This window comes from Marivita geojedonensis, from assembly GCF_002115805.1.
Taxonomy (GTDB): Bacteria; Pseudomonadota; Alphaproteobacteria; order Rhodobacterales; family Rhodobacteraceae; genus Marivita; species Marivita geojedonensis.
Genome location: NZ_JFKC01000010.1, coordinates 1 through 112438 on the forward strand (window position 1 = coordinate 1; position 112438 = coordinate 112438).

Consider the following 112438-nt stretch of genomic DNA (forward strand, 5'->3'; position numbering starts at 1 on the left):
CTCTACAGACGCCTCGTGAATTGGGGGGTCCACCCGACCCGGTTTTCATCGCGCGCCATCTATGCGGAGAAAACCGGAAAATCAAGTGCAAACGCACCATATTGCGGAGGCATCCGTCGGCGAGGCGCGGATATAGTTTTTCAGCGTTGTGCCGGCGCCTCTGACGCCGCTGCGCTGGTGGCGGCAACAACCTCTCCGGGGACCGTCACACCGAAATGCTCGACGCTGCCGGTTGCAGCCGCCGGGGCCGCAACGGCCCCCTCTGCACCGGATGCTGCGGGAACCGCGTCGGCACTGCCTTCGAACCAGCCCTCGGTCTCCTGCATCTCGCGCAGCCAGACTTCGACAAGGCGCGCCGCCTCTTCGGCCAGTCCACGCAGTTGCTGTTCCCGATTCTTGGAAATCCGCGACTCGAAGACCTTGATCACCTGAATCTGCTTCGGTTCCGGATTCATCTTGGCCTGCGCCGCATCGTCCCAAAGCGTGACATTCATCGCCACGGCGGACTTCCCGGGGATGATGGGCGGCGGCAGCGAATAGGCTTCGACGCTCACCCCAAGATGGTAGTACTTGTCCCCTTCAAACCGGCTGAACCGGTCGCCCAGAGCCTTGGTGACCTCTTCGATCCACTCTTCCTTCGTTGCGTCCCGCGACACGAGCAGCTTTTGGAGGTTCGGCGCCACAACCCCGATATGACCGACGCGGAAATCCCCCATCGGATCGGTCGGGCCTTCCAGGTCCCGGGTCGAACTGGCACAGGCGGCCAGCGTCAAAATCAGCGGCAAGGCAACAAAGAAGCGGCGCATCGCGTCCCCCGGAAGTGTCATCCGTTTCTGTCTAACGCAGCCCCCCGGGCGGCGCAACGCAACCTGTACGGGATGCGGGCCTCCGCTCAGATGACCGCCTTTTCCACCTGCGGCGCGCCGGACAGCACCCGGTCATAGTGGAACTCCGTAAGGTCAAGCGTCCGATAACCGCCAAAGCACAGCCATTCCGCCAGCCCCCGGCCCATCGCGGGGGCCTGCTGGAGCCCGTGACCGGAGAAGCCGTTGATGAACAGATACTTATCAATCTCGGGATGCGGCCCCAAGACGGCATTGTGGTCAAAGGTGTTCATCTCGTAATGCCCCACCCAACTGTGGGTCAGTTTGATCGCCTCGAACTGCGGAATCCGCGTGGCCAGAAGCGGCCAGACCTCGGCCTCCCACAGCCCGTGATCCATCGTGAAATCGTCAAACGCAACAGCGGGGTCATCGCCGAAATGCCCTCCGGCCTGATAGGTCCCACCACCGTTTTCGCGCACATGCAACCCGGACGGATCAATCGTCAGCGGCAGATCGCGGTCCAGCGGCTGTTCGGCCTTGAACACCCAAGAATAGCGCTTGCGCGGCTCCACCGGCAGGTCGATCCCTGCCATCTGCGCCACGTGCCCCGCGCGTGGACCGGCGGCGTTGATGACCTGCCCGCAGGCAATCCGCGTCCCGTCGGACAAAGTGACGGACTGCACCCTCGCGCCCGTAACTTCGATCCCTGTAACCTCGGCCTCGACGTATTCGACACCGCGCTCCTGCGCCTGTCGCCGCAGCCACTCAAACACCGCCATGCTGTCGAAATAGCCTTCGTCCCGCGTGTTGATCGAACCGAGAACGATGTCGTCCAGCGCATAGAACGGATAAAGCCGCGCGATCTGATCCCGCGACAACAACCGCGTCGCCCCGCCCGCCGCCTGCTGCACCGCCGCCCGCGCGCGCAGGTCGTCGGCAAAGGCGTCAGTGTCCGCCAGATAGAGATAGCCGAAATTGCGGATGCCCAGCTGCGGCACACGCGGATCATTGCCCATATACTCGCGCAGATGGGTGACGAACTCCGCCCCGAACTGGCTGATCCGCACGTTGAGTTCGGTCGAGAACTGCTGCCGGATGCACGACGTCGAGGTCGCCGTCGCCGTCTTCTCAAAGCTCATATCCCGGTCGACAACCAGAATACGCCCATCAAACCCCAGATCGGTCAGGAACCACGCCACAGCCGATCCCATGATCGCCCCACCGACGATCACGACATCATAGCTGTCCCGCGAGGGCGTTCCCATGAATCAGATCGCGGCCTTACGGCTCTCGTCGAGATAAATCTCGCGCAGACGCGCAGTCCGCGCACCCGGCGTGCCATCACCCAAAGACACACCGTCAATCTCGATCACCGGCATGACAAAGGCCGACGCCGAGGTGATAAACGCCTCATCCGCTTCTTTCGCCTCGTCGATGGTGAAGTTGCGCTCTTCGACCTGCATCTGCGCCTCTTTGGCGAACCGCAGCACAGCCGCACGGGTGATCCCGTGCAGGATGTCGTTCGACAGGGCGCGTGTGATGATCGTGTTGCCCTTGATGATGTAGGCGTTGTTGCTGGTGCCCTCGGTCACGTAACCGTCCTGCACCATCCACGCATCATCCGCACCGGCCTTTTTCGCCATCATCTTGCCCATCGACGGGTAGAGAAGCTGCACCGTCTTGATGTCGCGACGGCCCCAGCGCACGTCTTCGATAGAGATGATCTTCATCCCAGCTTTCGCCGCCGGGCTGTCCGCCAGTCCCGGCTTGTTCTGCGTGAACAGCACCACGGTCGGCTCAGTCGTTTCGGGGTCCGGGAAGACGAAATCCCGGTCGCCCGGCGCGCCGCGTGTGATCTGGAGGTAAACCAGACCGTCCTCGATCCCGTTCACGCGCACCAATTCGCGGTGGATCTCCAGCAGGTCGTCAAACACCGCCGGTTTCCTGATGTCGAGCTCGTTCAGCGACCGCTCCAACCGCTTGGCATGGCCGTCGAAATCAATCAGCTTTCCATCCAGCACGCTGGTCACCTCATAGACCCCGTCCGCCATCAGAAAGGCGCGGTCGAAAATCGACACTTTTGCCTCGTCCTCGGGCAGATACTCTCCGTTCACAAATACGGTGCGGGTCATGGGCGATCTCCTTTTGCTTGGCGTGGGATGGCGCGAGAGACGCGTGTCGTCAAGCCGTCATCCATGCACGCTCTGCCCAATCGCGCGAAGATGGCGCATATCAGTTCCGCAACAGCCCCCGAAAATGCGCATCTGGGGGTACGTCCTGGCCAAGGCTCCGATCTGTTGACCCAGCTCTTCCGGGTTGCCGTCATCTAGAACCTCGGCTTCATCGAGTTCGGCGTGGCTGAGGCGCGAGGCATTGGCGACCAAACCGCTCAGCCGCACCCCCGCCGTTTCGAGCGCGAGGTGGTCGGGATGTGCGCAGTTCACCAGATAGTGCTTCACCCCTTCAGAGGTGTCGGCGTCGATGCGCATGATGGCGTCGTTCAGGTTTGTTCCGTCTGGCAATCGCCCATCCGTCTCGACCGTCAACGCCATCGTGATTGGAACGCCCACGGCCATTGCAGCGCGCACCATACCAATTGCCTCGTCAACCGACCCGATGGTGAAGGCGGAAATCATGTCACAGCCGGACTCCGCCAAAACCGCAATCTGGCGGGCATGATACGCCTGCGCTGCATCGGCGGTCATGGAGCCTGCCTCGTATCCGTCGCCACGCGGGCCGATCTGCGCCGAGAGGCGCAGCGGAACTTCGGCCTCGAACTCTCTGAGAAATGCGATGGCATCCCGATTGACGCGAGCCAAACGCTCCGCATCGTATCCCAAAGCCGCCGCCCGATCCGCGTTCGCCATCCATGTGACACTCTCAAGGCTGGCCCCGCATCCCGTTTCCTGCGCGACGGCAATCTGATCGCCGTAAAGCTTGCGCAGGAGCGCACGACCCCGGTCGGTTTCCAGCAACGGAAAAGACGCAAATCCGGGCAGCTCCACCCCAAGATTGAAGATCATGTGGGTTTCCATACCCGTCCAACTCAGCCAGCGGATGTCATAATCCTGATCAATCACGGCCTTGTCCTCCTGCGGAGCCTCAGAAAGGCCAAGCTGATCAGGCCAAAACGAAAAAGCAGCCATAAAGCTCAGCCGCAATTGAAGAGCCATGGTCGTCCTTGCCTTCATTGATCTGCGGTAGAACAAAAGCATTGACCGCGCGAGCCTTGCGCCATCCCATGGGCAACACCAAAGCGAAAAGGCCAATCATGCAGATCCCTCCGGAGCTTTCCCATTATATCCGCGATGCCTTGCAGTCGGGCCAATCGAAAGACGAGATCGCCAAAACCCTCCGCACCGCCGACTGGACCGAGACCGAGATCGACACGGCGCTGGCCGGATGGGGAAAACCGGACGGCGCAGGCGCGATCCCCCACCCGATGCGGTCGAGCACGGCCCGCGATGCGCTGTTTTACGCCCTGCTCTTCGTCGTCTTCGCAATGGTGGCGGGCAACACGCTGACCCTGCTTTTTGCCCAGATCAACCTGTGGCTGCCCGATCCCGATGAGCCCGCGCGCTATTCCCGTCTGGCAGGGCTGCGCTGGTCCATGGCGGCGTTGATCGTGTTCGGTCCGGTCTTCTGGTGGATCGACCGCACCGACCGCCGCGCCACCGCTACCGACCCCGCCCGCAGGCACGGCACGATGCGCCGCTGGCTCTCGGCCATTGCCATGCTGATTGCGGTGATCACACTGCTCGGCGACGCACTGTACCTGATCTACAGCTGGCTTGACGGCCAGATTACGCTGCGGTTTCTCGTGAAATCCGCCACGGTCGCACTTATGGCGCTGATCGTTCTGGCCTATTTCCGCGAAGACCGGGATCTGCCGCTGCCGCTCCTGCCTCTTCCCGCCGCCTGGGGCCTGATCGCCCTGGCGGTCGTCGCACTGGGTCTGGCCTTCCGCGCAGTGGGCGGACCTGCCCAGGGGCAAATGGAGCAACGCGACCAATGGCGTCTGTCCGACCTTCGAAACCTCTCAGAGGAAATCCACATGTGCCCCGGTATTGATCAGAATGATCTGCCGGAAACCCTCGAACCGATGACCTGTGCCAGCAATCCCGCGCGCCTCACGGGATTTGCGAGCAGCATCACGTACACTCGGGTCGGGCCGACCGAATATGCCCTGTGCACAGAGGTCGAATTTCCCCCCGCCATCGAAGGCTATGGATTGCGGATCGACGGAAACACCGTCTGCATCCAGCACCGTACCAACTGAGCGTTATCCCCAAAGCTCCGGCGCGGACGGATGCACTCTGGCCGCGTCAAAGATCAGAGGCGCGTCGCGGTCCTCGGCCAGCAGAAGCGGCCCGTCCAGATCCGTGATCGCCGCGCCCTGCGCCACCAGAACCGCAGGGGCCATTGCGAGGGACGAGCCAACCATGCAGCCCACCATGACCTCATACCCCTCGGCCCGCGCCGCATCGCGCAGCGCCAGCGCCTCGGTCAGTCCTCCGGTCTTGTCGAGCTTGATGTTCACCATGTCATACTTGCCCTTCAGCTTGGGCAATGACGCACGATCATGGCAGCTCTCATCGGCACAGAGCGGCACCGGACGGTCGATCCCCAGAAGCGCCTCATCCTCACCGGCGGGCAAGGGCTGCTCCACCAGCGCGACGCCCAGCCGCACAAGGTGCGGTGCCAGATTGGCATAAACCTCGGCGGACCAGCCTTCATTGGCATCGACGATGATCCGCGCATCAGGTGCCCCCGCGCGCACCGCCTCGAGACGTGGCATGTCATCGGGTGTACCCAGCTTGATCTTGAGAAGCGGCCGATGCGCATTCTTGGCCGCCTGCGCCTGCATCGCCTCGGGTGTGTCCAGCGACAGCGTGTAGGCTGTCACCTCTGGCCCCGGTGCTGCCAAACCGGCAAGCTCCCACACCCGACGCCCGGCCTGCTTGGCCTCCAGATCCCACAGCGCGCAATCGACAGCATTGCGCGCCGCCCCGGCAGGCAAAGCCTCCTGCAATGCCAGCCGCTCGATGCCCTCTGGCAAAGACCGGATCTGCGCCTCGACACTCTCCAGCGTCTCGTCATAGCGCGCATAGGGCACACATTCGCCCCAGCCGGTCACCCCGTCCCGCGTCACCCGCACCGTCAATACCTTGGCCTCGGTCCGGCTGCCGCGCGAGATGGTAAACACCTGCGCCAGCCGGAACACATCGCGCGTGACCTCGATCATGGGCTGCTCCCCCTGCTTCTTCTTTTCTCAAATATGCGGACGCGACGCCTTCAAAAGCGCCGCGCCAATGGTCGTCATAGCGCGGCCAGCGCCTCGGCCAAACGATCCGCCCCGTGACGATAAGGATCGACCGCGGGCAGGCCCATACGGTCCTCCAACTCCTTGAGATAGGCAACAGCCTCGGCCTCACCCATATGCTGGGTGTTGATCGAAATGCCCGCCACCACGCAATCCGGGTTGGCAACTCGTGCCAAAGGCAGCGCCATGTCGCGCAGCGCCTCGAGTGAGGGCAGGTCATAGCCCGGCAGGCCCCGCATATGGGTACGGGTCGGCTCGTGGCAGAGGATCAGCGCGTCGGGTTGACCGCCATGGATCAGCGCGAGGGTCACGCCCGAGAAGGACACATGGAAGAGGCTCCCCTGCCCTTCGATCACATCCCAGTGGTCTGCATCGTTGTCCGGCGTCAGCCATTCGATGGACCCCGCCATGAAATCCGCCACCACCGCGTCCAGAGGCACACCATCACCGGTAATCAGGATGCCGGTCTGGCCGGTGGCGCGGAACGTGCTTTTCATACCCATGTCGCGCATCGATTTGTCGAGCGCGAGGCCGGTATACATCTTGCCCACCGAACAATCGGTGCCAACGCCCAGCACCCGCTTGCCCGAGCGCTTCACACCATCGGCAATCGGATATTCAACCTCCGGCACCCGCACATCATGCAGTGCGCGGCCCGTGGCTTCGGCCACCGCCACCAGATCAGGTTCATTGCGCAGCAGGTTGTGCAGGCCCGAGGCCAGGTCGAACCCTTCCTCCAGCGCCATCACCAGAACCTTCTTCCACGCCTGGCTGATCTTGCCGCCCCGGTTGGCCACCCCGACCACAAGCGTCTTGGCTCCCGCCTCTTTCGCCTCGGCCAGCGTCATGTCGGTCAGGCCAAGATCGGCCTTGCAACCCTCCATCCGGAACTGGCCCACGCAGTTCTCGGGCCGCCAGTCCTTGATGCCCTGTGCCACCTTGGCGGCAAGCCCATCCGGCGCGTCGCCCAGAAACAAAAGATACGGTGTCTTGATCATTGCGGTCCCCTGTGAAGCAGCGTGTCTCAAGGAAGAATGACAGCCCGTCACATCAATTGCATTGTCTCCACCGCCGCCAACACCCCCGATTGCACAAAAAATCGTCGCAAATGGATGCTCTATTCGAAGAATCTTGCGCAACCAAAACACGCCGCAGAGCAGCGACGATTCCGCAGGTGCAAAATGCGCTTGCAGAAAGCCGCGCAATTTCATAACTCCACAGCAGCACGAAACGAAATATCCTTACCAAGAGGCGCCCATGTCCTTCCGCATCCAGCCCACCCCGCCTGCCCGCCCGAACCGCTGCCAACTCTTCGGCCCAGGTTCGCGCCCGGCGATCTTTGAGAAGATGGCCAAATCGGACGCGGACGTGATCAACCTCGATCTCGAAGACAGCGTCGCACCGTCCGACAAGGAGAGCGCGCGCGAGAACATCATTCAGGCGATCGGTGACATCGACTGGGGCAACAAGACCCTCAGCGTGCGGATCAACGGGCTCGACACGCCCTATTGGTACCGCGATGTCGTCGATCTGCTGGAACGCGCGCCCGAGCGGCTTGACCAGATCATGATCCCCAAAGTGGGCTGCGCCGGAGATCTCTATGCCGTCGATGCGCTGGTCAGCGCCATTGAGGCCGCCAAGGGCCGGACCAAGCGGATCGCCTTCGAAGTCATCATCGAATCCGCCGCCGGCATCGCCCATGTCGAAGAGATCGCCGCCGCCTCACCCCGCCTGCAGGCGATGAGCCTCGGCGCGGCCGATTTCGCCGCCTCCATGGGGATGCAGACCACCGGCATCGGCGGCACGCAGGCGAATTACTACATGCTGCACGAAGGCGCGAAATACTGGTCGGATCCGTGGCACTGGGCGCAGACCGCCATCGTCGCGGCCTGCCGCACCCATGGCGTGCTGCCGGTCGATGGCCCGTTCGGCGACTTCTCGGACGACGAAGGCTTCCGCGCACAGGCATTGCGGTCGGCCACGCTCGGTATGGTCGGCAAATGGGCGATCCACCCGAAACAGGTGGCTCTGGCCAACGAGGTTTTCACTCCCTCTGAGGAAGCTGTGACCGAGGCACGCGAGATCCTCGCGGCGATGGAAGAGGCCAAGGCCAAAGGCGAAGGCGCGACCGTCTACAAAGGCCGCCTCGTCGATATCGCGTCGATCAAGCAGGCCGAGGTGATTGTGCGCCAGTCTGAAATGATCACCGCACAGTAAGAATTTTCGTACGAAAATTCTCAAAATCAGAGTCTTCGTACGAAGACTCTGATCCCTTACCCCACATGCAAAGTCACAGTCGCCGCACCCTGCGTGACTGTGACCTGCACCCGCCCTCTGCGCCACACCGTCTGAACTGCGGACGACGCGCGTTCATCACGCTCGAATCCGATATCCTCAAGAACATGCGGTGCCGAAAGCGCCAGCCTTTCGATGTGCTGCGCAAGATGGGTGTCAGCCGTGTCCCTTTCCCGAAAGAGCGTGAGTTTTTCAGCCGCAATTCTGATCCAGTGCATCAGAGGTCCTGTGTGGACGTCGTGATCGCTGAAATACGTCATTGACTGATTTCCTTTGCGCTTAAGACTTCTCAGTGCAAAGATGCGCCAGGCAGGGATGCTCCCGCAAACCAAGTTAATCACCCCAAAGGATCAGAAAAACTAATCCTGATTATGCCCAGACTGCCCCCCTTGAATGCCCTGAAAGCCTTCGAAGCAGCCGCCCGGCATGGCGGGTTCATCGGGGCCAGCGATGAACTGCACGTCACGTGGGGGGCGGTCAGCCGTCATGTCAAACTGCTCGAAGACCATCTGGGCGTGGCGCTGTTTGTGCGCCAACCTCAGGGCGTGCGCCTGACCGCTGCGGGCTGTCAGCTCCTGCCGGTATTGACCGACGCCTTTGCCCAGATCGCCCGCGAGACAGAACGGCTGTCGCACAACGCGGCGGAGTTGCGCGTGATCTGCCCGCCAGGCACCTCGATCAGGTGGCTGCTGCCAAGATTGGACACCTTCCAGACGGCGCATCCCGAGTACCGCCTCAAACTCACCACGGATTTCTACACCGACAGCGGGTTCGATCCCTACGACGCGGATATCGGGTTTTCCGTCTCGAACTGGCCAAATCGCGCGTCCGATCTCGAGGTGCTCACCCTGTTTCCGAGCCTTCTGACTCCGGCATGTGCCCCCGGCTACGCTCATGACAAAGCACTGACATCGCCAAGCGATCTGTCCCGCTGCGATGTGCTGCACGAATCCCGCGCGCACGAGGACTGGGCAGCATGGGCAAACGCCTTTGCACCCAACGGGCTCGACCCGAAGTCCGGACAGGTCTTCCCGAATATCGACATCGCCACAAAAGCCGCAGTCATGGGACTCGGCGTGGTTATGGCCGATCTGGTGCTGTGCCGTGAAGAATTGGACAGCGGTGCGCTTGTGACGCCGTTTCCCGATCTGGTTTGCCAATCGCCTCTGGGCGGCATCTGCATTCTGGGCGGGCGAGAGAACTGGTCCACACCGAAAGTCGAGGCGTTCAAATCATGGGCGTATAAGAGCGCAGAACCGGACCGCGCGGCGGCCCGCGCTATCCTGGATGCACTTGGGGCTGAGGCGCCCCTCGACCGACAGGACTAATTGGCCCAATCCTTGCGGCCATGCACACCGGTCTCATCCAGCAAACCCAGGCGTTTGGCTTCGTAGTAATATCCGCGCGCATACCACATGACCGCTTCGGCCTCGTCCCCATCCGACACGAGCCACGCCCCGCGCAGGTAGCGGACGGCGTAGCGCAGGTTGGTTTCCGCATCCAACAGGTCGGACGGTTCCCCACGAAACCCCATCGACCGCGCGGTGGCAGGCAGAATCTGCATCAGCCCGTAATAGGGCCCGTTGCGCGCCTCGGGTCGGTGTGTGCTCTCGCGGATCACAACCCGCTGCACCAGCGACACGGGCACATCGTTTTCCCGTGCCGCGGCAACGATCATTTCCCGCAGCTCAGGTGTTTCATTGGGGTACAGGTTTCGCGTCGAAACGGTCTCGGTCGACGGCTTCGGCTCCGTGGTGGAACACCCGGCAACGAACACCGCGAGGCAGATTGCCGATATAACAGGGCGCAGAACTCTCATGCGCCAGCCTTGCGACGAAGCCCGCCGCAAGACAATCGTGATATTTTGCCATCGGCAAAGCTTTGCTCAGGCGGCGTAGTATTCTTCGAACACCGGCGAGGGCTGACTGTTCCGTTCGGTCACAAGCTTCGGTCGCGGGGTGTAATAGGCCCACGCCTCGTCGAGATGCCGCACTGTGTCGACAGCGGTGCTCCGGTGTGACGGGATGGGAAATGTCTGGCGCATGGTACTCTCCTGGATCGGGGTGCCTCCCTTGTCATCCCAGCTAAGCAGCGCACGCGTCAGCACCAGAGCCACTCCGTCAGGCGCGCCATGCACAGGATGCATGGCTCAGGCCCGCTCATCCTTCGGAGACCCCATCACCACATAAGAGGTGATCGCGTTCACCTGCGGCAGCACCCCCAGCACTTCGGTGTGGAAATGCTTGTAAGCGGCCAAATCCGCCGCCTCGACCCGCAAGAGATACTCGACCGAACCGGTAATGTTATGGCACTCTCGCACCTCGGGACTGCGCGAGATCGCGCGCTCGAACGCCTCCTGCGCCGGTTTGGTGTGCTGGCTCAGCCCAACGGTGACATAGGCAACAAACCCGATCCCGGTCTTTTCCGGGCTGAGCACCGCGCGATACCCCGCGATAACGCCAGAGCGCTCCAACGCACTCACCCGCCGCAGGCAGGCCGAGGGCGACAGCCCTACCTGCTCGGCAAGCGCCAAATTGCTGATCCGACCATCCCGCGACAGTACGCGCAATATCTGGCGATCAATTTGATCAATATCAGTCATTAGTTGCGCCTGTTGCAGCAAAACAGCACAAAAAAGCAATCTCTGCGCAAGGATTTAGACACATATTGCCCACATGACGCCCGATATTTTCCTTGCCCTCGCCGGTTTTGCCCTTGTCACCGTGATCACACCGGGACCGAACAACCTGATGCTGATGACATCGGGTGCGAATTTCGGCTTCCGCCGGTCGATCCCGCACATGCTCGGCGTTGGACTCGGCTTTCCGATGATGATCGTTCCCGTGGGGCTTGGCGTGATGCAGGCCTTCGACCTGTGGCCGGTCTCCTACACGATCCTCAAGGTGCTGTCGGTGCTCTACATGCTCTATCTGGCCTGGCGCATCGCCAATGCCGCGCCCCCCGATGGCGCGGCGAAATCCGGCAGCAAACCGCTGTCTTTCGTGCAGGCCGCCGCGTTCCAGTGGGTGAACCCCAAGGCTTGGTCGATGGCGCTGGGTGCGATTACCCTTTATGCCACCGGGCGTGACATCGCCGCCGTGCTCTGGGTGGCGGGCACCTATGTTGCGATGGGCTGTATTTCCACAACCACATGGACGGTGATCGGTCAGCAGTTGCGCCGCCTGCTCAACCGCCCGACGCGGCTGCGGATCTTCAATTGGACCATGGCCGCGCTGCTGGTGGCATCGCTGGTTCCGGTTCTCTGGACCTGACCGGGTTGCGATTGCAAATCCCCGCCCGGACGGTCATATAAACCGCCAGCCGCAGGCAACAGGGCAACCGCTGACCATGACCAACTATCTCGATTTTGAAAAACCGCTGGCCGAGATCGAAGGCAAAGCTGAAGAGCTGCGCGCGATGGCCCGAAAAAACGAAGAGATGGACATAGAGGACGAGGCCCGCGCGCTCGACGCCAAGGCGCAGGCGCTGCTGAAAGACCTCTACAAAAAGCTGACCCCGTGGCGGAAATGCCAGATCGCCCGCCACCCCGAGCGCCCGCATTGCAAAGACTACATCGACGCGCTGTTTTCCGAGTACACGCCGCTCGCCGGCGACCGGAACTTTGCCGATGACGATGCGGTCATGGGCGGCCTTGCACGGTTCGACGATCAACCCGTGGTCATCATCGGCCACGAAAAGGGCCACGACACGGAAAGCCGCCTGAAGCGCAATTTCGGTATGGCCCGCCCGGAAGGCTACCGCAAGGCGGTACGTCTGATGGATATGGCCGACCGCTTCCGCCTGCCCGTTATTACCCTAGTCGATACACCCGGCGCCTATCCCGGCAAAGGCGCCGAGGAGCGTGGCCAGTCCGAAGCCATCGCCCGTTCCACCGAAAAATGCCTGCAAATCGGCGTGCCGGTGATCTCGGTCGTGATCGGTGAAGGCGGATCGGGCGGCGCCGTGGCCTTTGCCACCGCCAACCGCGTGGCGATGCTGGAACACTCCGTCTACTCGGTGATTTCGCCCGAAGGCTGCGCGTCCATCCTCTGGAAAGATGCCGAAAAGATGCGCGAAGCGGCCGAAGCGCTGCGCCTCACAGCCCAGGACCTGCTCAATCTCGGCGTCGCCGATCAGGTGATCTCCGAACCGCTTGGCGGCGCACATCGCGGGCGCGAGGAAACCATCCGCTCGGTCGGAAACGCGCTGCGCGGCATGCTCAAGGACCTGTCCGACCAAAAGCCGAAAAAGCTGATCGCGGACCGCCGCCGCAAGTTCCTCGACATCGGGACCAAAGGGTTGGCCGCCTGACATGCGTGCGCTGATCCAACGGGTGTCCGAGGCCTCGGTCAGCGTCGATGGCGAGGTTCTGGGCGAAATCGGCGCGGGCCTCCTGATCCTGATCTGCGCCATGCAGGGCGACACCGAGGCACAGGCCGACAGGCTCGCCGCCAAGATCGCCAAACTGCGCATCTTCAAGGATGATGAAGGCCGCATGAACCGCTCCGTCACCGACATCGGCGGCAGCGCCCTTGTGGTCAGCCAGTTCACCCTCGCCGCCGACACCTCGCGCGGAAACCGCCCCGGCTTCTCCACTGCAGCCGCGCCGGACGACGGTAACCGACTTTACGAACACTTCGCCGATCAAATAGCGGCGCAGGGCATCCCCGTCGCCAAGGGGCGCTTTGGGGCGGACATGAAAGTGCGTCTGCTGAACGACGGGCCGGTCACGATCTGGATGGATACCGAGGACTGACCTTCGGCGACGCCTCTGGCTTGGCCCGCGCTTTTGCATATTTGGAAAAAGAAGAAGCAGCGGTCCGATGTCCACCCCAGCCAAGGCACCGCTTTCGAGCGTGGCTCTTGGTCAACCCTGGCATGGGGCTTCTCCTTTTACGGTCATCGGCATGCCTGCCTGTACCGCACCGCCAACGTTAGCCCGCTCACGTTAACGCACCGTTAATCGAAGCAAGCACCCCGTCCCTTCTTCTTTTCATAAATATGCAAACACCGCATCTGCCACATGTGCGGCGCGGTCTTTGGCGTCACGCCCACACAGGCCCGAGCCGAAGGCGAGATGCCCTGTCATGGCGGGCGAAGCCCGACATGGCTTTACGGTTCGCGCAGCGCTTCGCGGGATTTGTAGAGCGGCTTCAGCAGGTATTGCAGCACCGTCTTTTCGCCGGTGTGCAGCTCCACCGTGGCCTGCATGCCGGGGCGGATTTCCAGCTGGCGCTGACGGTCGGTGAGCGATGTCCTGTCGACCCGCACCGTGACCTTGTAATGTGCCGGGGCTTCCGGGCGGCGTTCGTCCTTGAACGTATCGGCAGAGATCACATCGACCCGGCCCTTGAGCGAGCCGTAGATCGTGAAGTCATAGGCCGAGAGCTTGATCGTCGCTTCCTGACCCGGACGGATTCCGGCGATGTTTTCGGGCGCAACCTTGGCTTCGACATAAAGCTCTTCACCCAGCGGGATGATCTGCAGGATTTCCTCGCCGGGGCGGACGACGCCACCGATGGTGGTCACGCCCAGTTTGTTCACCACGCCGTGCATCGGACTGACCAGAACCGTGCGGTTCAACTGGTCCTGTGACGACCGGAGGTTCTGGCGTAGTGTCGCCAGTTCCTTGAGCGTGTCCGAGTATTCCTGCGCACGGGCCAGTTCGGTCTGGGTGATGATCTCGTCCATTTTGATCTGCGCATCCGCATGGGCCTTGCGGGCACGGGTGACTTCGATCAGGGCGACAACCTTCTTGTCCAGAAGGTTCTCCATGAGGCTCTTTTCCTGCGCCGCCTGTTCCAGCACCTTGCGTGCGCCATCGTAGCGGGAGTTGAAATCAAGTTGCCGTGCCGCCAGAAGCGCCTGTTCAGACGCGGCCATTTCGGGGTTGCGCTGACGGAGGTCCCACGGAATTTCGAACTGCACCAGACCGGCCATCTCGACCTCGATCCGCAGGCGGCGAATGTCGAGCGCGGTGATCTGGTCTTCCAGATCATCGACCGATGACCGGAACTGTGTCCCGTGCAGACGGGCGAGCACATCCCCGCGCATCACCTCGTCGCCTTCCTTGACCAGCAGTTCGGCCAGAATCCCACCTTCGAGGTTCTGGATGATCTGCGGGCGCGACGTGGAAATGAATTCGCCGTCGGCGCGGACGATCTCATCGATCCACGCATAAGCGGCCCAGATGATAAAGAGCCACACCGCGGCCCCCGACAGCCAGATGACCATCGACGGACCGCGCAGGCGGCGGCCCAGTTGAGCGTTGAGATCGGTTGTGCTGACAGCCATCTTTTACGCCCCCTGTCCGGTGCGCAGGTGGTTCAGCACCTGATCGCGCGGGCCATCGACCACCAACCGGCCAGAGGCCAGAACGCTGGTCCGGTCGGCAAGCGCAAGGATCGGCACGCGGTGGGTGGCGACAATCGCCGTCCGGTCCGCAAGCCATGTCTCAAGCCGCGAGATCAGCGTCTTTTCCAGCGTCTGGTCCAGCGCTGCGGTCGGCTCGTCCAGCAGGCACACATCGGGGTCCTGCAACCACAGCCGCGCCCAACCGATGGATTGGCGCTGCCCGACCGACAGCCCTTCGCCACCATCGCGGATGGGCAGGTCGAGCCCCTGCGGATGGCCTTTCACAAACTGGCCCAGCCCGGCGAAGTCCAGCGCTTCGTAAAGGCGGTCGTCGTCGCGCTCCATCATGTTGAGGTTCAGGTTGTCGCGCAGCGTGCCGTGGAAGAGGCGCACATCCTGCCCCAGATAGCCCAGCGACCGGCGGACATCGCGCATGTCGATCTGGTTCATGTCGGTGCCATCGATCAGGATCGACCCGGAGGTGGGCGCATAAAGCCCCGCCAGCATCTTGAGCAGCGTGGATTTGCCCGATCCGTTGGTGCCGAGGATGGCCAGAGTCTGGCCTGGCTGGATCACGAGGCTGGGAATGTCGAGGACCGACGGACTTTCCTCATCGTAGCGGAAGGTGACTTCGCGCAGTTCGAACCGGCCTTCCAGCTTTTCGCGGCGCAGGTATTTGCGGTTTTCCTGACGGTCCTGCGGCAGGGCCGCGATCCCGTCCAGCGCATCCAGTGCGGCTTTGACGTTGCCCCAGCGCGCCATGATACCCGCAAGCTGCGTCAGCGGGGCCAGTGTGCGCGAGGTCAGGATGCCCACGGCGATGATCGACCCGACGGTGAATTCACCGGCGAAGACCAGATAGGTGCCCGCGATCACGGCCCCCACATAGGTGGCCTGCTGGACGCCCTGGCTCCAGAAGGTCAGCGCGGCGGCAAGGCGGCGTTGCTCGGAGGATTTCAGCGCCTGCACCGAGGTCAGTTCTTCCCACTGGCGGGCAAAGCGGTCTTCGGCGCGCTGGGTCTTGATCGTGTCCAGCTCGGTCACCGTTTCATTGAGCAAGCGCGATTGCTTGGTTGACGCGCCCTGCATCTCGCGGGTGATGCGGATCATCTTCTTCTGCAGGAAGAAGCCGGGGATCACCATCAGAACGGCACCGGCCACCAGCACCCAAACGACGCTGCCCGCGATGGACCAGACCATCAGCAGGAAAAGCAGGATGAACGGGATGTCCGCCAACGCGCCGACCGTGCCTGCGGTAAAGAACTCGCGGACCGAGGAAAACTCGCGCATCGACGCGAAAAGCTGCGAGGGCGACCGACCGGCCGCATCCGACCGCATGCCCAGAAGACGGTTCAGCAACGTCTGCTGCACACCCGTTTCGATCTGCCGCCCCGCGCCGTCCAGAAGTGTAGACCGCGCGACCTTGAGAAACGCCTCCAGCATCAGCGCCATCGCGGCCCCGATGGCCAGCACCCAAAGCGTGGCCGAGGATTGATGCGGGATCACCCGGTCGTAGACCTGAAGCGAGAACAGCGCGACGGACACGGCAAGGATATTGGCCACAAACGATCCCAGCGCCACCTCACCGAACTGGCGGGTGTAGTTGGTGAAGCTGCTCCAGAACCAATGGCCCTTCAGGTCCGTATCGGTATGCGTTTCGGCCAGCGTTTCGACCGGCGCTTCGCCGCGCACCAGAACGCCGCTGTAGAAGGGCGCAAACTCGGCAACATCGACGCGTTCAACCTTGTCCTTGGCGGACTCGTCCCAAACGGACAGGGTCATGCGATCCTGCGACAGGACCAGCACCGCCTGCCCATTGGTCATCAGTGCAATCGCGGGCCAGTGGTCCGGCGTCGGGCGCGGCACATGCAGCCCCTGCGCCAGCAGTCCGGCCGCCTTGGCCCCGGCGATCAGCGCCGCCTCGCCCACCAGTCCGTTCGGTTCCTGGTGCAGGCTGATCGCCTCGGTGATGTCGGAGGCCACGGTGGTGAGGCCCACCCGCCCCGCATAGGTGCGGATCAGCTCGGTCCGGGCGCGCACGCGGTCGGAATAGCGTGGCGCGCGTTTGGGTTCATTGGCGGGTTTGACGCCTTGCGGCACCATGCGAAGAACAGCGTTCTTGGCGCGCCCGGACAGGAGTGTGATGTTGCTGACGCCGCTCAAATCTTTGCTCCATCGGCAAGGACGCCCAGCCGTTTGGCGGCGTCCAGTTCGGCCCGTGCGGCCCGGAATGTCAGGTCGAGCTGCTTTTCCAGCGCCCGCAGGAACGTTTCGTAGACACTGACCACATCCATCACCTGACGCGTGCCCGCATCGTATTGGCGCTGGAAGAGGTCGAGATTGGTCTTGGCTTGCGCCGTCAGCGCCTCGGCCTCGGCGGCCTGTCGCTTCAGGGCGGCAATGCTGCGCTGGTCGGCTTCGATGGCGCGGCGCGAGATGTCCTCGGCCTCGGTCACCTTGCGATCCGCGGTGATCTTGGTGGCCTCGATGGCCTGCAGCGATGCGCCCGTGCCGACGCCCAGCATCTGTTCGGTGCTCGCACTCAGGCTGATACCCTCGCCGCCATTGCGGATGCTGCCGCCCGCCGAAAGACCCGGCAGATGCGCGGCGCGGGCGATCTTGGCCTGCGCCAGTTGCCGGTCGCGTTCGACCTGTGCCCGCAGCACATCCAGTGACTGATGCGACGATGCCGCCCCCATGCCGCGCAGACCACGCAGGTCAGCCAGAGGCACCGACGACATTGCGTTCAGTTCGGCCACCGCGCGGGTGGTCTTTTCGCGGGCTGCCGCATCACGGGCGCGCAGATCGGCCAGCTTTTGCTTCAGAACGTTGAGATCAGAGAAATCGGACACGCCGCCTTTGACGCGTTCGTTCATCACCCATTCGAACTGGCCCATATCCTTGAGCGCCTGCGCATAAAGATCGGCCGCCGCGCGGCCCTCTTCAGCCTGAAGGTAGAGGACCAAACCTTCATATACGCGGTCGTTGCTGCTTTCGGACAGATTCACCGCCGCCAGCTCCACATCCGCCTTGGCCAGCTCGCGTTCGGCTTTCTTGCGGCCATTGTCGAACAGCACCTGATTGATCACCAGATCGGCCACCAGATCACCCAGCGAGGTCAGCGTGATCCGTGGGGAAATCGTCGGCCACCAGTTCTTGGACGCGGCCTCGGCGCGCAGTTGTGCGACATGCAGTTCCGCCTCGGCCACACGCGCGTCAGCGGCAAGAACACCCGCAGCCACTTCGGCATAGGGTGTTCCGGGGGTCAGCACGCTCTGCCGTGTCGCAAGTTCTGTGATGATGGGTGACGCATCCTGCGCCACATCCGCCTTCGGAGCAACTGCCTGTGTCTCCGCCTGGTCCGGCGCAGCCGCGCCCGGCTGGGCCTGAAGAAACCGCGACACGGTTCCCGCTCCCAGATCCTGCATACATCCCGAAAGAGCCGTAACGGCAAGCACCGCCCCTGCCATGGCCCCTGTGTTCCGCCTCATGTCGATTGAGCCCCCGCCTTTGGCTTTTTGTTGTGTCGGGGCTCGGGCCATCGCTGCGACGGCCCGAACAGTCTATCCTCTTGCTCAGATTGTGACGTTGTTGATGTCGTCGTCGATCAGAACGGTCGCATCGCCCAGTTCGTAGACATCGAAGTTCTGACCATCTTCGAAACGGCTGCCCGCGCGGGATGCGCCGGTGATCCGTACCGCGTCGTCGGTGTTGCCCAGCACGCGGACAGTGTTGTCCTCGCCCGTCATCGCAACGATCTGCGCCTCGGTGATGGTGAGCGTTGCCTCTTCGGTGAACTCGAGGTCGATCGCGTCGATCTCGCGCCCGCCAAGGTTGCCCGCCAGCGTGACGTTGCTTTGCGAGGTGTTCGGATCATCGACCACCACATATGTCCCCGAGCTGTTGCCCGCGGCATCGGTGGCCGTGATCACGAGGTGAGAGCCGTCCGGCACGACCTGGGTAAACGAGTAGGTCGTTTCCCCGGTAAACGTGTTGTCCTGGTCGTTGAAGCTGGCGTTCTGCGAGCCGGAATTGCTGACCCGTTCGATGACCACGTCATCGCCGGTGTTCTCAAGCACGATGCCCCGCACCGCCTGGCTCTGATCGCGGGTGATCGCGGTCATGTCAGGCGCGTCAGGTGCCACGTTGTCCACCACCATGGTTTCGGTGATCGACTTGGTGTTGCCCGCCGCATCGGTCGCGGCGATCTGGATCGACACGCTTTCGCCATTGACCTCGGGGATCACGCTCGGAGGCACGGCGACGGACCAGGCACCGCCCGCACTGACCTGCGCCTGCATCTGCTGTCCTGCGATGGTGACCACCACCGTAGAGCCCTGTTCGACCTGTCCGGTCAGGGTAAAGCCCTGCGCCGCTTCGGCTTCGCCGACCACGCCATCGGACCCGCCCGGTTGGCTGGTCGAGGTGAGCGGCACCACTTCGGTATCGACCTGGAAGGTCTTTGACGTCGTCGCGGTGTTGCCCGCGCGATCCTCGGTGCTGATCTGCGCTGTCGTGGTGTAGGTGCCATCCGGCAGATCGAACCCCGAAAAGGTCGCCGTCCAGTTGCCGGCCGCATCGACACTGGCCACGCGGCTGACGCCTTCGACGACCACGGTCACGGTAGCGCCCGGCTCTGTCGTGCCGCTCAGTGTCACGCCCTGCCCCTGCTCGGCATTGTTGACGATGTTGTCGGCAGTCACCGGGTTCGCACTTACCGCGAAATTCCGCACGAACGTATCGACCATCACGGTATCGCTGCGCGTCAGCTCGTTGCCGGCCGCATCGACGGTATAGGCGGTGATCTGCGCCTCGTATTCGCCGGGACGCACCTCACCCGAACTGTAAGTCGCGCGCCAGGTGCCAAAGCTGTCGGTCTGAACGCTCTTGGTCACTCCGTCCAGCGTCACATCGACCATCGCAAACGGGGTCGATGTGCCGGTGATCACGACACCATCCGACGCTTCGACCTGGTTTACGATATCGTCGGTTTCGATCGGCGCGGGGCTGATCGTCAGGAGGCCTGCATCCGTGTCGAAAATCACGCTGCGGGTTTCGGTCGCCGTGTTCCCGGCAAGATCCGTGGAGCTTGCCGTCAGCGTGGCCGTCTGTTCACCTGTCGGAAGTTCGCCCGAAAGGAAGGTCACGGTCCAGTTGTCGCTTGCGTCGACACTTGCGTCGCTCGACACGCCGCCCAGCGTCACCACGACCGTTGCACCGGGTTCCGTGGTGCCGGTCACGGTCATGCCCTGCGTTGCTTCTTCGGCGTTGACCACGCCATCTGCGCCACCGGCCTCGCTGGTGATGTCGAAATTGCGCACCCAGGTATCGAGGCGAACCTCACCCGAGGTGGTGCTGACGTTGCCAACCTGATCGGTCGCTGTGGCGTTGATCGTCAGATCCTGTTCGCCCACCGGAATCTCGGTTGCGATGAAGGTCACCGACCAGTTGCCCTGCGCATCCACAAACGCGGTGCGGGAATAGCCGTTCATCTCGACAACAACGGTCGATCCCGGATCCGTGGTTCCCGTGATCTCAACCCCATCCGAGCGCTCGTCGGCATTGATGATGCCGTCGGTCTCGATGATCGTGGTGTTGACGGTGACTCCCGAGACCGTGTCGATCTGGATTCCGTCGCTCACCGTGGTCGAGTTGCCGAACCCGTCGGTCGCGATGATCTGGATGTTTTCGATATATTCGCCGGCGCAGCAGAGTGTTGCGGGAAAATTACGGTCGAAATGTGTTCATATTCTGTCAATCACACCGTGCTCTGACGCCGCCTTTTGCGCCGCCAAACCCATGCGAACGGCCCACGCGCCGTCCTCGAGCGACACCTCCGGAACACCCCCATTCCGGACCAGTTCCAGAAAGCGCGCGTGCTGGTAGAAGGTCGATCCATTGTGGTCCCCGGCATCCAGGATTGTCGGGTCCACGGGGATGTCCACAGTCTGCGGCCCTTTGGGATGGCGCGGGCTGATGATCACCTGCGCCACCGGCGGCGCGCCCAGATGGGTCGGCCAGAACCGCCCCGGCCCCGGCACGAAAGCCTCGATCTTGCCGTTCGGCCCCACCGCGCTGATCTCTTCCTGATACTTGGAGCCCTCGGCATACATGCACAGTTCCAGCATCGCCCGCGCGCCAGTGGCGAAATCGACGATCACATAGGCGGTGTCCCAGATGTCGGGCACTTCGCCGTTATAGGCCTCATCCAGATGGTTGACCTCCTGCCCTGCGCTGGCCGTCACCCGCACCGGGTCGGACCCGAGGATCAGGCGCATGAGGTCGAAGAAGTGACAGCACTTCTCGACCAGCGTGCCACCAGTGTTTCGGTTGAACCTGTTCCAGTCCCCCACCTTGTGCAGGAAGGGAAAGCGGTGCTCGCGGATGGTCAGCATCTTCACCCCGCCGGTGGCGCGCTGCACCTCCTCGGCGAAGGTCTGGATGGGGGGCATATAGCGGTATTCCATCGCCACCCAGATCGGCGACGGGTAGCTGGCGGCAATCGCCTCGACACGCGCGATGTCTGCCGGATCGGTATAGAGCGGCTTTTCCATCAACAGCGGCAGCGGGTTGAGTTCCGCGATCTGCTCCAGCGCGTCGATATGGCAATGGTTGGGGCTCGCCACCAGCAGACAGTCCAGATCGTCGCGCGCAAGCAGGTCTTCAATCGACGCCTCGAGCTTGGCATTGGGCGCAATCGCCTTTGCCGCCGCCGCCATGATCTCGTCCGGTTCAAAAATCGCCGCAACCCGCGCGCCTTCCAGCAGGGCGATATTCCGCAGGTGCTCCTGCCCCATCATGCCGCATCCGATGATGCCGTAATTGATGACTTTCATTTTGGTCCTTCAGGTGATGCACGCGACACAACGCGGCTTAGGTGATGCGCGCGACGTAACGCGCGGCGTCTGTATTGATCCAGTTCCACGAAGCTTCGGCGGCCTCGCCTTCGGGGCCGTAACTGACGCGCGTGGCCCGCATGCAGGGCTGGCCCGTCGCGCGGCCAAAGGCGGATGGCGCCCACTCCGGCACGGTATCGAGATCCAGCCGGTCCACGGCCTTGGTGATCCAGAGGCCCAGAGATTCACGGTAGTAAAGGTACAGCGACTCGCGCAGCGCCACAGCGTCGATCTGATCGACATAGCTGCCATCGAGCCAGATCTCTTCGAGCACCGCCGGAATGCCGTTCAACCGACGCAGACGGCGAATCCGGTGACCGTCAGTTGCCTGTCCGAATGACGGCAATCCTTCAGGCTTGGGCAATCGATCCACCGAAAGAAGCTCGGCCGTCGGCAAGCCGCCGCCTTCGATCAACTCAACGCGGAAGAATGCGTAGACCGACTGCGTGTCCTCTTGCGCGCAGACGTAATTGCCCGACCCCTGCACCCGTTCGAGCAGGCCCAGCGCGGTCAATTCATCCAGCGATTTCCGCAAGGTGCCCACCGAAATGCCAAGCCGCGCCGCCATCTCGCGTTCGGGCGGCAAACGCTCGCCATCAACCAAGCGACCAGCCTGAATATCGCGGATCAGCAATTCGCTGATCTGCACGTATTTCGGCAGGGCGTGGGTGTCGGACATTTCTCGCACCAAAAATTGATACACTATTGATCTACATTTTTGGCGGTGCTACGCAAGAGGAAATGATGCGCCCCGGAGACACCTTATGACCATCGTGCCGATCACCTCCCCAGACCTCGACGCGGCAGAGGTTTCTTGGTTCGCGGCGCTCTGCTCTGACGACTACGAATTCCTCGGCGTACCTGATGGAAAACTGCGGTCGAGCTTTGCGCATTGCTCGGGCATCGTGAAAGAGGCCGAGGCGCAGGGATTTCGCAACATCCTCTGCCCGTCGTCGTACCAGGTTGGACAGGACACACTGTCCTTTGTCGCCGGCTGCGCGCCGATCACCGAAAAGATCAACATGCTGGCCGCCGTGCGCTGCGGCGAGATGCAACCGATCATGCTGGCCCGCACCATCGCGACGCTGGACCACATGCTCGAGGGCCGTCTGACGGTGAACATCATCTCGTCCGACTTCCCCGGCGAAAAGGACGACAGCAAGTTCCGCTACCAGCGCTCCCGCGAGGTGGTGGAAATCCTCAAGCAGGCGTGGACCCAGGGCGAGATTAATTACAAAGGCGAGGTCTACAATTTCGAAGGCCTGACCACCGATCCGGCGGTGCCCTACCAGACAAACGGTCCGCTGCTGTATTTTGGCGGCTATTCCCCCGATGCGCTGGAGCTGTGTGGCCAGCATTGCGACGTCTACCTGATGTGGCCCGAGCCGAAAGACGCGCTGGCGCAGCGGATGAAAGACGTGAACGCGGTGGCGGAACGCTATGGGCGCACGCTGGATTACGGTCTGCGCGTGCATGTCATCGTCCGTGACACCGGGGCGGAGGCCCGCGAATACGCGCAGCACATCGTCAGCAAGCTGGACGACGAACAGGGCAAGACGATCCGCGAACGCGCACTGGACGCGACCTCGCTCGGCGTGTCGCATCAGGCCAAGAACCGCGAACTGGCGGATATGGAAGGCTTCGTAGAACCGCATCTCTGGACCGGTGTGGGCCGGGCGCGCTCGGGCTGTGGTGCGGCTCTGGTGGGGTCCACCGATCAGGTGCTGAGCGAGCTGGAGCAGTATCAGAAAATGGGCATCCGCGCGTTCATCCTGTCGGGCTATCCGCATCTGGACGAATGCCGCCATTTCGGCAGCCGGGTCCTGCCACAACTCAAGACCGTACAACTGAACGAAGCCTATGGGCGTGTGCCAAACGGCACCCCCGCAACCCCACTTGGAAACGGAGTCCGCCGCTAATGGATCGTGTGAAGTTCAACGACGCCCTTGAAATGAGCCGCCTTGTCTATGGCATGTGGCGGCTGGGTGACGATGCCGACACTAGCGTGGACCACATCCGCAACAAGATCAGCGCCTGCCTCGATCAGGGCATCACCACGATGGATCAGGCAGACATTTATGGCGGCTACGAGGCTGAAGAGATCCTCGGGTCCGCGCTCACACCCGAGCTGCGCAACCAGATCGAGATCGTGACCAAATGCGATATCGTGGCCCCGGTGGGGCGCTACTCAAACGCGCGGGTCAAATATTACGACACCTCGCGCGCGCATATCCTGTCTTCGGTCGACCATTCCCTGCGGCTGATGAAGATCGACCACATCGATCTTCTGCTGATCCACCGCCCCGACCCGCTGATGGATGCCTGCGAAACCGGCGCGGCGCTCGACGAAGTGGTGGCCTCCGGCAAGGTCCGCGCGGTTGGCGTGTCGAACTTCCGCCCCTGGGATTGGGAGCTGTTGCAGGCGTCGATGAAGACCCCGCTCGTCACCAACCAGATCGAGATCAGCCTTCTGCATCACGCGCCCTTCGCCAATGGCGATATCGCGTTCCACCAGAAGAACGGCCAACCGCCGATGGCGTGGTCTCCGCTGGGTGGCGGTTCGCTCTTCGAGCCGAAAAACGCCGCCCTGCGCACCGCGCTCAAGACCATCGGTGACGATCACGGCGTCGATGAAGCGGCAGTAGCGGTCGCCTGGCTCTTGGCGCATCCGGCGCGCATCCTACCTGTCCTCGGCACCAACAATCTGGACCGCATCGCCCGCATCGGCGATGCTGCCAAGATACAGATCGACCGGGAGACATGGTTTGACCTTTACACCCACGCCCTTGGACATGAAGTGGCCTGAGACAAGCGATGAACGCCTTGACGCACAGCTTTGACCCCGCACAGCAGAGCAGCCGCGACTTTCGCGATGCGCTCGGACGGTTCGGCACGGGCGTCACGGTGATCACCTGTGACACCGGCGACGGGCCGCTGGGCATCACCGCCAACAGCTTTGCCAGCGTGTCTCTCGACCCGCCTCTGGTGCTGTGGTCGCCGGCCAAATCATCAAGCCGCTATCCGTTCTTCATGGCCGCCGATCATTTCGCGATCCATGTGGTCGGCGCGGAACAGGCCGGGCTGTGCATGGCTTTCGCGCGCAACGGCAACCCGTTCGACCAGTTCGACTGGGAAACGGGCGATCACAACGTTCCGCTTCTGAACGGCTGCCTGAGCCGGTTCGAATGCACGAAGGTGGCTGAACATGACGGCGGCGATCATTCGATCGTGGTGGCGCGCGTGCGCCGGGTGACCACACGGGAGGGAGACCCGCTTTTGTTTTACAGCGGACGATACGGAGGCTTTACTGAACCGACATAAACCGCCCCGATAAAACGAAGAACCGGGGCCGTCGGCAGAGGAGGCCGACGTGGGACAGGGAGGAGGCCAGCCATGGCCATTTTGCTGGGGGTTCTGGCCCCGTTTCAGTTGTTCAACGACATTGTCCTGCGCATCGGGCGCGGCATCGCGGTTGTCTGTATCGCTGCGATGGTCATCGCCATCCTGCTGCAGGTGTTTTTCCGTTATGTTCTGGGGAATGCCCTGCCCTGGCCTGAAGAGGCTGCAATTTTCCTGATGCTCTGGATGACGGCTGTCATCGCGCCCTCGGCCTATCGCCGGGGCGGGTTCGTGGCACTGGAAATCCTGACCGCCGCGCTGCCGAAAAAGGGGGCGTCTGCACTGGCGCTGGTGCTGCTTCTGATCTCGGGCGTGGTCCTGATGATCGGGGCCCAGATGGGTCTTGGTGAAATGACCAGCCTTGCCGGAAAATTCAAAAGCGCCTCGCTGAAATATCCGACTGCAGATGGTTGGGAAAAAATGCCCAACTCGTGGCAGATCGCATCGCTGGTGACCGGTCTCTGCCTTCTGTTCATCGTCAATATCGAATTGATCCTGCGCAACCTCATCACCCTCGCCGGTGGGGAAGACCGGTTGCGCTCCGCCCTCGATACCGAACTGACGGTGGAGTAAGTCACATGCTGGTCTGGTTTCTTCCGCTTTTCCTTGTCTTCCTGATGATCGGCCTGCCGGTCTTTTTCGGCATGCTTGCCGCACCCGGCATCCTGCTCTGGCTCAATGGTCAGGAACGCGATCTGATCCTGCTCTACCGCAACGTCTACAACGGAATGGCATCCTTCCCGCTGATGGCGATCCCGTTCTTCATGCTGGCGGGCGAGCTGATGAACCGGGGTGGCATCACCATGCGTCTGGTGGAATTCAGCCAGGCGATGATGGGTCATTTCCGGGGCGGTCTGGCACATGTGAACGTTCTGTCGTCGATGCTCTTTGCCGGGCTGTCGGGCTCTGCCGTGGCGGACACGTCGGCGTTGGGATCAATGCTGATCCCGGCGATGGAGAAAGAGGGCTACACCCGCAAATTCGCCGCCGCCATCACAGCCGCGAGTTCGGTGATCGGCCCGATTATCCCGCCGTCCGGCATCATGATCATCTATGCCTATGTCATGGGCGAAAGCGTCGCCGCCCTGTTCCTTGCGGGCATCGTGCCGGGCATCCTCGTGGGTGTGGGCCTGATGATCATGGTCAAGTTCATGGCCGACAAATACGACTTCCCGGCGTCCCGTCAGAAAGCAACATGGGGAGAGCGGGGCGATGCCTCGCTCAAGGCGTTCTTCCCGCTGATGACGCCGGTCATCATCCTGGGCGGCATCCTCGCGGGCGTCTTCACACCGACCGAAGCGGCCGCGGTGGCGGTGGCCTACGCGATCATCATCGGGATGTTCGTCCTGCGCACGCTGACCCTGAAAGACCTGCCCGACGTGCTGATGCGGGCGGCCATGACTTCGGCGGTGGTGCTGCTTCTGGTCGGGGCTGCGATGGCGTTCAAGACGGTGGTGTCGCTGTCGCACGCGCCGGAGATCCTTGCCGAGTTCATCCTCGGGCTGAGCCAGAACCCGCTGGTTCTGCTGTTCCTAATCAACCTTCTGCTGTTCATCGTTGGCATGTTCCTCGATGCGGGTCCGGCAATCATCATTCTGGGGCCGATCCTCGGACCGATCTTCGTCGATCTCGGCATCGACCCGATCCATTTCGCGATCATCATGTCGGTGAACCTGACCGTGGGTCTGGCCACACCGCCGATGGGGCTGGTTCTGTTCGTGGCTTCTTCGGTCTCGGGAGAACGGGTCGAGACCATTTCGAAGGCCATCCTGCCCTTCCTCGCCGTGGAGATCCTTGTGATCTTCCTCATCACCTTCATTCCGGAAATCTCAATGACCATTCCGCGCCTCACGGGGTTTGCGGACTGACATCTGCGGGTCACACGACCCGTGTAACCGACCAAAGAAAGCTACAGGGAGATACCAATGCTCAAAGGTCTAACCAAAGCGGCGCTCACAGCCGCATTGCTCGCCGGCAGCGCGATGACGGCGGCGGCGCAGGATTTCACCATCCGCGCGACCGCGAACTCCAACGAAAACGACGAAGACTATGACGGCCTCGTGGTCTTCAAGAACCATGTCGAGAACGCCTCGAACGGCCGCATCGCGGTGGAACTGTTCATCGGCACGCAGCTCTGCTCGGGCGGCGCGGAATGTCTTCAGGGTGTGGCCGATGGTTCCATCGACGTGTTTGTGACCACCTCGGGCGGCGCAGCGGGCATTTTCCCGTACGTTCAGGTGCTGGACCTGCCCTACCTGATGTCGGATGACCGTGTGGCGGAACATGTGCTGTCGGGCGATTTCACCCGCACCATGCGAAACATGGCGCTTGAGGACAGCGGCGACACGATCCGCATCATGACCATCGGCAACACCGGCGGCTGGCGCAACTTCGCCAACACCAAGCGCCGCGTGACCCAGCCCTCCGACCTCGAAGGTCTGAAGATCCGCACCGTGGTTGCGGACCTGCCGCAGGAAGTCGTGAAGGCGATGGGCGCGGCCCCGACGCCGATCAGCTGGCCGGAACTCTTCACCTCGTTCCAGACCGGTGTGGTCGACGGTTCCAAGAACGGCATCACCGACATCATGGGCATGAAGTTCCCGGATGCGGGCCTGAAATACGTCACGCTTGACGGTCACGCCTACATGGGCGCGATCTGGGTGATGAACAACGCCAAGTTCATGGGCATGCCCGAAGACATGCGCCGCGTGGTGGTCGATGGCTTTGCCGCGCTCCAGCAGGCGACATTCGCCTCGCCCAAGCGCAAGTCGATCCAGGCGTACCAGGATTTCGTCGCCGGTGGCGGTGATCTCTACGTGCCGACACCCGAGGAAAAGGCCGCGTTCCGCGATGCGGCGGCCCCTGTTTTCGCGTGGTTCCAGGAGAACGTGGACGGTGGTCCGGAAATCTTTGAAGCACTGACAAAAGCGGTGGAAGAGGCCGAAGCCGATCTGGCGGCAGAGTACGAAGCCGACCTGAACTGATCGCGGATCATACCCGTGTCAGCGGCCCCGGAGGACACTCCGGGGTCGTTTTTGTCTGAGGGCCGGGTCATGGCCCAACCTGTCTGAATTCGGAGAAGAAGCGGCGCCGCCCCAATGGGCCTGACGGTTCTCTCAACTGCCGGGGTCGCCCCCGTGACCTGTACCCCTTGGGGCCTTCTGAAACCGGTTTCTCATGGTCGCCCCTGTCGGGGATCAAGAGAGCGTCAGTTCGTGGTGTCGCGGCATGGGAGTGACCCTTCCCGCTCGATGCGCATCGTGGGCGGGGGTATGGGGGAGAGGTGGTTAACGGGGCGGAAATTGGGCGTGCGGACACCCTCGTTGTACCTTCTCGAACTCAGGCAATCATCCTCATCGCTCCCTCCAGAAAACGTTCATTTCGCCAAGCCACTCTAACCTGATAAGCAGGCGTTCCTCGACCCTTCCATCCTTCTACAAACAGTGCGTGAGCTCCGATCGGATCAAAAGTAGGTCTGTCAGGATCAAGTAATTTCCACATCTTATTCACCAAGGATGTAGTGCCCCAAGGATTGCGCTTGGCCGGATTCCAGCGGGTATCAATCAGTGCCATCTGAATCCAGGTGTGTAATTGTCGTGCGTATGGATATTTGCGACACATTCCTTTGGCAAAGTACGCGATCTGTTTACGCGCAAGTGCTTCGGCGGAACTTTTGGAAATTCGCAAACGAGCGATATTTGCACTGGCCCTCGCGCCAACCTTGCCATCCCGCACGCGCTTCCAATCTGAAAATACAGACTCTTCGGACGCAATACTGCCATCACTTTCTAGAAATTTGACCCGCCACGTATTCAGCAATTCGCGACATTGTGAGCGACCAAAGTTGTCTCTCTGTGAGAGAGTTCCGTCCATGTCTACCAAACTGCCAATTCCAATGGTCACAAGGTCTTTGTTATCACAGTAAAAATGCGTAATGACACCCTCCCTCTGTTTGAGGTGAGGAAAAAATTCTGCCATTGCTGCCCCATCATTTATCAGGTCTAGCCCAGTGCTTCGCGGAACGTCTACTGGTACAGAGTCTTGAACTGGTCGTGACGGCATATCTGGCGCCATTGAAGATGCTTGTGCCCAAAGCGCGGCGGATGCATCGTTGTTCAATGCCATCCAAGTGCGGCCTCCAGGATCAACACGGCTGTCAGCCTTACGGAATTTGCAAACCTTGGTCTGAAAATCTGATATCGCGCCCATTGTTTTTGGTCCATTTCGACCATCAATGGCAAGTTTAAGCCTGTTGATCGGCATTAGTGAGTTCAGAAGCGACTAGACCGTCTCTACATCTTCTTTCCGGTTATTTCCCTCACGTCCAACGCTGCCAGTGAGCATCGCACCATTTGAATTAATCATTACCCGGATCCTCAGCTAAAAACTCTCAATCTTCAAATAATAGCTTAGACCAATCCTGCCCAATGTATCGTATAGCCTCAATCAGACTGCTCTAACACGAAACCTAATTATTTTTTCGCAAACGAAGAGGAAAAATGAACATTTGAAGCAACACTCCAAATCTTGTGAAGACGCACCCGCCACACTCCTGCCACTTGCCCCTGCTAGAGTAATCCGCAACACTCACCGAAACGGGTAGAGCCAGACCCTGTAGTCATCCACGAGTTCCTGCGCATGTTCGATCTGTTCCGGCGTCATCTTCTTGACCACCTCCTCGACCGAAATGGCCGCATCGGGGTCTCCGCCGATGGTGCTGAGCTGGTACCACAGGAACGCGCGCACCAGATCCGGGGCGGGCAGGCCAAGACCGGTTTCGTAGTACCAGCCGATGCCCGACTGCGCGCCGGGATGTCCCTTAAGCGACGCGCGCAGGTACCAGTCGAAGGCGCGGACATAGTCCTGCTCGACTCCCAGCCCCAGCGCGTACATGACGCCGATCAGTTCTTCGGCCTCGGCATTGCCCGACCGCGCGGCGGGCCAGAGCGCATCATAGGCCTCGTCAAAGCGGCCCTCTTCCATCAGGTCGCGCGCGTCCTCGATATCGGCCAGCGCAGGCGTGGCCATCAGGCTCATAGCAAGGGTCCATCCGGTCCAGTTCATCTTGGTCTGCTCGTCTTTCTGTCTCTTGGCGCAGCACCCCTGGTGGCGCAGCCCATCACGGCGGAGGATTTTATCGCCTTCGACGCGGATCAGGCACGGCTGGGTCAGCTCCTGTTCTACGACAAGGTTCTGAGTGGCAACAAGAACATCTCCTGCGGCACATGTCACCACCACGACCTTGGCGGCAGCGACGGGTTGTCGCTGGGCATTGGTGAAGGCGGTGTCGGGCTGGGTCCAAAGCGCCTGCCCGGCGACGGGGCGGACCGTATCCGCAAGCGCATCCCGCGCAACGCGCCGGCGCTGTGGAACCTCGGGCACAGGGATGTGCGGGTGCTGTTCCATGACGGACGGCTCGAGATTTCGGACATCTACGGCAATGGCTATGACAGCCCGGCCGAGGAATGGCTGCCGCAGGGGCTTGAGACGATCCTCGCCGCGCAGGCGCTGTTCCCGATGACCGCGCAGTTCGAGATGGCCGGAAACACCGGCGAGAACGAGATCATCGGCGCGGTGACCGACCGGATTGACCTTGGCTGGCCGATCCTGGCCAAGCGGCTGCGGACGATCCCGGAATACGGCCAGATGTTTGTCGAGGCGTTTGACCATATCGACCGTCCCGAGGACGTGAGCATAGTCGAGATCGGCAACGCTTTGGCCGCGTTCATCGGCACCGAATGGGCCAATTTCGACAGCCCCTATGATGCGTTCCTGACCGATGGAACACCGCTGCCCGAGGATGCGGAGCGTGGGCGGCGGCTCTTTTTTGGCGAGGCGCGCTGCGCGCAGTGCCACAACGGTCCGCTGCTGACGGATCAGGACTTCCACGCGATGGCCCTGCCCCCGTTCGGCCCCGGCCGCACCCGCCGCTGGGACCCGATCCCGCGTGATGTGGGGCGCATGGGCGCGACGGATGACCTCGAGGACGCCTATCGCTTCCGGACGCCACCGCTGCGCAACGTGGCCCTGACCGCGCCCTACGGGCATAACGGCGCATATGCGAGCCTGCGCGACATGGTGCGCCATATGGCGAACCCTGCCTCCATGCGTGCCGACTGGACACCCGCGCGGGCAACGCTGCCCGAGGTGCCATGGCTGCAGGAGATCGATTTCGTGATCCAGTCCGACAGGCTCGAGATGGAGCGCCATGCCGCCACCGTCGATGTGCGGCCCGTGTCCCTGAGTGATGCGGATGTCGATGACATCGTAGCGTTTCTGGAGAGCCTGACCGGCGCGACCGCGCTGAACAGACCTCTGGGGCGGCCGGATCGCGTGCCAAGCGGGTTACCGGTGGATTGACCGGGAGGCAAGTCACTCCGTAATCTGGTGCCGAACCGGGACGGGAGTGCGACCATGCGTGTTCACCTGCTCTACGCGGACGAGGCCGGCGAAAGCCACTGGAGCGATCTGACGGTGTCCCTTCAGGAACGGAGTTTCGCACCCCCCGCCAAAGCCATCGAAATCTCGGAGCCGGAGGCCGCGACCCACAGTCTGTTCCTGCGGCTGCGGGCAGGCTGGGATGAACCGATCCACCCGACGCCGGTGCGCCAGACGCTGATCTGCCTGCGGGGAGAGGTCGAGGTCACGGCAAGCGACGGGGAAAAACGGCGGATCGGACCAGGCGATGTATGGCGTATGGAGGACCGGCACGGAAAGGGCCACCACACGCGTGTGACCAGCGCCGAGGACTTCGACTGCGTGATCGTTCAGTACGACTGATCCGACGCGCGCGGCCTGTCAGGACGCCTTGAGAAACTCGCGGATCACCGGTTGTTTGGACGGCTTCTTGGCCAGAGTGCGGAGCAGGTCCGCCAGCTTGGGTTCGCTCACCCGCTTGGCCGCGCTTTTGGCGCTGAACCATTTGCGTTTGCGTTCCTTCCGCTCTTTCCAGTTGCTTTTGAGCTTTTCGACCACCATCGGGTACACGTCCACTTCGCAGATCATGGACACGCCTTTGCCCAGCTTCTTGCGATAGGTGTACTGACCGACCACTTCGTGACCGATATAGCCAACCGCGCCCGCCTCTTCGAGCGCCTCGATTTCGGCGGCTGTCCAGGGTTTTTTCCCGTCCATCGTCCAGCCCTTAGGCATGATCCAGCGTCCGGTGTCCCGCGAGGTGACCATCAGCACCTGAAAGGTGCCGTCCTTTTTCCACCGCATTGGAAGCGCGGCGATCTGTTTCCCGATTTTGGCCATAAGTGTTTTTACAAATTATAGTTTTTCTTGCTGCTGTAATCACAACATAGGTCAATAATGTATATTCTGCAAATTTCGGAACTGTGACAGCGGTAAATCACAGTCCAGAAACCCGTTTCAGGTGGTCCAGAACCTCGTCCACCCCCTGATCGTGGCGGATGGCAGCAAAGACAAAGGGACGGCCTTCGCGCATCTTGGTGGCGTCGCGGTCCATCACCTCGAGCGAGGCGCCGACATGCGGCGCGAGGTCGGTCTTGTTGATCACCAGAATGTCCGACCGGGTCAGCGCGGGGCCGCCCTTGCGGGGGATTTCCTCACCCGCCGCCACGTCGATCACATAAAGCGTCACGTCCGCCAATTCCGGGCTGAAGGTGGCCGACAGGTTGTCGCCACCGCTTTCGATCAGCACAACTTCGACATCGGGATGACGTTTGACCATCTCGGCCACCGCAGCAAGGTTGATCGACGCGTCCTCGCGGATGGCGGTGTGCGGGCAGCCGCCGGTTTCCACGCCGATCACCCGGTCCTGCGGCAGGATCTGCATCCGCATCAGCGCTTCGGCGTCTTCCTGCGTGTAGATGTCATTTGTGATCACACCCACCGAATGGGTGTCCTTGAGCCGCTTCGCCAGCGCCGCGGTGAGCGAGGTTTTCCCCGCACCCACCGGGCCACCGATGCCGACACGAAGGGGTCCGTTGCGGGTGCTCATGTGCGGAAAATCCTTGGGCTGAGGGTTTCGTGACGCATCGCTGCGATATCGGCAGCAAAGCTCTGGCTGGTCAGATCGTCAAGCGTCCGGGTTTCGGTCTGCGCGGCGATCTCGGAACAGAGCGGCGACAGGGCCGCGACGATCCTTTGCGCTTCGGTCTGGCCCAGCGCCATCAGGCGCTGACAGGCGGCGACCACGGCCGCAACCCAGGCGTGCAGGTACATTTGCACCGCCATCGTCAGGGGCAGGTCGAGGTGTCTGATCCCGACGCCCAGCGCCACCGGGTAGGTGAGGTTCGTCACGTCGATGCCCCAGTTTGCGCGCAGCTGGTCGCAGAAGGCGGCACCCTGCGCGTCGATCTCCAAAAGGCGCTCACGGCTGGGACAGAAGGCGCGCGCAGTCTGGTCCACCTCCAATGGGTCCATTCCACTGGCCGCCGCACGGATGAGGATCGCATCGCTCATGCCATTGCCCTCGCGCAGCATGTCGGACAGCCAGTCTTCGACCGTTGCGGGTGTCACCACCTTGTCGGCAATCGCCTGCTCCAGCCCGCTGGAATAGGCGAAGGCCCCGATGGGAAAGCCCGGCGACAGCCATTGCGCCAGCGTCAGGATCGGGTCAGTGGGCGTGCGAATGGGTCCGTCCATGACCGTAGGCTCCTCCTTCCGGGGTAAAGGGTTCGACGCGCTCTGTCACCGTCGCACCCAGCTTTCCCAGCATGTCGCGGATGACATGATCGGGCTGGATCAGCAGGCGCGTGGCCTCGACCTGACAGGGCGTGTGGCGGTTGCCGATGTGCCACGCCAGACGGACAAGATTGTCGCCGGTGATCTCGAGAAGCGGTTCGGGGGCGGCGACGATTTCGATCTCGCGCCCGTCTTCAAGCTTGAGCGCGCCGCCGTGGTCGAGCGAGGTGGTCTGTTCGAGATCGAGCAGAAACTCCAGCCCGCCATCGGTGGTCAGCACACGCCGCCGCAGGAACCGCGCCTCGTAGCTGAGCGAGATACGGTCAGCGGGCGTGCCGTGAGTGTGGGTGTGATAGGTTGAGGCTGTGAGCATGTGGTTGGTCCTTATGAGGTCAGCGCCCAGCACGGCGAAGCCGGGCAGCCCCCGACCGCCCCCATGGGCGGGGGCTTCACCCCCACCCGCGGTCGGTCGCTGCCCTCGGTTCGTGTGGCGATTGTCATCAAAACAGGAAATACCGCTGCGCCATCGGCACCACTTCTGCCGGTTCGCAGACCAGCAGTTCCCCATCCGCGCGCACCTCGTAGGTTTCGGGGTTCACCTCGACCTTCGGTGTGGCGGTGTTGAGCTTGAGGTCCGACTTGCCGATCCCGCGCGTGTTCTGAACCGCGAGCGTTTTCTTAGCGAGACCCAGCTTTTCCCCGATCCCGTCGGCCTGCGCCGCCTCGGACACGAACACCACCGCCGAGTTCTCGACGCTGCGCCCATAGGCGCCCCACATGGGCCGCGTGTAGACCGGCTGCGGTGTCGGGATCGAGGCGTTGGGGTCGCCCATCTGCGCACAGGCAATCGTGCCGCCGATCAGGACCATCTCGGGCTTCACACCAAAGAAGGCCGGATGCCAGAGCACCAGATCGGCGCGCTTGCCTTCCTCGATGCTGCCGATCTCGCGGCTGATGCCATGCGCGATTGCCGGGTTGATCGTGTATTTCGCCACGTAGCGGCGCACGCGCATGTTGTCGTTGTCGCCGGTTTCCTCGGGCAACGCGCCGCGCTGCTTCTTCATCTTGTCGGCGGTCTGCCAGGTGCGAATGATGACCTCGCCCACACGGCCCATCGCCTGACTGTCGGACGCAATGATGCTGAAGGCGCCCATGTCGTGCAGGATATCCTCAGCCGCGATGGTCTCGCGCCGGATGCGGGACTCCGCGAATGCAATGTCCTCGGGGATCGACTTGTCGAGGTGGTGACAGACCATGAGCATGTCGAGATGCTCTTCCAGCGTGTTCACCGTAAAGGGGCGCGTTGGGTTGGTGGAGGATGGGAGCACATGCTCCTCACCGCAGATCTTGATGATGTCCGGCGCGTGCCCGCCACCGGCGCCTTCGGTGTGGAAGGCGTGGATCGTGCGGCCCTTCATGGCCTTGACGGTGTGTTCGACAAAGCCGGACTCGTTGAGTGTGTCCGTGTGAATCATCACCTGCACATCCATCGCGTCAGCAACGCTCAGACAGCAGTCGATGGCACCGGGCGTTGTCCCCCAATCCTCGTGCAGCTTGAGCGCACAAGCCCCCGCCTTGACCTGCTCTTCCAGAGCGGCGGGCAGCGAGGCGTTGCCCTTGCCCGCAAAGGCAAGGTTCATAGGGAAGGCGTCCGCCGCCTGTAACATGCGGCCGATGTGCCAGGGGCCGGGCGTACAGGTTGTCGCCAGCGTCCCATGCGCCGGGCCGGTGCCGCCGCCCAGCATGGTGGTCAGGCCGGAATGCAATGCGTCCTCGATCTGCTGCGGGCAGATGTAGTGGATGTGGCTGTCGAACCCGCCTGCGGTCAGAATGCGGCCTTCGCCGGCAATCGCCTCGGTTCCCGGTCCGACGATGATGTTCACCCCCGGCTGGGTGTCGGGGTTGCCCGCCTTGCCGATCCGGTAGATGCGCCCGTCGCGCAGACCCACATCGGCCTTGTAGATGCCGCTATGGTCCACGATCAGCGCGTTGGTGATCACGGTGTCCACAGCGCCGTCGGCCCGCGTTGCCTGAGACTGGCCCATCCCGTCGCGGATCACCTTGCCGCCGCCGAACTTGACCTCTTCGCCGTAAACCAGCGCGTTCGCGCCGCTGCCGCCACCGGTCGCCGCACCGACCGCCTCGGCGGTCAGGTCACGCTCGACCTCGATGATCAGGTCGGTATCGGCCAGCCGCAGCTTGTCGCCCACGGTGGGGCCGAACATGGCGGCGTAATCGGCGCGTTTGATCTGTGCTGGCATGTCAGCCTCTCTTCATTCCACGTTTCGTCAGACGCCGGTGATTGGCGCGGGTGGTCTGCCGGATCGGCTTGATCGCCAAAGCCGCCACCACATCGGGGCTTTTCCCCGCCAGCATCGCCAGCGAGGCGTCTGTCCCGCCCTTGAGAAAGGCAAAGACCTTTTCGTTGAGCATCCGGCTGTTCTCGGTCTTGGGCACAGACCAGAGCCCCATCGCCCCCATCATGCGCATGGCGATCACGCCCTGCGCCTCGGCCATCACCCAGCCCATCTGCATGGCGTTGGCCCAGTAATCCATCGGGGTGAACAGCCGTGCCATCAGAGGTCTCCCATGACCTGCTGGTTGAAGCCGATCACCCGGCGCGCGCCGGAGAGCGGGATCAACTGGACTTCGCGGCGCTGACCCGGTTCGAACCGCACGGCGGTCCCCGGCGCGATGTCGAGCCTGTGGCCCCGCGCGGCGTCGCGATCGAAGTCGAGCGCCGGGTTGGTTTCCGCGAAATGGTAATGGCTGCCGACCTGAACGGGACGGTCACCGGTGTTGGCCACCATCAGCGTGACCGCCGGGCGGTCCGGGTTCAGGGTCAGCGACCCTTCGGCCGGGAACAGCTCTCCGGGGATCATTTGCGGTGCCGGATTTTGCCGAAGGCCAGCCCGCCTGCGACCGCGATCAGACCCAGAGCGCTGACCAGCGCCAGCCAATGCGCGCCGTCATGCGGGTGTACATGGGCACCGGGATGCGCCATCGCGGAGGATGCCCAAGCCAGTGTCATCGCCGTCAAAGCCAGACCTTTTTTCATCTCGAAACCCTTTCGCTTCTTCTTTTTCCAAATATGCAAAGTCACCGGATCGGATTGTGCACTGTCACCAGTTTGGTGCCGTCCGGAAACGTCGCTTCGACCTGCACCTCGTGGATCATCTCGGGGACGCCTTCCATGCACTGATCGCGGGTGATGACCTGCGCGCCCGCCTGCATCATGTCGGCCACGCTGCGCCCGTCGCGCGCGCCTTCGACCACCGCATCGGTGATCAGCGCAATCGCTTCCGGGTGGTTGAGCTTCACACCCCGTTCGAGGCGTTTGCGCGCGACCATGGCGGCCATGGCGACCAGCAGCTTGTCTTTTTCGCGGGGGGTCAGGTTCATGTCTTACAGTCTCCAGGATCGCGGCAGGGCGTCACCGCTCAGCCGATCAAGAACAGGAATGAGGGTGCGGCGGAGGGCGTAGCCGTCTTCGGCCAGCGCGCGGAGGACCAGAACGCCGTCCTGCACCAGCGATACGCCTGCGGTTGACGGCAGCATGCCGCGGATGGGATCCAGATGCGCCTCGGCCTCGGGGGCGGCGAAAACCACCAGAGCCATGGCACGGGCACCGCCGCCCAAAGCGGGTTTGTCGAGGATTGCTGTGATGTCGCCATTCAGGGTGCTCGCATCGCGGAACACCAGGTCGCCGTCACGTTCAAGCGTCAGGCTGTCGGCAAAGCGGGCCTGCGTGACCACTTCGCCCATTGCCAGACGGCCAAAGAGGACGGGTTCGACCACCAAAACGCGGGCATCGGAGGCCATTCTGATCGTCAGCGACCGGCGCAGCGCGCCGTTCTGGAAGAGGATGGTTTCCTGCGGCAGCCAGTCGACACGGCCCCCGGACTCGACCGTCACGATGTTGCGCACCCGCGCGGTGGTGTCGTCTGCGGTGCGGTAGACCCTTTCGGCGGCTTGCGTCGTCAGGCGCAGCCGCGCGCCTGTCTGGGCGGTGGCGGAAATGGACAGCGTATCACCACCCGTCAGGCCTCCAGAGGTGTTGAGGATCACGCCTTCGACTGCATCGCGTGCCGGTGTCATGAGAATCTTGGCAGAGCCGGTCTGGTGCAGATCGGCCAGTGCCGACAGGCCCGCCCCCCGCGCCTTGGCGGCGATGGTCAGCTTGCCATGGGAACGCGGCGGCAAGGTGGTGATGGCGGTCAGATGAGTCATGTTGGCGAAACGCTAGCAATCGGTGTGACCCGAGTTCCAACGCATTTCTTGGCCACGCACCACAACTGAGCGAAAGCACCGCAGAAAGCGGCCAGCATCAAAACGCCGCGCCCAATAAACGGGCAATCAGGTCACAAATGCCCTCAAATTCATCATAAATGAATCGTTGAAATCAGGACTCTGGCGTACATTCAGGCAGTTGGTTCAGCACCATGTCGCGGGACGGGCGCAACCCGTCCGGCAGGTCTTGCAGCACCTCGTCCACAACCTCGGCGCTCAATTCCGCCACCTCGCAGGAATAGTCGGCAAAGCTGCCGTCCGGATTTTCCTCTTGCCAATCGCGGAAATCCTGCGCCTCGAAGGCAACGGCCGCGCCCGCACCCACCACGGGAATGGCCACAAGCACACGGCGCAAGCGCGCCTTGGCTTTCGCCTTCGACACCGCTTTGGCCAGCTCCTTGCGGTGGCTCAGTGCGGCGGCAGAGGCGCTTGCGGTGACGGTGGCCACCTGCGCTGTCAGCGTCACCGCCTGCACCGCGAGGGCCACCGTGCTGACCAAAAGCGCCGCGCAGAGCCACATCAGCACAACCGTGTTGCGCAGCCACCTGAAAACGCGGAACACCGGGCTAGCGGAGGCTTTGCAACAGCGCCTGCGACGGCGTGCCGGTGACCGGCAGTCCCCGGCTGGCCTGATAGGCGCGGATCGCGGTTTCAGTGTTCGACCCGATCACCCCGTCTGCCCCCTGCGTGTCGAATCCCCGCGCGGTGAGGCGTTGTTGCAGCGCGATCCGATCCGCCTTGGTCAACCCGTTGGCATCGGGTGGGAACGGCGTGCGCAGCGGCCCGGCCCCGCCGATCCGATCCGCCAGGTGGCCCACGCCGATCGCGTAGGCGTCGGAGTTGTTGTAGCGCTTGATCACCCGGAAATTCGCGGTTGTCGCAAAGCGCGGCCCACCCGGTTGCGGCTGGAGCGATCCGCTGGGCGATTCACTGCCCCAAGAAACACCGCGCTGCCAGCCATTGCGTTGCAGGTAGGCGGCGGCAGAGGCCAGCGCATCGCTGGGATCATCCGACCAGATGTCGCGCCGCCCATCGCCGGTATAGTCCACCGCGAATTGCAGGAAAGAGGTCGGGATGAACTGCGTATGCCCCATCGCGCCCGCCCAGCTTCCGGTCATGCGGGATGCCGGTATGTCTCCGCTTTGGATGATCCGCAGAGCCGCGATCAACTGCTGTTCAAAGAACCGCCCGCGCCGCCCGTCAAAGGCCAGCGTCGAGGTGGCCGAGATCACCGGCACCTCGCCGCGCCGTTCGCCGTAAAAGCTTTCCAGCCCCCAGATCGCGCAGATGATTTTGGCATCGACACCATAGCGGTCCTGCAACGCCGTCAGCGTGCCGCGATGCCGGGCAAAGGCCGTGCGCCCTTTCTGCACCCGTTCATCCGATGTGGCGATGGCAAGGTAATCCTCGAGACTGCGTTTGAACTCGGTCTGATTGCGGTCGCGCGTCACGACTCCGGGCAGATACCCCGTGCCACGAAAGGCGGCGTCGAGCGTGGATTGCGAAATCCCCTGCGCCGCCGCGCGTCCCCGGAACGCCGCGACCCACGCGTCATAGGCCGCATTCGGTTGGGGCCGGAGGTCGGCCGGCAAGCCGCTCGGCGTACTGGTGCTCACGCTGCCCGGCACGGCACGCGAACAGGCAGAAAGGCCAAGGCCCAAAAGCCCCAGCCCGAAAAGACGTCGATTGATCTGCATCGGTCTGCTCACCTCTATGATGCGTTTTGACCACCATTGTGAGACCAAGTCGGGCATCACACAATGGGTCACCGCACAACCGTCGGTTTTGCGCGGATGCCCGCAAATCCGGCAACTGCGTCAACTGCCCGGGGACAGCAGCGCTCGGGACTTTTCTTTTGCAGCAATCCCGGCCAGTCTGACTCAAACAGATCCGGAGGGAGTGATGGAAGCCAGTTTCTCGCGCCGCAAACTGCTGACGCCGACCGAGTTGCGCAGCCTGACGGAACGCTCAGACGTCATGGGCGCGCTTCAGATGGCGAGCCATGTGGGGGCGATCCTGCTCGTCGGCGTTCTGCATGCGCAGGCGATGGGCACCGGCTGGGTCTGGGTCACGGGCTTTGCTCTCGGCGTTTTGCTCAACTTCCTCTATGCCGCGCAGCACGAACTCAGCCACGCCACCGTATTCAAGACCCGCAGCCTGAACGAGGTCTTTGGTCGGATCATCGGGTTCATCCAGATCTTCCCGCGCGACTATGACCAGATCATGCATTTCGCGCACCACCAGTACACGCAGGACTGGGAGCGGGATGGCGAACTGGTGCGTGAACCCTATACGCTGACCACCTACCTGCTCTGGCTGTCGGGCATCACCTATTGGCGCAACCGGGTGTTCGGCGTGGTGCGCCGCGCGCGCGGGGTGATCGTGGAGCCGTTCATCCGCCCCGAGGAAGAGGCAAAAGTGATCCGCGAGAGCCGTATTCATTTGGCGCTCTATGCAGCGATTGCGCTTGTGTCTCTGCTGACGGGAAGCTGGGCCGCGTTGACCTTCTGGATTTTGCCGATGGTGCTGACGAAACCGGTGCACCAGTTGCAGAACACCATCGAACATCTGGGGCTGAGCCACGAGAACGACATTCTGGAAAATACGCGTTCGACCCGCACCAATGCGTTTTTCCGCTGGCTCTGCTGGCAAATGCCGTATCACACCGCGCATCATACCTTTCCCGCTGTGCCGTTCTGGAAGCTGCGCGCGCTGAACGACAAGATCGAGGACAAAGCGGGCGAAGTGCACCGTATGGGATGGATCGAGTTCCAGATCGAAGTCATCAAGAAGCTGATGGCGAAGGATGAAAGCCAGTACCCGATGAACGAGGTCTGGGTCGTACCCGTTTCGGGCGGCCGGACCCGCCGGGTGCCTGCAGAGTGAGGCGGCTTCAGGTCTACACCTCGCTCTGGGCGATGCAGCCGCATGACCAGACGGGGGTCAAGCTGCCTTACGATCAGGTCTGCGAAATGGTCGCCGGGGCCGGGTTTGACGGGATGGCGATTGACCTTGGCGCGTCGGATGTGGAGGTCGCCCACGCCGTGCGCCCGCATATGGAGGCCAACGGGCTGACGCCGCTGATCGTGGCCTTCCCCAAGACGATAGAAAGCCTTGAGGACACGCTGCACATGGCGGTCGATTTCGGCGCGCCGTTTGTCGATGTGATCGGTCAGGTGATGCCGATTGCCTTGGACGACATGATCCCGGTGATCGAGACGTGGATGGCGATGTCGGACCGCATCGGGATTCCGATCCAGTTCGAAACCCACCGCAACTGCATCACCAACGACCTTTACACGACGCTGCAACTGCTCGACCGGATCCCCGAGATGCGGATTTGCGCGGACCTGTCGCATTACGTGGTGGACCGGGAATTCTGGTTTCCGCTGTCAGAGCATGACTTGGGGCTGATCAGCCGCATCCTGAAACGCTCGGACAGTTTTCAGGGCCGTGTGGCAAGTCGTCAGCAGATCCAGTTGCAACTGGATTTTCCGCAACACCAGAAATGGGTGGAGCTTTTCAAGGGCTGGTGGCGGGAAGGCATGGCCGACTGGCGCAGCCGCAATGCGTCGGGTGACTGCATCTTTGTCTGCGAACTGGGCCCGCCGGAATACGCCATGACAGGGCCGGACGGCCGCGAGATGTCGAACCGCTGGCACGAGGCGCAGGTGATCAAGGGCTGGGTGCAGGACATTTGGGACGATCTGGGCGGGGACGGCTGATCTCTTTGTCCGGATGGGTTTGACACCTCCGCGTTTCCTGCCAGAGTACGCGGTACTCACATTTTCTGGATGTCTGACTTCCCATGACCACACCCTGCATCATCTGCGTTGCCATCACAGGCTCGGTTCCGACCAAGGCCGACAACCCTGCCGTTCCAACCAGCGTGTCGGAACAGATCGAAAGCACCCATGAGGCATTCGAGGCCGGGGCCAGCATCGTCCACGCCCATGTGCGCAACGACGACGGGACACCCAGCTCGGACCCGGAAAAGTTCGCCCGACTCAAGGAGGGGGTGGAGCAGCACTGCCCCGGTATGGTCATCCAGCTTTCCACCGGGGGACGGTCGGGCGCAGGCAAGACACGCGGGGGGATGCTGCCATTGCGGCCGGACATGGCCTCGCTGTCGGTCGGCTCGAACAACTTCCCAACCCGCGTCTACGAAAACCCGCCCGATCTGGTGGCCTGGCTTGCCTCGGAAATGCTGGCTTACGACATCAAGCCGGAAATCGAAGCCTTTGATCTTTCGCATATCTTCCGCGCCGCCGCGATGCATGACGCGGGCGCGATCAAGGACACGCCCTATGTGCAGTTCGTCATGGGGGTGAAGAACGCGATGCCCGTCGACCGCGAGGTGTTCGATTTCTACGTCCACACGGTCAAGCGCCTCTTTGGAGACACCGCACCCTGGTGTGCGGCCGGGATCGGTCCGAACCAGATCGTGCTGAACGAATGGGCCATCTCGGCAGGTGGACATGCCCGGACCGGGCTCGAGGACAATATCCGCCTCAACCGCGCAACGCTGGCCCCATCGAATGCGGCTCTGGTCAAACGCGCGGTAGAGCTCTGCGAAAAGCACGAACGCCCGGTCGCCACATGGCAACAGGCACGCGAGATCCTAGGCCTGCGGAGCGTCGCGGCCTGACGCACGACGGGCCTGCTCCGGTTCGAAAAGTGGCAGCGGCTGAGGGCTGGCGCGATGTTTCCGTCAACGGAAACAGGCGATGCGTCGACGCATCGCCGGGCTGGCAACAAAGACGCAAGACCGCGTGTCAATTCCAGCTGATTTCTTCATTGTCGATCACTTGTCCGAAAACGTTTTCCCTGTGCCACTTTAAGTTCACAGGGCTTGGCCAATTCCGTTCATCGGACGGTTTCCACAGTTTACCATCCGGTCGCAACAGACGATCAATCACGTCAACCGGCACCTTGTTTCTTGAAACGAGAACAGTCTCGCAATCATCGGCAACTGAGATCAAGCCACGGTCGAACATCCAATGAATCGTTCCAGATAGCGCAAGGCCGTTTCGCACAGCGTCGCTCCCACCTCTTTCGACCGGTCGAATATGAGCCGCTTGAACTTCTGGACGACCGCCCCCATTACGCAGTTGCAAACCAGATATGGCGCAACGAAAATCGTACGCATCGCGCACTTTCCTTCTGAAAGCCACGTCACGGTACGGGCGGCGCGTTAATCTCTCGATAACAGGACGATCGAAAGCCGCAACTTCATCGTCGAATTTTTTTGCATTAGGTTCGTAGCGCGCGTTTTCAATGCTTTCGAGGTCCGCCGGAAGCCCCAGATTGACGATCCTTGCGAATTCATCCTCGGGCAATCGACGCACCGCAAGCTGGACCGCACCGCCCCTCCGCGCGGTGCCATCTGGTTCCGCTAGCGAGGACTCAAGCGGACGCCCGTTAAAGAGTCTTGGAACCTCACTATCAAAGGGCAGGTAGCTACCCTTTTCAATTAGAGCAAGATAACGACCTTCGACATTTGGTTTTGGTATGATCTTCTGGATCTTCGCTACAGCGAAATAGCCGCGCGGACCCGATTTGACAGGCTCATAATAAACGATCCAATCACCTTCAGCCTCACGTAATGCCTTCAGATAGTTTCGAGGAAAGTCATAAACGACGTCCAACTCGTCATCGTAGATCGAGTCCGATTTATGCAGCAGGACTAGTTTTGCCATATCGCCAGGAAAACCAGTGTCCGTCAGAATGCAAGCCTAATTGAAGCACGGCCTTTGGCGTCAAAGTAACTCGTCAGTGTATCCGTCAACGGAAACAGGCGATGCGTCGACGCATCGCCGGGCTGGCCGCTGATCTTGGCGCGGGTACGTTCCGTCAACGGAACGTGGAAAATGCGTCAACGCATACTCCAGCACCACACCGCACAGGCGGAAAAAGAAAACCCCCGCATCCGAAGATGCGGGGGCTCCCGAAATCACATCTGATCTATGGATCAGTCGTCGTCACCCTTGAGCGCGGCACCGAGGATATCGCCGAGCGATGCGCCGGAGTCGGAGGAGCCGTACTGCTGCACCGCTTCCTTCTCTTCTGCAATCTCGCGCGCCTTGATCGACAGGCCCAGACGGCGGGTCTTGCTGTCCACGTTGGTCACGCGCACATCGACCTTGTCACCGACCGAGAAACGCTCGGGGCGCTGCTCTGCACGGTCACGCGACAGATCGGAGCGGCGGATGAAGGACTTCATGCCTTCGTATTCCACTTCGATGCCGCCATCTTCGATGGCTGTGACCTGAACGGTGATGACCGAACCACGCTTCACGCCGCCAACGGCTTCGGCGAACTTGTCACCACCCAGCGCCTTGACGGAGAGCGAGATGCGCTCTTTCTCGACATCCACTTCGGTGACAACGGCCTGAACCATGTCCCCCTTGCGGTAGTTCTGGATCGCGTCTTCGCCACGCTCGTCCCAGCTGAGGTCGGAGAGGTGCACCATGCCGTCGATGTCGCCGTCGAGGCCAACGAACAGACCGAATTCGGTGATGTTCTTGACTTCGCCTTCGACCTCTGTGCCCTCGGGGTGCGTTTCTGCAAACACTTCCCACGGGTTGCGCATGGTCTGCTTGAGGCCCAGGGACACGCGGCGCTTGGCACCGTCGATTTCCAGAACCATGACTTCCACTTCCTGCGAGGTGGAGACGATCTTGCCCGGGTGGACGTTCTTCTTGGTCCAGGACATTTCGGAAACGTGGACGAGGCCCTCGACACCCGGCTCCAGCTCAACAAATGCACCGTAATCGGTGATGTTCGTCACGCGGCCCATGTGTACGGACTCGAGCGGGTACTTGGCGGCAACCAGATCCCACGGATCTTCCTGCAGCTGCTTCATGCCGAGGCTGATGCGGTGGGTGTCCTTGTTGATCTTGATGACCTGAACCTTGACGGTTTCGCCGATCGACAGGATCTCGGACGGGTGGTTGACGCGGCGCCATGCCATGTCGGTCACGTGCAGCAGACCGTCTACGCCACCAAGGTCAACGAACGCACCGTATTCGGTGATGTTCTTGACCACGCCGTCGACTGCCTGACCTTCGGTGAGGTTGCCGATGACTTCGGCGCGCTGTTCTGCGCGGGACTCTTCGAGGATCGCGCGGCGCGACACAACGATGTTGCCCCGGCGGCGGTCCATCTTGAGGATCTGGAACGGCTGCTTGAGACCCATGAGCGGGCCTGCGTCACGCACCGGGCGCACGTCAACCTGCGAACCGGGCAGGAAGGCCACGGCACCGCCGAGATCGACAGTGAAGCCACCCTTGACGCGGCCGAAGATCGCGCCTTCGACGCGTGCATCGTCTGCGTATGCCTTTTCCAGGCGATCCCATGCTTCTTCACGACGCGCCATCTCGCGGGAGATGACAGCTTCGCCGCGGGCGTTTTCTGCGGAGCGCAGGAAAACCTCGACTTCGTCACCGACGCTCAGGTCGGGCGCTTCGCCGGGGTTTGCAAATTCCTTGAGATCAACGCGGCCTTCCATTTTGTAGCCTACGTCGATGATGGCCTGGCCCGCTTCGATTGCGATGACCTTGCCTTTGACAACGGACCCTTCGTCCGGTGTGTCCATTTCGAGGCTTTCGTTAAGCAGTGCCTCGAATTCTTCCATAGATGCGTTCTGAGCCATGTGGCGTCTGTTTCCTTTACGTATCATTTTCTGGCCGAGCGGTTGTCTCCGCCGGTCTGGGGTTGGTGCCCACGCTTGCGGTGAGGCGATTGGTCAAGGCATCCGCAAAACAAAGAGGGCCGGTGATTGCCGACCCCTGCTCGATCTTCGTCCGCGGCGTTATTTGCCTTTAGCGACGCGCGCGACCTATCAGAGCACGTTCGTTCTGGCAAGTGCTGATGGTGCGCGGAGCCACTTTTGGCCGGGTGCCGCCGTTTGCAGATCGGCTTACCTTTCGCGGACGGCCTCCACGGCGGAGACTGCGCGGGCCACGGCGGCGTCGATGCTCAGGTCGGATGTGTCGATCAGCACCGCATCCTCAGCCGGACGCAGCGGTGCATCGGCGCGGTTCATGTCGCGGTCGTCGCGGGCTTTGACATCGGCCAGCACGGTGTTGAAATCGGTCTCGAACCCGCGTTCGGTGAGTTCGACCAGACGCCGCTGCGCGCGGACCTCTGCGCTGGCGGTGACAAAGAGCTTCACCTCGGCCTGCGGGCAGATCACGGTGCCAATGTCCCTGCCATCAAGAACCGCGCCGCCCGAGCGCCGTGCAAAAGCGCGTTGGAAATCCAGAAGAGCCGCGCGCACCTCGGGGATCACGGCCACTTTGGACGCTGCCCGAGCTACGTCGGCCGTTCGCAGATCGGGGTTTTCGAGGTCTTCGGCAACAAGGCTCTGCGCGGCCGCAATCGGGTCTTCCCCCGTCAGCATCCGCGCGCCCACGGCGCGGTAGAGCAGTCCGGTGTCCAGATGCGCGAGGTCAAAATGCGCGGCGACGGCTTTGCTGATCGTGCCCTTACCTGCTGCGGCGGGGCCATCGATGGCGACTGTGAACGGCGACATCATGCCGGTTTCCGGAAGGTCATGTAATGCGGCATGCGCCCTTCGCGCAGGGCTTTCATTTCGTAACGGGTCGAGTGCCAATCGTCCCACGGGTGCCGCCAGTCGCCCGGACCTTCGGCCAGCCATTCGAAACCGGCTTTCGGCACTTCGATCAGAGTCTGGCGCACATAGTCCGGGATATCTGTGGCCACGCGGAATTCCGCACCGGGCTTCAGAACGTGAAACAGCGGCTCGAGATGTTCCTGCGTGACAAAGCGGCGACGGTGGTGGCGTTTTTTCGGCCATGGGTCGGGGTAGAGCAGAAACGCCTTCTCGACCGATCCTTCGGGCAGCACGTCGAAAAGATTCCGCGCATCCCCCGGGTGCACCCGCAGGTTGGAGACACCAGACTCGCGGATCTTGCCCAGCAGCATCGCAACCCCGTTGATGAAGGGTTCGCAGCCGATGATGCCCACATCGGGGTAGGTCTGCGCCTGATGCACGAGGTGTTCGCCCCCGCCGAACCCGATTTCGAGCCAGAGGGGTTTCCCGTCGAAGATCGCATCCACATCCAGCTGAACGCGGTCGGGGTTTTCCTCCCACGAGACCGCGCCGGGGCTGAGCGCGTCGAGATCGTGTTCAAGATAATCCTTCTGGTTCGGGCGCAGGGTCTTGCCCTTGAACCGGCCATAAAAATTGCGCCACGGCGCGCCCGAGGGGTGTTTGGTGTCTGTCATGGCGCGCGGTTTAGCGATTGCGACAGGCTCTCGCAACGGAGGTCTTTGTTTTTGTCCACGTCACGGTTCGATCAGGATCGATCCCAGGACCTCAAGCGTGTCGCCCGCATGACGCACCACCAGAACCTCGCCGGATCGGGTGGTCTGGCCGGTAAGGGCGCGGATGTTGACCTGATGGGTCACAACGAATGGACGGGCCTTGCGATCCGCCAGCAGCGACAACGCCTCGGCCGTCTGGCTGTCGCGGGTCGAGAAATCCTGAAAGAATGAATTGAAGGCGGGCACCTCTTCGACCGTGCCAAGGGCCAGCAATTCGGCGGTATCGCGACAGCGGCACCATTGGCTTGTCAGCAGGATGTCAAAGGCATGGCCGCGATCCCGGAACGCCTGACCGATGCGGGTGGCCTGATCCCTGCCCTGCTGGCTGAGATTGCGCTGTGTGCTGCAGTCGCCGATGGTCAGGTTCGCCGGATCGCCGGTGCCGGGGGCCAGTGCGTGACGCATGATGGCAAAGGCACCGGGCGTGTCGAGCGCGTCCCAGTCATTGGCAAGCGCTGCACCCGGAAGCATCAGGATCAGAAAGAGAAGATGTTTCAGCATACCCTGCCCCGTTTGGTGATCTCAACACGGGACATAGGGTTGTGCTGCAAAAGGAAAATCGGGCCGAGCTGTTGTGCCCGGCCCGATGTGTTGCCTCAGACAGACGCCTTGAGCGCGTCCACCAGATCGGTGCGTTCCCAGCTGAACCCACCGTCCGCGTCAGGTGCGCGGCCGAAGTGGCCGTAAGCTGCCGTGCGTTCGTAGATCGGTTTGTTCAGTTGCAGATGCGTGCGGATGCCGCGCGGGGTGAGGTCCATCACCTTGGGGATGGCCGCCTCGATGGCAGCCGCATCGACATCGCCGGTGCCATGCGTGTCGGCATAGATCGACAGCGGTTTGGACACGCCAATCGCGTAGGAAAGCTGGATCGTGCAGCGTTCGGCCATACCCGCCGCGACGACGTTCTTGGCCAGATAGCGCGCGGCATAGGCGGCCGAGCGGTCCACCTTGGTCGGGTCTTTGCCCGAGAAGGCGCCGCCACCATGGGGGGCCGCCCCGCCATAAGTGTCGACGATGATCTTGCGGCCCGTGAGACCCGCGTCGCCGTCAGGGCCGCCGATCACGAAGGTGCCGGTCGGGTTGACCCACCATTCGGTGGCTTCGGTGATCCAGCCTTCGGGCAGGGTTTCGCGGATATACGGCTCCACAATCGCGCGGATGTCAGCAGAGCTTTGGCTTTCATCCGCATGCTGCGTGGAGAGCACGATAGAGGTCACGCCCACCGGCTTGCCGTTTTCGTAGCGGACGGAAATCTGCGATTTCGCATCAGGGCGCAGAAGCGGCTCCTGCCCCGATTTGCGCACCTCGGCCAGACGGCGCAGGATCGCGTGGCTGAACTGGATCGGCGCGGGCATGAGCGCGTCGGTCTCGTTTGTGGCGTAGCCGAACATGATGCCCTGATCGCCTGCACCTTCGTCCTTGTCAGCACTGGCGTTCACGCCCTGCGCGATATGCGCCGATTGCTGGTGCAAAAGGTTGGTGATCTCGCAGGTGGCATGGTGGAATTCGTCCTGCTCGTAACCAATGTCCTTGATACAGGCGCGGGCGATATCTGGAATACGCTCCATGTAGGTTGCAAGACGGTTCTGGTCCGACAGCCCCACCTCTCCACCGATCACGACGCGGTTGGTCGTGGCAAAGGTTTCGCAGGCGACCCGCGCTTCGGGTTCTTCGGAAAGAAAGGCGTCAAGGATCGCGTCCGAGATCCGGTCACAGACCTTATCCGGGTGGCCCTCGGACACGGATTCCGAGGTGAAGATGTAATTCTGTCGGGACATAGGTGCTCCATTAGGGTCTGCCGTCACGTCAGGAAGCCGTTGTGACGGGAATGATGATCTGCGTTACGCCTGTAGTTGCGTGGGGTCAATGGGAATACGCCGTTTCCACAGGATCATCGCCGCAAATGCCACGATCAGTGCACAGAAAGCGAGCCAATCGCCGGTGCGGCTGTACAGCGTCGGCGCGATAGGCGCTGGAAGCGGAACGTCGAGAAACCCGGCTCGGCCCAAAGGAAGCGCGTCCACGATACGGCCTGCCGGGTCGATCACTGCCGAGATGCCCGTATTGGCCACTCGGATCATCGGGATCCCCTGCTCAATCGCGCGCAGACGGGCCTGTGACAGATGCTGCTGCGGGCCGGCATGGGTGCCGAACCACGCGTCGTTGGTGATCTGGAGCAGCACATCCGGACGGGACGGCGCGCCATTCACGTCTTGCGGAAACACCGCCTCGTAACAGATCAGCGGCAATGCAGTGCCCAGCGGACCGAGATCGATCAGCGCCGGACCGGGGCCGGAGGAATATCCCGCCTCGGCCCGGGCGGCGAGACCGAGAATATTGAACCGCGCGAAGACGGATGCGACGGGCATGTACTCGCCAAACGGCACGAGATGGTGCTTGTCATAGAGGTCAGCCACCTGACCGGCACTGTCCAGCGTGATGAGCGAATTGTAGTAACGCCAGTCTTCCTCGCGCTGGATTCCCAGAACCACCGGCGTGCCCGCTGCGGCATCCGCGATGACCTCAAGCGCCGGGCCGGCATTTGCGAGCAGGTTCGGCACCGCCGTTTCCGGCCAGACGATCAGGTCGGGTTTGGGAAGCTGCGCGGTGAAATCCACCTGACGGTTGAAGAACATCGGAATGAAATCGCGGTCCCATTTCTGATGCTGCGGCGCGTTGGGCTGGATCAGGCGGACAACCGGGCGTTCGGCCAGATCGGGGCTTTCGGGACTCAGAACGGTTCCCCCTGCCCACAGCGCGGCCAAGGCAACGAGCGAGACAGCCCCTTGGCGCCATGACCTGTTGTAAACGCCCTCTGCCAGAACTGCGCAGACAAGCAGCGTGACCAATGTCACACCATGCGGGCCAAGGACGGCGTGCCACTGTGCCACTGGCGTAGGTGCCCAGACGTAGCCAACGAGGCCCCAGGGAAATCCGGTCAGGATATAGGCGCGCGCAAGTTCGACGCTGGCCCAGCACAGCGCAATGGAGACAGGACCGGGGCGCAGACGCTGCCCGGCCCAGAACGCGGCGGCCCAGAGCAGCGCCAGACCGGCGGACAGTCCAACAAGGGCAAACGGTGCCATCCAGCCGGTTGTCGCGGCGTCCACCTGAAAGGGTTCCAGAATCCAGTGCAGGGACAGGGCGAAGTACCCGGTGCCAAACATCCAGCCGGTCCAGCTTGCCTGTTTGGCACTCGCGTCCAAACGCACCAGCACGAGAACCGCGATCAGTGCGGGAACAGCCAGCATCCAGAGTTCATATGGCTGCTGGCCCAATGCGAATACCCCACCCAGACAAAGCGCGCCAAGCCGGCGGAGCAACATCATGATATCAGGCGGAACGCGCGGTTGCGGTTGCTGTGACTGCTTCGGCTGCCTCACGGGCACGGGCGGCCTCACTTGCCGCCGAGGCCTTGAGCCTGACACGCATGCGTTTGATGCGGCGCGGGTCCGCATCGATCACTTCGAATTCCGGGCCTTCGGGATGCGGCACGACTTCTCCGCGCGCCGGGACGTGACCGGCCAGCATGAAAACCAGACCGCCAAGCGTGTCGATTTCCTCACCGTCGATATCGTCGTGGTCGGTCAGGTTCAGCCCGATCTCGGCCTCGAATTCCTCAAGCGGGGTCTTGGCAAAGGCCATGTAGACACCCGGTTTTTCACGGGTGAAATTGTGACCTTCGTCGAGATCGTGTTCATCCTCGATCTCACCGATGACCTGTTCGATCAGGTCTTCGATCGTCACCAGCCCGTCAACACCGCCGTATTCGTCGATCACCAGTGCCATGTGACGCCGCTCGGTCTGCATCTTGGTCAGCAGAACACCAATCGGCATGGATGGTGGCACGAAGAGCAGCGGGCGCAGCATCTGCTTCAGATCGAAGTCGCTGCTCTTGCCATTGAAGCCATGGCGCAGCGCGAGATCCTTCAGGTGCGCCATGCCAACCGGCGTGTCGAGCGTGCCGGTATAGACCGGGAGGCGGGTCAGACCGCTTTCGCGAAAGACATTGACCAGTTCGGCCTTGGAGATGGTGTCGGGCACCGACACAATTTCGGCCCTTGGCAGAGCCACGTCTTCGACGCGCATGCGACGCAGGTTCATCAGACCATGAATCGGTGTCAATGCACGGGCCACCTCGGGCGCAGGAACTTGGGGTGCAGGCTGTGCCGTACCACCAAACCAGTTGCGCAGACGTGTCAGAATTCCACGTTGCGGTGTATTGCTGTTCATCTCTCGCGCGCGATGCGCTGCGTTAGACGAGTCGTCGTTGTCGCCCATTTTTTCCTGTTCCGGTGGAGGCCAAATTGCCCGTACTATCCCCTATATGGGTCTTCAATGCCCATTTTGCCAAGTATGCGGGTCTCTAACCCTTCCATCAGCGTGGCATCGTGGTCACGAACGTGATCGTAGCCGAGAAGATGTAACACTCCGTGAACGATCAGATGCGTGACGTGATCGGACAGGGATTTTCCGGCGGCCTCGGCCTCGCGCTGGCAGGTTTCGAAAGCAATGGCGATGTCACCAAGACTCTCCCCCATCAGGGGATCCGGGGGCGGTGGAGCCTCGGGCGCATCGCCATCCTGCGTCGCCGCAAGCTCCCAGGCAGGCCAGCTCAGAACATTGGTCGGGGTCGGTTTCTTCCGGAATTCGGCATTCAGCTCCGCGATACGAAGGTCGTCGCAGGCGAGGATGGCAATCTCATAGCTTTCCCACGGAAAACCGAGGTATTCCAGCGTGTTGCGGGCTGCGGCGTCCGCGAGCGGTTCGAGTCCTGCGGCGTCCCAGCGCGGGTCCTCGATGACGATGTCGGTCAATGTGGTCACTGGCAGTCCGATTGGGGGCCTGCCCCCAAACCCCCGGAGTTTACGGGCAAGATGAAGATCAGGGCGTTTCCGCGTCTTTCTCGTAGGCTTCGATGATCGCGGCGACAAGCGGGTGCCGCACCACATCCTTGGCCGTGAAGTAATTGAAGCTGATCTTGGGTATGGATTTCAGCAAACGTTCCGCATCGGCCAGCCCCGAGGCGACGCCGCGCGGCAGGTCTATCTGGGTGCGGTCGCCGGTGATGACCATGCGCGAACCTTCGCCGAGACGGGTCAGAAACATCTTCATCTGCATCGATGTCGCGTTCTGCGCTTCGTCGAGAACCACGAATGCGTTGGAGAGCGTACGGCCCCGCATAAAGGCAAGCGGCGCGATTTCGACGGTCTTTTCCTCGATCATCCGGGCGAGTTGTTTGCCGGGCAGAAAGTCGTTCAGCGCGTCGTAGAGCGGCTGCATGTAGGGATCGACCTTGTCTTTCATGTCGCCGGGCAGGTAGCCGAGCTTTTCCCCGGCCTCGACGGCGGGACGGCTGAGGATGATCTTGTCGACCTGTCCGGTGATGAACATGTTCACACCGACGGCCACCGCGAGGTAGGTCTTGCCCGTGCCTGCCGGGCCGATGCCAAACGCAAGCTCATTCTCGAAGAGGGACCGCACATAGGCCTTTTGGGCGTCGGTGCGGGGTTCGACCAGCTTCTTGCGGGTCTTGATTTCGACCGGGCCACCTTCGAACATCTCGATCTGCGCATCCGGGCCGATGTCGTCGGGCGCCATCCGGAACTCACGGTCAATGTCGCCGGGCGCCACGCTGCGCCCCTGTTCGAGGCGCTGATAGAGCGCCATGAGCACATCGCGGGCCTCGGTCTGGGCGTCGGGTTCACCGTGAATCGCCAGCTGATTCCCGCGGCGGAGAATCTGCACACCCAGCCGGGATTCGATCTCGGTCAGGTTGCGGTCATATTCGCCGCAAAGGTCGATGAGCAAACGGTTATCGGGGAATTCTACAAGCGCTTCTGACAAGGTGTCTGTGGTCACGCGGGTCTCCGGTGCAGGGGTCGCAGGGTCAGGGTGGCAAGTTCCGCGACACAGCGCAAGCGGTGACCCCACGAAATCAAAGCGGATCCCCGATCAGGCTGGAGCCACCGCTCTTGAAATCACCAATCACCGTGCCGCCGGGTTGCGGCGTGCCGGAACACACGGGCTTGCCGTTTCGGTCGAGTCGCTGGGACAGATAGCCTTCGACGCCGTCATCGATGATCCAGTGGTCACATCCGTTGGGGTCGATCCAGATCCCGGCCTGCAATTCACTCAGGGGTTTGTTGTCGAAGCCGCGGTCGCGGGATTTGTCCGGTCCGACGCCGCATCCGGCAAGACCGATCACGGACACGAGGCTGAGAACTGCTGTTGCGCGCATCATTCTGGACCCCTTTACCGCATACACAGAATTTCGACACGGCGGTTTTTGGCCATGCCGGCCGCCGTTGCATTGTTGGCCACGGGTCGCCGTTCGCCATAGCCGCGCACCGCATAGATGCGCGCCCCTGCGTCCTGCGCCACGCGCGCGACGGCCTGTGCGCGGCGTTCGCTCAATGCAAGGTTGGAGCTGTCGGAGGCGCGGCTGTCGGTGTGGCCTTCGATGACGAAGCCGTTTGCGGCGTTCGACGCGAAGAAGCTGCGCAGCCCCGCAACGCCTGCGGCGCTGATCTGCGCGCTGCCGCTGTCGAAAATCGTGTCGGTGGGGACCACCGCGCAGCGGCTGATCCGGTGGCAGACAGGCGTGCCGTCGCGGCGCAGATGCGGGCTCATGTAGCCCTCGGCGCCGTCATCCATCACCCAGTGTTCACATCCGTCGGGGTCAATCCAGATACCGGGGGCATAACGCTCGGCCTGCTGCGCAGCGGCGACCTGCGGCAGGGCCAGCGCAATCCCTAGAACCCATGCGGAGATCCGCATCATCATTACCACTACCCCCACGTCTGGACGGTGCTGGCCACGCAGGCCTGAAGCACCCGATTCATGGGCATACTACCAAAGACAGCAGGTCAGGAAAGACTTAACCGCAATATCTCGGGGTGTTGCGCAGATGCTGTGTTATTCGACCAACGCCCCTGCAAGGGAATTGCGGCCCGACTCGATGATCCTGACGCGGCGCAGATTGCCCGGTTGGAGACCATCGGCCTGAACGTGAACCGCATGGAGATGGTCGGATTTGCCTACCATCTGCCCCGGCAGGCGCCCCGGCTTTTCGAAGAGCACGCCCACCTCCTTGCCGACCATCGCGTCCTGCGCGGCCTTCTGCTGTTCGGTGATCAGCGCCTGCAGACGTTGCAGGCGGTCGTCCTTGACGTCTTCGGGCAACTGGTCGCGTTCCGCCGCAGGGGTGCCCGGGCGGGTGGAGTACTTGAAGCTGTAGGCGTAGCCGTAGTTCGACGCGCGGATGATATCGAGCGTGGCCTGGAAATCCTCTTCGGTCTCTTCCGGGAAGCCCACGATGAAGTCGCCCGACAGCAGCAGGTCGGGCCGCGCGGCGCGCAGCTTTTCGATGATCACGAGGTAGCTTTCCGCCGTGTGCTGGCGGTTCATCCGCTTGAGGATGCGATCCGAGCCGGACTGCACGGGCAGGTGCAGGTAGGGCATCAGTTTCGGACAGGTGCCATGCGCCTCGATCAGATCATCGGTCATGTCGTTGGGATGGCTTGTGGTGAAGCGGATACGCTCCAGCCCGTCGATATCGTTCAAAGCCCAGATCAGGCGGGCGAGCGACCAGTCGCCGCCTTCGCCGGCACCGTGATAGGCGTTCACGTTCTGGCCCAGCAGGGTGATCTCGCGCACGCCGCGCTCGACCAGATCGCGCGCCTCAGTCAGGATGCGGGCGGCGGGGCGGCTGACTTCGGCGCCGCGTGTGTAGGGCACAACGCAGAAGGCGCAGAACTTGTCACAGCCTTCCTGCACCGTCAGGAACGCGGTCGGACCACGCTTGGCCTTGGGGCGGTTCTTGAGGACCTCGAACTTGTCCTCTTCGGGGAAATCGGTGTCGAGCGCCTTTTCCCCGCTGCGGGTCTTGGCCTCCAGTTCGGGCAGGCGGTGATAGCTTTGCGGGCCGACGACGAGATCGACCATCGGCTGACGGCGCATGATCTCTTCGCCTTCGGCCTGCGCGACACAGCCCGCCACCCCGATCTTGAGGTCGGGCTTTTCGGCCTTCAGACCCTTGTAGCGACCCAGTTCGGAATAGACCTTTTCCGCCGCTTTTTCCCGGATGTGGCAGGTGTTGAGCAGGATCATGTCCGCATCGTCGGGCGTCTGTATTTCGACATAGCCCTGCCCGCCCAGCGCTTCGGCCATGCGTTCGCTGTCATAGACGTTCATCTGACAGCCATAGGTCTTGATATAAAGCTTCTTCGGTTCGGACATGGGCCAATCCTCCGGGGCGGGGTTCAGGGCGTGGCGATACCGCATGTCACCCCCGACTTGCAATGCACGGATTTTTCATCGACTCTGTGCAAAAGCCCGGAAGAGGTTTGCTTATGCATTATGCAGGCATCAATCAGCTTTTGACTCAGAACCCCGGCATTTTTGCCAAGGGGCCGATTTCGCTCGTCTTCGTGGAGGATGCGGTCGAAATCGACACGACCCTGCGGCACAACCTGCAGCTTGGCTTCAAGGCTGTGATCGTGTTCATGACGCCCGAGTTCGATCTCGCGTCAGACGTGGTGGACAAGGTGATCCGGGTCGACGCCAAGCTGGGGACGTCCGATAATCGCGAAGACATCGTGAACGCAATCATCGAAAAGGCTCCAGGCGTATGGCTCTATGTCTGCTACAACGCCGAATACCTGTTCTTTCCATTCTGTGAGACCCGTACCGTGGGCGAGCTTTTGGCGTTCCATACGGAGGAACGGCGGGATGCGATGCTGTGCTATGCGGTCGATCTCTATGCCTGTGATCTTGAGGAACATCCAACGGCAGTCAGCCTTGACGACGCCTATCTGGATCGGTCCGGGTATTATGCCCTGGGTCGGCCCGATCCGGTCACGAACCACCCGAAGGAACGGCAGCTTGATTTCTTTGGCGGGTTGCGCTGGCGGTATGAAGAACACGTGCCGCCCGAGCGGCGCAAGATCGACCGGATCGCTCTGTTCCGGGCCAGACCGGGGTTGAAACTGCGCCCGGACCACACGTTCAGCGACGAGGAATACAACACCTATTCCTGTCCGTGGCACAACAACCTGACGGCGGCCATCGTATCGTTTCGAACGGCGAAGGCGCTCAAGCGGAACCCGGGATCGGCTTTCGAGATCGAAACGTTCCGCTGGCACAATTCGGTGCCGTTCGAATGGCACTCGCGGCAATTGCTGGATCTTGGCCTTATGGAGCCGGGACAGTGGTTCTGAGCCGCATCAGCCCAGGTCTTCTGTGACGATCCGGTCTTCCGGCACCTTCAGCGCTTTGAGCGCGGAGACCACGTCTTCGATCATCGCTTCAGGTCCGCAGACGTAGATCGGACCATCGGTACCTTCGACGATGGGTGCCAGATAGTCTTTATCGATCTGCTCACGCGCAAATTCGCTGTCGGGATCGTCAGTGACCACGAAATGGCAGTTCAGCCCCGGCATCGATATAAAGGCGTCCCGCAGAATGATGTCCTGTTCCGTCTTGTTCGAAAACACGAGGTGGCAATCTTCAAGCGTGCCGTAGGTTTGCAAACGGCGTTTCAGAATCGCGATGAAGGGTGTGACCCCGGCACCGCCGGCAATGAAGACGCCCGGACCCTTGTCCTCGATCGCGCCCCAGGCGTCGCTGATCTCGACCTGATCGGTCATTTGCAGACCGGCAATCTGGTCTGTCACACCGTTATGGTCGGGGTAGGTCTTAATCACGAATTCAAGCGTTGGATTGGTCGGCAATCCAGTGAAGGTGAAAGGTCTCTGTTCTTCGCGCCAGCCCTCTTTGACCAGCGCGACGTCACAGGCCTGGCCGGGAGTGTAGGTGTACCCTTCGGGTTTGTTGAACACCAAATGATAGGTGTCATGGGTGACGGGTTCGATGCTTTGCAGCGTCAGCGTATACGTCATGTGTACGGTGTCTCCTTTCGCAGGAGACAACCGTCAGATCAGGGCAGAGTTCCCGTTTCGATCAAAGATGATCGTATTGCGGCATACCGAGAACGTGGAAGCCACCATCGACCCGGATGATTTCGCCGGTGGTGCAGGCTCCGGCTTCAGAGGCCAGGTAAACCGCCGTGCCACCCACCGCCTCGAGCGTGGCGTTGGAGCGCAAAGGCGCGTTCTGGTCAGTGTGCTTGTAGGTCTTGCGCGCACCGCCGATGGCCGCGCCGGCCAGTGTCTTCATCGGGCCAGGGCTGATCGCGTTGACGCGGATGCCTTCCGGGCCAAGATCATTGGCCAGATAGCGCACGGAGGCTTCGAGCGCGGCCTTGGCGACGCCCATCACGTTGTAGTTGGGCGTCACGCGGGTGGAGCCCATATAGGTCAGCGTCAACAGCGTGCCGCCATTTTCGACCATCAGCGGATGCGCGCGGCGCGCCACGTCGATGAAGCTGTAGGCCGAGATGTCGAGCGAGTTCTTGAAGTTGGCACGGGTGGTATTGAGGATGCGGCCGGTAAGTTCCGATTTGTCTGAAAAGGCAATGGCATGAACGAGGAAATCGATGGTCGGCCAGCGCGCGGCAAGCTGTTCGAACGCTGTGTCGAGCGAGGCATCATCAGTCACGTCAACATCGACCATGAAATCCGACCCGACACTCTGCGCCAGCGGCTCAATACGTTTGCCAAAGGCTTCGCCCTGATAGGTGAAGGCAAGCTCTGCGCCCGCCTCGGCCATCGCCTTCGCAATACCCCACGCGATGGAGCGTTCATTGGCGACGCCCATGATCAGGCCGCGCTTGCCCTGCAACTGTCCTGCCATACTCAACCCGTATATTTCGACAACAACATCGACCCGTTGGTGCCGCCAAATCCGAAGGAGTTGGTCATCACCGTATCGAGACCCGCATTTTCCACCAGTTCGGTGGCGATTTCTTCCGGCTTCAGCGCCGGATCCAGCGTTTCCACGTTGATCGACGGGATGATGAAATCGTCCCGCAGCGCGAGCAGGCAGTAGATCGCCTCCTGCGCGCCGGTCGCGCCCTGGCTGTGGCCAGTCATCGACTTGGTCGAACTCACCGGCGGTGTGCTGCCCTCACCGAAGACACGCCGCACCGCTTCGATCTCGCCAACATCGCCCACGGGCGTCGAGGTGCCATGTGCGTTGATGTAGCTGACCGTGCGCCCTTCCGGCAGCGTCCTCAGCGCGCCGCGCATCGCACGCTCGCCGCCTTCGCCGGACGGTGCCACCATATCGGCGCCATCCGAGGTGGCCGAGAAGCCGGTGACTTCGGCGTAGATCGTGGCACCGCGCGCCAAGGCGCGTTCCAACGGTTCGAGCACAACAATCGCGCCGCCACCCGAGATCACAAAGCCATCACGACCGGCGTCAAAGGCGCGCGATGCTTTCTCAGGCGTGTCATTGTATTTCGACGACATCGCGCCCATTGCGTCGAAAAGGCAGGACAGCGTCCAGTCCAGTTCCTCGCCGCCGCCTGCGAACATCACGTCCTGCATACCCAATGCCACCTGCTGCGCCGCCATGCCGATGCAATGCAGCGAGGTCGAGCAGGCCGAAGTGATCGAGAAGTTCATGCCCTTGATCTGATAGGCGGTCGCAAGGTTGGCGCTTACGGTTGAGGACATGGTCTTAGGCACCGCAAACGGCCCGACCCGCTTGGTGGCGCCCGTACTGAGAACCGATTGATGTGCCGTCAGCATCGCGCTGGTCGACGGACCGCCCGATCCTGCGATCAGGCCCGTCATCGGATTGACAACCTCTTCCGGCGTGAGCCCGGCATCGGCAATCGCCTGACCCATCGCAATATGGGCATAGGCCGCGCCCGGCCCCATGAAACGCAGCGAGCGCTTGTCCACGTGGTCGGCCACGTTCAGATCAATGGCACCGGCCACCTGCGAGCGGAACCCATGTTCCGCCATATCGGCATTTGCGGTGATCCCGGACCGGCCAACCTTGAGGCTTGCGGCCACTTCTTCGGCATTGTTCCCGATGGACGAAACAATCCCCAATCCTGTCACGACAACACGGCGCATCACGGCTCCTTACAATTGTTGCATGCGTGTGTAGGGGAAGGTGGGGGGGAGGAGCAAGCAGATTGGGACTTGAGAAGCCTTTCGAAGCTGCCCGGAAAATCAGCGCATCTGCAGCCATTTGGGGCGGATCGGACACAAAACCAGGAATTCGGTCCGACATTCTATCGACAGGCCCGCATATTTGACGCGTTCACCCTTGCACCGCGGACCCGAAATCTGGACACAGCGGAGACCGCCAAACCTGCCATGCCATCAGACAGGGATGACACATGACCAAGCAACCCCGCCTTCAGGATCTTCCGGACTGGCTGTATCTCCTGCGCGATTATTACGAGCTGTATCGCCGGCTGTCGGCTGGCGGCAGTTCAAAAATCCGCAGCCACCAGAAAACAGTGCGGGACAGCATCAGCCGCGTGATCAAGGCGAATGCCGAGGTGCATCAACATGATCCGGTCACCAAACCGGTCACAGCCCATTGGCGCAGAGCGCTCGACAATGGCCGGATGGAGCGCCATGCCCCCTTCATCCGAGCGCTGGAGAGCGTGCAGCAGCATCTTGTCTGGCAATACGGTTACGAGAAAGTACCGCGCGGGCTGGAACGGACATACGCCTATGCAGAACTGGTTGGCCCGACCGGACCGGTGATCACTGACGAGGTGATCCTTGGTCTGGTGCTGTTTGCGCCGGGTTGCACCTATCCCGCACATGCGCATGACGGCATCTCAGAAAGCTACATCTGCCTGTCCGGCGCGGTGTCCGAAAACGATCAGGGCGTCTACGCGCCCGGTTCACTGATCTTCAATCCGCCCGAGCAGCGGCATCGGATCACGGTCGCGGATCAGAACCCCGCGCTGCTCTGCTATGCATGGACAGGCGCGCGGGAAAAGCTGGCGAACCAGAAGATGGTGTTCAGTCGGGGACCGAGGAAATGAGCCTTCGGGCTCAGCTTTCCGACAGGGCGACCTTCATGTCCTTGACGACATAGATGGTTTCACCATCCGCTTCGACGCGGCCATCGGCGACACCCATGGTCAGGCGGCGCGTCTGGATCGCCTTGGTGAAATCGACGTAATAGGTCAGCATCTTGCGGTCCGGGCGCACCATGCCGGTCAGCTTGACCTCACCCACACCCAGGGCGTAGCCGCGTCCCTGCCAGCCACGCCAGCCGAGATTGAAGCCGGTCAGCTGCCACAGACCATCAAGGCCAAGGCAGCCGGGCATGATCGGGTTGCCGGGGAAATGGCAGTCGAAGAACCAGAGATCGGGTTTGATGTCGAACTCGGCCACGACATGGCCCTTACCGTGTTCACCGCCATCGCCCGAAATATCCGTGATGCGGTCCATCATCAGCATGGGCGGTTCGGGAAGCTGGGCGTTGCCCGGCCCGAACAACTCTCCCCGCGCGCATTTCAGAAGGTCGTCGCGATCGAAGCTGCGGGGAAAATCGGTCATGGTTGGCGTGGCTCCCGGATGGATTTGCTGAATTCAGCTTCCTCTAACACCGCCCCTTGCGACCGTGCAAGCCCGCCGGAGACAGGGGTGTGAGACAAGTTGTTGCAAGAAATTTATTTGAACTGCGAGCCATTCGCACCCTATATACAGGTTGAAAGAGGAGCAGGAGCGGCATGTCTTCACGATCCATCGAGCGCGGAACCGAGTGGCTGTCCAAGGGCGGCGTGCGCCCGACGCGTCAGCGGGTGGCGCTTGCTTCGCTTCTTGTGGGTGACGGAAAAAACCGCCACGTGACCGCCGAAAGCCTGTTTGCCGCGGCTCAGGACACTGGGGAGCAGGTCTCGCTCGCCACGGTTTACAACACCCTGCGCGCGTTCTGCGATGCGGGCCTGATGCAGGAAGTCACGGTCGACGGTGCGCGCAGCTATTTCGACACCAACACCCATGACCACCCGCATTTCTTCTGGGAAGACGAAGGGCGTCTGACGGACGCACCTGCGGATGAACTTGAAATCGCACGTATCCCCGGCCCGCCGGAAGGCGCCGAGATTTCGAGCGTCAACGTGGTCATCAGGCTGCGCAAGACCTGAGAAACGCGCTTACAGCGCCGAGCAGTCGAACACCGTGATATCGAATTCGAGGAAGAGCGGCTTGCGCGCCTTGTAGTCGCGTGCGCGATCGCACCTGTCCAGCAATTCTGCATGGAAATCCCGGATGAAGGTGGATCGGCTTTCTGCGAGCAGATAGTCGAAATCATTGACCACAAAGACATCGAAGTCCTGCGCAATCCATGTATCGAGCTTCCATTCCTCCGGCTGGATCGGCCAGGCATGGGGCTGCACCGGGAAATCCGCTTTCTGGGTTTCATCCCCTTCGAGGCCTGACATGGCGAAGGGCGCATTCACCCAGAACAAAGCATTCTCGGCGTTCTCTGCGAGGAACCGCTCTTCCGCGATCTCGGGCATATCGATTTCATATTTCCGGCCAAGACGGTCGAACCGGTCGAATTCCATCTTCTGGGCGGCGACTGTTTGCGGCACCGGAAGGGCGAGACCGGACTGCACGCGGGCCTCGGGGTAGGTTTCCGCAAGATAAGTGACCAGTTGAGCCGCCACTGGCTGTACCACGGCCTGTTGAAGCACATTGGCCGATCCGAGCGCCATCAGAAGGAACCCGGCGCAGGCTGTGACGACGACAATGAGCTTTGGGATGTTTACGTAAACCCGGATCATGTCTGCCAGCACGATCGCTGCAAGCAGCAGCTGTATCGTGAGGTTGGGCAGGAACAGGTGTTCAGGCTGGCGTGTGCCCACTGTCAATGAAATGACAATGACCGACACCACATTGGCGATCCAGATCGCAAGGAGCGCGTCGCGAAGATCAAGGCGGCATGTCTTTGCAAGAAGCCAGACCGGCGCGACGAGCGAGATGGCAAAGAGGATTGGGTTCAACCCCGTTACCGTGTCACCGAATATCCGAAGCGTTATGGGCAGGCCGATGCCGAAGGGATCCTCCTCGCGCACGGACATAACTGTCTGGATGTTCTGGAACGCGAGAAAGCCCTCGATGTCGAGCAGGATACCGATGTTCATCAGAGGCCAGAGAACGAGCAGCACAAGAACGGACATGCCGAAGGACCGAAAGGCCTGACCGAGGCTTTCGCGGCGTGCCAGCACGACGATCATTCCGAGAGCAAGAGGCGCGAGCACCAGCAGGGCAGACTGCTTGAAACCGAACGCCAGCGCGACCGTGATGCCGATGATCACATCCCAGCGACGGATGTTGCGTGTTTCGAGCCGCATCAGAAAGGCCCAGACCACAGCCAGACAGGCGGTGGCCAGCCCGGTATCGCCCTTTGCAATATGAGCCATGAACACGGCAATCGGCAGAACGGCTGCGAAGGCGCCGACGACGAAGGCACCGCCAAGCGACAGACCGACCCGCCGGGCACATGAAAAGAACAGAGGCGCGCTCAGCGCACCGATCACAGCGGTCACGTAACGCGCGGTAACGTAGAACGGCGTAGGGTCATCGAAATAGACCTGCCGGAATTCGCCCGTATTCGACCACATGTCGAACAGCATGCCGAACACGAACAGCCCGACGAACGCGACACCATTCAGGTAATTGAAGAACGGTGGATAGAAGTGCTGGGTGGGCACAAGCTCCCCGGCGAGGAAGCGCGCAGAGTCGTTCACGCGCTCGTCACCATTGAAGAACCCGAAGTCCGCACCGATCGCCCTCAGCAGAACGGCCGTCACAAACAAGCCCAAGCAAATTGCGAAATGCGTCGTTTTTTGGTCGGAATTAACCATTACCGCTTACCTGTCCGTGGATCAAAAGGTGCAAATTCGTCGTTATGAGTGACCCAAGAATATCATCCGGCCCGGAAAAAACCGGTATTTGCCTTAGATTTCAACATTTTTCGCCGTTTTGTTGCGAAAGGCGGGTACAATGACCGCTATGTCGAAAATCGTTTCCAATTCTCAGCAGTCAAGCCTGCTCGACCTGTTCGTCGATCTGGATGGAACACTGATTGCTGGGGACATTGCAGAAGAATCGCTTGCACAGGCGTCTCGACACTGGAGCGCGTTTTCGGCGGCGGTTCGGGCGTATTTTTCCGGGGGTCTTTCAGCGCTCAAGCGATCCCTTGCGCAGAATGCGGCACCGGACGTTACCACCCTGCCCTACCGTGAAGAGGTCCTGGACTACATCCGTGCGGCCCGCGCCGAGGGACGGCGCATCATACTTGCAACGGCGGCAGATCTGCATATCGCGCGGGACGTGGCCAACCATCTTGGCCTGTTCGACGAAGTGATCGGAACGGAACCGGGGCGGAACCTCAAAGGCCGGACAAAACTTGAGGCAATCAAGGAGATGGCGCAGGGGCCGTTCGAGTATCTTGGCGACAGCGATGCTGACATCCCCGTTTGGCAGGCGGCCGATAAATCGGGTTTCGTAAGTCCCAGCGCCAAGGCACGGCGGGAAATGGCGCGCGACCCGGACTCCGTTTCACTGCATGTGGACCGGGATGTGTCGCCGACCGCAGCGCTGATCAAGGCCATGCGGCCTCACCAATGGGCCAAGAAACGTATTGGTCTTTGTGCCGATCCTGTTCTCGCACAAGTACGTTCATCCGGAAATAATGATGGCTGGGATCCTGGCATTCCTGTGTTTCAGCCTGTGCGCCTCGGGTGTCTATCTGGTCAATGACATGGCCGACATTCAGGCAGACCGTCGACACGCAACAAAGTTCAAGCGCCCCTTCGCTGCCGGTCATCTGTCGATCAGGCAAGGCATTCTGGCTGCGTCGGTATTGCTGATCGGCTCTGTCGTGTGCGCGTTCGTGTTCGTAAACGTCCTGTTCGGTATGGTTCTGACCGGGTATGCGATACTGACGACCGCTTACACATTCTTCCTCAAACGGTATTCAACCGTGGATGTGGTGGTTCTTTCGCTGCTTTACACAGTGCGTATCCTTGCGGGTTCTGCCGCAACGCTGCTGACCCCGAGTCCGTGGCTGCTGAGCTTCTCGCTCTTCTTCTTCCTCAGCCTTGCCTACATGAAAAGATACATCGAGTTGGACGGGATGAGCGCTGCCAAGGCCGATGCAAAACTGCCGTCACGCAACTACTATGCATCCGAACTGCAGCTTGTGCTCACTTTCGGGATATCAAACGGGGCACTCTCCATTCTGACGCTGGCGCAATACGTCAATTCGGACAAGGTGCATTCCTATTATGCAACGCCGTTCCTGTTGTGGCTCATAGTTCCGGTGATGATGTTCTGGATTTTCCGAAGCTGGACGTGGGCCAGCCGTGGCAAGATCGGCGATGACCCTGTGGTCTTTGCCCTCAAGGACCAGATCAGCCGGGTCTGTGTGGGGTCCATTCTGCTGATCATCGTCGCCGCGCGTGTGTTCGAAATCACCTGGAGCTCCCCATGACCTGGAGCGCCTTCGCGCTGATCTTTGCCAGCGTCTCGCTTTCGGCTCTGGGACAGACCGCCTTCAAGATTGGTGTCGGGCGCGGATCTGCGCCGGATGCCAGCGTGCTGGTCAAAACGCTCGACATGCTGCTGTCCCCGATGGTGATGCTGGGCCTTGCGCTATATGGCGTGGGCACGGTGTTCTGGCTGTTTGCGCTGCGGCAGCTGGACCTGTCGCTGGCTTATCCGTTCGTTGCGATGAGCTTTGTCATGGTGGCAGGGTCCGGCATGCTGTTTCTGGGTGAACCGGTGCAGCCGACTCGGCTGATCGGGCTCGGCCTGATCGTGGTCGGGCTCTTGGTCATGGCCCGTGGCGGTTAAGACAAATTCTTCCCACTTCTGATCAGGGGATGGCCGGCGCGGATGCGCTCCGGCCATTCCGGACAAACCCTTGTTCCACGGGGACAATCGACGGCGCCGCATCGCCCCTGCCTGACCGGTGCAATTCCTAAAACTTGCGGTGAATTGGGCCATTAAGACGGCGTTCACACTCCAGCCCACAACCCTGTTCGCGGGGGTTTTGTGGATGAGTGGAGTGGGACATGGAACCCCTAACCGACGTGTTCGGCACGCAGACTTCTGCGGCGGCGATGGCTTTTGGGCTGCGTGGCGTGGTGGACTGGAGCGTTCAGCAGCCTTTCCTGGATGTGTTCAAGACGGCGCGCCCCTGGCACGCGCATACGGCAAGCCAATGGGGCGCGTACTCGGCAGAAGACCTTGCCTCGATGGGCGCTCTGGATGGCGACGGCTGGATCACGCGGATGCCCTCCGGTGTTGAGGAAATCCAGACTTTCATCCTTACGGAAATGCCCGCCGAGGCGCTCTACACCGCCGGTCTCTACCGGCTGAGTTACGACGGTGCCGGAGACATCACCGTCTTCGGTGCAGAGATCGTTTCACGCTCGGACGGCGAAATCTGGTTCGACTATCGCCCGACCGGCGACGGAATGGTGACGATCTCGATCACATCCACGGATCCGCAGGGGACGGGAAACCATCTGCGCAATATCGAAGTGGTGAAGCAGGACCATATTCCTGCACATGACGCCGGGCAGCTGTTCAATCCGCTGTGGCTCGACATCATCGATGATGCCCACGCGCTGCGCTTCATGGATTGGCAGGAGACCAATGATTCCACACTCCGAAGCTGGTCGGACAGGCCGGAGGTTGGACAGTATACCTATCACGGCGGAGTGCCTCTCGAAGTGATGGTGGCGTTGGCGAATGCAACCGGTACCGAACCGTGGTTCAACATTCCCTGGGACGCAGACGCCACGTTCATCCGTGAATTCGCCACCTATGTCCGGGACAATCTGAACCCCGATCTTCGCGCGCATATCGAACTCTCGAACGAGGTCTGGAATGGGATGTTCGAGCAGGCGCAGGATGCGGCCCAGTCAGCGATTGATCGCTTTGGGCAGGATCTCGGCGACGGCTGGGTGCAGGAATACGGCGCGCGGTCCGCCGAAATGGCGCGTGTGCTGGATCAGGTCTATGCCGGGGCCGAAGATCGGTTGGTCAAGGTGATTGCAACACACACCTACTGGCCGGGACTTGAGAGCGCGATCTTCGATGCGCCGGCGTGGCAGGCGCAGAGTCCGGCCAATCTCGCGCCCTACCTGTCGTTCGACACCTATGCGATCACCGGGTATTTCGGGAACAGCCTCGGCACGGACGAAAAGGCCGGAGCAGTGCTGAACTGGATCGCTCAAAGCGAGGCTCAGGCGCGGCAGGAGGCGACGGCGCAGGGTCTGTCCGGCGCCGCAGCGGACACCTATTTCGCCGCGCATCGCTTCGATCTGGCCGAGCAACTGGCCGTCCGCGAGTTGCGGGACGGCTCTGTCACCGGCAATGGGGAGGATTCTCTTCAGGGGTTGTTCGAGTTATTCCGCTATCACAAGGCAGCCGCAGAGGCCCATGGCCTTGACCTCGTCATGTATGAGGGCGGCACACATGTTGTGGGGATCGGGCAATGGGCCGAGAATGATCTGCTCACCGAGTTCTTTACTCACCTGAACTACTCCGACGGCATGGGGCAGCTCTATTCCGAGCTTCTGGCCGGTTGGGAAGCCGCAGGTGGCACATTGTTCAATGCGTTTGTGGATGTTTCCGAACCGACCCAATGGGGCAGTTGGGGATCATTGCGGCATCTGGAAGACCGGACAGCGCGCCATGATGCGGTCGTCGATTTCATGCAGAGCCATCCGGCACCGGACCACATGAAAGACGGCACGTGGGCGTCGCAAATTGATGGTTTTGATCCTGTGCCGGGTCCACAGCCTTCACCCGAGCCGGAGCCAGAACCTCAGCTGATACCGGCACCTGAACCGGAAACCGGCCCCGATCCGGCGCCGAACCCTGTCATCAACCCGATCGTGCCGACGGACGCCGTTCGGGAATATGTCTTTGGCAACAGCCTTTATGTCTGGGCTGTCGGGAACCCCGAGCTTTCCGTACCGCACTGGATCTCTGCCATGGCCGAGGCGGCCGGACATTCCTATGCGGCGGCCATGCAGACGGGGATGCTGACACAGCATGACGATCTGCCGCTAAACCCGCATGTCGGTCTGCCTACGGTGGTCGAAGCATGGGACCCGGACAGCGGGCAAGGCTTTGCCGATGCCGGGTTCACGCAGATCACCATCGCACCAGCGAATTTCGTTCAGGACCAATCGCCGGACAGCCCGTACTGGATCGACCCGGAAACGTCGCCTGCCGCATCTGCGCTTCGGATCATCGAATGGGTCGAAGCGCGCGCACCGGGGGTTGTGATCAACCTCTACGAGACATGGCCCGAGATGGAAGGGTTCATCTCATCCTTTCCACCATTGGCGGCAGAGTTTGCTGCCTGGCAGAGCTACATGACCGGAGACTGGCACGACTGGTGGCTGTCGCTGACCGAAATCCTGCGCGATGCGAGGCCTGATCTCGATATCCGCCTGATCAGCGTCGGGCCGCAGATCGCGGCAATGCTGGACGACGCATCGCTTGGGTTGCAGGCTTTGCAACCCACCGACCTCTACGTCGATGACGGCCCGCACGGGACGCCGACGCTCTACTTCCTTGCGTCGATGGTGCATTACGCAACCGTGTTCGGCGAGAGACCCCCGCAGAACCTCGAATTACCGAACAGTATTCATCCCGATGTGGCGGCGAATATAGAGGCCATTTCACAATGGTTGGCCGATCAGCTCGAGCCGACCCTGCCAGCACCGATCGTCAATCCGTTCACCGACCAGTCGGATCCGGCGCAGGGTGATGCTTCAGACCCCGGAGGCGAGGTGCAGCCGCTCAGCGGAGCTGGCGACGGTGATGATCGTCTGACCGTCACAGGAAATCAGACGCTTTTCGATGGAGGGCCCGGAACGGACACGCTGGTGCTTGACGGAGCACAGTCCAGCTACACTGTCCGGTTCGCGCGCGACATGGTCGTGGTCGAAGACCGCTTCGCGGGTGAAACGCTGACCCTTCTGAATATGGAGCACATCGACTTTCAGTCCGAAGTCGCCCCGTTCGAAGCCGATGGCCTGTCCATCGACATGTTCGACGGAATGGCGCAGCTGGACGCGGCGTCGATGGCGGCGCTGACCGAGCTTTACGTTGCGTATTTCAACCGGGCACCCGATGCCGTTGGTCTGTTTTTCTGGGGAGACCAGCTGGCCGGTGGTATGAGCTTGAACCAGATCGCAGCCTATTTCTTTGACCAGCCCGAGACGCGGGCTTTGTACGGCGCTGCGGAGGACATGACGGTCTTTGTGACTTCCGTTTACCAGAACGTTCTGGGGCGTGATCCGGATGCTGCGGGCATGGCCTATTGGCTGGACCTGCTGGAAAGCGACAGTGCGGTCACGCCCCCGGTGTTCATTCAGGCGATCCTTGCGGGCGCCAAAGCCGAAACGGGAAGCCCAGCGGACGCGGCCTATCTGGCCGACAAGGTTGTGCTGGGCGGGCATTTCGCGATTACGCGCGGCATGTCCGATGTCGCGGATGCAATCCTGGTCATGCAGGAGTTTGACGGGACCAACGCGGGCCTCCAGGCCGGGTTGATGCAAAGCAATGCAGCCTACACTGACATCATGGAAGGGACGGAGGATGGTTTCCTGATGCAGCTTGTCGGGCTGTCCGATGCGCCCCTCAGCCTGTGATATGTGCGACACCGCACCCTTTCTGGCCTTCAACGCCATGACGAGGAAACGAAAAAGTTGGAGGATCGACAGGAGTGCGGACATACGGGGCGGCCTGAATTGACGATGGGTTTGTGGCGCGTGCACCATGACATCGCCAACCTTTCGCACCGAGCGATTAACACCCGGTTACCCAGTGTCGAAGATGCGTCGAATTCGACGCGTCTACACATTCAGATTGCGCCGACTCGAAGCTTCTGTGACAGTCTGCGCGTGATGGTTGTCGGCGTCTTCAGCGTCGACCTAATAGGGAATACGGTGCAAATCCGTGACTGCCCCCGCAACTGTAAGCGGCGAGTGCATCGCGCAGAACCACTGGGCTGAAGCCTGGGAAGGTGCGATCCGCATGACGACCCGCAAGTCAGGAGACCTGCCATCGCATGTGAACTGAACCGGGGCGGGGTGCACCGGAGGTCGATCAGCCGCGTGCGCCTGCGTTCCGGCCTCCATCGAACCTTCGTGGCGTCCGCCTTTGCGCGGAGGGCGCTTTATGTCTATCGAACGAACCCTGACCCAGTTGCAGGTCAATCCGGCCACGCCTGAGCGGGCGCGGGAAATCGGGCAGCTGGGCTATATGCAATGGCTTGGCAGCCTGCCTGCTCATGCGTGCTATCTGACCGAGGCCGCATGTGCCTACATGTCCGCCACCCCGTTTCGGGCCACTGACCCGGCGGTTGCGGAATTCTGTACGCTCCTCAAGGCATCCATGGATGCCCCTCTCACACCGCTTGATCTTTCGCTGCCGAAACCGCGTCGGCGCGGCGGTGCCAGGGAACGTCGGCTCTCGTTATAGACGGTGCCCTGCCGCCGCTGCCTCGAACGCGGCGGCGGCGTCTTCTGTCATTGGTTCGGTCAGAAGGCTCCGGGCGACGTGCGGGGACAGCGTAAAGCAGTCGAGGCCAAAAGCCGCCAGCGCGACCAACTGCTCTGCGCTTCGCAACGAGGCGACAAGGATCCGCGTGGAACCGCCACGTGACATGAGGTGCATCTGATGCAGCATGTCGTGCGCGGGAAGGCCAGCTTCATCCATCCGCCCGAAATAGGGTGCGATGAAGTCCGCCCCCAAGGCCATCGCCGTGGCCATCTGTTTCGGGTGATAGGCGGCCGTCATGAGGATCGGGCCGCCCAACGCCTTGATGGCCGGGACGCGGCGGATGGCGGCTTCGGTCAGCGGGATTTTCACCACCGTTCGAAGGCCAGCTTTCGCCCCCGCCTCGTAGAGTGCCGCAGCCCAATCGACATATCCCTCGACCGGTCCGAAAACCTGCGCGTGAAGCTCCTGTGCGCCCAAGTCCCGAGCATGGCGCGCCTTGTCAGCCCAGTCGATGTGTGGGTAATCCAGACCGGCACGTTGCGCCAGAAGCGGGTTCGTGGTGATCCCGCGAAACAGGCCGGTGGGCATCAGGTCGGCCCAGTCAGCCTCGTCTGCGCTGTCGAGGTAGAGATCCAAGCCGTCAGCCTGCCGAAGCAAGGGCCGTGTCGAGTTCCTCGAGGGTCGGCGGATTGCATCCAGCACGGCTGCAGTTGATCGCGGCGGCCATTCCGGCCCGGCGGATCAGGGCGTCGACATCCGCCTCCGTCAGGTTCTGAACGGCATCCGGCGTCAGAGCATTGATCCGCGCGAGACCGGCAAGCAGCGTTGCCATAAAGGTGTCGCCTGCTCCGACAGTATCCACCAAACCTGGAACCGGCGGCGCAGGAATGTCGATTTTGGCATCCCCGATCCATGCCGAAGCGCCTTCGGGCCCCTTGGTCATGACGAGCAGCGCGGCAGAGGTTCTGGAGCGCACCAGGTCAAGCGCGTCGGACTGCGGCATATCCGGGCACAAGCCTTCGAGATCTTCATCGCTGAGCTTGAGCACATGCGTTGCGGCCATCATCCGGAAGATGCGGGCGCGGTAGGCGTCAGCATCGGTGATAACCGACATGCGCACATTCGGGTCCAGCGACACGAGCGTGCCGGCATCGTAAGCAGATTTGCAGGTCTGTTCCCATGCAGCCGCGTCTTCGCCTTCGGTCAAGGCCAGAGAGCCCGTGTGCAGCGCTTTGGTGTCGGTCGGCATGGACGCGGACAGAGACTCCGCCGTGACGCTCCGCTCCGCCGTCCCATCGCGTTCGAACAGGTAGGACGGGATACCCTTGGTTACCGTCACGCGGGCAATCGTGGTCGGCGCATCCACGCGTCCGCCACTCAGGGTCACGCCGGACGACACCAGGGTTTCGGCCAGCATGTCGCCCCACGAGTCGGTCGAGATCGGTGTGAGGTAATGCACGTCCGCCTTCTGGCGGCCAAGCGCCATTGCCACGTTGAAGGGAGACCCGCCGGGAAGTGCAGAGACCTCTCCATCGCGGGTTACGTGGTCGATCAGGTTTTCTCCGCCAACGCAGATGACAGGGCTCTTGGTCATAAGCCGCCTTTCCGGGGTCGTTCAGTCTGTGTTCAGTGCCACATCGGGCAAGGTGTCAAGCGCCTGCTTAAGCGCATTGCCCCACTGAGTCGAGATTGTCTGGAACTGCTGGTTGTCCGCTTCGACTCTTCCGATGTGTTCGGCTTTGAGGCTGTCGACGTCATAGCAGAAATAATCCAGCGGCGCGCCGACCGACAGGTTTGCCTTGAGCGTCGAGTCGAAGCTGACCAGCAGGAGCTTCATGGCGCTGGCGAATGTCAGGTCGGGATCATAGGCGCGGACAAGAATCGGGCGGCCGTACTTGATTTCGCCGATCTGGAAGAAGGGCGTGTCCTCACCGGCTTCGATGAAGTTGCCCTCTGGATAGATGAGGAACAGACGCGGCGCGCTGCCGGCAATCTGGCCACCCAGAATGAGCGTTGCATCAAATCCGCTGTCCGCCCGCTGCCCACCTTCGCGCAGCCCCTTGATCACTTCGCGCAGAGTGTCCCCGACCATGCAGGCCGCCTGAAACATCGACGGCGCTTTCATCAGGGAGGGCGTGCGGTCTTCAGGCAGTTTGCTGCGTTCATCAAGAAGGCTCACAACAGCCTGAGTCGTGGCGAGGTTGCCCGCTGACATCAGTGTCAGGACACGTTCACCCGGCTCTTCCCAGATCTTCATCTTCTTGAAGGTCGAGATGTTATCCAGACCGGCATTGGTGCGCGTGTCTGACATGAACACCAAACCGCCGCGCAGCATCATTCCAACGCAATATGTCACGGGGTGTTCCTATTGCTGAACCACATTGATGCGGACATGCAGTTCCTCGCTGGCGCCGCCGATCCGAGTTCCAGATATCGGTGCTGCATCGGAATAGTCCAGCCCTGTCGCAACGCGAACGTATCGTGTGTCCGGCGAGACACCGTTCGACACGTCGAATCCGACCCAGCCCAGCCCATCGACATGTATCTCGGCCCAGGCGTGCATGGCTTCCTGTGCCGTGGTCTCGTTCAGCATGAGGTATCCCGACACGTAACGCGCGGGCACCTTCAGCGCACGGGCGCAGGCGATGAAGATATGCGTGTGATCCTGACAGACGCCTTTCGCCGCCGCGATGGCGTCTTCTGCGGACCAGTCAGGTGCGGACGCGCCAAGGGTATATGGCACCTCGGAACGGATCCGCTCTGACAGGGCGTGCAATTCCGGAATTCCGGGCGTGCCCTTGAAGTCTTTTATCAGGGCGCGCGTGCCCGGCCCCGCTTCGGTTCGGGGCGTTGTCATTTCGTACAGCCAAAGCGGCGCGTGACCGTGATGCGGACCCAGGATCCCGGCGTTGTCCTCGATTTCGACTTCACCTTCGCTGGTCAGCGAGAGTTCCGTTGCCCCGGGCGCGAAGCTGATCAGTTCGGTCGTGTTGTGATGATGATCCTCAAAGGCGACCTCTTTCCGGCCTCCTTCGATCCGCGTATCCCACTGGATAACTCTTTGATTGTACGTACTTTTCGGCGTCTTCCGCAGTTGTTGCAGACCGTAGATGACAGGTGCATCGAAGCGATAGATCGTGGTGTGTTCAATACTCAGGCGCATAAGGCTTTATAGCGGCCCTGCTCAGGCATAGAAGCGGAAATCCTGCTCGATCTGGCGGGAGATCCCCGAGATCTCTTCCAAGGTCTTTTGCAGGAATTCGTGCAAGCCATAGTCGAAGACATCATCGATGCTCTTGGACAGCATTCCGTTCTTGAGCGCATTGACCCTTTCTACCGAAGCCTGCCCGACATCTCCGTCCGAGGTCAGATAGCCAAGGTTGTCGCACAGCTTGCCCGCGCAGAACGCGAGCGAGCGCGGCATCCGCTTGTCGAGGATGAGAAACTCCGCAATCTCGCGAGGTCCACCCCCCGCTCCGAATTCCATCCGGAACCCGCCTCTTGCGGAGACAGACCGCAGGATCGACTCCCACTGGACATTGTCGAGCGACGTTCCCACCGCGCGCGCCGACGGGAGAAGCACGTAGTATTTGACGTCAAGAATCCGCGCCGTGTTGTCGGCCCGTTCCAGAAACGTCCCAAGGCGCGCGAAATCGTAAATGTCGTTACGCAGCATCGTGCCGTGGGTTACGCCACGGACTAGGGCCGCGTGATGGCGGATCAGCCGCAGGATGCTGGGCAGGTCACGTTCAGACACCTTGCGCGCAAGTGTGGTCTTCAACGCCATGAAAGCCGAGTTCACCGCCTCCCACACGTCGCCGGTAATGGCGGTGCGCACGAGGCGGGCGTTCTGGCGGGCGGCACTGACACAGGACAGGACCGATGACGGATTGTCCTTGTCGCGCAACATCCAGTCGATCGCGGAGTCGCGGCTGATCTCGTCATGTGCGGCGTTGTAGCCATAGAAGCTGTCTGCCGATTGAAGCACCGACGCCCATTCTTCGTCGGTCTGGTTCAAACGGGTCAGCGCGATACGCTGTCCGGTCTCGATCAGTCGCGCGGTATTCTCTGCCCGCTCCATGTAGCGGTACATCCAGTAGAGGCCGTTTGCGGTTTTTCCCAGCATGTCCCTACTCCTCCAGCACCCAGGTGTCCTTGGTTCCGCCCCCTTGCGAGGAGTTCACCACCAAAGACCCTTTCTTGAGTGCCACGCGAGTCAGACCACCGGGCGTGATCTTGATCCCGTCCGGGCTGACGAGCACGAAGGGGCGCAGGTCGACATGGCGCGGGCTGAGGCCCGTGCGCGAGAAGATCGGGACCGTCGACAGACTGAGCGTCGGCTGCGCGATATAGTTCTTGGGCCGCGCCTTCAGTTTCCTGCGGAAGGCCGCGATGTCTTTCTTGGTGGCGGTCGGACCGATCAACATGCCGTAGCCACCGGAGCCGTGAACCTCTTTGACGACGAGGTCTTCAAGATTGTCGAGAACATAGGCCAGCGCATCCGGTTCAGAGCACCGCCATGTCGGCACGTTCTGCAAAAGCGGTCGTTCGCCGGTATAGAACTCAACGATTTCGGGCATATAGGAATAGATCGCCTTGTCGTCGGAAATCCCGGTGCCGGGCGCGTTGGCGATGGTGATCCCACCGGAACGGTAGACATCCATGATCCCTGGCACACCCAGCTGGCTTTCGGGGTTGAAGTTCAGCGGGTCGAGGAAATCGTCATCCACACGGCGATAGAGCACATCGATTGGTTTGTACCCATGTGTGGTGCGCATTGCGACACGTCCATCGACCACTCGAAGGTCATGGCCTTCGACCAGTTCGACACCCATCTGGTCGGCCAGAAAGGCGTGTTCGAAATAGGCGGAGTTGTAGATCCCGGGCGTGAGAACCGCGACCGTCGGATCGGATGTGGTCATCTTGGGGGCGCAGGCCGCCAGCGATCGGCGCAGGTCAATCGGATACTGCTGGACGGCCTGAACCCGGTTCGTCGAAAACAGTTCGGGGAACATCTGCAGCATGGTTTCCCGGTTTTCGAGCATGTAGCTCACGCCGGACGGGGTACGTGCATTGTCTTCAAGCACGAAGAATTCGCCCGGACCGGTGCGCACGAGGTCAATCCCGACGATGTGCGTGTAGACGCCGCCGGGAGCATCGACCCCAATCATCTGCGGAAGAAAAGCGTCGTTCTGGGCGATCATTTCCTGCGGAATACGGCCCGCCTTGATGATTTCCTGCGTGTGATAGATGTCGTGCAGAAACGCGTTGATCGCGCGCACGCGCTGTTCGATCCCGCGTGACAGCTTGGCCCATTCAGCGCCCGAGATGATCCGGGGGATGATGTCGAACGGAATCAACCGTTCCTCCGCTTCAGACCGTCCGTAAACGTTGAAAGTGATCCCGGTCAGGCGGAACAAATCTTCCGCTTCGCGATTCTTTGCCCTTAGACGTTTCGGGTCTTCCTGATCGAACCAATCGTGAAAGTTCTGGTAAGGCGCGCGCAGCGTGTCGTCATCGCCCCACATTTCATCAAAGACAGAGTGTTCAGCCATGATCCAAGCGTTGCCGATTGCCCGGTGAAGCGCAAGCCGATGCTGCGCGGCGCACGCGAAAGCGCCCAATCATAGTGCGTTTCGCCTGTTTTTCAGGCAGTTATCGCAATTCCTCTAGGCCCTCTACACAGCCATACGTTGTCCCAAGGGGCGACTTGCACGCGAGAGGCATGAATTCCGGTTATATTGCAACCAGTTGCAATCATCGTCAGACTGACTTTCGTGGACCGTCCGCGCGCGTTTCGGTCTGCCCCGGAACCTTGTGGAATGGACCCAATGCAATGGCCGTAACGCTCAAAGAGGTTGCAGAACGCGCGGGCGTGTCACGCTCTGCCGTATCGCGCACCTTCACCGAAGGCGCATCGGTATCGGAAAAGACCCGCAAAAAGGTAGAAGCGGCGGCTCAGGAGCTTGGCTACAGTCCCAATGCACTCGCGTCCTCGCTCACAACCGGGCGAACGAAACTCATAGGTCTTGTCTCAAACAACTTTCACAACCCGATCTTTCTCGAGGTCTTCGACCAGTTCACCCGTGGCTTGCAGGATCGGGGCTACCGGCCCCTTCTGCTGAACCTGACCGATGAAACCGATGCGGAGGCGTCGGTGCGACTGCTGCGCCAGTATTCGGTGGATGGGGTGATCGTCGCCTCATCTACTCTGCCACCGAATTTCGCAGCGGCGTTTCATGAAGCCGGTGTTCCAGTGGTGCACAGTTTCGGGCGTTCTGCCCAGAACCCGCCGGTGCCGGTGATCGGCATCGATAACGTGGCCTGTGGACGGATGGCTGCGCGAACACTTCTGGCGCGTGGGTATCAGCGGGTTGCCTTTCTCGGTGGACCGCCAGATGCGACCTCGACCCAGGACCGCTTTGACGGGTTCATGCAAATCGTGCGGGACGCCGATGGTGTCTCCGTCACGCACTCCTTTGCGCAAGCCTACACCTTCGACGCAGGCCGGGCCGAGATGCTGCGATTGTTGCAGTCGCCCCACGCCGACGCGTATTTCTGCGGCGATGACGTGCTGTCCATCGGTGCGCTTTCAGCGATTGCGGAAAGCGGTCTGTCCGTCCCTGGCGATATTGGGGTAATCGGCTTGAACGATATGGAAATGGCCCGATGGCAGAACATCAACCTGACGACCATCCATCAACCGATCAAGAGCATCGTTAAGGCGTCGGTTCAGGCCATTGTCTCGATGCTGGAGGACCCGGACATTACGCCCGAGTCCCGGATTTTTGACTGTTCCATTGCAGAGCGGGGAACCTTGCGCGCCCTTCCCTGATCACCGGAACATCGGTGGCCGGGCGTCAACCCAGGCACCATTGCCCTTAGCAGACTCAACCGCCGCATAGACAGCTGCCATGGAGCGAAGCCCGTCTTCGGCGGTCGGCAGGCCATCGCGGGCGTCGCCCGAGATGGCAGCAGCAAGATCGACATAGATGTTTGCGACGGCCAGCGGGAAGCCCTCGGGATGGGCGATTGCCACACGGGACAGCCTCGCAGCTTCGTCCGACAGACCGGCTTCGCCCTTTTCCATGATCTGCGTGCGGTCCCCCACCGGCGTATAGAGCACCTGGTTGGGCTGCTCAGAGGCCCAGCGCAGACCGCCGGTTTCACCGAACACCTGAATGTCGAAACCATGCTGCCGGCCAATCGCAACCGACGAGGTCCACAGGCGGCCGACCGTGCCGCCCTGCATCCGGAAATTGACCATGGCATCATCTTCCAGTTCACGGCTGGAAATGGTCGATGCGAAGTCGGCAGAAAGGGTCTCGACCTGATCGTCGGCGATAAAACTGGCCATGTGCATCGCGTGTATTCCACAATCCGCGAATTGCCCGGACACACCCGCCATTTTGGGGTCATACCGCCAGCGGACACGCGGGTTGTCCGCGTCGGTGGCGTCACCGTGGTGCCCATGGCTGAAATTCGTGACGATCAGCCGGATCTTCCCGATCTGGCCGGTCCGAACCATATGACGCATCTCGCGCACCATCGGATAGGCAGAGTAGCAGTAATTCACCGCGCAGATCCTGCCGCTGGCCTTGGCGACACGGACGATTTCCTCGCCCTCTTCGACGGTCATGGTCATCGGCTTTTCGCACAGGACGTTGAACCCGGCTTCGAGGAACGCTTTGGTGATCTCGAAATGGGTCGAATTGGGAGTCGCGACTGTAACCAGATCAACCCGGTCGTCGCGGTTGCGTTCGCCTTCCAGCATGTCCTCCCAGTTGGCGTATGCACGGTCTGCTGCAACGCCCAGCCTCTGCGCGTAAGCGCGGCCCTTCTCGGCGTCCACGTCGAGCGCCCCGGCGGCGAGGACGAAATTGCCATCCGCCTGGGCCCCCAACCTGTGGGCCGGCCCGATCTGGCTGCCTTCACCGCCACCGATCATGCCCCAATTCAGTTTCGCCATGGCCTGTGCTCCTTATGTAAAGCCAATGGATTCAAGATAGGCGCGGTTCGCTTTCGCATCCCCAAGCGAGTCGGGGTTCAATAGCGGGTCGCAATCCTGTTCGACGGTGCACCAACCGTCGAACCCGGCGTCCAGCAGCACCTGACGCACCGCCGGGAAATCGACATCGCCCAATCCGAGATTGCAGAAAATTCCCTGTCCGCAGGCGTCGTAGAAGCCTGTCCGTTTTTCGATCACGTCGGCCTTCACCGCCGGTTCGATATCCTTGAAGTGGACGTAGGACATGCGTCCGATGTGACGGCGCATGAACGCAACGGGATCATAGCCTGCATAGGAATGATGCCCTGTGTCGAAACAGATCTTGAGGATGCTCTCGTCGATTTCGTCAAGCAGGCGTTCGAGTTCAGGTTCAAAATCGATGAACCCTGCGGCGTGCGCATGAATCCCCACGGTGAGCCCGTATTCCTCGGCCCCCATCCGTGCGACCGTGGCAATGCGATCGCGGAACGCGGACCACTCGGCGGCATCCATCTGTTCGGCTTCGCTGGCACGGCCTGCGGTCGGCGCGCGGCGCGCAGAGATCGAATCGATCAGCACGAGATGTTCAGCCCCATGTGCGGAGAGCGCCCGGCAGGTACGTACGGCGCCGTCCATCACGTCATTCCAGGCATCGGGATCATGGAACGGGCGGAACACGACACCACCGATCAGTTCCAGATCCTGTTCAGCCAGCGCATCAGCCAGAATAGCGGGGTCTTCGGGCATGTACCCCACCGGTCCAAGTTCGATCCCTCTGTAGCCTGCCTCGGCACATTGCTGGAGCACCGTCTGCCACGGCGGGTTGCGTGCATCGTCAGCAAACTCAACACCCCATGAACAGGGCGCATTGCCAATTCGGATAGACATGGTCGGGGTCCTTTCCCAGGTCAGAAAGCGCTGAGGTCTTTCCAGGTTTTGTCGGCATCAGAGGCCAGCGCGGCCGCGATCACGCGGTTCACCTCCATACCGTCGCGGAAGGTCGGCCAAACCGGCCTGCCCGAGTCGATGGCATGGAGGAAATCCCGCGCTTCGATGATTATCTGATCCTGATATCCCGTGCCATGCCCCGGCCCCTGACAGAACGGCAAATAATCCGGGTGCGCCGGACCCGTCAGAATCTTGGTGAACCCGCGTGTGGCGTCCGGCCCGTCTGCCCGATAAAGCCAGAGGGCGTTCTGATCTTCCTGATCGAACCGGATGGCGCCCTTGGTGCCCGTGATCTCGTAGGCGTAGCCCATCTTGCGCCCTGTTGCGATGCGCGAGAAATACATCTGACCCATCGCCCCGTTGGCGAAGCGGCACATCATCTGTGCGTGATCGTCATTCGTTACCGCACCACCAGGCCGCTCCGAATGTACGGTCTCAACCTCTGCAATGAGTTTGTCGATCGGGCCAAGCAACGCGAGGGCCGCGTTGATCATGTGCGGAGCGAGATCCCCCATGGTCCCGTTGGCCATACCGGTCGTGCGCCAATTGGCCGGTGCCGTCGGGTCCGACAGGAAGTCCTCTGTGTGTTCGCCACGAAACCACGTCACATTCCCGATTGCGCCTTCCGATATCAGCTGGCGGGCGTACTGGCTGGCTGGCGTCCGGATGTAGTTGAAACCGACCATATTGGGCGCGCCGGATGTTTCGGCGGCAGACACCATCGCGCGGCTGTCCTCAAGCGAGGCGCCAAGAGGTTTTTCGCAGAAGACCGGTTTGCCGAGCGCAAACGCCGCCTCGGCAATGGCGCGATGGGTTTCCTGCGGGCTGGCAATGACGATCGCCTCAACCGCCGGATCATTTACCAATGCGGACCAGTCATGGGTGGCACGGGCAAACCCGAACGCCCTGCGATAGCGCTCTGCGCTTTCCGGAGTGCTGGCGCAGATCATCTCGAGTCGCGGTCGAAGCCGGGTGTCGAAGACCGCACCGACCGCAGCCATCGCCACGGAATGTGCCTTGCCCATATAACCGCCACCGATGATCCCGATACCAAGTTCCATTGCGCGCCACCCTCATTTGAAAATCAGTTTGCAACCGGTTGCAAAATTCGTATCTTGTGTGCGCATCCGGTTCAAGAGACGAAAACGACAAACCCGGATTATTGCACCAAACGGGAAAAAGGTTCAGATGACAGACGGAACAGCGCACGCATCCCTGGCCAGCCTTCGGGATGCGATTTCCGAACGGTCGTTTCTCGTGGTCGGACGTGTCGGAATGGACCTGTCCCCGACGCCTGCCAACACGCGTACGCGACACGCCGACTCCATGATGGTCGCCATGGGTGGATCCTCGGCCAACATCGCGGCGGGCCTGTGCAAATTCGGGTGCCAGTCGTCCCTTGTCACCTGTGTTTCTGATGATGCGGTCGGCTGGTACTGCGAGGACCAATTGGATCACTACGGCGTGGACCGCAAACATGTGCGGCGGGTGCGCGGGGAATACCGCACGTCGCTGGCCGTCTACGAGACCCGCGTCGACGAGCACCAATCGGTGATCTACCGCAACAACGCCGCTGATTTTCAGATGTCGGTGGAGGATGTCGAGGCCATTGACTACTCGCAATTCGGCGCGCTGATCACAGCCGGAACGGTGTTTGCCGCGGAACCATCGCGCAGCGCCGCGTTCCGCGCGTTCGAACTGGCCCGCGCAGCCGGACTTCCCGTCATTTTCGACGTGGATTATCGCCCTTACAGCTGGCCCTCGCCCGAGGTTGCCGCCGATGTCCTGAGTCGCGCCGGGGCGCTGTCCGACATAATCGTGGGGAATGATGAAGAGTTCGGTTTCATGGCCGGCGGCATCGACCAAGGGCTTGAAAAAGCCCGGTCACTTGCCGCCGATACAGCCGGGATCGTCGTTTACAAGATGGGCCATCTGGGCGCGGTCACATTAGCCGGATCACAGGAAATCCGCACCGGTGTCTACCCTGTCGATGCCGTCAAACCGACCGGGGCGGGTGACAGTTTCATGGCGGGTTTTCTTGCCAGCCTGTCAGAAGGACGTTCACTGGAGGAGTCGATCCTGCGGGGGTCGGCCTGTGCCGCAATCGTTGTGGCGAAACCCGGATGCGCGCCTGCCATGCCCAATACCACAGACCTCGACGCGTTCCTGGAATCCCATCCCGGACCGACAGCCGTTTGAAAAGGACGAGCCCATGCATATCGCGCCCCATGACAACAAGAACGTCCCGATTGTCGATGTCGATGATCCGACGGTTCCGCTCAATTACTTCAATATCGTGAAGCTGACCAAGGGTCAGAGTTTCGAATATCAGGTGCCCGGCTACGAGACCTGCATCGTTCCCGCGACGGGAACTGTTGATGTGGACATCGAAGGGACCGCCTTTCCTCGGCTTGGCAATCGCGGAGTGGATGTGTGGGATGGCGAACCCGAGGGCGTCTATGTCCCGGTCGGTGCGAAGGTCACGATGGTCTGCACGTCGGCAGACACCGAAGTGTTTGTCGCCGGGGCCCGCTACGACAAGGTGCTTGATCCGTTTGACGTGCGATCTGCCGAGCTTGACCTCGTGCAGTACGGCTCGGACGATACGAAGACGCATCGCAAGATCAAGCACATCCTTGGCCAGAAGCAGCATGACAAGGTGGGCCGCCTGCTCGTGTCCGAATTGTTTACAGTCGGTCAGGGGGGCTGGTCGGGCTTTCCTCCGCACAAGCACGACACCGACCGCCTGCCAGATGAAACCCGTCACGACGAAACGTACAATTTCCGCTTCCGCCCCAAGCACGGCTCGGGTGTGCAGATCCTTCAGCGGGAAGAAGGCAAACCCGGCGACGCCTATCAGCTCATGGACGGCTCGACGATCTGCATCGACAACGGCTATCACCCCTGCGCAGCGATGCCCGGATACGAGATGTATTACTTCACCATCCTTGCGGGGCTGAGCCAGCGGAGCCTCGTGCAGTTCTTTCAGCCGACACATGCCTATCAGGTGGAAACCATCCCAGGCATCAAAGACATGATCGCGAAGTTCAAATGACGCTCGTAACACTGGCCGACGTTGTCCAACCCGCTCTGAAGGGCGGATATGCGGTGGCGGGTCTGGTTACCCTCGGGTGGGAAGACATGCGCGCCTATGTGGCCGCCGCCGAAGCCGAAAACGTCTCTGTGATCCTTCAGGCCGGGCCGTCCTGCCGTGCGCACACACCGCTGCCCATTCTGGGAAAGATGTTCCGTCACCTTGCCGAAAACGCCTCGGTTCCCGTGGTGGCGCATCTCGACCATGGCTACACCGTCGACGATTGTCGGACCGCAATCGACAGCGGTTTCACATCCGTGATGTTCGACGGCTCCCGACTGCCATTGGCACAGAACATCGCGGAAACCGCCGCGATTGCAGAGATGGCACATGCGGCAGGGGTATCCTGCGAGGGCGAGATCGGTTTTGTCGGCTATTCCAACGGGGACCCATCTGCCGGGACCGACCCGGCAGAGGCGGCGCAGTTCGCAGCAGAAACAGGTATTGACGCGATGGCAATATCTGTCGGCAACGTACATTTGCAGCAGGACAAGGAAGGCGGACTGGACGAAGACCGCATCCGGGCCATCGAGGCGGTCACACGCGTGCCCTTGGTGATCCATGGTGGATCAGGTGTGCCCGTGGAGCAGCGCAGGCGGCTCGCCCAGGGGTCTTCAATCTGCAAGTTCAACATCGGAACTGAACTGCGCATGGCCTTCGGGGCGGCACTGCGCGAGGCCGTGAACAGCGACCCGAACCGCTTTGACCGGGTGCAGATCCTCAAGGACACACACGAGCCTCTCGTCTCTGCAACCCGCACCGTTCTGCAGGCGTTCAAGCCCAAACAGCAGGGCTAATGGGTCAGAGGCTGGGGAGCCAGGTTGCGATGAACGGGAACAGTATCAGCAGCGCCACCACGAGAAGTGAGCACAGAATAAAGGGCAAAGCAGCGCGGTAGATTTCCCGCATCGTGGTCTCTGGCGGCGCCACACCCTTCATCACGAATAAGAGCAGCCCGAAGGGCGGTGTCGTAAAGCTGATCTCCAGCGACAGCAGCATGATGAGACCGAACCAGATCGGATCGAACCCCAGCGTCTGCGCAAGCGGGAAGAAGATCGGCACGGTCAGCAGCATGATCGAGATCTGCTCCATGAACATGCCGAGAAGCAGCAGGACCCCGAACATCACCAAGAGCATCAGCGTCGGGTCCAGATCGAACCCCGTTGCCCAGTTGATCAGTCCGCGCGACGCACCGGAAAACGCGAGAAGCTGGCTGAACGTGGCCGAGCCGAACACGATCAGATACGCCATCAGAGTCACCCGCAGCGCACCTCGCACGGAGTTGCGGATCGCTTCCCATGTCAGGCAACGATACAGCGCGGCGAGGATCAAAACCCCCAACGCCCCGAAAGCCGCTGCCTCGGATGGCGTCACGATGCCGTTGATCATCATGATGACGATGGCCACCATCAGCCCGATCATCGGCACGACGTCGCGCGTCAGGATACCGAGCTTTTCACCGAAGGTCATTTCTTCAACGTCGTAGGCAGGCGCTGCGTCCGGATCCATCCGCGTCTGGATGTAGATCGTGGCGACGTAAAATCCCGCGAGGATCAGACCGGGGATCACCCCGGCGATCAGCAGCGCGCCCACATCGATCTTGGCCAGCGTCGCCAGCAGCACAGCGAGGGCCGATGGCGGAATGATGATCGCCAATCCCCCGGTGCCAAGGATCGGACCGATGGACATGTGGCTCTTGTAGCCGCGGCGTTTCATTTCGGGCACCATCAGCGAACCGAGCAGCGCCGTCGATCCCATCGACGACCCGGAAAGCGTGGAAAAGCCGGTTCCGCCCAGAACGGTGACATAGCTCAGCCGCCCGGGCAATCGGCCCAGCAACTTGTCAATGGCCGAGAACATTCGGCTTCCAAGGCCGGTCTGGAAAAAGATCTCGCCCATCAGGAGAAACAGCGGGATCGGAACAAGCGCAAAGATGGTCAGAGAACCCCAGCCGTTGTTCAGCAGTGCTCCGATGCCGCGCTCTCCGCCCATGAACACCCAGGCGCCAAGGATATTCGCCGCGAGAAACGCCAGAGCCACAGGCATACCCAGCGCCATGAGAAACATGATGCTGCCGACCAGCAAACCAAGGGCTTCGTACCATTCCATTATTCGTGAATCCCCGCTTCGCCGGAGTGCATCAGTTCAGGTCCGAATACGAACCGGGCGAATTCGATTGCCATGACCGAAAAGGCAATGGGAAAGGTGATCGTCAGCAGCCAGCGCGGGTAATAGTAAGCCCGTACGTCAAAATCGTTGCGCTCGATATTGGTAAGAAACAGCTCAAGCCCGTACCAGGCAAGGATCAGTGACACCAGCACGCAGGCCAGCGCAACCAGTCGACTGACGAACCGGCGCAGTGGTCCCGGCAGGGCGGCGGTAACCAGCTCGATATGAACATGTCCCTTCTCGCGCACGAGCCAAGGCGCACCGAGCATGGTCATGTAAAGGATGCCGTATTCGGCAGAGGTGAACAGCCAGGCAAAGGGCTGAAGCCCCAGATTTCGCATCAGAACGGACACCACCACCGACACCATCAGCCAGACAAGAGTCACCGCTGCGATGAAAGCCATCGTGTAGAGAAGGGCGTCATAGACGCGGATCACGGCGCGCATTTGGTCATCCGTCTGAGAGAGGCGGGCCGGGACATGTGCCCCGGCCCAGTGGTCTTATTTGTCTGCGGCCGGGTCGTAGAACTTGGCGATCAGGTCGTCATAGCTCGCAACCGACTGCGGCTCTGCTTCCATCAGCTCTTTCATCCGGGCCCAGGTGGTTTCGCGTGCAGCAGCGAGGTAGTTGGCTTTCGCCTCGCCTTCGAGTTCGACAACCTTCATGCCTGCGGCGTCCAGCGCTGCAAAATCCTCGTCGCGCTTGCCACGCAGGGCGTTCACGCTGTCGATCTCGTGCTGGATCGCGGCATCCTGAAGGATCTGCTTTGCGTCGTCGCTCAGACCGTTCCACGTGTCGAGGTTCACGATCACGCCAAGGTCGGTCGAGAAGAAGCAGGGCTCGATCCGGTAGTTCAGAAACTCATTCCACTTGAGGTCGATGAGACCGATCTGGGTCCAGCCGGTCGCATCCACAACGCCGTTCTGAAGCGCGGAATACACTTCGCCGGTCGGCAGGTCGATCACCTGTGCTTCGAGATAGTTGGTGAAGAAAGCGTTGTAGACCGCGTTGCCGCGCAGGCGCAGGCCGTCCACCTCGAGGTTGCCGTCGGCATCAAAGGACGGCTCGTTGCGGGTCCAAAGGTTGTAGCACACACCGCTGTCGAACCAGCCGAGATACTTGAGCCCCATGCGCTCCTGGTGGATCTGGTCGATCAGCTCGATCCCGCCGTTTTCACGGGTCTCGATGGCGGTCAGGTTCGATGCCACCAGCGCGTCTTTCTCGGGCAGCGCACCGCCATAGAACGATCCGGGCGTGTAGACCATGTCCACGATCCCGTCGCGCACCGCGTCGGGCTGCTGGAACATGCCGATGGCTTCGGGGCCACCGCGGACTTCGATCTGAATCACGCCGGCGCCGGCTTCGTTCACCTTATCCACGAAGGACAGGAAGCTCTGCGTGTAGATCAGCGTTTCGGGAAACGCGTGCACCGCCGTGATGGTTTCTTCCGCATGGGCCACGGACCCGAGCAGCACGCCACCGGCGATACAGCCTTTGAGCAAGTTCATAGTCATGGATAGTTCCTCCTACACCCTTTGGCCGTCATGGCCTGTGTTACTGCGAAACGGTGTCCCGCCCCGCGCTCCTGAAGTTGGTCTGTTGGACTGGGATGGCCCACGGCATCCGCTGCACATGCTGCGCCCGGAATGCCGCGATGGCCTGTTTATGGTTCTGGGTCAGGTCGATATCGTCCCACCCGTTGATGAGTTTCTGCTGCCAGACATCGTCCAGCGTGAACTCGAGCGTGGTGTTGCCAAACCGGATTGTCCTGTCGGTCAGGTCAACCGTCACCTCTTTTGCGCCGTCCGCCAAGGCTGCGATGGCCGCATCGACCTCTGCCTCTGACACGCGCGCCGGCAGAAGGCCGTTGTTTACCGAGTTGCTGGCGAAGATGTCGCCAAAGCTGGGGGCAATCACGACGCGGATGCCGAAATCCACCAGAGCATAGACCGCCGCCTCGCGCGAAGACCCGCTGCCGAAATTGCGGCGTGATATCAGGATTCTGGCATTGGGCACGGCATTCAGCGGGAAATCCGCGATGGGCGTGCCATCGGTGTCGGTCCGCAAATCATAGAGCAGGAATTCGCCATAGCCTGCAGACCGGGGCGTCGACATGAACCGCGCCGGGATCAACTGGTCGGTGTCCACGTTCTCGCGGTCCAGGGCCACGGCAAGGCCGGAATGCGTGCGCCACCCGCTCATGCGACCTCCCGCTCTTTCATCAGTTCGCGCACATCCGTGAGATGCCCGGTCACCGCCGCCGCCGCCACCATTGCGGGCGACATGAGATGCGTGCGCGCGTCGCGGCCCTGACGGCCCCGGAAGTTTCGGTTGGTGGTCGAGGCACAGCGCTTGCCCGGCTCCACACGATCGCCGTTCATCGCCACACACATCGAACAGCCGGATCCAACCCAGTCGAGGCCTGCATCGATGAAGATGCGGTCCAGCCCCTCTGCCTCGGCCTGCGCTTTGACCTGTTGCGAACCGGGGGACACAATCCCCGGCACCTTGGCCCGTCGCCCGGCCAGAACCGCCGCCGCCGCGCGCAGGTCTTCGATGCGCGAATTGGTGCAGGACCCGATGAACACCTGATCGACTGCAATATCGGTCAGCTTTTGCCCCGGCGTTAACCCCATGTAGTCCAGCGCATTGCGTGCGCGCTCTGCGGCGCTGCCTTGCATGCGCGCGGGGTCGGGAATTGTTGACGTCACCGGCAAGGCGTCTTCCGGCGTTGTGCCCCATGTCACGATGGGCGCGATCTCGGACGCGTCCATCGTCACTTCGGTGTCGAACGCCGCATCCGCGTCGGACGGCAGTTCGGACCACAGTTCCAGTGCGCGGTCCCAATCATATCCGCTCGGCGCGAAGGGACGGCCTTTGACGTAGGCAAACGTGGTTTCATCCGGCGCTATCATGCCGAAGCGGGCGCCGCCTTCGATGGAGAGGTTGCAGAGCGTCATCCGCCCTTCCATCGTCAGGGCCCGCACGGCAGGCCCTGTATATTCGATAGCATGTCCCCGGGCACCATCCGCGCCCAGTTTGGCGATCCACGCCAGCGCCAGGTCCTTGGCGCCGACCCCCGGCCCAAGCCGTCCGGTCACGTCGATCCGCATCGCCTTGGGCCTTTTCTGCCAGACCGTCTGGGTGGCCAGGACATGCGACACTTCGGTTGCACCGATGCCAAAGGCCAAGGCCCCGAAGGCTCCGTGAGTGGACGTATGACTGTCGCCGCAATTGATCAGCAGCCCCGGCAGGGTCAGCCCCTGTTCCGGCCCGATCACATGCACGATGCCCTGACGGGGATCGTCGAGGCCGAAACAGGTGATCCCATGCTTCGCGGTGTTCGCCGCCAAGGTCGCGATCATCCGCGCAATCGCATCACTTGCAGGCGCACCGCGCGTCGGCGCATAGTGATCGGCCACCCCGAAGGTCAGGCCCGGCTCGGCCACCGGCACGCCCCGCTCTGCGATCTTTGCGAAAGCGTGGTGCGATCCTTCGTGAACCAGATGGCGATCCACCCAAAGCAGGCTTGTCCCGTCTTCGCGGCGCAGGATTTCGTGGCTCTCCCAAAGCTTGTCGAGAAGACGGCGACCGGTCATCGGGAGCCTCCTCCGATCACCGGCTCCCAATGCCGCGCTTCGCCTGCGCCGACCCGCGCAAGGCTCATTTCAAGCCGGAACAGATCGGGACGGTAGAGCGCGGACAGATGTTCGACCCCCTGCCCGTTTGCATCCCGCACGATCCTCTGGACAAAGAGCAATGGCGACCCGACCGACACCTCCAGCGCCTCGGCCACATCGGGCGTGGCAAGTGCTGCGGTCACGGTCTGATGCGCGCTGGCAACGCTCACGCCGCTGCGTTCAAGCAGACGGAACAGCGGCTGCGTGGCAAGATCGGCCTCGTCATAGCTGACGGCAATCTCTTTCGGCACGTAGGTGGTAAGGTGCGAAAACGGCTGACCACCCGAGGATCGCACACGCACCGCCTTTTGCACATCCGCCCCTTCGGCGATGCCCAGCGCCTCGGCCACCGCCGCAGGCGCGCTGTCATAGGAAAAGGACAACAGCCGCGCGGTTGTCTTGCGGTCCATCTCGACCAGATGCGGGATCAGCGTCGCGAAATCGGCAGACAGACGTTGGCCCGCCTGCTCTTGCGCACGCACGACCGACCCGGCTCCTGTCTTTTTCTCAATCCATCCATCTGCGGCCAACGCTTCAAGCGCGCGGCGGATGGTGATGCGGGACACGTCGAACTGCTCGGCCAGCTTGTGCTCACCCGGGAGCCGCGCCCCCTCTTTGAAGACACCGTTTGAAATTTCGTCGCGCAGCAACAGGTAAACCCTGCGGGCCTTACCGCCTTCTGGAAGTCCGGAATGCGCGTTCAATGTCACGACAGCGCGGCCCCTGTTGGTTGGCGATCCTCGCGGCCAGTTGGATGATCCGGCGAAGATTCTTCCTTTGTTGGTCTTTCAATATACCAAAACCTGTTATATGAAAAGTGCAGATTTTGGGGAGGGTCATATGCCAATCGTGGAAGCGCACATCCTTCAAGGATACAGCCCCACAGAGAAATCCCGCCTCTCCTCGGCCCTCACAGACGCGATTCGATTTGTCGTTCCGGCTCCCGATGAGGCAATCACCGTGATGCTGCACGAATACCCGTCCGAAGCATACGCGCGTGGCGGTCAGCACCGCCAACCTGCTCCGGCCCTGCCCGATCCAGCACAGATCGTGCGCGATTACCTCGCCGCGATGGAAGCCCGCGATCTGGACACCGCTCAGGGGATGCTGGGCGACGGTTTCCAGATGGTATTTCCCGCGACCCAACCGATGACGGACCTTTCGGAACTGATCGCATGGTCCAAGGGGCGCTATCGCTTCGTAAAGAAAACCTATGACGGGTTTGATGCCATGCACAGCGGCGGCGTCGCCGTCGTTTACGCGCGCGGCACGCTTTACGGTGAATGGATGGACGGCACGCCGTTCGAGGGCATCCGTTTTATCGACCGTTTCGAAATTTCCGGAGGCAAGATCGTGCGTCAGGACGTCTGGAACGACATGGCAGAGGTGCGCGCGAAATGAGTGCCGCCATCGACCCGATCACCCTGGCCGTTCTTGCTGGTCGCATGGAACAGATCGCCGACGAGATGGACGCGACCCTGTTCCGCGCCGCGTTCAACCCGATCATCGCCGAAGCGCATGATGCCTCGCACGGGTTTTACCACGCGGCCACAGGCGACACGCTGGTGCAGGGCAAGTCCGGCCTGCCGATCTTTGTCGGGGTCATGGCCTTTGCCGTGAAGGCGGTGATCGACAAGGCCGCCGAGGCGGGTGATCTGGCGGATGGCGATATCTACATCTTCAACGACGCGCATCTGGGCGGCACGCACCTGTCCGATATGCGGCTGGTGCGCCCCTATTTCCGCGATGGCAAGCTGTTTTGCTACCTCGCCAGCGTCGGCCACTGGCACGATGTCGGCGGCGCGGTGCCGGGCAACTACAATCCGTCGGCCACCGAAGCCTTTCAGGAGGCGTTTGTCCTGCCGCCGGTCAAGCTGGCCCGGTGCGGGGTGATCCAGCAGGACATCATCGACATCCTTCTGCGCAACACCCGCCTGCCGCAATCGGCGATGGGCGACCTGAACGGCCAGTTGGGTGCGCTGGACCTTGGGGTCAAGCGGCTGGATGAATTGCTTGATGAATACGGGGCCGAGACCGTGTCGGCTGCGCTCGACGCCCTGGGCGACCGCGCCGAAACGCTGATGCGGTCGGAACTGTCGGGTCTGCCGGACGGTCGCTGGGAGGCGGTGGATTACCTCGACAATGACGGGATCACCGACAAGGCCCTGCCGATCAAGGTCGCGCTCGAGATCACAGGCGACCGGATGGTGCTTGATTTCGAAGGCACCGCGCCAGTGACGGCTGGCCCGGTCAACATCGCCTACCCGACCGCCGTGGCGACCGCCTATGTCGCGATCAAACACATCTTCCCCGACCTTCCCGCCAATGCTGGTGTCATGCGGCCGATTGATGTGCGCGTGCCGGACGGCTCGCTTCTGTCAGCAGAATTCCCCGCACCGGTCGGCGGCTATACCGAAACCATCCTGCGCATGATCGACGTGATCTTCAGCGCCGCATCGCAGGCCGCACCCGACCGCGTCGTCGCCAATGCCTATGGCACGATCAATGCGCTGTCGATTGCGGGCAAGCGGGCGAATGGCCAGCGCTGGGTGATGTTCAGCTTCTATGGCGGCGGGCATGGCGGCAGCAGTGAATCGGACGGCCTCAACCATGGCAACGCACCGATCTCGACCGCGACGATCCCGCCGATGGAGATCCTGGAGGCCGCGTATCCGGTGATGTTCCGCCAATGGGCGCTCCGTCCCGACAGTGCGGGCGCGGGTGCGCATCGCGGCGGTCTGGGTGCGACCTACGAGATCGAAGTGCTGGAGGAAAACGCCGAGGCGTTCCTCTTTGGCGAACGCGGCCGGTTCGCACCCCAAGGTGTTCAAGGCGGCGGCACGGGGGCGATGAACGTGTTTCACTACGAACAGGCGGATGGGTGGAAAACCCCGCCGCTGGCGTCAAAAATGCTCGGGATCAAACTGACCAAGGGACAGGCTGTGCGGCTCTACACCCCCGGTGGGGGCGGCTACGGCGCAGCGTCGGACCGCGATGCAAGCGCAGTCGCCCGCGACGTGGCGCTGGGATACCTGACACCGGACAAAGCGACCGAACTTTACGGCCCCGCATGGAAAGAGGTCGTGGCATGAGCAAGATGATCGGCGTTGATGTTGGCGGCACGTTTACCGACGTGTTCGTGCTCGACGAGGCCACCGGCACGGCCGAGGTCGCCAAGGTACCCACAACCCGGCCCGACCAGTCGGGCGGCTTTCTTGACGGGATCGGCCAGCAGGTCGACGACCTGTCCACCGTCGCGGTGGTTGTGCATGGCACCACCGCCGGAACCAATGCTCTGCTCGAGCGCAAAGGCGCAAAGATCGGCGTGATCACCACTCACGGACTCCGCGACGTTCTTGAAATGCGCCGCCGCGACAGGCCCCGCACCTGGGGCCTGCGCGGCGATTTCGAGCCTGTTGTGCCGCGCAATCTGCGCCTTGAAGTGCCGGAACGGACTCTGGCTGATGGCACGATCCGCACGCCCGTCGATCTGGACGCGGTCAGGGCGGCGGCAAAGCAGTTGATCGACGAAGCCTGTCTTGCCGTCGCGATCCTTTTCGCCAACGCCTATGCCAATGCCGAGAACGAGGCCAAGGCTGTTGAGGCGGTCCGCGCCATGTGGCCGAACGACCATGTGAGCTGTTCGTCGGAAATCCTGCCGGAAATCCGGGAATTCGAACGCTTCTCGACCACCGCGCTGAACGCCTATCTGCAACCCGAAGTGTCGGGCTATATCAACCGCTTGGACCAAGCGCTGACCAAAGGTGGGTTCGGCGGCGAGTTCATGATCGTGCAGTCCAACGGCGGCGTCATGGGCACCGACACCGCCTGCCGCCTGCCCATCCGCACCGCCCTGTCCGGCCCAGCCGCCGGCGTAATCGCTGCCGGGCATATCGCGACGACGGCGGGTTTCGAGAACGTCATCACCGGCGACATGGGCGGCACCAGTTTCGACGTGGCGCTGATTGCCAAGGGGCAATCCATGCTGTCGCCGCAGACCTCCATCGATTTCGGCATGGTGGTGCGCAACCCGATGATCGAGATCACGACGATCGGTGCAGGTGGCGGCTCCATCGCGTGGGTCGACAAGGGTGGCCTCCTGAACATCGGCCCGGAAAGCGCCGGATCGACACCCGGCCCGGTGGCCTATGGTCAGGGCAATGACCGGCCGACCGTCACCGATGCGAATGTCGTGCTGGGTCGCATCGACCCGGACAACCCCATTGGCGGCAAGCTGGATCGGCTGGATGTGGATGCGGCGGCCAAGGCCATCGACGTTCACGTCGGATCGAAACTGGGACTGACGACCATCGAGGCCGCCGAAGCCATCCTGCGCGTCGCCAATTCGCGCATGGCGGGCGCAATCCGTCTGGTCAGCATCGAACGCGGCTTCGACCCCAAGCGGTTCGCCTTCATGCCCTTTGGTGGCGGTGGCGCCCTGCACACCGGCGCGATCCTGAAAGAGGTCGGGATCGGGAGCGCGATTGTCCCGCGCTATCCCGGTGTGACCAGCGCGATGGGCTGCGTGATTGCCGACATGCGGCAGGACTTCGTGCAGACGATCAACTCGCTGACCGCGACGCTTGACACCGATGCGCTGCGCGAGGTGATGCAGAAACATATCGACGACGGCATGACCCTGCTGGACGCGGCGCAATCCCGGTTCGAGGCGCGCGATATCGTGGTCGAGCTGGACATGGCCTATGTCGGGCAGACCCATACGGTCGCCGTTCCCCTGCCGATCACGGTCGCGGGGAACACTGTCGCAGCGCCGACCGTCGCCGAGGTGGAAGCCGCCTTCGATACCGCCTACCAGGCCACCTATGGGCGCCTGCTCAAGAACGGCACACGCCGGGTGATGAACCTGCGCACAGCCGTGATCGGGCGGCGGCCCAAGTTCGACCTGACCACTCTGGCCCCCAAGGGCGGGTCGGTCGAAGAAGCGCATACAGGCAGTCGAAAGGTGCATTTCGGCGATGCGTGGTTCGACACCGCGATCTACAACCGTCTTTCCCTGCCCGTCGGAGCGGAGATCAAAGGCCCCGCGATCCTTGTACAGCCGGACACGACCGTTCTGGTCGATCCCGGCCTGACCGCAAAGGTCGACACCTGCGGCAACACCATCATCACACGGGACGAGGACTGAGACATGGCGCACAGCATCGATCCAAAGCGCACGGCCCTTCTGACCATCGATCTGCAGAACGACTTTCTGCACCCCGAAGGTGCCTATGGTCGCGCAGGTCAGACAGCCGAGGCAATCACCGCCCTCCCCGCCCGGATCAAACCCGTTGTGGATGCGCTCCGCGCCAAGGGCGGCACCTATATCAGCGCGCAGTTCACGCTGGTGCCGGGGTCGAATGATGAACCGCTGATTGCTCCGCACCTGAAAGAGCTGCGCCCCTTCCTGGGCAAAGGCGATTTCGCCCCCGGCAAGTTTGGCCACAGCCTGGTCGATACGCTGGCTCCGGCGGATTATACGGTCGAAAAGGTCGCCTATTCCGCGCTCTACCAGACGCGGCTCGAATACATCCTGCGGGCGCTCGACATCGACACGCTGATCATCGGCGGGATCGTGACCAACGGAGGGGTCGCCAGCACGGTGCGCGACGCGCATCTGCGGAACCTGCACACGATCCTGCTGTCCGATGGATGCGCCGCTTTCAAACAAGAGGTGCACGACGCCACGCTGGTTTCGCTCGGGTCGATCTGCCCGAACGTGACCTGCGCCGAGATGCTGGAAACCCTGACATGAGCCTGAAAACCCGCCTTGCCTCTGACGAGATCCTTGTCGCTCCGGGCGTGTTCGACGCCCTGACGGCGGCGCTTGCGGCGCAAGCCGGGTTTGAAGCGTTGTACCTCAGCGGTGCGGCGGTGGCCTATACGCGGCTGGGTCGCCCGGACATTGGCCTGACCTCGGTCAGCGAAATGACGGACACGATGGCCCTGATCCGCGACCGCGTGGACATCCCGGTGATCATCGACGCCGACACTGGGTTCGGAAACGCGCTGAACGCACAGCGGACCATGCGGCTTTACGAACGCGCGGGGGCCAACGCGTTGCAGGTCGAGGATCAGACCTATCCGAAGCGCTGCGGGCATCTGGCCGAGAAGTCCATCATTCCCACGCGAGAAATGGTCGGCAAGATCGCCGCGATGGCGGATGCACGGGCCAGCGATGAGACATTGATCATCGCCCGTACCGATGCTGTCGCCGTCGAAGGCTTTGACGCCGCCATCGACCGGGCAGAGGCTTATGTCGAGGCAGGTGCAGACGCGCTGTTCATCGAGGCGCTGCGATCCGTGGACGAAATGAAGACGGTGACAGAGCGGTTCAAGGATCGCGTGCCATTGCTGGTCAACATGGTCGAAGGTGGCGCAACGCCGATCCAGAACGCATCTTTCCTGAACGATCTGGGCTTCTCCATCGTGATCTTCCCCGGCGGCATCGTCCGCGCCTTGGCGCATACGGCGGAAAGCTATTACCAAAGCCTGATGGCCACCGGCAGCAACCGCGCTTTTGCGGATCGCATGTTCGATTTCGGCGGGCTGAACGACCGCCTTGGCACAGACGAGATGCTGGCCCTCGGCAAACGCTACGAGTCAGGCAGGCGCGACTGAGCCATGTCGATCCTGCCGCCCCCCGATACCGGCTTCGATCTGGAGGTGCCGATCCTGATCGTCGGCGCGGGTGCCTGTGGGCTGGTTGCGGCCCTGACCGCCCATGATGTCGGGGCCGAGGTTCTGGTGGTCGAGGCGGATTCAGCGCCGTCGGGGTCCACCGCCTTGTCTGCGGGGCTGATCCCGGCAGCGGGTACGCGGTTTCAACGGGATGCGGGGATCGAGGACTCCGCCGACCTCTTTGCGCAGGATATCCAGAAGAAAGCCAAGGGCGAGAACCCGCAGGAGCTTGTCGATCTGCTGGCGGGCCACTCAGGCAAAGTGATCGAATGGCTGGCGGACAAGTTCGACCTGCCCTTCTCGGTCGTGACCGATTTCGATTATCCCGGCCATTCGCGCCGCCGGATGCACGGTCTGCCGACGCGCGCAGGGCGGGAATTGATCGACCGGCTGCGCACCGCCTGCGAGGCGCAGGGGATCGACATCATCTGCAACCGCCGCGCGACGTCGCTCTTCGTGGACGGCGACATCGTCAAAGGCGTCCGGCTGGAGGGGCCGAACGGTACGGAAGACGTCGGCTGCAATGCGTTGATCCTTGCCTGCAACGGCTATGGCGGCAATCGCGCCATGGTGCGCCAGTTCATGCCCGAAATCGAAAACGCCGTCTGGTTCGGGCATGACTACAATCAGGGCGATGCAGTTACATGGGGCGAGGCGCTAGGGGCGGAAACGCTGCATCTCGGTGCCTACCAGGGCCACGGCAATGTCGCGCATCCGCAGGGCATCCTGATCACTTGGGCTGTGATCACCCAAGGCGGGGTGCAGGTAAACCTGAACGGAGACCGCTTCTGGGACGAAAGCCAGGGCTATTCCGAAGCCGCCCGCGCCGTTCTGGCCCAGCCCGAGGGCATGGCCTGGACGATCTTCGACAGCCGCATCGCCGCCATCGCCCGCCAGTTTCAGGACTTCAAGAATGCCGAAGCCATCGGCGCGATCAGAACAGCAGACACTTTGGCCGAACTGGCCGAAGTTACTGGCCTGCCCGAAGCCAACCTGACGACCACGCTGTCCGAAATCCCGACCCATGGGACTGACGCCTTTGGACGCAGCTTCCTTGGCGAGTCGTTGAAACCACCTTACTGTGCGGTGAAGGTGACCGGAGCCTTGTTCCACACGCAGGGTGGCTTGAGGGTGAATCAAGACGCCCGTGTCTGCCGATCCACCGGGGGTGTGTTTCCCAATCTTTTTGCGGCGGGCGGTGCTGCGGTGGGTGTTTCGGGTTCTGGTGATAGCGGTTATCTATCCGGCAATGGGCTGCTGGCAGCGACGGTTCTTGGGCATATCGCCGGATCGGCTGCGGCGAATGACATGAAAGAGGAGCATGGACATGCTTGATGCGTCACACGCGGGTCACGGACCCTCACTCGCCAAATTCGACTGGCAAGATCCCCTTGGCCTGAATGCGGCTCTGTCCGAGGAAGAGCGTATGATTGCGGACAGCGCTGCGGCCTACGCCAAAGACAAACTGCTGCCGCGCGTGTCGGACATGTATCTGAACGAGGGTGTCGCACCGGAGATTTTCGCCGAGATGGGCGAGATGGGTCTTTTGGGCGTGACCATTCCCGAAGAGTTCGGCGGTCTGGGCGCGGGTTACGTGAGCTATGGCCTCGTCGCGCGTGAAGTGGAGCGTGTGGACAGCGGGTATCGGTCGATGATGAGCGTGCAAAGCTCGTTGGTGATGTATCCGATCCACGCCTATGGCAGCGATGAGCAGCGCAGGAAATACCTGCCGGGTCTGGCTGCAGGGACGCTGATCGGCTGCTTTGGCCTGACCGAACCCGATGCCGGGTCCGACCCTGCGGGGATGAAGACCGTCGCCAGGAAAACCGATGGCGGCTATGTGCTCAACGGGGCCAAGATGTGGATCTCGAACAGCCCGATTGCGGATGTTTTTGTGGTCTGGGCCAAGTCCGAAGCGCATGGCGGCAAGATACGGGGCTTTGTTCTTGAAAAAGGCATGAAAGGCCTCAGCGCGCCCAAGATCAACGGCAAGCTGTCGCTGCGCGCGTCGATCACCGGCGAGATCGTCATGGAGGACGTTGAGGTCGGCGAAGACGCGTTGCTGCCGGGCGTCGAGGGCCTGAAAGGGCCTTTCGGCTGTCTGAACCGCGCGCGCTATGGCATCGCATGGGGTGTGATGGGGGCCGCAGAGGACAGCTGGCACCGCGCACGTCAGTACGGTCTGGACCGCACGCAATTCGGTCGTCCGCTGGCGCAGACGCAGCTCTTCCAGAAGAAACTCGCCGACATGCAGACAGAAATCACTCTGGGCCTGCACGCGGCCTTGCAGGTGGGCCGGATGCTGGACGCTGGAACCGCCGCGCCCGAAGCGATCAGCCTGATCAAACGCAACAACTGCGGCAAAGCTTTGGACATCGCGCGCAATGCCCGTGACATGCATGGTGGCAACGGGATCATGGCGGAATATCACGTCATGCGTCACGCGCAGAACCTTGAAACGGTCAACACCTACGAGGGCACGCACGACGTCCACGCCCTCATCCTTGGCCGGGCACAGACAGGGTTGCAGGCGTTCTTCTGATGTCAGCACCGCTGGAAGGTTTGAAAGTTCTTGAATTGGCCCGGGTTCTCGCCGGGCCAATTGTCGGTCAGACGCTGGCCGACCTCGGCGCAACGGTCATCAAGGTGGAAAGCCCCAAGGGCGACGACACCCGGACATGGGGCCCACCCTTCATCGAGCGCGAAGGCGAGGACACACCGTCAGCCGCCTATTTCTACAGTTGCAACCGCGGCAAATACTCGGTCACGGCAGACCTCACGACCGAGGAAGGTCGCGCTTTTGTACAAGAGCTTGCCCGCGAGGCGGATGTGCTGATCGAGAATTTCAAGGTCGGCGGGCTTGCGAAATACGGGCTGGACTACGCCAGCCTGTCTGCGGTCAATCCGGGTCTAGTCTACTGCTCGATCACCGGATTCGGGCAGACCGGCCCCTATGCCGAACGCGCGGGCTATGACTATCTTGTGCAAGGCTTGTCTGGGCTGATGTCGATCACGGGGGATCCCGCAGGTGAGCCGCAGAAAGTTGGCGTCGCCGTTACCGATATTTACACCGGTCTTTATGCCGTGATCGGCATTCAGGCCGCTCTGCGTGAACGCGACACAAGCGGTAAAGGACAGCATATCGACATGAGCCTGCTGGATGCGGGCACAGGGTGTCTTGTCAATCAGGCGATGAACTTCCTCGTGACGGGGGAATCCCCCAATCGCATGGGCAACCAGCATCCCAATATCGTGCCTTACGAGGTGTTCCCGGCGTCCGATGGCGACATCATCATCGCGTCAGGCAATGACAGACAGTTTCAGGGGTTATGCGAGATCGTGAACCGGCCCGACATTGCCGGGAACCCGGACTACAAGACCAATGCCGGGCGGGTGAAGCACCGCGACGAATTGATCGCCATGCTCAAGGCGGAAACGGCGAAGATGACCAAGGCGGATTTGCTTGAGGCGTTAAAGGCCAAACAGGTCGCGTCATCCCCGATCAACACGGTTGGCGAAGTGTTCGACGATCCGCAGATCATCCACCGTGGGATGAAGATCATGCCCGAAGGTGTGCCGGGTGTTCGTACGCCGATCACCTTCAGCACATCGACCCTTGCACTGGACCAAACCGCGCCCACGTTGGGGGCACATACCGATCAGGTGCGGACATCCGGGTGGTCGTTCAAGGACTGACCACCCGGTCTTTTTCAGTTCAACCGCAGACCGGTTTCCGGCGCAAAGTACGACACCTTGCCCAGATCGAAGGACAGCCGCTTAGGCTGACCCGGCTTTGCCGTCGTTTCCGCGTGCAGGCGCGCGGTGACGTGCTTGCCACCGAGTTGCATCACCGCAAACGTATCGGCGCCGGCCGGTTCGACCATGTCGATCAGGCACTCCGCCGCCTGAGCAGCCTCTGCACCGCGCAGATCAGGATCTGCGATGTCTTCCGGCCGCACGCCAAGGATCACGTCTTCGGGAAGATCGCGGTTCTTGGTGTCCGTCAGGACAATCGGCTCACCCGATTTGCGGGTGATCTCGATCCGCGTGCCCTCGTCCGCACGATGCGCCTTGGCGGGGATCAGGTTCATCGCCGGACTGCCCATGAAGTCAGCCACGAAGAGGTTCGCCGGGCGGTTGTAGATTTCCGCCGGTGATCCGATCTGTTGGATCACGCCCCCCTTCATCACCACGATCTTGGTCGCCAGCGTCATGGCCTCAATCTGGTCATGAGTCACATAGACCATCGAGGCACCAAGGTTGTGATGCAGCGATTTGATCTCGGTCCGCATCTCGACACGCAGTTTTGCATCAAGGTTGGACAGCGGTTCGTCGAAGAGGAACAGCTTGGGATCGCGCACCAGCGCCCGGCCCATTGCCACACGCTGACGCTGACCACCTGAGAGCTGACCGGGACGGCGGTTCAGCAGTGGCTCGATCTGAAGCTGCTGCGCCACCTGTGCCAGCTTACGGTCCTGCGTGGCCTGATCGACGCCGCGCACCTTCATGCCGAAGGTGATGTTCTTGGCGACGGTCATCGTCGGGTAGAGCGCGTAGGACTGGAACACCATCGCGATGTCGCGGTCCTTGGGGCTGACATGGGTCATGTCCTTGCCACCGATGTTGATGGAGCCACCGGTTATTGGCTCAAGACCCGCGATGCAGTTCAGCAGCGTGGACTTGCCGCAGCCCGATGGGCCGACGAGGACGAGGAAATCGCCCGGTTCGATTGACACGTTGATGTCCTTGAGGATCTCCGTCGTGCCGTAGCTTTTATAGAGGTTCTTGATGTCAAGGATCGGAGACATGGGTTTATCCTTTCACGGAACCGGCGGTCAGACCCCGGATGAAATACTTGCCAGCGACGACGTAGACGAACAGCGTCGGCAGCGCGGCAATGATCGCGGCGGCCATGTCGACGTTGTATTCCTTCACGCCTGTGGTCGAGTTGACGATGTTGTTGAGAGCCACGGTCACGGGCTGCGTTCCGGCCTGACTGAAGGACACGCCGAACAGGAAGTCGTTCCAGATCTGCGTGAACTGCCAGATGACGGTCACGACGATGATCGGCAGCGACAGCGGCAGGAAGATCGACCAGAAGATGCGGAAGAACCCTGCCCCATCCACCTTGGCCGCTTTCGTCAATTCAGCCGGGATCGTGACATAGTAGTTGCGGAAGAACAGCGTGGTGAAGCCAAGCCCGTAGATCACGTGGACAAAGATCAGACCCGGAATGGTGCCCGCAATGCCCATGATCCCCAGTGTCCGTGCCATCGGCAGCAGCACCACCTGGAACGGGATGAAGCAGCCGAACAGCATCAGTGAGAAGATGATGTTCGCCCCCCGGAACCGCCACTGGGCCACGACGTATCCATTCATCGCCCCCAGCAGGGTCGAGATGGCCACCGCCGGGATGGCGATCAGGATCGAGTTCCAGAAATACGGGCGGACGCCTTCGCACTGGATGCCGGTACATGCGCCGGACCATGCGGTGCGCCACGCATCGAACGTGACTTCCCGTGGCAGGGCGATCAGGTCGCCCGTGCGGATTTCGTCGAGGCTTTTCAGCGATGTGGTGATCATCACGAAAAGCGGCATCAGGTAGAACAGGGCAAAGAGGCCCAGCGCGATATAGAGCAGCCACCGCAGGACGATCTTGCCCGTCTGGCTTTGGCTTTGCGCGGATGTCATTGAAATATCAGTCATCTTTGGACCTCAATTCCGAATAGAGGTACGGCACCACAATCGCAAAGACGACCATCATCATGATCATGGCAGAGCTTGCCGCCTGACCGATGTCGCCACGCGAAAAGGCCATCGCGTACATGTAGGTTGCCGGAAGGTCGGTCGCGTAGCCGGGGCCACCACCCGTGAGCGCGATGACAAGGTCAAAGCTCTTGATGGCGAGGTGCGACAGCACGATGAAGGCCGACAGAAAGATCGGGGCCATCGACGGGATGATGATGGCTGTGTAGATGCGCCAGGTCGGGATTCCGTCGACCTGCGCCGCCTTGATGATCTCGCCATCCACCGACCGCAGACCGGCCAGGAACAACGCCATCACGAAGCCCGAGCTTTGCCAGATCGCAGCGATCACCACGGTGTAGATCGCCATATCCGGGTTCACCAGCCAGTCGAAGGTGAAGCTTTCAAAGCCCCAGCCGCGGACCATCGCTTCGACCCCGAGACCCGGGTTCAGAATCCACTTCCAGGCAGTACCGGTGACGATCATGGAAAGCGCCATCGGGTAGAGGTAGATCGTGCGGATCGCGCCTTCGGTGCGGATGTTCTGATCGAGCAGGATCGCAAGGATCAATCCAAGCACCATGGCGATCAGGATAAACAGGATGCCGAACACAAACAGGTTGTTCAGCGCGGTGTCCCAGCGCGGAGACGCAAACAAGCGCTCGTACTGGATAAGCCCTTCGATATCATATCTTGGAAGCAGGCGCGATCGCGTGAACGAGACCCAGGCGGTCCAGGCAATGAAGCCGTAGACGAAGATCAGAACTGCGATGAACGAGGGCGCCAGTACCAATTTGGGCGTGTTTTCTTCAAGCCACTTGGTCATTGGATCTGTCCCTGAAAGTCCCGCCCCAAGCGGGTGCTTTGGGGCGGGATATGTAGGTATTACATGCTGTTGGCGACTGCGTCGGCCAGCATGTTCACGGCCTCATCCGAGGACATGTCAGAGTTGAAGTGTGCGGTCACAACGTCGGTGATCGCACCGGACTGCGCGCCGCGCAGCGCCATGCCGTGGGCATAGCTGGGCAGGAGCGAACCGTTGTCCGAGCTTTCGCTCATATCCTTGGCGGACAGGTGTGCACAGCTGTCGAACTCGTCGAGCGGAACGTCGATACGCGCCGGGATCGACCCTTTGTTCAGGTTGAACACCTTCTGGAAGTTCTGACCGACGATCAGCTCTGCCAGCAGGTCCTGCCCGGCTTTCTTGTCGTCGCCATCCACGTTGAACATGGCAAAGCTGTCCACGTTGTAGAGGAAGCCGTCACCCGGCACGGACGCGCAGAGGAAGTCTTCGCCCGGCACTTTGCCAGCCGCCATGAATTCGCCCTTGGCCCAGTCACCCATGATCTGGAACGCCGCTTCGCCGTTCATGACCATTGCAGTGGCAAGGTTCCAGTCACGACCCGAGAAGTTCTCGTCGACATAGCCGCGCATGGTGCGCATCTGGTCGAACACAGCCTTCATTTCGTCGGACTTCAGAGTGTCCATGTCGAGATCGACAAACGCCTTGCGGAAGCCGTCCGGCCCGAGGATGCCAAGCGCAACTGCTTCGAACACGGTTGCGTCCTGCCATGCCTGACCACCGTGGGCGAGCGGGATGACGCCAGCCGCCGCAAGCTTATCAGCCGCTGCGTTGAACTCGTCCCAGGTTGTCGGCATTTCAATGCCGTTTGCTTCCAGCACGTCGGCGTTTGCCCAGATCCAGTCCACGCGATGTACGTTGACCGGTGCCGCGCACCATGTGCCTTCGCACTTCATGTGACCTGCGATGGATGCCGGCAGCACGTCTGCCCAGCCCTGTGCTTCGGCAACAGCCGAGATGTCCGCCAGAACGCCCTCTTCGTACCATTCCTGGATTGCCGGGCCCTTGAGCTGAACCGCGGTTGGGGCGTTGCCCGAAAGCACGCGTGCGCGCAGCGCGGTCATTGCGGCGTCACCGCCACCACCTGCAACCGGCATGTCTGTCCAGGTGCCGCCTTTCGAGGCAAACTCTTCCTGCAACACGGCAACCGACTTCGCTTCACCGCCGGATGTCCACCAGTGCAGAACCTCGGCCTGAGGTTCAGCATGGACTGCGGATGCGATCAGAGCGGTGGCGGAGACAGCGCCGAAAAATACGGATTTCATGTGTGTAGTCCTCCCAAAATCTGTGCCAGTCACGGCATCAGGTATCTATTATTGGCGAATGACGGGGCAGCCTTGCAATTGCGACATGGCGGGTTTTCCTCCAGCGGATGCAGATAATTCGCCTTCCCGTTACACACTGTTACACTGCGGATGAATTTGTTGCCTGTTGTTACATAACGGGTATCGGAATCGGGTCGCAGGGACCCGAGGTAAGGAGACCGAAAGGTGGCGATTCCAAGAATTCTGGTGGTCGATGACGACCCCGAGATGCGCCATATGATGAGCCAGTATCTGCGTCAGAACGGATGTATCGCACTGCCAGCCGCAACCGAGGCCGAGGTCCATCATCACCTTGAAGGCGGTCGGATCGACCTTGTCTTGCTCGACGTCATGCTGGGCGATGAAAGCGGACTGGAGATCTGCAAAGGCCTGCGGCGCGACCACGACGTGCCCATCATCATGGTGTCGGCCCTTTCGGCCGATCACCAGCGGATGGCCGGCTACGAAACCGGCGCGGATGATTATGTCGCCAAACCCTTCAACCCCGAGCTTCTGCTGGCCCGGGTGCGGGCCGTATTGTCACGCGCGCGCAGATCGTCCTCGTTGATCTACCGCCGTCGCATCCAGACCTTTACCTTTTATGGCTGGGTCTATGATGGCAAACAGGACGAGGTTCGGTCGCCAGACGGGTATCAGGTGACACTTTCTCGGCGCGAAACCGCGCTGCTCAAAGTGCTCCTCGCCAATCCTCACATACCGCTCACTCGTCAGGAAATTGCGACCGCTCTTGACGTTACAGGAGATCAGGATCAGCCGGAGTCGACGGGACGCGCGATAGATGTGCTGGTCGGGCGGCTCCGCTCAAAGATCGAGGCCGACCCGAAATCTCCGGAAATGATCCGGACGGAACGCGGTATCGGCTATGTCTTCGCTGTCGATGTTCGGGCCGAGGAAGGCTGATGGCGCGGCCTTTCCGGCTTTGGACCTTGGCGGTGTTCTGGGTGGTCGCTGCCCTGGCCACGGGGATACTGAGCGCCACACTGTGGTTCAAATCCTCACTTGCGTGGTCAGACCATCTGACATCCGCACAGAACGCGGGCCTGCTGACCTTCGAGGCCCTGCGGACCGGACGCGACATGGTTCCCGGTGTAAAGATCTCGCTTCTGTCGGACACCGACGCTGCTTTGGCCGAAGCCGGAAAATTCGAGCGCATCACGGGAGCGCCGCAACCGGCGTATGTCACGGTTCTGTCCTTGCAGGGGGCCGACAGCGGCCTTCGGATCGGCGCGGTGTCAGATGTTCTTCAGTATCCCGTTGCCGACATTCAGGCGACTCAAGCGCCCTCGGCGTCTACCCAGCTGTCTGCGCTGACGCGGCTTTTCGCGACCTACTGCAGCGATCCGGTCCTGATCGCCCGCTATGACGATGGACCGTGGCAGCGGGTAGATGGAAACGAAATCTGGGGCTGCGACGCCGCACCCCGCGACTTGCGGCTCCTGTCCGTTCTACTTGCGCTGGTCGCAGCGGGAGCGCTCGTCACACATATCGGCAACACCACTCAGGCCTTTGAAGCCTTCGCGCAGGCCTTCCGCAATCGCCGGTTTGGCGGCCCGGACAGCTACGAAGCGACGGGCCCATCCGAATTGCAGGATATCGTATCTTCTCTGAACAGTTTTCTCGAAGCAGAACGGCAGCAGCTCGCGAACCGGGCGGCCGTGCTGTCCAGCGTAAGCCACGATCTCGGGACACCGGCAACACGCCTGAGGCTTCGGACTGCGCTGATACAAGACGAGACATTGCGCAAGAAACTCGATGGCGACATCGATTCCATGACCGGCATCATCGAGAGTGCGCTGACCTACACACGAACCGAAATGAACGCGGAAGCCCCGAGAAAGCTGTCGCTCAACTCTCTGGTCGAAACGATCGTGTCCGATTACCAGGATGTCGGCGAAGCGGTGACCTTCAGCCCACCGAAAGACGTTGTGATTCAGGGAGGACGGTCCCTTTTCATGTCGCGTCAGGGGCACAGCGTACTCGCAGCCGGACGACAGGTGATCATCAGCGGGCGCCCGGTTGCGCTTGAGCGGGCCATCACCAATCTGATCGACAATGCGTTGAAATACGGGCGCAGCGCGACTGTCTCCATTGAATCCGACGCCGAAACCGCAACGGTGATCGTCGAGGACGAAGGGTCGGAAACGTCGGCCGAGTCCGTCGAAGCCCTGATCGGACCGTTCCGGCGCGGAGAAAACACGAGTTATATCAACGGACACGGGCTTGGCCTGTCCATCGTTTCGACGATTGCCGCCCTGCACAATGGCGGTCTGAGTTTCAAGGACACGACTAACGGGCTCAGTGCGCGCCTGACCGTGCGCCGTGGGTGAGGCTGCTTCCCATTGAGGAAACCGCTCTCTTCAAAGCACCCGAACCGCCCACAATGGCAGACCCCTGGATACGGCGCAGGTGCAGGCCACCGAGATCGAAATCCCCTGCCCGGCCCGGTCCGCCGACGGGGGTCGGTTTGGCGCAGCGTCCGCCCCAAGGAATCACGCACGGCATCCCTGTGCTCGCACCTGTGCTCCAGACCTCACGGCAAGCACCGGACCACGAGAGTTTTGATGCTTTTTCTCACTTATTGAGATATCCTTGACCCCAAGAAAATATAGCATTTTTCGAAGGTCAGGGCGTACGACGGCGCCGTTTCCGCGCCAAACAGGCAATATCGGAAAGAAAGTCTTACCAATTCCGACCGTTCGTACTAAGATAGCGGTGGGTGGGCCGTGTTCACAGCACGGATACCTACAAGTTATGGGAGGACTACATGACCAACAGACTTACCTCGCGGCGCGGTGCGCTGCGTGCCATTGCGGGTGCCGGTGCAGCAACCCTTGCGGCGCCCCATATCGCGGGTGCTCAGGCCAACGGAACGACCTGGAAAATCCAGACCAGCTGGCCGGGCGGTGCGGGCCTTCAGATCTTCAAGGACTGGTGCGCGACCATCCAGGAGAAGACAGGTGGTGAACTGGCGTTCCAGCCCTTTGGCGCAAACGACGTCGTGGGTGATTTCCAGCTGTATGACGCGGTGAAGAACGGCGTTCTCGAAGCGGTGAACCCGTTCACGATCTACGCACAGGGCATCATTCCGGCGGCAACGTTCCTGACGTCCATTCCGCTGGGTCTGCGTAACCCGCACGAATTTGACGTGTTCTACTACGGCCTGGGTGGCATCGACATCGCCCGCGAGCTGTATGCGGCACAGGGCCTGCACTTCGTTGGCCCGGTACACCACGGTCCGAACATCATCCACTCGAAGGTTCCGATCCGCTCGATCGACGATTTCGCAGGCCGCAAGATGCGTCTGCCGGGCGGCATGGTGGCCGAAGTCTTCACCCAGATCGGCGCGGAAACCACCGTTCTGCCGGGCTCGGAAATCTTCCCGGCTCTGGAGAAGGGCACCATCGACGTGGCCGACTACGTGGGTCCGGCGGTGAACTACGCGCTCGGCTTCAGCCAGGTCACCGACTACATCGTGATGGGCCCTCCGGGCTTCATGTCGCTCTACCAGCCGGTGGACATCATGGACATCACCGTGGGTCAGGCCGCCTGGGACGCGCTGTCGCCGCAGATGAAGCAGTTCGTCGAGATGGAAACCCATGTCTACTCCGACATGCACCACGCCGCGATCCAGAAGGCGGACCAGGACGCATGGGCCAAGTTCGAGGCCGATGGCACCGAGGTCACACGCCTGACGCAGGACGACGTCGAACTGATGACAGAAGTCGCCGTTCCGATCTGGTTCGACTACGCGAACCGCGACCCGAACGCGGCGCGCGTGTTCAAGATCCAGCTCGATTACATGATGTCCGGCTCGCTGGGTTATGTGGATCCGGCTCTGACCGAAGGTCTCGAGCTCAAGCTCTGATCCTTCGACAGGTCAATTTCATGCCGCCCGGCGCCATGCGTGCCGGGCGGTTGCCTTACAATGCCAATCAAACGAGGACCGCACAATGCCGGGTCTCAGCTTTACGCTGCCGCATTGGCTGTACTGGGTGGGTCTGATTGTTTTCCCCATCATTGCGATGGTGCTCTCACGCCGTCCAAAGCCAGCCGAAAAACGCTACACCCTGCCGCTTGCCTATATGATCGCCGTCACCGGTGGCATCCTTGGGCTGCATCGCTTCTACCTGAAGAACATGCTGGGATTGGTCTACATTCCGATCTTCCTGTTCATCCTCTACGCGAACGGCCAGACACAGGACGCGCGGTCGGTTCTGTCTGACTACGAAAACCAGATCAGAGTTGCTGAGCGCACGCTGGACCGCGAGGTCGGGCGCGTCGAGGAGGCAAAGGCCGATCTGCAAGAGCTTCAGGCGGCGGTCGATGCCGAGGAAGAGGGCTCTTTTGCGCGTCGCAGCGCAGAACGCCGACTGACGCGCGCAGAAGACACGATTGCCAAAGGTGAGGAACGTCTTGCCGAAGCACGCGAAACGGTCGACAGCATCACGCCGCTGCGCGATGATGCATCGGCGCAGCGCAGCTTCTGGGACAATGCTGCGGGCTATGCCTTCTACCTGATCCTTGCCTTCCTCATCATTGACCTCGTCCTGCTTCCGGGCATGGTGCGGCGCGCCAATGCGGCGTTGCCACCACATGAAGAACTGTCGGAGGCGGAAAAGGCGCTGCTGGCCGCAGAGGCCGAGGAAGGCCCGAAACACGACCGCGACTATGCCGAAAACTGGATCGACAGGCTTTCGCTCTTCTGCGGGGAATTCGTGGCCTACTGGGCCGTGATTGCCGTGTTCGTGTACTACTACGAAGTGCTGGCGCGGTACGTCTTCGGCTCTCCGACGAACTGGGCGCATGAAGCCATGTACCTGATGTTCGGCATGCAATACCTGATCGCAGGGGCTTACGCGATGCTGACGGAAAGCCACGTGCGCGTCGATATCTTCTACGCTCCTCTTTCCAAGCCGAAAAAGGCGTGGGTCGATCTTGTGACTTCGATCTTCTTCTTCATCTTCGCAGGCACCCTGCTGGTGACCTCGTGGATCTTTGCGATGGACGCCATCGCAGTGCCGTCGGGCAACTCGGTCCTGTCGGATTGGGCGCGCGGTCAGATCGGGTTCGGTGAGATGATCGCAGGCTTCGGACTGAACCAGTGGACCGATCCGAATATCCGCTGGGGCGAAATCAGCTTCAATGAATGGGAAGTGCCACTTTGGCCAATGAAATGGGTGATGGTGATGGGCGGCGTGCTGCTTGTCTTGCAGGGGATTTCCAAGATGTCGAAGGACATCCGCGAAATCGCACGGGGGAACTGAGGCATGGGTATCGAGATTGAAATCGGTTGGCTCACGCTGATCATGTTCGGCAGCCTTCTGGCGCTGCTGATGGCGGGTCTTCCGCTGGCTTTCGTGACCGGTGGTCTGGCCTGCGTGTTCCTGTTCATCCTGGGCGACGCCCGTGCGCTGAACATCGTGCCAAGCCGCATTTTCCCGCTGATGACGAACTATCAGCTTTCGGCCATCCCGCTCTTCATCTTCATGGCGGCGATGCTCGAGAGGGCGGGGATCATCAACGATATGTTCGACGTGATCTACAAGGTCATGGGCGGACTCAAGGGTGGTCTGGCTGCGGCGACGATCATCGCCTCGACGATCCTTGCCGCGATGGTCGGCGTGATCGGTGCGGCCGTCGTGACCATGGGCATCATTGCCCTGCCGGCGATGCTCAAGCGCCAGTACGATCCCAAGATCGCCATGGGTTCGATCATGGCGGGCGGTACGCTGGGCATCCTGATCCCACCGTCGATCCTGGCGATCATCTATGCGGTTGTGGCGGAACAGTCCGTGGGTGAACTGTTCATCGGCGCGGTCATTCCGGGCCTGCTGCTGTCGGGCATGTACATCCTCTATGTGGTGGTCCGGTCCTACATCAATCCGGCGCTTGGTCCGGCGATCCCCGTGGAAGAGCGCGTCAGCAACGCCGAAAAGGTCCGCCTGATCGGCAAGATGGCTGCCCCGATCACGCTGGTCGTCGTGGTGCTTGGCATCATCTTCTCGGGCGTGGCAACACCCGTGGAAGCGGCCGGCATCGGCACCTTCGGCGCGTTCATCGTGGCGGCGATCCATCGCAAGCTGGACTGGCCCACGGTGCGGGAGGCCTGCACCACCACGCTCAAGGCGAGCGCGATGGTCATCTGGATCATGTTCGGTGCAACGATCTTTGTCGGGCTCTACGTGCTTGAAGGCGGTCAGCAGTTCGTACAGGACGCGCTTGCGGCGACAGGTCTGGGTCCGTGGGGCATCCTGATCCTGATGCAGATCCTTCTCGTGATCCTGGGCATGTTCCTCGACTGGGTGGGTATCCTGCTGCTCTGCGTTCCGATCTTCGTGCCGATCATCAAGGCACTGGGCGCAGCGGCCTTCGGCCTCGACAGCCCGGAAGATCTCGTTCTGTGGTTCGGGGTGCTCTACCTCGTGAACATGCAGATGAGCTTTCTCTCGCCGCCCTTTGGCTACGCACTTTTCTATCTGCGTGGCGTGGCCCCGGCAGAGATCCCGATGAGCGACATCTTCAAATCGGCGCTGCCGTTCCTGTTCCTGCAGATCGTGGGACTGGTGCTGTGTATGGTCTTCCCACAGATCATAACGTGGCTACCAAGGCTGGTTTACGGATGACCAAAGAAAAAGCCCCGCTCAGGCGGGGTTTTTTTTACCAGTTGGTAAAATCGGTTCAGCGCTCCATCAGGAACTCCGCAACAGCCTGGTAAGCCGGCAGGGAGGTCGGATCAATGAACCCGTTCTGTGCCTGAGGGAACGAGGCGAGGCGTACCAGCACCATTTCGGCGGTCGGGTCGACATAGATCGTCTGTCCATGCACCCCGCGCGCAGCGTAAGCGCCATGGTCATTGTGGAAGACCCACCACTGGCTGGTGTAGCTGCCGTTGGGGATGGTTGCGAAGCCACCGAATTTGGATTGGTCGCCGCCTGCAGCGATGGTCTCGACCACTTCCGCAGGGAAGAGACGTTCGCCGTTGATCTCACCGCCGTTGAGCATCAGCTGCCCCAGACGAGCCAGATCGCGCAGCCCGGCTGTCACGCCACCGCCCGCAAAGGGCACGCCCTTGCCATCGACGGTCTGATAAGCGTCCATCTCGGCCCCCATGCGCCGCCAGAGGCGCTCGGACGCGAGGTCTGTCACCGCCTTGCCGGTCACACGGCTGATCATCCAGCCCAGCATATCTGAGTTGATGGTCTTGTAGTGGAACGCATCGCCGTGATTGCCGTCGGGTTTGACCTGCTGGAGGTATTCCCAATAGCCATCCGGCCCTTCATAGTCTTCGGGCTTGGGCAGCGGGCTGGCGGCGCGGGAATAGACCCAGATGTCGGCGTTGGGGTCAGAGTAGTTCTCCGAATACTGCACGCCGGTCGTCATATCCATCACCTGCCGTACGGTTGCGGTGGCAAAGGCGCTGTCGCCGATCTCGGGGATCACGTCGCGCACCAGAAGCGTGTCGTCGAGCACGCCTTCGGCGACAAGGATTTCGCCCAGAAGGCCCGTAATCGACTTGGTCATCGACATGATCGCGTGTTTGCCGTCTTCCTCGAGGCACCCGAAGTACCGCTCGTAGACCACCTCACCCTTGTGCATGATCAACATGCCGTCGGTGTAGTTGGCGTAGAGCGATTGCTCCCATGTCATCGGCGTGTCGCCATTCATCGGCATGAAGGTCAGGGCATCGATCTGGCGGGCCAGATTCGCGAATTCAGCCGGTGTCGGATAGTCGAGTGGTACCGGTGCCCCGACACCCCGGCTGATTTCCTCGGTCGGAAGAAACTCGCGCAGGTGGCACACCGACCAACGCAGCTTTGGGAAGCTGAAGTAGTTCGAATCCGGCTGGGTGATCAGCTTGTCCGCAGGCGGCGGGAAGCCCTGCATCCACCCCATGACATTCGGATCGGATTCCTGCGCAGAGAGCGGCGCGCTTTGCGCTGAGGCAACCGTCGCAGCGCCGACCGCAACAGCTGCACCAAGTGCCAATCCGGTTAGACCGTTTCTAGAAAAGATCATTCAATGAGACTCCTGTCCTGTTGAGATGCCGCATCGCATGTGTAGCCCTTCCGTGAAAACCCTGGTCGGGCACGTCCGTGAAAGACCGAAGCGATGTCGTTATTTTTTCGGTTGGTGTGTTGGCGCAGGGCAAAGCATCCCTGTCTCGCCGGGGAACGGTCCTGCAGACCGATAGTTCTGTATAAAGCGCACTGGTTACCGGCAAACCACGGTGAAATTCGCACGGCGACACCCGAAAAATTCTACGGTAATAAGAGGTAGCAGGCATTGCTTGACGGTCAACCGTGGCTGCGCCCAAATTGGGGAATCCTCAGCTTCAACACAGAAGACACATGCCGAAACGCGCCCACAACCAGTTCATCGAACGTAATTTCAGCTCCATCTGGCCAGTTCACCTGTCCGGCTTTACACGGTTGCTGACTCAGCTTCGTCTGCATTTCGACAACGATCTGGATCTGCTGCTGATCATGGCTGCAATCGGAGAGCGCACGCGTCCGGAAAGCTGGAAAGACGAGCTTCAGTCTCTCAGCGTTTTGACCGACCCGTCAGAGTCCGAGCACCTTCAGGACCCGATCAATACGCAGTCAGTGTCGGAATTCACCGGCATCCCGCGCGAAACGGTCCGGCGCAAGCTAATGATCCTTCAGGAGAAAGGCTGGGTCCTCCGGGACAGCGATGGTCGCTTGTCCGTCTCGTCCGTTGCCGGGGCCAAACTCAAGGATGCGACGGGAGAAACAATGTCCTACCTGTCTGCCCTTTTGACGGCCTTTGCCGACGCGGGCGGATGGAAAGCGCCTGGTATCAGGTCACCGGAATAGCGCCAAAGCGGTCACACTTCCAAACAGCTTCACCGCAACCTGCATTGACCGTTGGTCAATTTACCCACTATCGTCACGCAATGAATGATTTTGCCCCAAAAGTGGTCGTCTCAGGCAAGAGCCTGACCCTTGTTCTTGAGGGCTATCGCTTCAGTATTCAGATCCACAGGATAGAAACCGAGACCGAGTGGACGCTTGAGGTGATTGCACCGGGTGGCCACAGCACGGTCTGGTTGGAGTCATTCGAAACCGCCAGAGATGCCCGCGACACCGCACTCAGCGCCCTGGAAGACATGGGCCCGCAAGCATTCCTCAGAACCTCCGACCCGGACCAGCCGGAGACCGGCGCGCTCTCTGCCGGATAAGCGCCGAGCAACACATCAGGAACGCACCCGGTTGCCGCGAGGCGCGTCGGGCAGGTGTTTGGCGGACTCAATTACAATCTGACTTCTGAACACACGTGACACCCGAGCAGGACTGACAACCAGACTGCGATCCTGTTTGCGACCTGGGTTCAAGCCCGGTCCCGGAGAAGCCGGGCTTCTCTTTTGGACAGACTGTAGCGCGCTGACTGTCCATAGCTTGCAGGATCGTACGCAAGCTCGGGAAAGATTGCGAAGAGTTCATCAAGCACATCTTCATCGAGCGCATCCAGGCTTGGCTGTCCGGGATGGAAGCTCTCCGCCAGCACGCCGTTTGCGGTGACGATTTCATGCTGGTCAAACAGGAAGTGCCAGTGTTCCACCTCTGCGCAGGGCGATTGGAAAATCATATCTCCGTTCGCCAGGTGCTTTGCAGCCACCAGAACGTCATCCTGCTCGAAATAGAGCTGAGCGCGCCAGTCCGAGACAAGCACCCGGTGTTGCGGTGACACCGCAAGACGCCCGTGATCGCCCAAAGCGTTCTTCGAGATGACGATTGGTGCCAGCTTTCCGCACCCCGAGACTGTCCTTCCGCAGATCCAACGGATGGGTTGCAGACCATGATCAAGGGTCCTGACCAAATCCCCCACCCGAAGCGACTGGACCGGACGAACGCCAGCGGCGGTTTCAATCCAGGTCCCACGCGCGAAACAGACGAAGAAATCGCTGTAGACCGGACTCACGTCGAAGGTTCCGTTATTGCTGAAATTAACGGAAATATCCTCGTCCAGGATTGTATAGGTCACCCCGGGAACCAACCCGCCCCCGCCGGGGTTTGACGGGTCTTCCATGACGACGAAATAACCGTCGCTGGTAATGGTCTGATTGCTGCCTTGCTGGCTTGCCCCGGTATTCACCCATACCAGGGTGAAAACATTGGTCC

113 protein-coding genes and 2 riboswitches (1 of these 115 cut by a window edge) are annotated in these 112438 nt (G+C 61.4%); of the genes, 44 read left to right on the forward strand and 69 right to left on the reverse strand.

What is annotated here, in order from left to right; genetic code table 11:
- Positions 1 to 140: 140 nt before the first annotated feature.
- From MGEO_RS11460 to MGEO_RS11475, 4 genes are all read right to left on the reverse strand, one after another.
- Positions 141 to 827 carry a hypothetical protein gene (locus MGEO_RS11460; protein ID WP_198948104.1) on the reverse strand — a complete coding sequence of 229 codons (687 nt, stop codon included), beginning with the start codon at positions 825 to 827 and terminating at the stop codon, positions 141 to 143.
- Positions 828 to 892: 65 nt separating this feature from the next.
- Positions 893 to 2089: an NAD(P)/FAD-dependent oxidoreductase gene (locus MGEO_RS11465; RefSeq protein WP_085637493.1), complete on the reverse strand. Its 1197-nt coding sequence runs from the start codon at positions 2087 to 2089 to the stop codon at positions 893 to 895.
- Between the two features lie 3 nt (positions 2090 to 2092).
- Positions 2093 to 2956, reverse strand: a complete 864-nt coding sequence (locus MGEO_RS11470; protein WP_085637496.1) for a D-amino-acid transaminase — start codon at positions 2954 to 2956, stop codon at positions 2093 to 2095.
- A gap of 57 nt (positions 2957 to 3013) precedes the next feature.
- A complete protein-coding gene (locus tag MGEO_RS11475; RefSeq protein WP_233139859.1) occupies positions 3014 to 3997 on the reverse strand; it encodes a homocysteine S-methyltransferase family protein in 984 nt (327 codons plus the stop codon).
- A 68-nt stretch (positions 3998 to 4065) separates the two neighbouring features.
- On the opposite strand from MGEO_RS11475, the gene MGEO_RS11480 reads away from it, so the two are divergent.
- The gene (locus MGEO_RS11480) at positions 4066 to 5103 is read left to right on the forward strand and encodes a DUF5671 domain-containing protein (protein WP_233139861.1); all 1038 of its coding nucleotides are present in this window, start codon (positions 4066 to 4068) and stop codon (positions 5101 to 5103) included.
- A 3-nt stretch (positions 5104 to 5106) separates the two neighbouring features.
- Here MGEO_RS11480 and dgcA read toward each other — a convergent pair whose 3' ends face one another.
- Positions 5107 to 6069 (reverse strand): N-acetyl-D-Glu racemase DgcA, encoded by a 963-nt coding sequence (dgcA, locus tag MGEO_RS11485; RefSeq protein ID WP_085637505.1) that lies wholly within the window; start codon positions 6067 to 6069, stop codon positions 5107 to 5109.
- A 74-nt stretch (positions 6070 to 6143) separates the two neighbouring features.
- Entirely contained in the window at positions 6144 to 7145 is a 1002-nt protein-coding gene (gene dgcN, locus MGEO_RS11490) for an N-acetyltransferase DgcN (RefSeq protein ID WP_085637810.1), read from the reverse strand.
- A gap of 259 nt (positions 7146 to 7404) precedes the next feature.
- On the opposite strand from dgcN, the gene MGEO_RS11495 reads away from it, so the two are divergent.
- The gene (locus tag MGEO_RS11495; protein WP_085637508.1) at positions 7405 to 8364 is read left to right on the forward strand and encodes an L-malyl-CoA/beta-methylmalyl-CoA lyase; all 960 of its coding nucleotides are present in this window, start codon (positions 7405 to 7407) and stop codon (positions 8362 to 8364) included.
- Positions 8365 to 8420: 56 nt separating this feature from the next.
- On the opposite strand, the gene MGEO_RS11500 is transcribed toward MGEO_RS11495, so the two are convergent.
- Positions 8421 to 8702, reverse strand: coding sequence for a hypothetical protein (locus MGEO_RS11500; RefSeq protein WP_085637511.1), 282 nt, complete (start codon positions 8700 to 8702; stop codon positions 8421 to 8423).
- 111 nt (positions 8703 to 8813) lie between these two features.
- Here MGEO_RS11500 and MGEO_RS11505 point away from each other — a divergent pair, with 111 nt between their 5' ends.
- A complete protein-coding gene (locus MGEO_RS11505; RefSeq protein WP_085637515.1) occupies positions 8814 to 9770 on the forward strand; it encodes a LysR substrate-binding domain-containing protein in 957 nt (318 codons plus the stop codon).
- Here MGEO_RS11505 and MGEO_RS11510 read toward each other — a convergent pair.
- From MGEO_RS11510 to MGEO_RS11520, 3 genes are all read right to left on the reverse strand, one after another.
- Positions 9767 to 10261: a lytic transglycosylase domain-containing protein gene (locus MGEO_RS11510; protein WP_085637518.1), complete on the reverse strand. Its 495-nt coding sequence runs from the start codon at positions 10259 to 10261 to the stop codon at positions 9767 to 9769. The two genes, MGEO_RS11505 and MGEO_RS11510, sit on opposite strands and share 4 nt — an antisense overlap.
- Before the next feature lie 66 nt (positions 10262 to 10327).
- Positions 10328 to 10486 carry a hypothetical protein gene (locus MGEO_RS21710; protein WP_170102908.1) on the reverse strand — a complete coding sequence of 53 codons (159 nt, stop codon included), beginning with the start codon at positions 10484 to 10486 and terminating at the stop codon, positions 10328 to 10330.
- A 105-nt stretch (positions 10487 to 10591) separates the two neighbouring features.
- Positions 10592 to 11044 (reverse strand): Lrp/AsnC family transcriptional regulator, encoded by a 453-nt coding sequence (locus MGEO_RS11520; RefSeq protein ID WP_085637523.1) that lies wholly within the window; start codon positions 11042 to 11044, stop codon positions 10592 to 10594.
- A 73-nt stretch (positions 11045 to 11117) separates the two neighbouring features.
- On the opposite strand from MGEO_RS11520, the gene MGEO_RS11525 reads away from it, so the two are divergent.
- The 3 genes from MGEO_RS11525 (at position 11118) to dtd (ending at position 13198) form a co-directional block, all read left to right on the forward strand.
- On the forward strand, positions 11118 to 11714 hold the full coding sequence (locus MGEO_RS11525) for a LysE family translocator (RefSeq protein WP_085637526.1): 597 nt from the start codon (positions 11118 to 11120) through the stop codon (positions 11712 to 11714).
- Positions 11715 to 11790: 76 nt separating this feature from the next.
- The gene (locus MGEO_RS11530; protein ID WP_085637529.1) at positions 11791 to 12753 is read left to right on the forward strand and encodes an acetyl-CoA carboxylase carboxyltransferase subunit alpha; all 963 of its coding nucleotides are present in this window, start codon (positions 11791 to 11793) and stop codon (positions 12751 to 12753) included.
- Between the two features lies 1 nt (position 12754).
- A complete protein-coding gene (dtd, locus tag MGEO_RS11535; protein ID WP_085637532.1) occupies positions 12755 to 13198 on the forward strand; it encodes a D-aminoacyl-tRNA deacylase in 444 nt (147 codons plus the stop codon).
- Positions 13199 to 13554: 356 nt separating this feature from the next.
- Here the strand turns inward: dtd and MGEO_RS11540 are convergent, their stop codons facing one another.
- The 6 genes from MGEO_RS11540 to MGEO_RS11565 all read right to left on the reverse strand — a co-directional run bounded on the left by MGEO_RS11540 (position 13555) and on the right by MGEO_RS11565 (position 22371).
- Entirely contained in the window at positions 13555 to 14736 is a 1182-nt protein-coding gene (locus MGEO_RS11540) for an HlyD family efflux transporter periplasmic adaptor subunit (protein ID WP_085637535.1), read from the reverse strand.
- A gap of 3 nt (positions 14737 to 14739) precedes the next feature.
- A complete protein-coding gene (locus tag MGEO_RS11545; RefSeq protein ID WP_085637813.1) occupies positions 14740 to 16899 on the reverse strand; it encodes a type I secretion system permease/ATPase in 2160 nt (719 codons plus the stop codon).
- Positions 16900 to 16955: 56 nt separating this feature from the next.
- The gene (locus tag MGEO_RS11550; protein ID WP_233139863.1) at positions 16956 to 18287 is read right to left on the reverse strand and encodes a TolC family protein; all 1332 of its coding nucleotides are present in this window, start codon (positions 18285 to 18287) and stop codon (positions 16956 to 16958) included.
- Positions 18288 to 18371: 84 nt separating this feature from the next.
- Positions 18372 to 20438: an Ig-like domain-containing protein gene (locus tag MGEO_RS11555; RefSeq protein WP_085637540.1), complete on the reverse strand. Its 2067-nt coding sequence runs from the start codon at positions 20436 to 20438 to the stop codon at positions 18372 to 18374.
- Between the two features lie 102 nt (positions 20439 to 20540).
- Positions 20541 to 21632, reverse strand: coding sequence for a Gfo/Idh/MocA family protein (locus MGEO_RS11560; protein WP_085637543.1), 1092 nt, complete (start codon positions 21630 to 21632; stop codon positions 20541 to 20543).
- A 37-nt stretch (positions 21633 to 21669) separates the two neighbouring features.
- Positions 21670 to 22371, reverse strand: coding sequence for a GntR family transcriptional regulator (locus MGEO_RS11565; protein WP_085637546.1), 702 nt, complete (start codon positions 22369 to 22371; stop codon positions 21670 to 21672).
- Positions 22372 to 22456: 85 nt separating this feature from the next.
- On the opposite strand from MGEO_RS11565, the gene MGEO_RS11570 reads away from it, so the two are divergent.
- From MGEO_RS11570 to MGEO_RS11595, 6 genes are all read left to right on the forward strand, one after another.
- Positions 22457 to 23611 carry an LLM class flavin-dependent oxidoreductase gene (locus tag MGEO_RS11570; protein ID WP_085637549.1) on the forward strand — a complete coding sequence of 385 codons (1155 nt, stop codon included), beginning with the start codon at positions 22457 to 22459 and terminating at the stop codon, positions 23609 to 23611.
- Positions 23611 to 24498: an aldo/keto reductase gene (locus tag MGEO_RS11575; RefSeq protein ID WP_085637552.1), complete on the forward strand. Its 888-nt coding sequence runs from the start codon at positions 23611 to 23613 to the stop codon at positions 24496 to 24498. Before MGEO_RS11570 ends, MGEO_RS11575 begins: the two co-directional genes overlap by 1 nt.
- 8 nt (positions 24499 to 24506) lie before the next feature.
- Complete coding sequence (locus MGEO_RS11580; protein ID WP_085637555.1) at positions 24507 to 25013, forward strand: flavin reductase family protein; 507 nt, start codon at positions 24507 to 24509, stop codon at positions 25011 to 25013.
- 72 nt (positions 25014 to 25085) lie between these two features.
- The gene (locus MGEO_RS11585) at positions 25086 to 25664 is read left to right on the forward strand and encodes a TRAP transporter small permease (RefSeq protein ID WP_085637558.1); all 579 of its coding nucleotides are present in this window, start codon (positions 25086 to 25088) and stop codon (positions 25662 to 25664) included.
- Between the two features lie 5 nt (positions 25665 to 25669).
- A complete protein-coding gene (locus MGEO_RS11590) occupies positions 25670 to 26959 on the forward strand; it encodes a TRAP transporter large permease (RefSeq protein WP_085637561.1) in 1290 nt (429 codons plus the stop codon).
- A 57-nt stretch (positions 26960 to 27016) separates the two neighbouring features.
- On the forward strand, positions 27017 to 28075 hold the full coding sequence (locus MGEO_RS11595; RefSeq protein ID WP_085637564.1) for a TRAP transporter substrate-binding protein: 1059 nt from the start codon (positions 27017 to 27019) through the stop codon (positions 28073 to 28075).
- Between the two features lie 355 nt (positions 28076 to 28430).
- On the opposite strand, the gene MGEO_RS21175 is transcribed toward MGEO_RS11595, so the two are convergent.
- Entirely contained in the window at positions 28431 to 29354 is a 924-nt protein-coding gene (locus MGEO_RS21175; protein ID WP_143746265.1) for a hypothetical protein, read from the reverse strand.
- Positions 29355 to 29678: 324 nt separating this feature from the next.
- Positions 29679 to 30155, reverse strand: coding sequence for a tetratricopeptide repeat protein (locus MGEO_RS11600; protein ID WP_085637567.1), 477 nt, complete (start codon positions 30153 to 30155; stop codon positions 29679 to 29681).
- 42 nt (positions 30156 to 30197) lie between these two features.
- Between MGEO_RS11600 and MGEO_RS11605 the strand changes: the two genes are divergently transcribed.
- Positions 30198 to 31451 (forward strand): cytochrome-c peroxidase, encoded by a 1254-nt coding sequence (locus MGEO_RS11605; protein WP_085637570.1) that lies wholly within the window; start codon positions 30198 to 30200, stop codon positions 31449 to 31451.
- A gap of 54 nt (positions 31452 to 31505) precedes the next feature.
- Positions 31506 to 31871: a cupin domain-containing protein gene (locus tag MGEO_RS11610; RefSeq protein WP_085637573.1), complete on the forward strand. Its 366-nt coding sequence runs from the start codon at positions 31506 to 31508 to the stop codon at positions 31869 to 31871.
- 18 nt (positions 31872 to 31889) lie between these two features.
- On the opposite strand, the gene MGEO_RS11615 is transcribed toward MGEO_RS11610, so the two are convergent.
- The 12 genes from MGEO_RS11615 to MGEO_RS11670 form a co-directional block, all read right to left on the reverse strand.
- The gene (locus tag MGEO_RS11615; RefSeq protein ID WP_233139864.1) at positions 31890 to 32312 is read right to left on the reverse strand and encodes an NUDIX hydrolase; all 423 of its coding nucleotides are present in this window, start codon (positions 32310 to 32312) and stop codon (positions 31890 to 31892) included.
- A 133-nt stretch (positions 32313 to 32445) separates the two neighbouring features.
- Positions 32446 to 33057 carry an urease accessory protein UreG gene (gene ureG, locus MGEO_RS11620; RefSeq protein WP_085637579.1) on the reverse strand — a complete coding sequence of 204 codons (612 nt, stop codon included), beginning with the start codon at positions 33055 to 33057 and terminating at the stop codon, positions 32446 to 32448.
- Positions 33054 to 33704: an urease accessory protein UreF gene (locus MGEO_RS11625; RefSeq protein ID WP_085637583.1), complete on the reverse strand. Its 651-nt coding sequence runs from the start codon at positions 33702 to 33704 to the stop codon at positions 33054 to 33056. The genes ureG and MGEO_RS11625 overlap by 4 nt, the downstream gene beginning before the upstream one ends.
- Positions 33676 to 34116 carry an urease accessory protein UreE gene (locus MGEO_RS11630; protein ID WP_085637586.1) on the reverse strand — a complete coding sequence of 147 codons (441 nt, stop codon included), beginning with the start codon at positions 34114 to 34116 and terminating at the stop codon, positions 33676 to 33678. The genes MGEO_RS11625 and MGEO_RS11630 overlap by 29 nt, the downstream gene beginning before the upstream one ends.
- 127 nt (positions 34117 to 34243) lie before the next feature.
- Entirely contained in the window at positions 34244 to 36004 is a 1761-nt protein-coding gene (ureC, locus tag MGEO_RS11635; protein ID WP_085637589.1) for an urease subunit alpha, read from the reverse strand.
- A 1-nt stretch (position 36005) separates the two neighbouring features.
- On the reverse strand, positions 36006 to 36320 hold the full coding sequence (locus MGEO_RS11640) for a hypothetical protein (RefSeq protein WP_085637591.1): 315 nt from the start codon (positions 36318 to 36320) through the stop codon (positions 36006 to 36008).
- Positions 36320 to 36625 (reverse strand): urease subunit beta, encoded by a 306-nt coding sequence (locus MGEO_RS11645; protein ID WP_085637594.1) that lies wholly within the window; start codon positions 36623 to 36625, stop codon positions 36320 to 36322. The genes MGEO_RS11640 and MGEO_RS11645 overlap by 1 nt, the downstream gene beginning before the upstream one ends.
- Complete coding sequence (locus MGEO_RS11650) at positions 36622 to 36801, reverse strand: hypothetical protein (protein WP_085637597.1); 180 nt, start codon at positions 36799 to 36801, stop codon at positions 36622 to 36624. The genes MGEO_RS11645 and MGEO_RS11650 overlap by 4 nt, the downstream gene beginning before the upstream one ends.
- A 41-nt stretch (positions 36802 to 36842) precedes the next feature.
- Positions 36843 to 37145: an urease subunit gamma gene (locus tag MGEO_RS11655; RefSeq protein ID WP_085637600.1), complete on the reverse strand. Its 303-nt coding sequence runs from the start codon at positions 37143 to 37145 to the stop codon at positions 36843 to 36845.
- A gap of 3 nt (positions 37146 to 37148) precedes the next feature.
- Positions 37149 to 37973 carry an urease accessory protein UreD gene (locus MGEO_RS11660; protein WP_085637603.1) on the reverse strand — a complete coding sequence of 275 codons (825 nt, stop codon included), beginning with the start codon at positions 37971 to 37973 and terminating at the stop codon, positions 37149 to 37151.
- A 172-nt stretch (positions 37974 to 38145) separates the two neighbouring features.
- Positions 38146 to 38595 carry a hypothetical protein gene (locus MGEO_RS11665; protein WP_085637607.1) on the reverse strand — a complete coding sequence of 150 codons (450 nt, stop codon included), beginning with the start codon at positions 38593 to 38595 and terminating at the stop codon, positions 38146 to 38148.
- A 4-nt stretch (positions 38596 to 38599) separates the two neighbouring features.
- Entirely contained in the window at positions 38600 to 39730 is a 1131-nt protein-coding gene (locus MGEO_RS11670; protein WP_085637610.1) for a lytic murein transglycosylase, read from the reverse strand.
- A gap of 205 nt (positions 39731 to 39935) precedes the next feature.
- On the opposite strand from MGEO_RS11670, the gene MGEO_RS11675 reads away from it, so the two are divergent.
- The 3 genes from MGEO_RS11675 to MGEO_RS11685 all read left to right on the forward strand — a co-directional run bounded on the left by MGEO_RS11675 (position 39936) and on the right by MGEO_RS11685 (position 42681).
- Positions 39936 to 40919: a fatty acid desaturase gene (locus MGEO_RS11675; RefSeq protein ID WP_085637815.1), complete on the forward strand. Its 984-nt coding sequence runs from the start codon at positions 39936 to 39938 to the stop codon at positions 40917 to 40919.
- Entirely contained in the window at positions 40916 to 41758 is an 843-nt protein-coding gene (locus MGEO_RS11680) for a sugar phosphate isomerase/epimerase family protein (protein WP_233139865.1), read from the forward strand. Before MGEO_RS11675 ends, MGEO_RS11680 begins: the two co-directional genes overlap by 4 nt.
- Before the next feature lie 83 nt (positions 41759 to 41841).
- On the forward strand, positions 41842 to 42681 hold the full coding sequence (locus MGEO_RS11685) for a BKACE family enzyme (protein WP_085637613.1): 840 nt from the start codon (positions 41842 to 41844) through the stop codon (positions 42679 to 42681).
- Between the two features lie 127 nt (positions 42682 to 42808).
- Here the strand turns inward: MGEO_RS11685 and MGEO_RS11690 are convergent, their stop codons facing one another.
- The 13 genes from MGEO_RS11690 to miaB form a co-directional block, all read right to left on the reverse strand.
- Positions 42809 to 43732: an HNH endonuclease gene (locus MGEO_RS11690; protein ID WP_085637616.1), complete on the reverse strand. Its 924-nt coding sequence runs from the start codon at positions 43730 to 43732 to the stop codon at positions 42809 to 42811.
- 272 nt (positions 43733 to 44004) lie between these two features.
- Positions 44005 to 45687, reverse strand: coding sequence for a 30S ribosomal protein S1 (gene rpsA, locus MGEO_RS11695; protein WP_085637620.1), 1683 nt, complete (start codon positions 45685 to 45687; stop codon positions 44005 to 44007).
- A gap of 267 nt (positions 45688 to 45954) precedes the next feature.
- Complete coding sequence (gene cmk, locus MGEO_RS11700; RefSeq protein WP_085637622.1) at positions 45955 to 46572, reverse strand: (d)CMP kinase; 618 nt, start codon at positions 46570 to 46572, stop codon at positions 45955 to 45957.
- On the reverse strand, positions 46569 to 47285 hold the full coding sequence (gene trmB / locus MGEO_RS11705; protein ID WP_085637625.1) for a tRNA (guanine(46)-N(7))-methyltransferase TrmB: 717 nt from the start codon (positions 47283 to 47285) through the stop codon (positions 46569 to 46571). Before trmB ends, cmk begins: the two co-directional genes overlap by 4 nt.
- Before the next feature lie 60 nt (positions 47286 to 47345).
- Positions 47346 to 47885 carry a histidine phosphatase family protein gene (locus tag MGEO_RS11710; RefSeq protein ID WP_085637628.1) on the reverse strand — a complete coding sequence of 180 codons (540 nt, stop codon included), beginning with the start codon at positions 47883 to 47885 and terminating at the stop codon, positions 47346 to 47348.
- Positions 47886 to 47980: 95 nt separating this feature from the next.
- Positions 47981 to 49162: a methionine adenosyltransferase gene (metK, locus tag MGEO_RS11715; RefSeq protein WP_085637631.1), complete on the reverse strand. Its 1182-nt coding sequence runs from the start codon at positions 49160 to 49162 to the stop codon at positions 47981 to 47983.
- 3 nt (positions 49163 to 49165) lie between these two features.
- Positions 49166 to 49213: riboswitch (SAM-SAH riboswitch) on the reverse strand.
- Between the two features lie 12 nt (positions 49214 to 49225).
- A complete protein-coding gene (gene lnt, locus MGEO_RS11720) occupies positions 49226 to 50713 on the reverse strand; it encodes an apolipoprotein N-acyltransferase (RefSeq protein ID WP_085637634.1) in 1488 nt (495 codons plus the stop codon).
- A 4-nt stretch (positions 50714 to 50717) separates the two neighbouring features.
- Positions 50718 to 51488 carry a CBS domain-containing protein gene (locus tag MGEO_RS11725; protein WP_408607506.1) on the reverse strand — a complete coding sequence of 257 codons (771 nt, stop codon included), beginning with the start codon at positions 51486 to 51488 and terminating at the stop codon, positions 50718 to 50720.
- A gap of 212 nt (positions 51489 to 51700) precedes the next feature.
- Entirely contained in the window at positions 51701 to 52210 is a 510-nt protein-coding gene (gene ybeY / locus MGEO_RS11730; RefSeq protein WP_233139870.1) for an rRNA maturation RNase YbeY, read from the reverse strand.
- Positions 52211 to 52268: 58 nt separating this feature from the next.
- Positions 52269 to 53246, reverse strand: coding sequence for a PhoH family protein (locus tag MGEO_RS11735; protein ID WP_085637643.1), 978 nt, complete (start codon positions 53244 to 53246; stop codon positions 52269 to 52271).
- 76 nt (positions 53247 to 53322) lie between these two features.
- Positions 53323 to 53628, reverse strand: a complete 306-nt coding sequence (locus MGEO_RS11740) for a hypothetical protein (protein WP_408607499.1) — start codon at positions 53626 to 53628, stop codon at positions 53323 to 53325.
- Positions 53629 to 53639: 11 nt separating this feature from the next.
- Complete coding sequence (locus MGEO_RS11745; protein ID WP_408607507.1) at positions 53640 to 54167, reverse strand: OmpA family protein; 528 nt, start codon at positions 54165 to 54167, stop codon at positions 53640 to 53642.
- Positions 54168 to 54302: 135 nt separating this feature from the next.
- A complete protein-coding gene (gene miaB / locus MGEO_RS11750; protein ID WP_085637649.1) occupies positions 54303 to 55625 on the reverse strand; it encodes a tRNA (N6-isopentenyl adenosine(37)-C2)-methylthiotransferase MiaB in 1323 nt (440 codons plus the stop codon).
- 113 nt (positions 55626 to 55738) lie between these two features.
- Here miaB and MGEO_RS11755 point away from each other — a divergent pair, with 113 nt between their 5' ends.
- On the forward strand, positions 55739 to 56605 hold the full coding sequence (locus MGEO_RS11755) for a glycosyltransferase family 2 protein (RefSeq protein ID WP_085637652.1): 867 nt from the start codon (positions 55739 to 55741) through the stop codon (positions 56603 to 56605).
- 6 nt (positions 56606 to 56611) lie between these two features.
- Here MGEO_RS11755 and MGEO_RS11760 read toward each other — a convergent pair whose 3' ends face one another.
- The 3 genes from MGEO_RS11760 to MGEO_RS11770 all read right to left on the reverse strand — a co-directional run bounded on the left by MGEO_RS11760 (position 56612) and on the right by MGEO_RS11770 (position 59371).
- A complete protein-coding gene (locus tag MGEO_RS11760) occupies positions 56612 to 57286 on the reverse strand; it encodes a ferredoxin reductase domain-containing protein (protein WP_085637655.1) in 675 nt (224 codons plus the stop codon).
- A gap of 61 nt (positions 57287 to 57347) precedes the next feature.
- On the reverse strand, positions 57348 to 58139 hold the full coding sequence (locus tag MGEO_RS11765) for an enoyl-ACP reductase FabI (RefSeq protein ID WP_085637657.1): 792 nt from the start codon (positions 58137 to 58139) through the stop codon (positions 57348 to 57350).
- 2 nt (positions 58140 to 58141) lie between these two features.
- Positions 58142 to 59371 carry a beta-ketoacyl synthase N-terminal-like domain-containing protein gene (locus MGEO_RS11770; protein WP_085637660.1) on the reverse strand — a complete coding sequence of 410 codons (1230 nt, stop codon included), beginning with the start codon at positions 59369 to 59371 and terminating at the stop codon, positions 58142 to 58144.
- A gap of 269 nt (positions 59372 to 59640) precedes the next feature.
- Between MGEO_RS11770 and MGEO_RS11775 the strand changes: the two genes are divergently transcribed.
- Entirely contained in the window at positions 59641 to 60303 is a 663-nt protein-coding gene (locus MGEO_RS11775) for a dimethylsulfonioproprionate lyase family protein (RefSeq protein WP_106299186.1), read from the forward strand.
- Between the two features lie 10 nt (positions 60304 to 60313).
- Here the strand turns inward: MGEO_RS11775 and fabA are convergent, their stop codons facing one another.
- The gene (gene fabA / locus MGEO_RS11780; protein ID WP_085637664.1) at positions 60314 to 60823 is read right to left on the reverse strand and encodes a bifunctional 3-hydroxydecanoyl-ACP dehydratase/trans-2-decenoyl-ACP isomerase; all 510 of its coding nucleotides are present in this window, start codon (positions 60821 to 60823) and stop codon (positions 60314 to 60316) included.
- A gap of 173 nt (positions 60824 to 60996) precedes the next feature.
- Between fabA and irrA the strand changes: the two genes are divergently transcribed.
- Positions 60997 to 61413, forward strand: coding sequence for an iron response transcriptional regulator IrrA (gene irrA, locus MGEO_RS11785; RefSeq protein WP_085637667.1), 417 nt, complete (start codon positions 60997 to 60999; stop codon positions 61411 to 61413).
- Between the two features lie 9 nt (positions 61414 to 61422).
- Here irrA and MGEO_RS11790 read toward each other — a convergent pair whose 3' ends face one another.
- On the reverse strand, positions 61423 to 63096 hold the full coding sequence (locus tag MGEO_RS11790; protein WP_233139872.1) for a glycosyltransferase family 39 protein: 1674 nt from the start codon (positions 63094 to 63096) through the stop codon (positions 61423 to 61425).
- A gap of 181 nt (positions 63097 to 63277) precedes the next feature.
- On the opposite strand from MGEO_RS11790, the gene MGEO_RS11795 reads away from it, so the two are divergent.
- From MGEO_RS11795 to MGEO_RS11815, 5 genes are all read left to right on the forward strand, one after another.
- Complete coding sequence (locus tag MGEO_RS11795) at positions 63278 to 64036, forward strand: haloacid dehalogenase-like hydrolase (RefSeq protein ID WP_085637674.1); 759 nt, start codon at positions 63278 to 63280, stop codon at positions 64034 to 64036.
- Complete coding sequence (locus MGEO_RS11800) at positions 63972 to 64769, forward strand: UbiA family prenyltransferase (RefSeq protein WP_170102907.1); 798 nt, start codon at positions 63972 to 63974, stop codon at positions 64767 to 64769. Before MGEO_RS11795 ends, MGEO_RS11800 begins: the two co-directional genes overlap by 65 nt.
- The gene (locus MGEO_RS11805; RefSeq protein WP_085637680.1) at positions 64766 to 65131 is read left to right on the forward strand and encodes an EamA family transporter; all 366 of its coding nucleotides are present in this window, start codon (positions 64766 to 64768) and stop codon (positions 65129 to 65131) included. Before MGEO_RS11800 ends, MGEO_RS11805 begins: the two co-directional genes overlap by 4 nt.
- Positions 65132 to 65352: 221 nt before the next feature.
- Positions 65353 to 68955, forward strand: a complete 3603-nt coding sequence (locus tag MGEO_RS11810) for a DUF4214 domain-containing protein (RefSeq protein WP_085637683.1) — start codon at positions 65353 to 65355, stop codon at positions 68953 to 68955.
- Between the two features lie 239 nt (positions 68956 to 69194).
- Positions 69195 to 69386, forward strand: a riboswitch (cobalamin riboswitch).
- A 98-nt stretch (positions 69387 to 69484) separates the two neighbouring features.
- A complete protein-coding gene (locus MGEO_RS11815; protein ID WP_085637686.1) occupies positions 69485 to 69787 on the forward strand; it encodes a hypothetical protein in 303 nt (100 codons plus the stop codon).
- On the opposite strand, the gene MGEO_RS11820 is transcribed toward MGEO_RS11815, so the two are convergent.
- Genes MGEO_RS11820 through MGEO_RS11845 form a run of 6 tightly spaced genes read right to left on the reverse strand, consistent with a single transcriptional unit; the run spans position 69782 to position 75363 of the window.
- Positions 69782 to 70444 (reverse strand): transaldolase family protein, encoded by a 663-nt coding sequence (locus MGEO_RS11820; protein WP_143746267.1) that lies wholly within the window; start codon positions 70442 to 70444, stop codon positions 69782 to 69784. The two genes, MGEO_RS11815 and MGEO_RS11820, sit on opposite strands and share 6 nt — an antisense overlap.
- Before the next feature lie 4 nt (positions 70445 to 70448).
- A complete protein-coding gene (locus MGEO_RS11825) occupies positions 70449 to 71402 on the reverse strand; it encodes a carbohydrate kinase family protein (protein ID WP_085637692.1) in 954 nt (317 codons plus the stop codon).
- A 21-nt stretch (positions 71403 to 71423) separates the two neighbouring features.
- A complete protein-coding gene (locus tag MGEO_RS11830) occupies positions 71424 to 72164 on the reverse strand; it encodes a peptidase (RefSeq protein ID WP_233139873.1) in 741 nt (246 codons plus the stop codon).
- Positions 72165 to 72173: 9 nt separating this feature from the next.
- The gene (locus tag MGEO_RS11835) at positions 72174 to 72971 is read right to left on the reverse strand and encodes a transglutaminase family protein (protein WP_085637698.1); all 798 of its coding nucleotides are present in this window, start codon (positions 72969 to 72971) and stop codon (positions 72174 to 72176) included.
- Between the two features lie 21 nt (positions 72972 to 72992).
- On the reverse strand, positions 72993 to 73934 hold the full coding sequence (locus MGEO_RS11840; RefSeq protein WP_085637701.1) for an alpha-E domain-containing protein: 942 nt from the start codon (positions 73932 to 73934) through the stop codon (positions 72993 to 72995).
- 4 nt (positions 73935 to 73938) lie between these two features.
- On the reverse strand, positions 73939 to 75363 hold the full coding sequence (locus MGEO_RS11845; RefSeq protein WP_085637824.1) for a circularly permuted type 2 ATP-grasp protein: 1425 nt from the start codon (positions 75361 to 75363) through the stop codon (positions 73939 to 73941).
- A gap of 281 nt (positions 75364 to 75644) precedes the next feature.
- Here MGEO_RS11845 and MGEO_RS11850 point away from each other — a divergent pair, with 281 nt between their 5' ends.
- On the forward strand, positions 75645 to 76643 hold the full coding sequence (locus tag MGEO_RS11850) for a LacI family DNA-binding transcriptional regulator (RefSeq protein ID WP_085637704.1): 999 nt from the start codon (positions 75645 to 75647) through the stop codon (positions 76641 to 76643).
- Here the strand turns inward: MGEO_RS11850 and MGEO_RS11855 are convergent, their stop codons facing one another.
- Genes MGEO_RS11855 through MGEO_RS11865 form a run of 3 tightly spaced genes read right to left on the reverse strand, consistent with a single transcriptional unit; the run spans position 76644 to position 79804 of the window.
- Positions 76644 to 77777, reverse strand: a complete 1134-nt coding sequence (locus tag MGEO_RS11855; protein WP_085637708.1) for a Gfo/Idh/MocA family protein — start codon at positions 77775 to 77777, stop codon at positions 76644 to 76646.
- A 12-nt stretch (positions 77778 to 77789) separates the two neighbouring features.
- On the reverse strand, positions 77790 to 78683 hold the full coding sequence (locus tag MGEO_RS11860) for a sugar phosphate isomerase/epimerase family protein (RefSeq protein ID WP_085637711.1): 894 nt from the start codon (positions 78681 to 78683) through the stop codon (positions 77790 to 77792).
- A 20-nt stretch (positions 78684 to 78703) separates the two neighbouring features.
- Complete coding sequence (locus MGEO_RS11865) at positions 78704 to 79804, reverse strand: Gfo/Idh/MocA family protein (protein WP_085637714.1); 1101 nt, start codon at positions 79802 to 79804, stop codon at positions 78704 to 78706.
- Between the two features lie 127 nt (positions 79805 to 79931).
- Here MGEO_RS11865 and iolC point away from each other — a divergent pair, with 127 nt between their 5' ends.
- Genes iolC through MGEO_RS11880 form a run of 3 tightly spaced genes read left to right on the forward strand, consistent with a single transcriptional unit; the run spans position 79932 to position 82634 of the window.
- A complete protein-coding gene (gene iolC, locus MGEO_RS11870; protein ID WP_085637717.1) occupies positions 79932 to 80942 on the forward strand; it encodes a 5-dehydro-2-deoxygluconokinase in 1011 nt (336 codons plus the stop codon).
- A 13-nt stretch (positions 80943 to 80955) separates the two neighbouring features.
- A complete protein-coding gene (locus tag MGEO_RS11875; protein WP_085637719.1) occupies positions 80956 to 81798 on the forward strand; it encodes a 5-deoxy-glucuronate isomerase in 843 nt (280 codons plus the stop codon).
- A complete protein-coding gene (locus MGEO_RS11880; protein ID WP_085637722.1) occupies positions 81795 to 82634 on the forward strand; it encodes a class II fructose-bisphosphate aldolase in 840 nt (279 codons plus the stop codon). Before MGEO_RS11875 ends, MGEO_RS11880 begins: the two co-directional genes overlap by 4 nt.
- Positions 82635 to 82638: 4 nt before the next feature.
- Here MGEO_RS11880 and MGEO_RS11885 read toward each other — a convergent pair whose 3' ends face one another.
- The 6 genes from MGEO_RS11885 to MGEO_RS11910 are packed head-to-tail and all read right to left on the reverse strand — an operon-like array spanning position 82639 to position 88396.
- Entirely contained in the window at positions 82639 to 83946 is a 1308-nt protein-coding gene (locus tag MGEO_RS11885) for a TRAP transporter large permease (protein WP_085637725.1), read from the reverse strand.
- Positions 83946 to 84452: a TRAP transporter small permease gene (locus tag MGEO_RS11890; RefSeq protein ID WP_085637728.1), complete on the reverse strand. Its 507-nt coding sequence runs from the start codon at positions 84450 to 84452 to the stop codon at positions 83946 to 83948. The genes MGEO_RS11885 and MGEO_RS11890 overlap by 1 nt, the downstream gene beginning before the upstream one ends.
- A gap of 54 nt (positions 84453 to 84506) precedes the next feature.
- Positions 84507 to 85520, reverse strand: coding sequence for a TRAP transporter substrate-binding protein DctP (gene dctP, locus MGEO_RS11895; protein ID WP_085637731.1), 1014 nt, complete (start codon positions 85518 to 85520; stop codon positions 84507 to 84509).
- Positions 85521 to 85560: 40 nt separating this feature from the next.
- The gene (gene leuD, locus MGEO_RS11900; protein ID WP_085637734.1) at positions 85561 to 86208 is read right to left on the reverse strand and encodes a 3-isopropylmalate dehydratase small subunit; all 648 of its coding nucleotides are present in this window, start codon (positions 86206 to 86208) and stop codon (positions 85561 to 85563) included.
- Positions 86205 to 87605, reverse strand: a complete 1401-nt coding sequence (gene leuC / locus MGEO_RS11905) for a 3-isopropylmalate dehydratase large subunit (RefSeq protein ID WP_085637737.1) — start codon at positions 87603 to 87605, stop codon at positions 86205 to 86207. Before leuC ends, leuD begins: the two co-directional genes overlap by 4 nt.
- Positions 87602 to 88396: a GntR family transcriptional regulator gene (locus MGEO_RS11910; protein ID WP_085637740.1), complete on the reverse strand. Its 795-nt coding sequence runs from the start codon at positions 88394 to 88396 to the stop codon at positions 87602 to 87604. Before MGEO_RS11910 ends, leuC begins: the two co-directional genes overlap by 4 nt.
- Positions 88397 to 88526: 130 nt before the next feature.
- Between MGEO_RS11910 and MGEO_RS11915 the strand changes: the two genes are divergently transcribed.
- Genes MGEO_RS11915 through MGEO_RS11950 form a run of 8 tightly spaced genes read left to right on the forward strand, consistent with a single transcriptional unit; the run spans position 88527 to position 98063 of the window.
- A complete protein-coding gene (locus tag MGEO_RS11915) occupies positions 88527 to 89087 on the forward strand; it encodes a nuclear transport factor 2 family protein (RefSeq protein WP_085637827.1) in 561 nt (186 codons plus the stop codon).
- Positions 89084 to 90778, forward strand: a complete 1695-nt coding sequence (locus MGEO_RS11920; protein WP_085637743.1) for a hydantoinase B/oxoprolinase family protein — start codon at positions 89084 to 89086, stop codon at positions 90776 to 90778. The genes MGEO_RS11915 and MGEO_RS11920 overlap by 4 nt, the downstream gene beginning before the upstream one ends.
- A complete protein-coding gene (locus tag MGEO_RS11925; protein ID WP_085637745.1) occupies positions 90775 to 92832 on the forward strand; it encodes a hydantoinase/oxoprolinase family protein in 2058 nt (685 codons plus the stop codon). The genes MGEO_RS11920 and MGEO_RS11925 overlap by 4 nt, the downstream gene beginning before the upstream one ends.
- A gap of 3 nt (positions 92833 to 92835) precedes the next feature.
- Positions 92836 to 93441: a cysteine hydrolase family protein gene (locus tag MGEO_RS11930; protein WP_198948105.1), complete on the forward strand. Its 606-nt coding sequence runs from the start codon at positions 92836 to 92838 to the stop codon at positions 93439 to 93441.
- On the forward strand, positions 93438 to 94307 hold the full coding sequence (locus MGEO_RS11935; protein ID WP_085637748.1) for an isocitrate lyase/PEP mutase family protein: 870 nt from the start codon (positions 93438 to 93440) through the stop codon (positions 94305 to 94307). The genes MGEO_RS11930 and MGEO_RS11935 overlap by 4 nt, the downstream gene beginning before the upstream one ends.
- A 3-nt stretch (positions 94308 to 94310) precedes the next feature.
- Entirely contained in the window at positions 94311 to 95702 is a 1392-nt protein-coding gene (locus MGEO_RS11940) for an FAD-dependent oxidoreductase (RefSeq protein WP_085637751.1), read from the forward strand.
- On the forward strand, positions 95695 to 96909 hold the full coding sequence (locus MGEO_RS11945; RefSeq protein WP_085637831.1) for an acyl-CoA dehydrogenase: 1215 nt from the start codon (positions 95695 to 95697) through the stop codon (positions 96907 to 96909). The genes MGEO_RS11940 and MGEO_RS11945 overlap by 8 nt, the downstream gene beginning before the upstream one ends.
- Complete coding sequence (locus MGEO_RS11950; protein WP_085637754.1) at positions 96909 to 98063, forward strand: CaiB/BaiF CoA transferase family protein; 1155 nt, start codon at positions 96909 to 96911, stop codon at positions 98061 to 98063. Before MGEO_RS11945 ends, MGEO_RS11950 begins: the two co-directional genes overlap by 1 nt.
- 14 nt (positions 98064 to 98077) lie before the next feature.
- On the opposite strand, the gene MGEO_RS11955 is transcribed toward MGEO_RS11950, so the two are convergent.
- From MGEO_RS11955 to MGEO_RS11970, 4 genes are read right to left on the reverse strand one after another with little or no spacing between them, the layout of a single operon-like run.
- Positions 98078 to 99175 carry an ABC transporter ATP-binding protein gene (locus MGEO_RS11955; protein WP_085637757.1) on the reverse strand — a complete coding sequence of 366 codons (1098 nt, stop codon included), beginning with the start codon at positions 99173 to 99175 and terminating at the stop codon, positions 98078 to 98080.
- A 4-nt stretch (positions 99176 to 99179) separates the two neighbouring features.
- The gene (locus MGEO_RS11960; protein WP_085637760.1) at positions 99180 to 100073 is read right to left on the reverse strand and encodes a carbohydrate ABC transporter permease; all 894 of its coding nucleotides are present in this window, start codon (positions 100071 to 100073) and stop codon (positions 99180 to 99182) included.
- Positions 100066 to 100938 carry a carbohydrate ABC transporter permease gene (locus MGEO_RS11965; protein WP_085637763.1) on the reverse strand — a complete coding sequence of 291 codons (873 nt, stop codon included), beginning with the start codon at positions 100936 to 100938 and terminating at the stop codon, positions 100066 to 100068. The genes MGEO_RS11960 and MGEO_RS11965 overlap by 8 nt, the downstream gene beginning before the upstream one ends.
- Before the next feature lie 59 nt (positions 100939 to 100997).
- Entirely contained in the window at positions 100998 to 102239 is a 1242-nt protein-coding gene (locus tag MGEO_RS11970) for an ABC transporter substrate-binding protein (protein WP_085637768.1), read from the reverse strand.
- A gap of 225 nt (positions 102240 to 102464) precedes the next feature.
- On the opposite strand from MGEO_RS11970, the gene MGEO_RS11975 reads away from it, so the two are divergent.
- From MGEO_RS11975 to MGEO_RS11995, 5 genes are all read left to right on the forward strand, one after another.
- On the forward strand, positions 102465 to 103199 hold the full coding sequence (locus tag MGEO_RS11975) for a response regulator transcription factor (protein WP_085637771.1): 735 nt from the start codon (positions 102465 to 102467) through the stop codon (positions 103197 to 103199).
- A complete protein-coding gene (locus MGEO_RS11980) occupies positions 103199 to 104626 on the forward strand; it encodes a sensor histidine kinase (protein WP_085637775.1) in 1428 nt (475 codons plus the stop codon). Before MGEO_RS11975 ends, MGEO_RS11980 begins: the two co-directional genes overlap by 1 nt.
- Before the next feature lie 437 nt (positions 104627 to 105063).
- The gene (gene dctP, locus MGEO_RS11985; protein ID WP_085637778.1) at positions 105064 to 106164 is read left to right on the forward strand and encodes a TRAP transporter substrate-binding protein DctP; all 1101 of its coding nucleotides are present in this window, start codon (positions 105064 to 105066) and stop codon (positions 106162 to 106164) included.
- A gap of 85 nt (positions 106165 to 106249) precedes the next feature.
- Positions 106250 to 107563: a TRAP transporter small permease subunit gene (locus MGEO_RS11990; protein WP_085637781.1), complete on the forward strand. Its 1314-nt coding sequence runs from the start codon at positions 106250 to 106252 to the stop codon at positions 107561 to 107563.
- A gap of 3 nt (positions 107564 to 107566) precedes the next feature.
- Positions 107567 to 108922: a TRAP transporter large permease gene (locus tag MGEO_RS11995; RefSeq protein ID WP_085637784.1), complete on the forward strand. Its 1356-nt coding sequence runs from the start codon at positions 107567 to 107569 to the stop codon at positions 108920 to 108922.
- A gap of 55 nt (positions 108923 to 108977) precedes the next feature.
- Here MGEO_RS11995 and MGEO_RS12000 read toward each other — a convergent pair whose 3' ends face one another.
- Complete coding sequence (locus MGEO_RS12000) at positions 108978 to 110315, reverse strand: serine hydrolase domain-containing protein (protein ID WP_085637787.1); 1338 nt, start codon at positions 110313 to 110315, stop codon at positions 108978 to 108980.
- 332 nt (positions 110316 to 110647) lie between these two features.
- Here MGEO_RS12000 and MGEO_RS12005 point away from each other — a divergent pair, with 332 nt between their 5' ends.
- Positions 110648 to 111133 carry a hypothetical protein gene (locus MGEO_RS12005; protein WP_085637790.1) on the forward strand — a complete coding sequence of 162 codons (486 nt, stop codon included), beginning with the start codon at positions 110648 to 110650 and terminating at the stop codon, positions 111131 to 111133.
- Positions 111134 to 111213: 80 nt separating this feature from the next.
- Complete coding sequence (locus MGEO_RS12010) at positions 111214 to 111498, forward strand: hypothetical protein (RefSeq protein WP_085637793.1); 285 nt, start codon at positions 111214 to 111216, stop codon at positions 111496 to 111498.
- A gap of 149 nt (positions 111499 to 111647) precedes the next feature.
- Here MGEO_RS12010 and MGEO_RS12015 read toward each other — a convergent pair whose 3' ends face one another.
- Positions 111648 to 112438, reverse strand: the 3' portion of a protein-coding gene (locus tag MGEO_RS12015) for a Hint domain-containing protein (protein WP_158091014.1). 145 nt of this gene lie beyond the right edge of the window; 791 of the gene's 936 nt are visible here — the last part of the coding sequence; the start codon falls outside the window, past its right edge; the stop codon is at positions 111648 to 111650.

Excerpts from the sequence above, each read along its gene's own strand:
- MGEO_RS11625 (WP_085637583.1), bottom strand. The coding sequence starts at position 33,704 with ATGGACGGACCCATTCGCACGCCCACTGACCCGATCCTGACGCTGGCG.
- MGEO_RS11970 (WP_085637768.1), bottom strand. The coding sequence starts at position 102,239 with ATGAAATCCGTATTTTTCGGCGCTGTCTCCGCCACCGCTCTGATCGCA.
- MGEO_RS11725 (WP_408607506.1), bottom strand. The coding sequence starts at position 51,488 with ATGAACCTGCGTCGCATGCGCGTCGAAGACGTGGCTCTGCCAAGGGCC.
- MGEO_RS11935 (WP_085637748.1), top strand. The coding sequence starts at position 93,438 with ATGAGCCTGAAAACCCGCCTTGCCTCTGACGAGATCCTTGTCGCTCCG.
- MGEO_RS11915 (WP_085637827.1), top strand. The coding sequence starts at position 88,527 with ATGCCAATCGTGGAAGCGCACATCCTTCAAGGATACAGCCCCACAGAG.
- MGEO_RS11655 (WP_085637600.1), bottom strand. The coding sequence starts at position 37,145 with ATGAACCTGACCCCCCGCGAAAAAGACAAGCTGCTGGTCGCCATGGCC.
- leuD (WP_085637734.1), bottom strand. The coding sequence starts at position 86,208 with ATGAGCGGGTGGCGCACGCATTCCGGCCTTGCCGTGGCCCTGGACCGC.
- MGEO_RS11795 (WP_085637674.1), top strand. The coding sequence starts at position 63,278 with ATGACCGCTATGTCGAAAATCGTTTCCAATTCTCAGCAGTCAAGCCTG.
- cmk (WP_085637622.1), bottom strand. The coding sequence starts at position 46,572 with ATGATGTCGCCGTTCACAGTCGCCATCGATGGCCCCGCCGCAGCAGGT.
- MGEO_RS11545 (WP_085637813.1), bottom strand. The coding sequence starts at position 16,899 with ATGGTGCCGCAAGGCGTCAAACCCGCCAATGAACCCAAACGCGCGCCA.
- irrA (WP_085637667.1), top strand. The coding sequence starts at position 60,997 with ATGTCTTCACGATCCATCGAGCGCGGAACCGAGTGGCTGTCCAAGGGC.
- MGEO_RS11980 (WP_085637775.1), top strand. The coding sequence starts at position 103,199 with ATGGCGCGGCCTTTCCGGCTTTGGACCTTGGCGGTGTTCTGGGTGGTC.
- MGEO_RS11495 (WP_085637508.1), top strand. The coding sequence starts at position 7,405 with ATGTCCTTCCGCATCCAGCCCACCCCGCCTGCCCGCCCGAACCGCTGC.
- MGEO_RS11465 (WP_085637493.1), bottom strand. The coding sequence starts at position 2,089 with ATGGGAACGCCCTCGCGGGACAGCTATGATGTCGTGATCGTCGGTGGG.
- rpsA (WP_085637620.1), bottom strand. The coding sequence starts at position 45,687 with ATGGCTCAGAACGCATCTATGGAAGAATTCGAGGCACTGCTTAACGAA.
- MGEO_RS11990 (WP_085637781.1), top strand. The coding sequence starts at position 106,250 with ATGCCGGGTCTCAGCTTTACGCTGCCGCATTGGCTGTACTGGGTGGGT.
- MGEO_RS12005 (WP_085637790.1), top strand. The coding sequence starts at position 110,648 with ATGCCGAAACGCGCCCACAACCAGTTCATCGAACGTAATTTCAGCTCC.
- MGEO_RS11960 (WP_085637760.1), bottom strand. The coding sequence starts at position 100,073 with ATGACTGATATTTCAATGACATCCGCGCAAAGCCAAAGCCAGACGGGC.
- MGEO_RS11610 (WP_085637573.1), top strand. The coding sequence starts at position 31,506 with ATGCGTGTTCACCTGCTCTACGCGGACGAGGCCGGCGAAAGCCACTGG.
- MGEO_RS11885 (WP_085637725.1), bottom strand. The coding sequence starts at position 83,946 with ATGGAATGGTACGAAGCCCTTGGTTTGCTGGTCGGCAGCATCATGTTT.
- MGEO_RS21710 (WP_170102908.1), bottom strand. The coding sequence starts at position 10,486 with ATGCGCCAGACATTTCCCATCCCGTCACACCGGAGCACCGCTGTCGAC.
- MGEO_RS11670 (WP_085637610.1), bottom strand. The coding sequence starts at position 39,730 with ATGCAGATCAATCGACGTCTTTTCGGGCTGGGGCTTTTGGGCCTTGGC.
- MGEO_RS11585 (WP_085637558.1), top strand. The coding sequence starts at position 25,086 with ATGGCCATTTTGCTGGGGGTTCTGGCCCCGTTTCAGTTGTTCAACGAC.
- MGEO_RS11825 (WP_085637692.1), bottom strand. The coding sequence starts at position 71,402 with ATGACCAAGAGCCCTGTCATCTGCGTTGGCGGAGAAAACCTGATCGAC.
- MGEO_RS11940 (WP_085637751.1), top strand. The coding sequence starts at position 94,311 with ATGTCGATCCTGCCGCCCCCCGATACCGGCTTCGATCTGGAGGTGCCG.
- MGEO_RS11685 (WP_085637613.1), top strand. The coding sequence starts at position 41,842 with ATGACCACACCCTGCATCATCTGCGTTGCCATCACAGGCTCGGTTCCG.
- MGEO_RS11770 (WP_085637660.1), bottom strand. The coding sequence starts at position 59,371 with ATGCGCCGTGTTGTCGTGACAGGATTGGGGATTGTTTCGTCCATCGGG.
- MGEO_RS11835 (WP_085637698.1), bottom strand. The coding sequence starts at position 72,971 with ATGCGCCTGAGTATTGAACACACCACGATCTATCGCTTCGATGCACCT.
- MGEO_RS11740 (WP_408607499.1), bottom strand. The coding sequence starts at position 53,628 with ATGATGCGCGCAACAGCAGTTCTCAGCCTCGTGTCCGTGATCGGTCTT.
- MGEO_RS21175 (WP_143746265.1), bottom strand. The coding sequence starts at position 29,354 with ATGCCGATCAACAGGCTTAAACTTGCCATTGATGGTCGAAATGGACCA.
- MGEO_RS11660 (WP_085637603.1), bottom strand. The coding sequence starts at position 37,973 with ATGACTCATCTGACCGCCATCACCACCTTGCCGCCGCGTTCCCATGGC.
- MGEO_RS11575 (WP_085637552.1), top strand. The coding sequence starts at position 23,611 with ATGGATCGTGTGAAGTTCAACGACGCCCTTGAAATGAGCCGCCTTGTC.
- MGEO_RS11475 (WP_233139859.1), bottom strand. The coding sequence starts at position 3,997 with ATGGCTCTTCAATTGCGGCTGAGCTTTATGGCTGCTTTTTCGTTTTGG.
- MGEO_RS11480 (WP_233139861.1), top strand. The coding sequence starts at position 4,066 with ATGGGCAACACCAAAGCGAAAAGGCCAATCATGCAGATCCCTCCGGAG.
- dctP (WP_085637731.1), bottom strand. The coding sequence starts at position 85,520 with ATGACTATGAACTTGCTCAAAGGCTGTATCGCCGGTGGCGTGCTGCTC.
- MGEO_RS11965 (WP_085637763.1), bottom strand. The coding sequence starts at position 100,938 with ATGACCAAGTGGCTTGAAGAAAACACGCCCAAATTGGTACTGGCGCCC.
- MGEO_RS11890 (WP_085637728.1), bottom strand. The coding sequence starts at position 84,452 with ATGCGCGCCGTGATCCGCGTCTATGACGCCCTTCTCTACACGATGGCT.
- MGEO_RS11510 (WP_085637518.1), bottom strand. The coding sequence starts at position 10,261 with ATGAGAGTTCTGCGCCCTGTTATATCGGCAATCTGCCTCGCGGTGTTC.
- miaB (WP_085637649.1), bottom strand. The coding sequence starts at position 55,625 with ATGTCCGAACCGAAGAAGCTTTATATCAAGACCTATGGCTGTCAGATG.
- MGEO_RS11590 (WP_085637561.1), top strand. The coding sequence starts at position 25,670 with ATGCTGGTCTGGTTTCTTCCGCTTTTCCTTGTCTTCCTGATGATCGGC.
- MGEO_RS11925 (WP_085637745.1), top strand. The coding sequence starts at position 90,775 with ATGAGCAAGATGATCGGCGTTGATGTTGGCGGCACGTTTACCGACGTG.
- metK (WP_085637631.1), bottom strand. The coding sequence starts at position 49,162 with ATGTCCCGACAGAATTACATCTTCACCTCGGAATCCGTGTCCGAGGGC.
- MGEO_RS11595 (WP_085637564.1), top strand. The coding sequence starts at position 27,017 with ATGCTCAAAGGTCTAACCAAAGCGGCGCTCACAGCCGCATTGCTCGCC.
- MGEO_RS11470 (WP_085637496.1), bottom strand. The coding sequence starts at position 2,956 with ATGACCCGCACCGTATTTGTGAACGGAGAGTATCTGCCCGAGGACGAG.
- MGEO_RS11505 (WP_085637515.1), top strand. The coding sequence starts at position 8,814 with ATGCCCAGACTGCCCCCCTTGAATGCCCTGAAAGCCTTCGAAGCAGCC.
- lnt (WP_085637634.1), bottom strand. The coding sequence starts at position 50,713 with ATGATGTTGCTCCGCCGGCTTGGCGCGCTTTGTCTGGGTGGGGTATTC.
- MGEO_RS12000 (WP_085637787.1), bottom strand. The coding sequence starts at position 110,315 with ATGATCTTTTCTAGAAACGGTCTAACCGGATTGGCACTTGGTGCAGCT.
- MGEO_RS11755 (WP_085637652.1), top strand. The coding sequence starts at position 55,739 with ATGCATTATGCAGGCATCAATCAGCTTTTGACTCAGAACCCCGGCATT.
- MGEO_RS11805 (WP_085637680.1), top strand. The coding sequence starts at position 64,766 with ATGACCTGGAGCGCCTTCGCGCTGATCTTTGCCAGCGTCTCGCTTTCG.
- MGEO_RS11860 (WP_085637711.1), bottom strand. The coding sequence starts at position 78,683 with ATGTCTATCCGAATTGGCAATGCGCCCTGTTCATGGGGTGTTGAGTTT.
- MGEO_RS11520 (WP_085637523.1), bottom strand. The coding sequence starts at position 11,044 with ATGACTGATATTGATCAAATTGATCGCCAGATATTGCGCGTACTGTCG.
- leuC (WP_085637737.1), bottom strand. The coding sequence starts at position 87,605 with ATGACCGGTCGCCGTCTTCTCGACAAGCTTTGGGAGAGCCACGAAATC.
- MGEO_RS11865 (WP_085637714.1), bottom strand. The coding sequence starts at position 79,804 with ATGGAACTTGGTATCGGGATCATCGGTGGCGGTTATATGGGCAAGGCA.
- MGEO_RS11615 (WP_233139864.1), bottom strand. The coding sequence starts at position 32,312 with ATGCGGTGGAAAAAGGACGGCACCTTTCAGGTGCTGATGGTCACCTCG.
- ureC (WP_085637589.1), bottom strand. The coding sequence starts at position 36,004 with ATGCCAGCACAGATCAAACGCGCCGATTACGCCGCCATGTTCGGCCCC.
- MGEO_RS11950 (WP_085637754.1), top strand. The coding sequence starts at position 96,909 with ATGTCAGCACCGCTGGAAGGTTTGAAAGTTCTTGAATTGGCCCGGGTT.
- MGEO_RS11810 (WP_085637683.1), top strand. The coding sequence starts at position 65,353 with ATGGAACCCCTAACCGACGTGTTCGGCACGCAGACTTCTGCGGCGGCG.
- dctP (WP_085637778.1), top strand. The coding sequence starts at position 105,064 with ATGACCAACAGACTTACCTCGCGGCGCGGTGCGCTGCGTGCCATTGCG.
- MGEO_RS11775 (WP_106299186.1), top strand. The coding sequence starts at position 59,641 with ATGACCAAGCAACCCCGCCTTCAGGATCTTCCGGACTGGCTGTATCTC.
- MGEO_RS11500 (WP_085637511.1), bottom strand. The coding sequence starts at position 8,702 with ATGACGTATTTCAGCGATCACGACGTCCACACAGGACCTCTGATGCAC.
- MGEO_RS11760 (WP_085637655.1), bottom strand. The coding sequence starts at position 57,286 with ATGACGTATACGCTGACGCTGCAAAGCATCGAACCCGTCACCCATGAC.
- MGEO_RS11640 (WP_085637591.1), bottom strand. The coding sequence starts at position 36,320 with ATGGCACGGCTGTTCACCCCGATGGATTACTGGGCCAACGCCATGCAG.
- MGEO_RS11525 (WP_085637526.1), top strand. The coding sequence starts at position 11,118 with ATGACGCCCGATATTTTCCTTGCCCTCGCCGGTTTTGCCCTTGTCACC.
- MGEO_RS11645 (WP_085637594.1), bottom strand. The coding sequence starts at position 36,625 with ATGATCCCCGGAGAGCTGTTCCCGGCCGAAGGGTCGCTGACCCTGAAC.
- MGEO_RS11630 (WP_085637586.1), bottom strand. The coding sequence starts at position 34,116 with ATGCTCACAGCCTCAACCTATCACACCCACACTCACGGCACGCCCGCT.
- MGEO_RS11850 (WP_085637704.1), top strand. The coding sequence starts at position 75,645 with ATGGCCGTAACGCTCAAAGAGGTTGCAGAACGCGCGGGCGTGTCACGC.
- MGEO_RS11920 (WP_085637743.1), top strand. The coding sequence starts at position 89,084 with ATGAGTGCCGCCATCGACCCGATCACCCTGGCCGTTCTTGCTGGTCGC.
- MGEO_RS11800 (WP_170102907.1), top strand. The coding sequence starts at position 63,972 with ATGGCTGGGATCCTGGCATTCCTGTGTTTCAGCCTGTGCGCCTCGGGT.
- MGEO_RS11530 (WP_085637529.1), top strand. The coding sequence starts at position 11,791 with ATGACCAACTATCTCGATTTTGAAAAACCGCTGGCCGAGATCGAAGGC.
- MGEO_RS11930 (WP_198948105.1), top strand. The coding sequence starts at position 92,836 with ATGGCGCACAGCATCGATCCAAAGCGCACGGCCCTTCTGACCATCGAT.
- iolC (WP_085637717.1), top strand. The coding sequence starts at position 79,932 with ATGACAGACGGAACAGCGCACGCATCCCTGGCCAGCCTTCGGGATGCG.
- MGEO_RS11710 (WP_085637628.1), bottom strand. The coding sequence starts at position 47,885 with ATGCTGAAACATCTTCTCTTTCTGATCCTGATGCTTCCGGGTGCAGCG.
- MGEO_RS11880 (WP_085637722.1), top strand. The coding sequence starts at position 81,795 with ATGACGCTCGTAACACTGGCCGACGTTGTCCAACCCGCTCTGAAGGGC.
- MGEO_RS11845 (WP_085637824.1), bottom strand. The coding sequence starts at position 75,363 with ATGGCTGAACACTCTGTCTTTGATGAAATGTGGGGCGATGACGACACG.
- dgcA (WP_085637505.1), bottom strand. The coding sequence starts at position 6,069 with ATGATCGAGGTCACGCGCGATGTGTTCCGGCTGGCGCAGGTGTTTACC.
- dgcN (WP_085637810.1), bottom strand. The coding sequence starts at position 7,145 with ATGATCAAGACACCGTATCTTTTGTTTCTGGGCGACGCGCCGGATGGG.
- MGEO_RS11565 (WP_085637546.1), bottom strand. The coding sequence starts at position 22,371 with ATGTCCGACACCCACGCCCTGCCGAAATACGTGCAGATCAGCGAATTG.
- dtd (WP_085637532.1), top strand. The coding sequence starts at position 12,755 with ATGCGTGCGCTGATCCAACGGGTGTCCGAGGCCTCGGTCAGCGTCGAT.
- MGEO_RS11650 (WP_085637597.1), bottom strand. The coding sequence starts at position 36,801 with ATGAAAAAAGGTCTGGCTTTGACGGCGATGACACTGGCTTGGGCATCC.
- MGEO_RS11540 (WP_085637535.1), bottom strand. The coding sequence starts at position 14,736 with ATGGCTGTCAGCACAACCGATCTCAACGCTCAACTGGGCCGCCGCCTG.
- MGEO_RS11840 (WP_085637701.1), bottom strand. The coding sequence starts at position 73,934 with ATGCTGGGAAAAACCGCAAACGGCCTCTACTGGATGTACCGCTACATG.
- ureG (WP_085637579.1), bottom strand. The coding sequence starts at position 33,057 with ATGAGCACCCGCAACGGACCCCTTCGTGTCGGCATCGGTGGCCCGGTG.
- MGEO_RS11875 (WP_085637719.1), top strand. The coding sequence starts at position 80,956 with ATGCATATCGCGCCCCATGACAACAAGAACGTCCCGATTGTCGATGTC.
- MGEO_RS11560 (WP_085637543.1), bottom strand. The coding sequence starts at position 21,632 with ATGAAAGTCATCAATTACGGCATCATCGGATGCGGCATGATGGGGCAG.
- MGEO_RS11600 (WP_085637567.1), bottom strand. The coding sequence starts at position 30,155 with ATGAACTGGACCGGATGGACCCTTGCTATGAGCCTGATGGCCACGCCT.
- MGEO_RS11580 (WP_085637555.1), top strand. The coding sequence starts at position 24,507 with ATGAACGCCTTGACGCACAGCTTTGACCCCGCACAGCAGAGCAGCCGC.
- MGEO_RS11460 (WP_198948104.1), bottom strand. The coding sequence starts at position 827 with ATGACACTTCCGGGGGACGCGATGCGCCGCTTCTTTGTTGCCTTGCCG.
- MGEO_RS11690 (WP_085637616.1), bottom strand. The coding sequence starts at position 43,732 with ATGGCAAAACTAGTCCTGCTGCATAAATCGGACTCGATCTACGATGAC.
- MGEO_RS11995 (WP_085637784.1), top strand. The coding sequence starts at position 107,567 with ATGGGTATCGAGATTGAAATCGGTTGGCTCACGCTGATCATGTTCGGC.
- MGEO_RS11765 (WP_085637657.1), bottom strand. The coding sequence starts at position 58,139 with ATGGCAGGACAGTTGCAGGGCAAGCGCGGCCTGATCATGGGCGTCGCC.
- trmB (WP_085637625.1), bottom strand. The coding sequence starts at position 47,285 with ATGACAGACACCAAACACCCCTCGGGCGCGCCGTGGCGCAATTTTTAT.
- MGEO_RS11675 (WP_085637815.1), top strand. The coding sequence starts at position 39,936 with ATGGAAGCCAGTTTCTCGCGCCGCAAACTGCTGACGCCGACCGAGTTG.
- MGEO_RS11550 (WP_233139863.1), bottom strand. The coding sequence starts at position 18,287 with ATGAGGCGGAACACAGGGGCCATGGCAGGGGCGGTGCTTGCCGTTACG.
- MGEO_RS11955 (WP_085637757.1), bottom strand. The coding sequence starts at position 99,175 with ATGTCTCCGATCCTTGACATCAAGAACCTCTATAAAAGCTACGGCACG.
- MGEO_RS11745 (WP_408607507.1), bottom strand. The coding sequence starts at position 54,167 with ATGATGCGGATCTCCGCATGGGTTCTAGGGATTGCGCTGGCCCTGCCG.
- MGEO_RS11855 (WP_085637708.1), bottom strand. The coding sequence starts at position 77,777 with ATGGCGAAACTGAATTGGGGCATGATCGGTGGCGGTGAAGGCAGCCAG.
- MGEO_RS11945 (WP_085637831.1), top strand. The coding sequence starts at position 95,695 with ATGCTTGATGCGTCACACGCGGGTCACGGACCCTCACTCGCCAAATTC.
- fabA (WP_085637664.1), bottom strand. The coding sequence starts at position 60,823 with ATGACCGATTTTCCCCGCAGCTTCGATCGCGACGACCTTCTGAAATGC.
- MGEO_RS11570 (WP_085637549.1), top strand. The coding sequence starts at position 22,457 with ATGACCATCGTGCCGATCACCTCCCCAGACCTCGACGCGGCAGAGGTT.
- MGEO_RS11815 (WP_085637686.1), top strand. The coding sequence starts at position 69,485 with ATGTCTATCGAACGAACCCTGACCCAGTTGCAGGTCAATCCGGCCACG.
- MGEO_RS12010 (WP_085637793.1), top strand. The coding sequence starts at position 111,214 with ATGAATGATTTTGCCCCAAAAGTGGTCGTCTCAGGCAAGAGCCTGACC.